Source organism: Allobosea sp. BH3, from assembly GCF_025499465.1.
Classification (GTDB): Bacteria; Pseudomonadota; Alphaproteobacteria; order Rhizobiales; family Beijerinckiaceae; genus Allobosea.
Window position 1 is genome coordinate 558748 of sequence record NZ_JAIMCA010000005.1, and the last position, 115343, is coordinate 674090.

Here is a 115343-nt window from a genome sequence, read left to right on the forward strand (position 1 = left end):
ATGGCGCGGGCGATTTTTTCCTCGGCGATGACGGCCGCCTCGCCCGGCGCGGCAAGGCGCAGAGCGCGCCCTGGATCTATGCCGGCGTCGCGATCCTGAAGCCCGCGCTCTTCGCGGACACGCCGGACGGCCCGTTCTCGCTCAATCTGCTCTTCGACCGGGCCATCGCCGCCGGCCGCCTTTACGGCGAGCGGCTGGAGGGGCGCTGGCTGCATGTCGGCACGCCGCAGGCCATTGCCCCGGCCGAGGCCGCGCTCGCCGCCCAGCCGGTCGATGCCTGAGCTCAACCTGTTCAGCATCCCGGCCGGCGCCTCCTTCCTGGAGGTGCTGGCGCAGGCGATGCTCGACGGGCGCCTCGGCCCGGTCCATGACCCGGACGATCCCGCGGCGATGGCTCGCGCCACGCTCTACCTGCCGACGCGTCGCGCCGCCCGCGCCTTCACGGCGATCCTGGCCGAGAAGCTCGGAGGCAAGCCGCTTCTGCTGCCGCGTATCGTCCCGCTTGGTGATGTCGACGAGGCCGAGACGGCGCTGATCGGCTCCGGCGCCTGGGCCGAGGAGCGCGTCGCGCCGATCGAGCCGCTGGCGCGTCGCATGCTGCTGACGCGGCTGGTGGACGCCTGGGGCCGCACCGCCAATCGCAGCCATCTCCGGCTCGACCCTTCCGAGCCTTCGCTGGTGCCGGCGACGCTGGGCGAAGCCTATGGGCTCGCCGGAGACCTTGCCGCCCTGCTCGACCAGATGCAGACCGAGGACGTGCCGGTCGAGAAGTTGGCCCATCTCGATGCCGCCCGCTTCGACAAGGTCTGGCAGCTCAATGCCAGCTTCCTCGCCATTCTGGGCGAAGCCTGGCCGCAGATTCTCGGGGAGCGTGGCGCCGTCGATCCGGCTGCCTTCCGCAATCGCATGCTGGCCGCCGAGCGCGAGCGGCTTCTCGCCGGCGGGGCGAAAGGGCCGATCATCGCGGCGGGCTCGACCGGTACCGTGCCCGCGACGGCGCGGCTGCTCTCGGCCATCGCCCGCCTGCCGAACGGCGCGGTCGTGCTGCCCGGCATCGATCTCGAGCTGGGCGATCGCGTCTGGGACGCCATCGCCAAGGAGCCGGCATCCTCCCATCCGCAGGCGGCGCTGCACCATCTGATGGGAGAACTCGCCGCCGAGCGGGCCGATGTGCGCGAGCTGGCGAGGCCCGACGCCGTCCGCGATGCCCGCGCACGGCTGCTGCGCGAGGCGATGCTTCCCGCCTCCGTCACCGAACTCTGGTCGGATATCCGGACGCGCATCCCGTTGGATGTCGCCAGCGACGGCCTGCGAACGCTGCGCGTCGTCGAGGCCGCCGACGAGCGCGAGGAAGCGCTGGCCGTAGCAATCGCGTTGCGAGAGACGCTGGAGCGGCCGGGAGCCCGGGCCGCGCTGGTGACGCCCGACCGGGGGCTGGCCGAACGCGTCGCGGTCGAGCTGGTGCGCTGGGGCGTCGAGGTCGACGATTCCGCGGGTGTGCCGCTTGGCCGCTGGCCCGCCGGCTCGCTGCTCCGGCTGGTGCTGGAGGCGGCGCTGGCACAGATGACGCCAGCCACGCTCGTGCCGCTCTTCGCCCATCCGCTCTGCCGGCTGGGCCTGAGCCGCGAGGCGCTGACGCGCGGCGCAGCGGCGCTGGAGATCGGCTGCTGGCGCGGCAATGCCGTCGGGCGGGGGCTCGCCGGCCTTCATGTCACGCTCGATGGCTGGGACGCATTGCGGGAAAACGGGCATGTGCCCCGCCCTCGCGCGCGGCTCGGTCCGGAAGACCGTGCCGCCGCGGGCCAACTGCTCCGCGCGCTGGAAGCGGCCACCGCTCCGCTGCTCGCAGCGCTCTTCCTCGAAGAGCCGTCGCTGGCTGCGGTCGTCGCGGCTGCGCGCGAGGCCGTGATGGCGCTGAGCGCGACCGAGGCCGGCGCTCCGCTCGTCTTCATCGGGCCGGATGGCGAGGCGCTGGCCGGGCTGTTCGACGAGCTCGCCGCCGCCGAGGCCGTGATGCCGCCGGGCGGGCGGGCACAGGATTTCGTCGCGATCCTCGACGGGTTGCTGGCCGAGCGCGCGGTGGCGCGCAAGGCGGCGGGCCATCCCCGCGTCGCGATCTGGGGGCTGCTCGAAGCGCGCCTGCTCGAAGCCGACCATATCGTGCTCGGTGGCTTGAACGAGACGGTCTGGCCGCCGCAGACCACGACCGATTCCTTCATCAACCGGCCGATGCGCGCCGAACTCGGCCTTTCCCCGCCGGAGCGCCGCGTCGGCCAGACCGCGCATGACTTCGTGCAGGCCCTGATGGCGCCGCAGGTCACGCTGACGCGTCCGCGCAAGGCTGGGGAGGCCGAGACCATCGCCTCGCGCTTCTGGCAGCGTCTGCAGGCGGTGACGCCGGAAGCCGTCTGGAAGCAGGCGCTGGCCGAGGGCGGGCGCCTGCGCGGGCTCGCAACCCTGCTCAGCGCGGCCCCGGCCGATGTGAGGCCGATTTCCCGGCCGGAGCCGCGTCCGCCGCGCGAACTCCAGCCGCTTTCGCTCAGCGTCACCGAGGTCGAGACGCTTTATCGCGACCCCTACCAGATCCACGCCCGCAAGATCCTGAGGCTCGACGCCCTCGACGAACTGATCGAGGACCCGACTGCGCAGGACCGCGGCAAGCTCCTGCACGCCATCGTCGAGACCTTCACCACGACCTATCCCGAAGGGCTGCCGGCCGATGCGCTGGGCCAGTTGATCGGCATCGGCAACCGCCTCTTCCGCGACTATGACGACGTGCCGGAGGTGCGCGCCTTCTGGTGGCCGCGCTTCCTGCTGACGGCCGGGCACTTCATTCATTGGGAGCAGCGCAGGCGCGACGCCATCGCCCGCATCGGCGTCGAGCTCTTCACGGCCGCGAGCTTTCCTCTTTCCGATGGCAGCGAATTCCGCCTCAGCGGCAAGGCGGACCGCATCGAGCTGACGCGGACGCCGTCCCTGCGCATCGTCGATTTCAAGACCGGCGCGCCACCCTCGAAGAAGCAGGTCGAGAAGGGCTTCGCCCCGCAATTGACGCTGGAGGCGGATCTGGCCGCGCGCGCCGGCTTCAAGGGGTTGGGCGGGGCGCTGCCGGTCGACGAAGTCCTTTATGTGAAGCTCCATCACGATCCGAAGGGCTGGGCAACGAGCGCGCCTCTCAAATTTGGCGACGAGACTCTGGCCGATGTCGCCGCCCGCCATCTCGAACGGCTGCTCGATCATCTCGGCAGGCTGCGCTCCGGCGCGGAGGCCTATGTCTCGCGCCGCGCGCCGGACTACATCAAATACGCCAGCCCTTACGACCATCTCGCCCGCGTCAAGGAATGGTCGGCCGCGCCCGGCGGGGATGAGGGGGGCGAGGCGTGAAGCCGGGCTGGAACATACCCGAGCAGACGCGCCAGCGGCAGGCGCGGGCCGCCGATCCGGGTCTCTCCGCCTGGGTCTCGGCCAATGCCGGTTCGGGCAAGACCCATGTGCTGGTCAACCGGGTGCTGCGGCTGCTGCTGGACGGCGTCAAGCCGGGCCGGATGCTCTGCATCACCTATACGAAGGCCGCGGCCGCCAACATGGCGAACCGCATCTTCAAAGCGCTGGGCACCTGGGCGACGCTGGAGGAGGCGGCGCTCGCCAAGGAACTGACCGAGCTGACGGGCCGCGCCCCGACCGCGGCCGAGCGCGCCAAGGCTCGCCGCCTCTTCGCCGAGGCGCTGGAGACACCGGGCGGCCTCAGAATCGAGACGATCCACGCCTTCTGCACGCGCGTGCTGCAGGCGGCGCCCTTCGAGGCGAACGTGCCGCCCCGCTTCGAGGTGGCCGACGATCTGGCCCAGGCCGAGATGCTGCGCGAGGCGCGCCGAGAATTGCTGGGGCTGGTCGCAGCCGATCCGCAGGGGCCGGAAGCGCAGGCGCTCGATCTGCTGGCGCAGCTCGCCGCACAGGATAGCTTCGAGAGCATGGTGCAGGAGGCGCTGCGCCAGCGCGCTTTGTTCAGCGACGAGAACGGCCGCGCCCGCGATGCGGCGGAGATGAAGGCGGGCATCGCCGCCTTCCTCGGCATCGCGTCCGATCTCGCGCCGGACACCGTGAAGGCCGGCTTCCGGGCCGATTTCGCGGCTCTGCCCGGGCTGCAGGCCTTGATCGAGGCGTTGCAGGCCGGCAGCGACACCCGCCAGAAATTCGCCGCGCGGTTGCGCACCCTGCTCGCCGGGCAGGACGATGGCGATCCCGTCGCCTTCGCTCGCGTCGGCTTCATCACCGGCGAGGGCACGATCAACTCCAATGTGCGCGGCCGCGGCGGCTCCGCTTTCGACGGCGGGCTCCTCGATACGCTGGAAGCGCTGGGCGACTGCGTGCTCGCCGCGGCGGATCAATTGAACGCCGTCGCCATCCGCGACCGAAGCGCCGCTCTGGCCCTGCTGGTGACGCGGATGCTCGCCTCCTACCAGCGCCAGAAGAGCCTGCGCTCGCTCCTCGATTACGACGACCTGATCGCGCGCACGCGCTCGCTGCTGGAGCGGGTCGAGGCCGCCTGGGTGCTCTACAAGCTCGATGCCGGCATCGACCACATCCTGCTCGACGAGGCGCAGGACACCGGCGAGGCGCAATGGGCGATCCTGCGCAAGCTCGCCGAGGAGTTCACCAGCGGCCGCGACCTCGGGATGAAGCCACGCACCATCTTCGTCGTCGGCGACGAGAAGCAGTCGATCTACGGCTTCCAGGGCGCCGCACCCGCTGCCTTCGGCGCGGAGCGACACGCGCTCGGCCAGAGGATCAGAGGCGCGGAGCTGAGCTTCGAGGCGATCAGCCTCAACACCTCCTTCCGCTCGGCGCCGGATATCATGCAGGCGGTCGATGCCGTCTTCGCCGTCCGCGAGCATGCGCGCGGCCTCGTTTTCGATGGTGCGGAACGGCCGGAGGTGCATGCGACGGTGCGCGACGCCGCGCCCGGCACGGTCGATATCTGGCCGGTTTCCGTCAACGATACGGGCGAGCCGCCCGATGCCTGGACGACGCCGGTCGATGCGCCCGAGCGCCGCAGCGGCACGGTGAAGCTCGCCGAGCGCATCGCGAACACGCTGCGGCGCTGGCATCAGGCGGGGCGGGACGATCTCGGCAATCCCTTCGCGGCGGGCGACGTGATGATCCTGCTGCGTCAGCGCGGTGCCCTGTTCGAAGCCATCGTCAAGGCGCTGAAGGATGCCGGCGTCCCGGTCGCCGGCCGCGACCGGCTGACGCTCGCCGAGCATCCGGCGGTGGAGGACCTCGTCGTGCTCGGCCGCGCGCTGCTGCTGCCGGATGACGATCTCACGCTCGCCACCGCGCTGAAGACGCCGCTGATCGACCTGAACGACGACGACCTGCTGCGGCTCGCGCCCGGCCGCGAGGGCTCTCTGCGCGCCGCCCTGCAGGAGGCCGCCGCGAGCGAGCCGCGCTATGGGGCTGCCGAGGCGAAGCTCGCTGGCTGGGCCAGGGAAGCCGGCCGTTCCGGACCGTTCCGCTTCTTCGCCGGGCTGCTCGGCCCCGGCGGCGGGCGCAATCTCGCGCTGGCGCGGCTCGGCGCGGAAGCCGGCGATGCCCTCGATGCCTTCCTCAACGCCGCCCTCGACCATGAGCGCCGCTACGGTCCCTCGCTCGCAGGCTTCCTCCAGCATGTCGCGGGCAGTGCGGCCGATGTGAAGCGGGACCTCTCCGCCAGCGCCGGCGAGGTCCGAGTCATGACCGTTCACGGCTCGAAGGGGCTGGAGGCGCGTATCGTCATCCTCGCCGATCTCGGTCCGCAGCCCGGTGCGAAGCGCCTGCCGAAGATCCTCGCCGTGCCGGTCAAGGGCGAGCTCGTCCCGATCTGGCCGCCCGCCAGCGCGGAGGACACCGATGCCACCACCGGCGCCAAGGGCAGGGTGGTGGAGCAGATGGTCGAGGAGCATCACCGCCTGCTCTACGTCGCCATGACCCGCGCCGAGGACAGGCTGATCGTCTGCGGCGTGCAGGCCAAGGGCGAGGTGCCGGAGGGCAGCTGGTACGCGATGATCGAGCAGGGGCTGGCGCAATCGCAGTCCGGCCTGCGCGAGATCGGGGAGGGCGAGGACGCCATCCGGCGCTTCATGGTCACGCCGCCCGCGCCGCATGAGGCGCCGGAGCCGAAGGCGACCATGCCCATACCCGCGCCGCCCGCATGGCTGACAAGGCAGGTCGCGCGCGAGGCCGAGCCGGCGCCGCCGCTGAAGCCCTCCAGTGCGCTTTCGGCCGCCGATGCCGAGGAGCGGCCGGGCGACGGCCCCTTCCTCGCGGAAGCCGCCTCCGCCGGCCGGCTGGCGCATCTCCTGTTGCAGCTCCTGCCGGACGTGCCGGCCGAGCGTCGGGCAGCGACGGCCGACGCCTTGGCTCAGGCGCGTGGCGGCGCTCTGCGGTCGGAACGCCGTGACGTGATCGTCGCGGACGCGCTGCGGCTTCTGGCGGCGCCCGGCCTCGCCGATCTCTTCGGGGAGAACGCGCTGGCGGAGGTGCCGGTCGCCGGCCTGATCGCGCTGCCGGACGGCACGCGCCGCCCCGTCTCCGGCCGCATCGACAGGCTGGCGGTCACGCACGACAGCGTCGTCATCGCCGATTTCAAGACGACGGCCCGCCCGCCTGTCGATGCCGGCGCTATTCCGCCGGCGACGCTCGCCCAGCTCGCCGCCTATGCGGCGCTGATGCGCGAAATCTACCCCGGCCGGGCCGTGCGGGCGCTGGCGGTCTATACGGCGAGCCTCGCGCATTTCGAGCTCGCCGATGAACGGTTGGATGCGGCGCTGGCCGGGCTGGCGGCTGCGTCCGGCGGCGGCGCGTACGGAGCACCCGGGCCATGAGGTTTCTGCCGCGCTCGCTCCTGCTGCGTCCCCGCCTTCTGATCGCCCTGGCATTCGGAGCCGTGCTCGCGGTGCTGTTGCCGGGGGAGTGGCGCTGGGCGACGCGCTTTCTGATCGTCTGGGATGTCGGCGCGATCTTCTATCTGGGCCTGCTCGCCTCCACCATCTTCGGGGAAACAGTCGATCAGATTCGCGCCAGGGCCGAGCGGCAGGACGAGGGCGCCGTCGCGATTCTTGTGATCGCCTGCCTCGCGGCGGTGACGAGCTTGGTCGCGATCCTGGTCCAGTTGACCGGGCTTTCTGCCCTGCAGCCCGACGAACGCGGCATCCATCTCGCCTTCGGTGGCGTCACGATCCTGTGTTCCTGGGCGCTGCTGCACGCCTTCTTCACGCTGCACTATGCCGGCATCTACTACCGCCACGGCAAGGCCGAGCCCTGCCTCGAATTCCCCGGCAAGACGAAGCCCGACTATGTCGATTTCCTGTATTTCGCCTACACGATCGGCTGCACCTCTCAGACGTCGGATGTCGGCGTGACGACGCGGGAGGCGCGTGGCGTCGTGCTGGCGCACTCCATCCTCTCCTTCCTCTTCAACACCAGCATCCTGGCGCTCGCCATCAATGTGGGGGCCAGCCTGGTTTCCGCCGGCTCGTGACGCCTGTGGGGCGATTCCGCCCTGCATGGCGCGCGCCTTGACCGGAGGGGCCGGCGTTCATAGCTTCGCTGGCGAAGGGTGGCACTGTCCCCCATTGAAACCGAAAGGCAGCCAGTCATGGCAACGAGCAAGGTTACCGATCAGAGCTTCGAGGCCGACGTGCTGAAATCCTCCGAGCCGGTTGTCGTGGATTTCTGGGCGGAATGGTGCGGCCCCTGCCGCATGATCGGCCCGGCGCTCGAGGAGATCGCGACCGAGCTGAACGGCAAGGTCAAGATCGTCAAGATGAATGTCGACGAGAATCAGCAGATTCCGGCCCAGTTCGGCATCCGCTCGATCCCGACGCTGATGCTGTTCAAGGATGGCAAGCTGGCCTCGCAGAAGGTCGGCGCTGCGCCCAAGAGCGATCTCTCGCGCTGGATTTCCGCAGCCGTCTGACTTTTGCCTACGTCATTCTCGGGCTTGCCCCGAGCGTGACGGCCAGGCGGATACAAAAAGAGCCCGCTTCCGGAAGGAAGCGGGCTCTTTCTTTGGCGGCGTGGCGCGGAACTCAGCGCTTGCGCGAATCGAGCGCGAAGGCGCCCGGGCCGACGGTCGCGATGTAGAGGAAGATGAAGGAGAACAGCATCGCCGCCTCGCCGCCGTTCAGCAGCGGGTAGAAGCCCTTGGAGCCATGCGCCATCCAGTAGGCGAAGGCCATCAGGCCCGAGAGCACGAAGGCCGCCGGGCGGGTCATGAAGCCGATCAGAATGAGCGTGCCGCCGACGATCTCCAGCACGCCGGCGATCCAGGGCAGCGAGAACATGCCGGGCATGCCCCAGGACGGCGGAACGGGGAAACCGAAAATCTTCTGCGTGCCGTGCGAGATGAAGCTCAGCGCCGTGAAGATGCGCAGAAGCGCGAGAGCATAGGGCGAGAAGCGGCTAAGCGAATCCAGAGACAGCATGCAGGGGTCCTTCTGTAGAGTGGTGTACGGGGCGTTAGCGTCGTTCTAGGCGAGGCCTATGAACTTGCGCAATATCCAGATAGCCCACTCTTTCGCTTGCGCATTTGCAAGTTCGATCACGTTCTCGCGACATCCGCATTGTGCGCGCGAGGCCGCAGCCTTTACGAACCCTTAAAAGCGCCATGTTTGAATCCTGTGTGACCTGACCACATGGCGGGCGGCTTGGTAACGAACTTGGCGGCCGAAACGGGGCAGGATGAACGACCGTATCAGACGCGATGAACGGCGCGAGCCGTCCTTTGACCGCGGGCGTGGCGAAAGCCGCGACGATTTCGACATGCACATTTCCGAAGATGACCGCCCTGTCCGCCACCACCGCGCTCCGGCCCGCCCGGCGCCCCGTCATGAGCCCTATGTGCGCAACAGGCGCGGCGGGGGAGGGGGCGGCAGGCGCCGTGGCCGCCGCCGGCGCTCGCTGCTCGGCTCGCTGTTCTACTGGACGCTGGTGGTCGGGCTTTGGTGCGCCATCGGGCTCGGCGGCTTCATCGCCTACCACGCCGCGCAGCTGCCGCCGATCGACCAGCTCACCGTTCCCAAGCGGCCGCCGAACATCGCGATCCTCGCCGCCGATGGCTCGCTGCTCGCCAACCGCGGCGAGACGGGTGGCCGCACCATCACCATCGGCGAGATTCCGCCCTATCTGCCCAAGGCCTTCGTCGCCATCGAGGACAGGCGCTTCTACGACCATTTCGGCATCGACCCGATCGGCCTGACCCGCGCCGTCGTCAACAATGTGCGCCGCACCGGCGGCGTCCAGGGTGGCTCGACGCTGACCCAGCAGCTCGCCAAGAACCTCTTCCTGACGCAGGAGCGCACCGCCGCCCGCAAGATCCAGGAGGCGATCCTGGCGCTCTGGCTGGAGCGCACCTACACCAAGGACCAGATCCTCGAGCTCTATCTCAACCGGGTCTATTTCGGCTCCGGCGCCTATGGCGTCGAGGCGGCGGCGCAGCGCTATTTCAACAAATCCGCGCGCTCCGTCACGATCGCCGAGGCGGCGATGCTCGCCGGCCTTGTCCAGGCCCCGTCGCGGCTGGCCCCCAACCGCAATCCCGATCTGGCCGAGAAACGCGCCCAGCTCGTGGTCGCGGCGATGGCCGATCAGGGCTTCATCTCGCAGCAGGCCGCCAAAAACGCGCTCACCGCGCCCGCCGAGGTGCCCGAGCGCGTCGGTGCCGGCTCGGTCAACTACGCGGCCGACTACGTGATGGACGTGCTCGACGACTTCATCGGCGCGGTCGATGGCGACGTGACGGTGCTCACCACGCTCGACACCAAGCTGCAGAGCTCGGCCGAGACCATCCTGGTCGAGGCGCTCTCGGCGCAAGGCGCCAAGCTCAACGCCACGCAGGGCGCCGTCGTCTCGCTCGCGCCGGACGGCGCGATCCGCGCCCTGATTGGCGGGCGCGACTACACCAAGAGTCAATTCAACCGCGCGACTGCGGCCAAGCGCCAGCCGGGCTCCTCCTTCAAGCCCTTCGTCTACCTCACCGCGCTTGAGAAGGGGCTGACGCCGGACACGATCCGTGACGACGCGCCGGTCTCGATCAAGGGTTGGGAGCCGGAAAACTATTCGCGCACCTATCGCGGCCCGGTGACGCTGCAGACGGCGATGGCGCATTCGCTCAACACGGTCGCCGCCCGGCTGATCCAGGAGGTGACGCCGAAGGAGGTCATACGCACGGCCCAGCGCCTCGGCATCACCGCGGCGCTGCAGCCCAATCTCTCGCTGGCGCTCGGCACCTCGGAGGTGACGCCGCTGGAGATCACTGCGGCCTATGCCAGCTTCGCCAATGGCGGGCAGTCGGTGCTGCCTTACGTCATCCGCGAGGTCCGGCAGACCAATGGCAAGGTCGTCTACGCCCGCAAGGCGACCGGCTTCGGCCCGGTCATCCAGCAACAGCCGCTCGCGATGATGGACACGATGTTCAACGGCGTCATGAACGGCGGCACCGGCAGCAAGTTCAACATCCCGGGCTGGGAGGTCGGCGGCAAATCCGGCACCACGCAGGATTTCCGCGACGCCTGGTTCGTCGGCTTCACGGCACGTCTCGTCACCGCCGTCTGGGTCGGCAATGACGACAACTCGGCGATGAAGCGCGTCAGCGGGAGCGGCCTGCCCGGCGAGGTCTGGGGCAAGTTCATGAAGGCTGCCCATGCCGGCGCCCAGCCCGTGCCGCTGCCCGGTGGCTTCTGGCACGGCGCGCCGCGCACCACGATCGGGGACGGCGCACCGGTAGCCGATGCGCGCATGCCCGCGCCGCCGGAGGGCGACCGCGCCTGGGTGCGCCCGCCGCCGCAGGAGCGCAACTTCTTCGAGCGGTTGTTCGGCGGGTAGGAACCTCTCCGTCATTCCCCCGGGGCGTCATTCTCGGTCTTGACCCGAGAAGCTCTCGCCGGAAAGGCCGCTCCTTCCGTCCTGAGATGCTCGGGTCAAGCCCGAGCATGACGGCAGGGGGCAGGCCCTCTAGCCCTTCGCCGCGCGGACCGCGCGCGAGGCGCGGAACAGCATGAAGGCTGCGACGCCGATGGCCGCGATCACCAGCGGCAGCGGCAGCGCGCCGCGCTTCAGCAGATGGCCGACCAGCAGCCCGACGCAGGCCGAGAGTAGCATCTGGCAGAGCCCGTTGAGCGAGGAGGCCGCCCCGGCACGATCCGGAAAGGGCATCATCGCCGAGGCCTGGGACTGCGGCATGGCAAGCCCGACACCGCAGGTATAGAGCGCCATCGGCACGACCACGCCGGCCGCCCCGCCGAAGCCGGAGAGGACGCAGACGAGCATGACGAGCCCGCCGATGGCGAGGCAGGTGACGCCCAGCGAGATGACGCCGTCCATGCCGCGCCGGCCGACCAGTCGCTGCGCGATGATCGTCCCGCTGATGTAGCCGAGCACGGCGAAGCCGAAGGCGAGGCCGTATTGCACCGGCGTCAGCCCGTAGATGTCGATCAGCACGAAGGAAGAGCCGGAGATGAAGGCGAAGAGCCCGGCGTAGCAGAGCGACGTTAGCCCGACATAGACACGGAAGGCGCGGTTCTTCAGCAGCACGCCGAAGCCGCGGAAGATCGTGACGAGCGAAAGCGGCTGCGGCGAGCGCTGGCGCAAGGTCTCCGGCATCACCGTGGCGATGACGGTGGCGAGGCCGACCGCGAAGACCAGCGAGGCGATGAAGGTCGAGCGCCAGCCGAAGGCGGCCTGCAGCACGCCGCCGAGCACCGGGGCCACCGCTGGCACGAGGCCCATGATCATGCCCATGCGGGCGAGTTCGCGCCCCGCGCGCGGGCCGTCATAGAGGTCCCGCACCATGGCGCGTCCGAGCACGATCGGACCCGAGGCGCCGAGTGCCTGCAGCGCCCGCGCAACCGTCAGCGCCTCGACCGACGGCGCCATTGCGCAGGCGAGCGTCGCGAGGCCGAAGAGGGCGAGGCCCGCGAACAGGATGGGCTTGCGGCCGAGCCTGTCGGAGAGCGGCCCCCAGAAGATCTGCCCGGCGGCGAAGCCGAACAGGAAGGAGGAGAGCGTCGCCTGCGCGCCGGCGATGTCCGTATCCATCACCCGCACGATCTCGGGCAGGGAGGGCAGGTAGAAATCGGTCGAGAGCGGCCCCAGCGCCGTCAGCATGGCGAGCACGGCGGTCATCGCCAGCGTATCGGGGCGAAGCTTCATGGGCGGACTCCGGTGCGGCCGACGCGGCTGCGCGCGCTTCTGCTACGACGTCCGCCGTTCAGTCCGCAATGGCGGCAGCCTGTGGCCCGTCCTGCGTCTGGCCGTGATAGGCGGTTCCCCGCATCGGCGGGCGCTGCGAGAAATCCTCGTACCACCGGCTCAGGCAGGGGCGCCCGACCCGGAAATCGGGCAGTTCGCGGAATTCCAGCCAGGCCAGCGCGGTCGCCAGCGCGATATGGCCGATATGGACCGGCTCGTCGAAACGCTCCTGCCGTTCCAGCAGATCATAGGATTCGACGAGCTTCGCTGCTTGCCCTTCGGCCAGCGGTGGATGGCGCAGATGCTCCGGCCGCCGCGCGGTTTCCCAGCGCAGCGCGATACCGGCATCGCACAGCCCCTGCGCGAGGGCGTGAAGGCGCAAGGCTTGCCAGCGCGCTGCGCCGCCTGCCGGGATCAGCCTCGGACCGGCATGCAGCCCGTCGAGATAGTCGCAGATCACCAGCGAGTCGAAGATCGCCCCGGCCTCGGGCGTGATCAGCACCGGCACCTTGCCGAGCGGATTGACCGCGAAGACGGCCGCGTTCCGGTGGGTCGGGCTGGTCTCCTGGTCGACGACCGAGATCCTGTCGGAAAGGCCCGCCTCATGGGCGAAGACGATGGTCTTGCGCGCATAGGGCGAGTGGCTTTGCGAATGGAGCGTCAGCCGCTCCGCCTTCGCCGGGTCGCTCATGCCGCGACTTCGCCTGGCTTGAGGCCGACGAGTTCGGCATAGCGCGCGGGGTCGGTCGCGCCTTCCGTGTTGACGAGGAAGACGCGTGAGGTGGCGTCGAGCTTGAGCGCCGCCCTCGTCTCCGGATCGCGCAGCGTCGCCAGCAGCCCGGCGAACCCGGCCGCACCGCTCTCGCCGGCCACGATGGCGGGGTCGCCGGCCACAGGCCGTGCGAGGCGGTTCATCGCCTCGACGGCGTCGGAATCCTCCGCGGTGAGGAAGGCATCGGCGGCGCGGTAGAGTACGCGCAGCGCCAGCGGGGAGGGATCGTAGCATTCGAGCATCGCCATCACGGTCGGCGCGCCATGGGCGATCTTCACCGGCCGGCCCTGCTCGGCGGCCTCGAAGATGCAGGCGGCGAGCGCGGGCTCGACCACGGTGAAGAAGGGGCGCTCATCGCCGAGCACTGTCTGCATCTGCGCGGCGAGCGCTGCCGCGATGCCGCCGACGCCGGCTTGCACGAAGACATGCGTCGGCCGCTCCGGCATCTGCGCCAGCCCTTCCCGCGCGATGGCGGTGTAGCCCTGCATCACGAGTCCGGGGATGCGCTCATAGCCGTCCCAGGATGTGTCGGAGACGATGGTCCAGCCCCGCTCCGTCGCGACCCGCGCAGCCTCGACCACGGAATCGTCATAGGTGCCGGAAACCCGCACCATCTCGGCTCCGAAGCGGGCGATGGCCGCCACGCGCTCGTCGCTGACGCCGCCATGGACGAAGATGACAGCCTTGGCGCCGAGCAGTTGCGCGCCCTGCGCCACCGAGCGGCCGTGATTGCCGTCAGTGGCGCAGGCGAAGGTCATCTCCGCGGCCACGGCCCGAACGGCGGGGTCGAGCATGTCGGCGTCGCTCAAGCTTCGCCCGAGCTTTTCGGAAGCGGCTTCGAGCGCGAGCCGGATCACCGCATAGGCGCCGCCGAGCGCCTTGAAGCTGCCGAGCCCGAGGCGCTGGCCCTCGTCCTTGATATGCAGCGCGCCGATGCCGAGCGCGGCGGCCAGACCCGGCAGGCTGTGCAGCGGCGTCGGCCGATGGTTCTCGCGCTGCGCCAGATGGGCCGTGATCGCATCTGCTCCGGCTGGACCGAGCGTCTCGACATCGGCCGGGTCGAGCGGAGCGCGGTAGTCGGGGTGGCGGTTGAGCAGGAACATGGCGGCCTCCGTCTCGCTTTGCGGTTGGCGAATGGATATTGCAGACAGCATGAAAAAGGCGCTGGAATTCGCCTGCTCCGATGCAAGTTTGTTTCGCAGGGACAGGCATGGCCGCGCCGACAGCTCATGATCTCGACGCCTTCGACCGGGCGATCCTCGCCATCCTCCAGCAGGACAACACGACGCCGCAGCGCGTCATCGGCGAGCGCGTCAACCTGTCGGCCCCGGCCGTGCAGCGCCGCATCCGCCGCATGGAGGCGAGCGGCGTCATCACCGCCAATGTCGCGGTGGTCGATCCCGCCGCGCTTGGCCATCCGATCACGCTCTTCGTCGAGGTCGAGCTGGTCAGCGAGACGGCGCCGGACATCGACGCGGCCAAGACCGCCTTCACAGCCGCGCCCGAGGTGCAGCAATGCTATTACGTTACCGGCGAGGTCGATTTCATGCTGGTCGTGCTGGTGCCGAGCATGGCCGCCTATGAGGCCCTGACCCGTCGGCTCTTCTTCGCCAACCCCAATATCCGCAAGTTTCGCAGCTTCGTCGCCATGGACCGGGTCAAGGCCGGGCTCGCTGTGCCGATCGCCTGAGGCTGGACGTCCTGACTGACCGCTGTGGTCATGGTCGGGCTTGTCCCGGCCATCCACGTCTTCCTTCGTAGCGGGCGGTGTTCAAGACGTGGATGCTCGCCACAGGGGCGAGCATGACGGCCCGTGAGCCGCTCAGCCGCCCAACCTGGCGCTGAAGACGACCCGCCAATCGGCGATAGGCACGTCCTGGCCGGAGGTGACGACGCCGATCCGGTCGAAGCTGATCGCCCGCCCGGCGAGGCGCTTGTCGATCTCGCGAATGGCTTGCGCCTTCGCCGCCACCTCGACCGGCCCGTAGAGCAGCGAGACATGCGGCATGAAGCTGTCCAACGCCTCGAGATCGAGCGCGCGCTTCAGCGCCATCAGCGGCGGGCAGATGGCGAAGCGCGCATAGAACGAACGGAAGAAGCTCTCGCTGCCCTCGACGAGCGAAACCGGCTCCGCGAACGCCGAAACCTGCCGCGCAGCCGCATCGACCGCGCGTTCAAGCTCGGCCGCCTGCTGTTCCGTGTCGCCGCGCAAGGTCAGGTGAGGCGCGAAGAGCGGGGTGCCGAAACGTTCGGCGAGCTCCCGGACGATGCCCGTCAACGTCGCCTCGTCCGCGGCCGCGGGCATCAGCCAGATGGAATGTATCGGCATTGTCATCTGACTTTCACAAAGCGCTTGCAGATAGGGCGTCAGAACGTAATGTTTATTTCAAGAGGGTTGGCAATGGAAGAAGCGTTCCAGTTCGCCGGCGATAAGAAAGTGGTCAGGGAGTAGGCGTCTTGCAGGCGGAAACGCAGGCCCGATCGGGCAGTGGCGCGGCTATCAGCGTGCGCGGTCTTCAGGTTGCCTATGGCGGCACGCGCGTGCTGCATGGCATTGATCTGGACTTTTCGCCCGGCAGCTTCACCGCGCTCCTCGGCTCGTCCGGCTGCGGCAAGACCACGCTGCTGCGTTCCCTCTCCGGCTTCGTTCCGGTCGAGTCCGGCTCCATCGTCGTGGGGGGCAGGGACATCGCCGGCCTGCCGCCCGAGAAGCGCGGCATGGCCATGGTCTTCCAGTCCTACGCGCTCTGGCCGCACATGACGGTGCTGCAGAACATCGGCTACGGCCTGAAGCTGCGCGGCAGGTCGAAGGCCGAGATCGCCGCCAAGGTCGGCGAGATGCTGAACTTCCTCGGTCTCGCCGGCTATGAGAACCGCAAGGTCACGGCGCTGTCCGGCGGCCAGCGCCAGCGCGTGGCGCTCGGCCGGGCGCTGGCCATCGACCCCGGCATCCTGCTGCTTGACGAGCCGCTTTCCAATCTCGACGCCAAGATCCGCCTGACGATGCGCCATGAGATCCGCGCCATCCAGCAGCGGCTCGGCCTCACCGCCGTCCACGTCACCCATGACCGCGAGGAGGCCATGACCATGGCCGACCGGCTGGTCATCATGCAGGCCGGGCGCGTCGCGCAGGTCGGCACGCCGGAAGAAGTCTACGACCGGCCGGCCAGCGCCTTCGTGGCGAATTTCATGGGCGCCGAGAACGTGCTGCCGCTGCAGGTCGAACGCAACATGGCCGAGACCTCGATTGCCGCCGGCGACGCCCGCGCCACGCTTTCGAATGAGCACGCCGCGGCGCTCCCCGGGGGCGAGGCGCTGGCCTATTTCCGTGACGATGTCGCCAGCCTCGGCGCGCTCGATGCGCCCTCGGCCAGCGGCGATCTCATCGTGCCCGGCACCATCGCCGCGCGCGCCTATCCGGGCGGGACCTATCGCTACAAGGTCGATGCCGCCGGACGCCAGATCACGGTCGACGATGCCGGCCGTCACGAACTCGGAACGAAGGTTGGTCTGCGCATTCCGCTGCAGCGCCTTCATATCTTCCCGGCGTCCGAGGCCGGGATCGCCGCCTGACAAGGAGTCAGACACATGCGCATTTTCACGCTTGCCTGCTCGCTCGCTGCGCTGATCGTGGCTTCGCCACTCTCCGCGCAGACCCTCAATGTCGCCTCCGCGGGCGACCAGAACATGGTCGACTACGTCAAGGACTATCTCGGCCCGATGTTCGAGAAGGCCCATCCCGGCGTGAAGGTCGTCTCGGTCGGCACCGGCCCGGGCGATGCCGGTTCGCAGAAGATCTATGAGAAGCTCGACGCCCAGAAGGGTTCGCCCACCACCGATTTCGACGTGGTGGTGATCCACCAGAAGGGCGCCGGCCAGATGGTCAAGGAAGGCCTGCTCGCCAAGTACACGGCCAATGTCGAGACGGCCAAGCTCGCCACCGGCGATGCCGCGAAGAACGCTCTCGGCACCGATGTCAGCGGCTTCGTCATCCCGATGTTCCAGTCGCAGACCGCGCTCGCCTACAATGCCGACATGCTCAAGACGCCGCCGGCGACCTTCGCGGAGCTGGCCGACTGGGTGAAGAAGAACCCGAAGCAGTTCGGCTATAACGGCATCAAGGGCGGCATGTCCGGCGTCTCCTTCGTCGCCGGCTGGGTCTATGCCTTCGGCGGCGACGCCGACAAGCTGATCAAGGGACCCTACGACGCCGCCACCAAGGCGAGCTGGGACAAGGCCTTCGCCGATCTGAAGGAGTTCAACAAGAACGCCGTCATCACCCCCGGCAACGCCGGCACGCTCGACATGCTGAACCGCGGTGAGATCGCCATCGGTCCGGTCTGGGTCGACATGTTCTATTCCTGGCAGGCCGACGGCAAGCTGCCGCCGAACATGAAGCTCAAGCTCGTCTCGCCCGGCATGCCCGGCCAGCCGATGTACTACGCGGTGCCGGAGAAGTCGGCTCAGAAGAAGCTGGCCGAGGCCTTCATCGCGCTCGCCACTTCGCCGCAGGTGCAGGCCGACGGCATCGTCAAGAAGTTCAACTGGTATCCGGGCATCGACGCCAAGAACCTCGAGGGCAAGCTCGACAAGGCGGCCTGGGACAAGCTCTTCACCGACGTCACCCCGGCCGATCTCTCGCAGAACGGCAAGCCCTTCCCGATCGCGCCCTACTTCAACGACATCCTCGAGGGCTACGAGAGGAAGGTCGCGAACTGAGGTTCGCTCTTCCGGGCAATAGTCGTCATGGCCGGGCTTGACCCGGCCATCTCTTCAACCAGAGCGAACTGGTTCTGAGATCCTCGGGTCAAGCCCGAGGATGACGGCTTTTCCCGCCTGTCTCAATTGGTTAGCCGGGTCCAGCTAATGTCTCTCTCCCAACGCCATCTCGCTTTGCTGCTGATCGCGCCCGGCTTCGCGCTCGTCGCGGCGCTGTTCCTCTATCCGCTCTGCTTTTCGCTGATCTCCGCCTTCACCGGCCCGCAGGGCGGCTTCTCGCTTCAGGCCTTCGCCAAGGCCTGGGAACTCTATTCCGGCGACATCGTCTTCACCGTCGTCATCGTGGTCGCCTCCTGCCTGCTGACGGCGCTGCTGGCCATCGTCATCGCCGGCACGCTGACGCTGGGCGAGAACCGCTACATCGTCGGCACGCTGAAGGCGCTCTATCGCTGGCCGCTCTTCATCCCCTTCATCGTCGCCGCGCAATGTATGCGCACCTTCCTCGCCAAGAACGGCCTGATGAACAACACCTTCGTCTCGCTCGGCCTGATGGAGCCGTTGCAGGCGGTGAGCTTCCTCGACTGGCGCGGCATCATCGCGACCTTCGTCTGGAAGCAGACGCCCTTCGTTGCGCTGCTGCTGGCCGGCGCGCTCGCCTCCATCGACCGCGCGACGCTGGAGGCCGGCCGCAATCTCGGCGCCTCCCGCCTGCGCGTGCTGGTCGAGCTCGCCTTGCCGCAGGTCATGCCGCAGCTTCTCGTCGCGCTGGTGCTCTCCTTCGTGACGATGCTCTCGGTGTTGTCCGTGCCGATGATGGTGGCCGGATCGCAGCCGACCATGCTGACCGTCGACATGGCCTTCCGCATCAACGCCTATGGCGACTACGCCACGGCGAACGCGCTCGGCGTCATCACCTATCTGATCTCGGCCGGCGCGGCGATCATCTACCTCAAACGCGGCATGTCGAAGGAGGGCACGCCATGATCCGCGTCGCCTCCGGCTTCCGTATGCTGCTCGCGGCTTTCGCGCTCGCGGCTTTCGCCTTCTTCCTGATCGGCCCGCTGGTCAATCTGGCGCTCTGGTCCGTCGCCGAGCGCTGGTACACGCCCTACAAGCTGCCCGTCGTCTACGGCACGCGCTATTGGGAGCAGGTCTTCCGCCCGACAGGCGATGCCATGGCCTCGCTCGCCACCTCGGTCTGGATCGCGGTGCTGACCGTCCTCGTCGCGCTCGCGCTTTCGATCCCGGCCGGCTATGCGCTGGCGCGGCTCAGGCTGCCGGCGCGCGCCTTCTTCATGATCCTGTTCCTGCTGCCGCAGGCCTTTCCCTCGGTCGCGATCTACATCAACGTCGCCCGCGTCTTCTATCAGCTCGGCATCAACGGCACCGTCTTCGCGGTCGTGCTCGTCCATGCCGCTCACGGCCTGGTCTATTCGGTCTGGATCGCGGCCGCGGCCTTCGCCGCCGTCGACAAGGACCTCGAACTGGCGGCGCGCAATATCGGCGCCTCGCCGTTCAAGACCTTCACCTCGGTGACGCTGCCGCTCGCGGCGCCCGGCATCGTCGCCAGCGGCATCTTCGTCTTCCTGGAATCGCTCGACGAGTTCACCGGCACCTTCTTCGTCGGCGTGCCGCAGGTCACGACCCTGCCGCTCCTGCTCTATAACGCGGCGATGGGCGGCAACTATCAGGTCGCCTCGATCACGGCGCTGATCCTGCTCGTGCCTTCGGTGCTGTTCATGCTGTTCATCGAACGCTTCCTGCGCGCCGACGTGCTCGCGAAGGTCGGTGCCTGACGCTTGCGCGCCAGCGAACGATCCGCAACTGTGCCGGCCCTTGCCGCGCCGTCATTGCGAGGAGCGCAGCGACGAAGCAATCCAGTGGGACTGGGCTGAACGGTTTCACCCCGTCCTCCTGGATTTCTTCGCTGCGCTCGCATGACGGCTCGGTCTGATGAAGTCTGGCCTCAGTCTCTGGTGATTTTCGATGGCGAATCTGGCCGATGTTTCTTCCACCGGAACCTTGCCGAAAGGCCGGCCCATCGCCGGCCTCCTCCCCAGCCTGATCGGCTTCGGCGGCGCGCCGCTCGGCGATCTCTACGCCCATCTCGACGAGGCGACGGCGCAGGAGACCGTGCGCGCGGCGCTCGCCGCCGGCATAAATCTCGTCGACACCTCCCCGCTCTACGGCCACGGGCTCTCCGAACATCGCATCGGTGCGGCTCTGCGCAGCGTGCCGCGCGAGAGCGTTATCGTCTCGACCAAGGTCGGGCGCTGGATGGCGGCGGGCCAGCCCAAGGGGGACGGTTCGGGCTATCTCGGCGGCCTGCCGCACCCGGCCGTGGTCGACTATTCCTATGACGGTGCGATGCGCTCCTTCGAGCAGTCCCTGCTCAGGCTCGGCACAGACCATATCGACATCCTGCTGATCCACGACGTCGACGTCTGGACCCATGGCGATCAGATGGAGCGTCGCTTCTCGGAGGCGATGGCGGGAGCCTACAAGGCGCTTGAATCGCTTCGCGCCTCGGGCGCGGTCAAGGCCATCGGCGTCGGCGTCAACGAATCCGAGATGTGCGAGCGCTTCGCGCGGGCCGGCGATTTCGACGTGATGATGCTGGCCGGCCGCTATTCGCTGCTGGAGCAGGGCGCGCTCTCAGGCTTCCTGCCGCTGGCGCTGGAGAAGAAGATCGCGGTGATGCTGGCCGGCGTCTTCAATTCCGGCATCCTGGCGACCGGCGCCAAGCCCGGTGCTTACTACAACTACAAGCCCGCTCCGCCCGAGGTCCTGGCGCGTGTCGCCCGCATCGAGGCGGTCTGCGCCGCTCATGGCGTGGCGCTGCCGCAGGCGGCGCTCGCTTTCTGCGCGGCGCATCCCGCGGTGGCGACCATCGTGCTCGGTGCGGTGGCGCCCCATGAGGTGGCGCGCAACCTCGAACTCGTCGCCAGGCCGGTCCCGCCCGCGCTCTGGCGCGATCTCAAGGTCGAGGGGCTGCTGGCGGAAGATGCGCCTGTCCCGGAGGGGTGAGGTCAGGCCTTCCCCACGAACGACATCGCCTTGGTCATCTCGGTCTTCTCCAGTCGGGCGGCGACGCAATAGGCCGGGTTGAAGACGTTGGCGACGTCGTAGCGCACGGCCTGCCCGAGCAGATGGCTCGCCTCGACGACGTCGACGCCTAGCGCCTCTCCGACCCAGCGCAGCATCTCCGTGGTGGCGAATTGCAGGGGCTGGTCGAGCGGTCGGCCGGCGGCGAGGACGAGCAGGTCGGTCGCTGTCTCGCAGCGCGGCCAGCGCAGACCGGCCTTCTTCTGAAGCTTCACCGAGAATTCGACCTCGAAGCTCGTCTCGACGCCGGTTCCGGCGATCTCGCCATCGCCCTGGCAGGCATGGCCGTCGCCGAGGAAGAACAGCGCGCCCGCCTCGAACACCGGGAACGCGATAGTCGCGCCGGGGCCGAACAGCCGGTAGTCCATATTGCCGCCATGGGCGCCGCTGGTCGCGGTCGAGATCGCCTGCTTGCGCTCGGGCGCGACGCCGAAGCAGCCGAGCATGGGCTCGAGCGGGAAGCTCCAGTCCCTGGTTCGCGCGGAAGGCTCGAGCAGCTTCACCGTGCCGGCCTGTGCGTCGATCGCCCATTCGTAGCGCTCGCGCTTCTGCATCTCGCCGAGGATCGCGGGGTCGAGCACGCCCGGCGCCAGCGGCGAATAGGTCCAGCCGGTCTTCCGGTTCGGCGTCATCCGCTCGATGGTGACGAGCAGCGCGTCGCCCGGTTCGGCGCCCGTGACGAAGAAGGGGCCGGTCATCGGGTTGCCGCGCGGCGCCTTTTGCACGCCCTCGCTGTCGAAACCCGCGGCGTCGAGCGTGGTGGTGACGACGCTGTCGCCGCTCGCGATCTCCAGAACAGGCGGCAGGGTGCCGATCACGTTCGAATAACTTGTCGGAACGAAGTGGTGGCGCGCCATCAGAATCCTGCCTTGAGCCGGGTGTCGAACCCCGAACCGTAGGGGCAAGCGCCGGCCCTGGGAAGCACGCTCCGCGAGGGGGTGTCCCGCGATTGCAGTCGCTGAGAAATCCGCCTCTACTGCGCGCGTTTTTGACTTGGAGGCGATATGAGCGGGCTGGTGATCAGGGGCGGCCGGGTGGTCGATCCCGAGAGCGGGATGGATGCGGTCGGCGATGTCGCCCTCATGGACGGCAAGGTTGTCGCGGTCGGGACGGGGCTTCCCGGTGCCGAGCGGGAGATCGACGCTACCGGCCTCGTCGTGGCACCGGGCTTCATCGACCTGCACGCCCATGGCCAGTCGGTCCCGGCTGACCGCATGCAGGCCTTCGACGGCATCACCACGACGCTCGACCTCGAAGCGGGCGTGATGCCGGTCGCCTCCTGGTATCGCCGCCAGGCCGAGAACGGGCGCATCCTGAACTACGGCGCGGCCACCAACTGGGCCTTCGCCCGCATCGGCGCCATGGTCGGCATCAACGAGGAATCCTCGCTGGAGGCCTTCGGGCGGGCCATGCGCGATCCGCGCTGGATGGACAATGTCTCGACCGACTCGGAGCAGTCCGGCATCATCGAGCGCATCGCGCAGGGGCTGGACGAGGGCGGCATCGGCATCGGCATCCTCAACGCCTATGCCCCCGGCGCCGGCGTGCAGGAGCTGACCGCTATCTGCCAGCTTGCGGCGGATCGCAACGTGCCGACCTTCACCCACATCGCCTATATGGCGAACCGCGACCCGAAGAGCGCGGCCGAGGCCTATGTCCGGCTAATCGGCTATGCCGGCGCGACCGGTTGCCACATGCACATCTGCCACTTCAACAGCTCCAGCAAGACCGATGTCGAGCGCTGCGAGAAGCTGATCCGCAAGGCGCAGGCTCAAGGCCTGCCGATCACGGTCGAGGCCTATCCCTACGGCACCGGCTCGACCGTAGTCTCCGCCGCCTTCTTCAGCGATCCGGAGTTCGAGAGCCGCAACGACGCGACCTACGATCAGGTGCAGGTCGTCGCCACCGGCCACCGTTTCAAGGATCGCGAGGACCTGCTCGCCGCGCAGGCGCAGGACCCTTCGCAGCTCGTGCTCTGGCATGTGCTGGATACCGACAATAACCCGCGCCACGCCGACATGCTCGACCTGTCCGTGCTCTATCCGGGCGGCGCCATCGCCTCGGACGCGATGCCCTGGTCGATGCCCGACGGCTCGACCTATAACGGAGACGCCTGGCCGCTGCCGGCTGAGGCGACATCGCATCCGCGTTCGTCGGGCACCTTCACACGCTTCATCAGCCGCTGGGTGCGCGAGCGGCAAGCCCTCTCGCTGATCGACGGCATCGCCAAATGCACGCTGATCCCGGCCGAGATTTTGGCGGCGAGCACGCCGGCCATGCGCGACAAGGGCCGGCTCAAGCCCGGTGCCGATGCCGATGTCGTGGTCTTCGACTTCGAGACGCTGGTTGACCGCGCCGAGTTCACGGCCATGAACCGTCCGGCCGAGGGCGTGAAGCACCTCATCGTCAGCGGCCAGCCGGTGATCGCGGACGGCATCATGGATGTCGCGGCACGTCCGGGGCAGCCGGTGCGCCGGCCGCTCGCTGGCAAGGAATGAGCAAAACGCCCGTTCCGGTCCTGCTCGTCGCCGGCTTCCTCGGCGCGGGCAAGACCACGGTGGTGAACCACATCCTGGCCCATGCGGGCGGCAGGCGCATCGCGGCCGTGGTCAACGACTTCGGCGCGATCAACATCGACGCCGAGCTGATCGCCGGCGCCAGCGACGGCGTTGTCAACCTGGCGAACGGCTGCATCTGCTGCACGCTGGAGGGCGACCTGCTGCGCACGCTCTCGACGCTGCTGCGGCGCGATCCGCGCCCGGAGGCCATCGTCATCGAAACGAGCGGCGTCGCCGAGCCCACCGACATCATCCGAAACCTGATGGACCCGGTGATCCTGAAGGAAGCGCCGCTGGAAACGGTCCTCTGCGTCCTCGATGCGAGCAGCCCGCCCGAGGCACTGGACGATCCGCTGCTGCGCGCGCAGCTCAAGACCGCAGACATCGTGGCGCTGAGCAAGCTCGATCTGGTGGGGGAGGCCGGGCGGGCCCGCGTCGCGGAGGCCGTCAAGGCTCTGCATCCGCGGGCGCTCGTCATAGATGCGCCCAATGGTACCGTGCCGTTGGACGTCGCCCTGCCCCAAGGACCGGATCGTCCCGCCCCGTTGCGCGATCCCGGTCCGCGCCGCCCGCGCCTCGAACGTTTCGAGAGCTACAATTGGACATCGGAACGGCCGGTCTCGATGCCGCGGCTGCAGCAGGCCATCGGGCGGCTCGCGCCCAAGCTCGCCCGCGCCAAGGGGCTGTTCGAGACGGCTGAGCAGTCGGGCCGCCAGTTCCTGTTCCAGCTCGCGGGCGGCCGCGCGACGCTCGTGCCGGCGGGCGAGCCGCCGCCGGACCGGCCGCGTGCCCGGATCGTCTTCATCGCCGAGACCGGCGCGCTGTCGCAGGCCGAGATCGATACGGCGATGGCGGCCTGCGTCGCCCCATAGGCGCATCGCTCGGTCTGGGCTATCCAGCGTGCGAATTCATCGGAGGCACCCATGCCCAAGCTCTGCAAGTTCACCTCGCCCGGCGACGGCAAACCCGTCTACGTCAATCCCGAGCAGGTTAGCGTCGTCTACACCCACAAGGGCGAGCCGGCGGACACGATCATCGCCTTCCGCAAGGATTTCCTGCTCGGCGTGAAGGAGAGCCTGGAAGAGGTGGTGGCGAAGCTTGAGGCGGCCAAAGGAGATGCGGGCGAATAGCAGGCCCGGTCGGCGTCCGGCGAAGGCTGTGCAGGGCGCGCGGAGATGCTAGGCTAAAGTCATGACCGATTTTCCCGGCATCATCCGCTCGCCCCTGTCGCAGAGCTTCACCCAGGACGGCATCACTGTCAGTGTCGAGATCTACAAGATCGAAGGCACCGACGGCTGGACCCTCGAACTCGTTGACGCGGACGGCGGCTCCACCGTCTGGCAGGACAGCTTTGCCACCGATGCGGACGCCTTCGCGGAGTTCTCCGACGGCGTCGAGCAGCTCGGCCTGGAGAAGCTGATCGACCCGGATGACGACGATCTCGCCACGGTGCACTGAGCGGTTGTCGTGACGCGCTACACAGACGAGCTCGACGCTATCGTCGATCATGCGCAGGCGCTGCGCGTCAGCATCGCGGAGCGTCTGGCCGAGGAGGCCGGGCGGCCTGCCGCGGAGCCCCTGACGGAAGAGCACCTAGCGGCCGCCGATGCGGCGATCGAGGCCTGGCGCGGCGAGGGCGAGGAACAGCAGGACCTCGCGGCTTTCCGGGACATCGGCCCGCTCCAGCGCCTGCTCGTGGATTATGTCGAGGCAGCAGATCGCATCGACGAGATGCTCGACCGGCGCCTCTCCTGACCCGCAGGAGCGGCCTTCGGGTCGGCGACCGGGCCTCTCAACTCGCCAGCGTACTCAGGCTGCGCGAGGGATAGCGCAGCGCGACATCGAAGGGGTTGAGCCGGGCGCCCAGGCTCTCCGCCTCGCTGCGCAGGATGGCGACGACATTGGGCAGCCGATCGTCGCGCAGCCGCTCGGCCAGCGTGCCGATGCTCAGCGAGGCGACGACGCGCCCCTGCGCATCGAAGACCGGCACGGCCACGCCGGCCATGCCGGGAATGAGCCCGCTGTTGAGATTGACCCAGCCCTGCGCCCGCGCCTTTTCGATGCCGCTGCGCAAGGCTGCCTCGTCGAGGAAGCCGCGGTCGAGCAGGCGGGGCATGTTGAAGCGGATCACGGCTTCGCGCTCGGCCTCCGGCAGATGCGCCAGCATGGCGAGGCTGCCCTGGCCGATGCCGAGCGGCACCTTGCCGCCGATGTCGCCGGTGAAGGAGCGGATCGGGAAGGGGCCTTCGATGCGGTCGAGGCAGACGGCGTCGTAGCCGTTGCGCACCAGCAGGAAGATCGTGTCGTTGAGCGTTGCCGAGAGCCTGAGAAGAGTCGGCCGGGCGAGCTCGCGCAGGCCGCCCGCCTGTCCGGCGCGGGCCGCGAGGACGAAGAAGTCGAGCGCCAGCCGGTAGCGCTTGCCACCTGCGGCCTGCTCGACGAAGCCCTCCGCCATCAGGTCGCGCAGCGCGCGGTGCGCCGTGGGCTGCCCGCAGCCGGCCCTGTCGGCGATGTCCTTCAGCCGCATGCCGGCCTCGTCGCCGTCGGCGAGGAGGCGCAGCAGGCCGAGCGCGCGGCGCAATGAGGAAAGCGTTTCGTTCGAGGGTTCCATAAAACGGAATGTGTTTGATCGGCGAGGGGATAAAATTCCACATACCGAAATTATTTCAATAATAATTCTCTAATACAGAATTCTTGATTGACGGAATTATGTCAGCCCGTTTCGCTTCGGTATCGCAGACCGGCTTTCCGGCCACGGGAAAGCCCGCCGATCGAGGTGCTGATGGGCTTTCTGACGCTGCAATCCCTGAGCAAGGCTTTCGGCGACTTCACCGCCGTCCGCGATGTCGATCTCAGCGTCGACAAGGGCGAGTTCGTCTCGCTGCTCGGCCCCTCCGGCTGCGGCAAGACGACGACGCTGCAGATGATCGCGGGCCTCGTCGAGCCGACGCAGGGCACGATCACCCTCGACGGCCGCGACATCACCCGCGAGAAGCCGAACCGCCGCGGCCTCGGAATCGTCTTCCAGAGCTACGCGCTCTTTCCCCATATGACGGTCGCCGAGAACGTCGCCTTCGGGCTTGAGATGCGCAAGATCGGCAAGGCCGAGCGCGACCGGCGCGTCGCGGAGATTCTCGGCCTCGTCCATCTCTCGCCCTTCGCCGCGCGCTATCCGCGCCAGCTCTCCGGCGGCCAGCGCCAGCGCGTCGCCATCGCGCGGGCTCTCGTGATCAAGCCGCCGGTGCTGCTGCTCGACGAGCCGCTATCGAACCTCGACGCCAAGCTGCGCGAGGAGATGCAGTTCGAACTGCGCCGCATCCAGCGCAGCGTCGGCACCACCACGATCATGGTCACCCACGACCAGGCCGAGGCGCTCTCGATCAGCGACCGTGTCGTCGTCATGGAGCAGGGGCGCATGACCCAGATCGACGCGCCCTACCGCCTCTATGAGCGGCCGGCGACGGCCTTCATCTCTTCCTTCGTCGGCAAGATGAACAGCATTGACGCGGTCTGGCGCGGCGGTCGGGCCGAGGCGGCCGGGCTCGCCCTGCCTGCCGAAGCTGGCAGCCTTCCGGAAGGCGCGACCGTCACCGTTGCGGTCCGGCCCGAGAAGATCCTGCTCGGCGAGGCTGGGCAGGGGCTCTTCGACGGCACCGTCGCGAGCCGCTTCTTCCTCGGTAGCTACTGGCTGTTCAATGTCGAGACGCCTGTCGGCACCGTCGTCGTTTCGCTGCCCAATCAGGGCGCCGAGCCGGTGGCGGAGGGCGCGGCGGTCTCGCTGCGCTGGCAGCCGGAGAGCGCGGCCGTTGCGGCACCTGCGGGAGCGGCGGCATGAAGGCTCGCGCGCTGACGCCCTGGCTTCTGGTCTCGCCGGCGACGCTGCTGTTCCTCGGACTGGTCGTCCTGCCGCTCATCCTGACGCTGATCCTGTCCTTCCACGCTTACGATCACAACGCGGGCATTCAGAACAGCTTCACCGTCTCGCACTACGTCAAGGTCGTCACGGACGACTACTACCTGACGATCTTCTGGCGGACGCTCAGGCTCGCCGCGCTGACGACGCTCATCTGCGTGCTGATCGGCGCGCCGGAGGCCTATGTGCTCTCGCGCATGGGCGATCCCTGGCGCTCGATCTTCCTGCTCGTGATCATCGGCCCGCTCCTGGTCTCGGTCGTGGTGCGCGCCTTCGGCTGGAGCATGCTGCTGGGCTCGACCGGACTCATCAACCAGACGCTGCGGGCGCTCGGTCTCGACACGGTGAGGCTGCTCTACACCGAGACGGCGATCGTGATCGCGCTGGTCCACGTCATGCTGCCCTTCATGGTCATCCCGGTCTGGACGGCACTGCAGAAGCTCGATCCGATGGTCGAGGCCGCGGCCCTGACGCTGGGAGCTTCGCATTTCACGGCGCTGCGCCGGGTGGTGCTGCCGCAGGTCTCGCTCGGCATGCTCTCCGGCAGCCTGATCGTCTTCGGCCTCTCCGCCAGCGCCTTTGCCATTCCCGGCCTGCTCGGCGGAAGGCGCCTCAAGATGGCGGCGACCTTGGTCTACGATGAGTACATGTCCGAGCTGAACTGGCCGCTCGGCGCCACCATCGCGATCATCGTGCTCGTCGCCAACCTCGCCATCATGCTGGGCTACAACCGTGTCGTCGAGACGCGCGCCCGCCGGGCTCTGGGCTGACACGCCATGCAGAAGAACGGCCCCCTCGCCCTGATCTTCCACGGCCTCGTCGTCGCCTTCGTGCTGGCGCCGCTCGTCGTGGTCTGCCTCGTCGCCTTCACGCCGGAGAACACGCTCTCGATCCCGACCACGAGCTTCTCGCTGCGCTGGTTCGAGGCGATCTTCCAGCACCCGGATTTCGTGCCGTCCTTCTACAACAGCCTGTGGCTGGCGACGCTGGCCGCGACGATTTCGGTGCTGCTCGCGGTGCCGGCGGCGCTGGCGATCGACCGCTACCAGTTCCCCGGCCGAGACGTTCTCAACGGGCTCTTCCTCTCGCCGCTCATCATCCCGCATCTCGTGCTGGGCGTGGCCTTCCTGCGCCTCTTCGCGCTGATCGGCGGTACGGGCTCCTTCGGCTGGCTGGTCTTCACCCACGTCATTATCGTCACGCCCTATGTCATGCGCCTCGTCATGGCCTCCTTCACCGGCATGGACCGCGGCGCCGAGCAGGCGGCGATGACGCTGGGCGCCTCGCACTGGACGGTGTTCCGCCGCATCACCGCGCCGATGATCCTGCCCGGGATCAGCGGCGGCTGGCTGCTCGCCTTCATCAACAGCTTCGACGAGCTGACTATGTCGATCTTCGTGACCTCGCCGCAGACGGTGACGCTGCCTGTGCGCATGTACATGTACGCCACGGAGTCGATCGACCCGATGATGGCGGCCGTCTCTGCCCTGATGATCGCGCTGACGGCCGGCGCCATGCTGGTGATCGACCGCGTTTTCGGCCTCGACAAGATCCTGGTCGGGGAGAAGTGAGCATGGCTCTGCTCCGCCGCATCGCCCGCAAGGACCACGCCGCCATCGCCTTCACGCTGGATGGCGTGCCCTGCGAGGGCCGGGCCGGCGACACGCTGCTGAGCGCGATCCTGAACCGTGCCGACAGCCTGCGCCGCAGCGAGTTCAGCGGCGAGCCGCGCGCGGGCTTCTGCCAGATGGGCGCCTGTCAGGATTGCTGGGTGGCGACCGAGACGGGCGAGCGCCTGCGCGCCTGCACGACGCCGCTCCTGCCCGGCATGCGGATCGTCACCATGATGGGGAAGGCGGCGTGAACGCGCGCCCGCAACCGCTCGTCGTCGGAGCTGGTCCGGCCGGCATCCGCGCGGCCGAGGCGCTCGTCGCGGGGGGGCTGCGCCCGCTCGTCGTCGACGAGGCGCCGGCCTGCGGCGGCCAGATCTACCGCCAGCGCCTGATGCCGGACGGACGCTCGACCAAGGACCTCTACGGCTCCGAAGCCGGCAAGGCCGAGCGCCTCCACGCCGCCTTCGTCGCGCTCGAAGGCCGGATCGACCACTGGCCGCAGGCGCTGCTCTGGAATCTGCGGGATGGCATGGCGGACATCGCGGTGGCCGGCGCCAGCCGCCGCGTCGCCTATGACGGGCTGGTGCTCGCCACCGGCGCGACCGACCGCGTGCTGCCGATTCCGGGCTGGACGTTGCCGGGCGTCTTCACCCTCGGCGGCGCGCAGGTCGCGCTCAAGGCGCAGGGCTGCACCATCGGCAGCCGCGTCGTCTTCGCCGGCTCAGGGCCGCTGCTCTATCTCGTCGCCTGGCAGTACATGAAGGCCGGCGTCGAGGTCGCAGCGGTGCTGGACGCGGCTCCCGCCTCCGCCAAGCTCCACCTTCTCAAGGCGCTGCCGCTCGATGCCGGCATCGTCCTGCGCGGCCTGCGCTTCGCGGCCGAGCTGCGCCTGCGCGGCGTCGCGATCCGCAACGGCGTCGAGGGCCTGCGCATCGAGGGCGAGGGCAGGGTGGCCGGCATCGCCTGGCGCGAGGGCGGCCGTGAGCGGCGCCTCGCCTGCGACGGCGTCGGCTATGGCCTTGGATTGCGGTCCGAGACGCAACTCGCCGACCTCGCCGGTTGCACTTTCCGCTTCAACGAGCGCGACCGCGCCTGGCTTCCGCAGCGCGACGCTGCCGGCCGGGCCTCCGTTGCCGGCGTCTATCTCGCAGGCGACGGCGCCGGCATTGCCGGGGCCGATGCGGCCGAGCGTGCCGGCGAGCGCGCCGCGCTGGCGCTGCTCGAGGATCGCGGCTTGGGCTTCGACAGGGCGCGCGCCGCGGCGCTCGAAGCGGAGCTTGCCCGGATCAGCCGTTTGCGCAGCGTGCTCGAAGCCGCCTTTCCCTTCCCCGCGCATTGGGCGGCCGGCATCGACGACGCCACCGTGCTCTGCCGGTGCGAGGAGGTCACCGCCCGCACTGTCCGCGACGCCGCGGGCCGCTTCGACATCGGTGAGATCAACCGGCTGAAGGCTGTCAGCCGTGTCGGCATGGGCCGCTGCCAGGGCCGGATTTGCGCCACTGCCTCTGCCGAGGTGCTGGCCGCTGCGACGGGCAGGCCGATCGACGCGGTCGGCCGGCTGCGCGCCCAGGCACCGGTGAAGCCGATCCCGCTCGCCATGCAGCTCGCGGCCAATGGGCCGGAAGCCGCGGCAAGCCTGCCGGAGGCTGCAGAATGAGCCGGCATCTCGACATCGACGTCGCCATCGTCGGTGGCGGTCTGGTCGGCTCTTCGGCGGCGCTGGCGCTGCGCGGCATGGGCTTCAGCGTCGCCCTGCTCGACAAGGGCTTCTGCGGCGCGCAGGCGAGCGGCGTGAACTATGGCGGCGTGCGCCGGCAGGGCCGGCCGCGCGAGCAACTGCCGCTCTCCCAGCGCTCCCATGCCGTCTGGCCCCGCCTGAGGGAGCTGATCGGCATCGACGGCGAGTTCATCCGCTCCGGCCATCTCAAGCTCGCCCGCAGCGAGGCCGACATGACTTCGCTGGAAGACTATGCGCAAGACGTCGCCGACCAGGGCCTCGACCTTGAGCTGATCGGCCATAACGGCCTGCGCGAGCGCTTTGCCTGGATCGACGGCGGCATCGTCGGCGCCTCGCTCTGCGCCGGCGACGGCCACGCCAATCCGCGCCTCGTCTCGGCGGCCTTCGCGAGTGCCGCGCGGCGCGCCGGCGCGCATGTGCTGGAGAACACGCCCGTCACCGGCATCGCCCGCAACGGCGAAGGCTTCGTGCTGGAGGCCGGAGACGGCATCCGCCTCAAGGCGCGCATCGTCATCAACAGCGCCGGCGCCTGGGCCGACCGTTTCGCCGCGGATTTCGGCGAACCTGTCCCGCTCACGCGCATCTATCCCTCGATGATCGTCACCGAGCCGGTGGCGCCGGTGATGACCGTCAACATCGGAATCGAGGGCGGCGGCATCTATGCAAGGCAGGTGGAACGGGGAAACTGCGTCGTCGGGGGCGAGCGCGCTTTGCCGCTGGACGATCCCGACTTCTCGCGTCCGCAGGGCGAAGCGGTGCTCAGCATCATGAACCGCACCGCCGAGATGTTCCCGGCGCTGCGCCATGCCCAGGCTATCCGCTTCTGGTCCGGCACCGAGGCCTCGATGCCGGACAGGAACCCGGTGATCGGCTTCAGCGGCACCACGCCGGGGCTGCTCCATGCCTTCGGCTTCACCGGCGCTGGCTTCCAGATCGCGCCCGGCGTCGGCGAGGTCCTGGCTGAGCTCGTCCGCGACGGCCGCACATCGACGCCGATCGAGGCCTTCTCGATCGCGCGCTTCAACCAAGACCGCACCAGCCACGGCTCGGGTGCGGCCCATCATCCAGAGCCGCAAAGCAGGGGAGCCTAGATCATGATTACCCGTCGCAACCTATTGGCCGGCACCGTCGCCACTGTGGCGCTCGCCGCTGCCGGCAGCGCCTTCGCCCAGAGCAAGACGCTCTATGTCGGCATGAATGGCGGCAATTTCGAGCGCACCTTCACCCAGGGCGTCTTCCCGGCCTTCGAGAAGGCCAACGACGTCAAGATCGTCGTCGTGCCCGGCACCTCGGCCGACATCCTCGCCAAGGCGACGGCGGCCAAGGACAAGCCCCAGATGCACGTCATGTTCCTCGACGACGGCGTGATGGTCCGCGCCGTCGGCGCCGGCCTGTGCCAGAAGCTCAAGGACAGCCCCGAGCTCGGCCAGGTCGACAAGGGCGCCCGCATGAAGGACGACATGGCCGTCGGCATCGACATGGGCATGACCGGCCTCGCCTACAACAAGAAGATGTTCGACGAGAAGGGCTGGGCGGCGCCGACCTCGTGGATGGATCTCGCCGATCCCAAGTTCAAGGACAAGGTGGTCTTCCAGTCCGCCTCGGCGTCGTCCTTCGGCCTGCACGCCTTCCTGATGTTCAACCGCATCCAGGGCGGCACCGAGGCCAATGTCGAGCCGGGCTTCACCAAGTTCCGCGACACCATCGGCAAGAACGTGCTCGAGTTCATCCCGAACTCGGCCAAGATTTCCGAGATGGTCCAGACCGGCGACGCCGCGATCTTCCCGCTGACTCCGACCGGCGTCTCGACCCTGAAGGAAAAGGGCATCCCGGTCGAATACGCCCAGCCCAAGGAAGGCTCCGTCGTGCTGATGGTGGCGCAGTGCGTCATCGCCAACAACTCTGAGCCGGAGCTGGCCCAGAAGCTGGCCGCCTATCTGCTCTCGGCCGAGGCCCAGGAGAAGGCGCTGGCGACCGGTAACATCGTGCCCTCGAACCCGGGTGCCAAGGCCACGACGCCGGAGGCCAGCCAGAAGCTGGAGACCTTCCACACCAACATGAAGACTGCGGTGGTGCTGGACTGGGACGCGATCAACGCCAAGCGTCCCGAATGGAACAGCCGCTGGAACAAGATGATCGAGCGCTGAGCGCCGCTGTCGTCGATCCTGCCCTAGCAAAGAAGGGCGCCCTTTCGGGCGCCCTTCTCGTTTGTCGCCTGTGCCGTGGTCTCAGACGAAGCGGAAGTCGTCCTGGGCGAGGCTGGAGAGCTGGACGCCCTTCAACGTCAGCGTGGTGTCGGCGTCGACGGTGAAAACGACATCGCCGCCCACCTGATCGGCCGCGTCCATCGCCATCGCGAAATCGGCGAAGACATCGGTGTCGAACTCCAGAACGTCCGAGCTCGAGCCCGTCGTCCTGAAGTCGGTAACGATGTCCTTGCCGAAGCCGGCCGCGAAGACGAAGACGTCATGGCCGGAACCGCCGGTCAGGATGTCGTCGCCCGCGCCGCCGACGATCCGGTCGTCTCCCGAGCCACCATCGATGGTGTCGTTGCCGGCGCCGCCGAGGACGATGTCGTCTCCCGAGCCGGCATCGACCACGTCGTTGCCTTCACCACCCTCGATCCGATCGTCGCCGGAGCCGGCCTTGATCGTGTCGTTGCCGATGCCGCCGGTGACCACGTCGTCGCCCGAACCGCCGTCGAGGGTGTCGTCACCCTCGCCGCCGGCGAGCGTGTCGTTGCCGGCGCCGCCCTTCAGCGTGTCGTTGCCGGCCCCACCGTCGAGGTTCTCGGCGCCATTGCCACCGGTGACGACGTCGTTGCCGGCGCCGAAGAGCAGCTTCTCGATGTTGCTGAAGCTGTTCGTGCCGATGCCTGAGCCCGAGGCCTTGCCGCCTGCGAAGTCGACGGTGACCGGCCCGGTCGCCGCCGAGAGGTCGAGCGTGTCGAAGCCCGCCCCGCCGTCGATGACGTTATGGCCCAGCCCGCCGACGAAGACGTTGTCGCCGTCATCGCCGATCAGGGTGTCGTCGCCGGCGCCGCCGATGACGTTCTCGATCGAGACGAGTTCGTCGGAGCCGGCCTCGTCGCCCTCGGCATAGCCTTCGGCGAGGTTGACCGTCACGCCGGCCGTGTCGCCGGAGTAGTCGGCGGTATCGATGCCGTCGCCGCCGTCGAGCAGGTCGTCGTCCGCGCCGCCGATCAGGACGTCGTTGCCGACGCCGCCGAACAGCGCATCGTCGTCCGCACCGCCCTTCAGCAGGTCGTCGCCGGCCTCGCCCCGCAGCTCGTCGTCGCCTTCGCCGCCCTCGACCGTGTCGTCGCCTGCGCCGCCCGAAACCTCGTCGTCGCCGGCCGCCGCAAGGATGATGTCGTCACCCGCCGTGCCCGTGAGCTCGTCGTCGCCCGCCGTGCCCAGGATCGGGCCGCCGGCCGGAGGCGTCTCGACCAGCGAGATCACCGTGACGTCGTCATAGGTGACGCCGTTGCCGGCGCGCCAGTTGTACAGGCCGAAGGTCCCGGCCTCGGTGTCGTGGATCTCGATCGGCCGGGTGAAGAGCGCGACGCCGTTCAGCCAGATCTGGAGCTTGCCGCCGACGATATCGGCCCGCAGCGTGTTGCTGCCGGCGGTGTCGTAGCGGGTCGGCCCCTGCCAGAGCGTCTGCTCGATGCCGTCCTTGAGGCTGAACAGCTGCGGCAGGCCGGTCTGGTTGTCGAGCTCGAACTTATAGTAGTTGTTCGCGTCCTGGTAATGCAGCAGCAGGCCGATGCCGCCGCCCGAGGCCGAGGTGAACTTGGTCTGGACGCTGTAATCCGTCCATTCCGAGGCGCCTTCGCCCTCATAGACCGCGTAGGTGCCCTTGCGGAGCGCGTGGATGCCGTCCCCGAGCGGGCTCCAGTTCAGGCTCCACTGCGAGCTCGGCGCGGTGTCGCCCGTGCCGCCCAGCTCGCGGCTGTAGCGGTTGGAGGTCTGCTTCAGGACGCCGTCGACGACCGACCAGGCCGCGGCGGTGCCGAGCTCGCCCTCGTCGACGAAGCGGAAGCCCTGCGCGAGGCCGTCAGCGAAGTTCTCGTGCACGAGCACCTTGTCCGCCGCGACGATCTCCACCTTGACGGTGTCCTTCGCCGAGCCGCCGGCATTGGCGATGTCGAGCCGCAGCAGGTGGTCTCCCGTGCCGAGCTTGACGGTGGCTTCGCTGCCCGAGGCGAGCAGCTCGCCATTCTCGCTCCAGCGCGCCGTGGTTCCGGCGGTCAGCCCATTGCTGGTCAGCGCCGAGAGGTCGATATCGACGAAGCCGTCGCCGTCGAAGTCGATCAGGCGGATCGCCTCGCCGGCATCGGCGATCAGCGTGCCCTTCTGGACGAGGATGTCGTCGAAGAAGACCTGGCGCTGACCGGCCGAGTAGACGCCGATGCTGCCGCCCGAGAGCGGGGCATCGTCACTGACGGCGCCGCCGAACAGGGCCTCGCCATCCAGCGTCGCGTTGAGGCGGCCGCCGCTGACCGCGAACTCCACCGCGAAGGCGCGGTCGAACGGCGTGGTGGCACTCTCTTCGGCCAGCACGGTGCGGACACCGTCCTTAACGCGGATGAGCTGGTGCTTGTTGGCCGAGATGTCGAAGGAGAGCAGATAGTGGTTCTGCGCATCCTGGTAGTAGGCGACGAGACCGAGGCCGAGCTGGTCTTCGGCGGTCAGCGTGGCCGAGACGGTGTAATCCGTCCAGGCGGCGCTGCCGGTCCCGCTCCAGCTCATGATGCCGGCCGCGCCGTCATAGGCGCGCAGCAGGCCCTCGGCGGCGGTGATGCCCTCGACCGCCGTGTCGCGTGACTGCACCGAACCCGCGACCTGCCAGCGGGCGGCCGGAGCGGTCCAGCCATTGGCGTTGCCATCGTCGAAGTTCTCGGAGAGCAGCGTGTCGGCATTGGTCACGGTGACGCGCACCATGTCGGTCGAGACCGTGCCGTCGGCGGCGCTGGCCTTGAGCGTCAGCCAGTGCACGCCCACGCCGAGGTCGACATCCGCCTCGGCACCGGTCGCGACGACCTCGCCATCGGCGTTCAGCCATTCGAAGTCGGTGATCTGGCCGAGCTTGTCGACGGAAGAGCCGGCATCGAGACTGATCGTTGTGCTCTCGGCATTGCCGACGGCGATGGTGCGGTGCTCGCCCGCTTCGGCCCGGAACTGGGAGGCCGGCATGCCGAGATCGACGTCGAACTCCTCCTCATGCTCGCGCAGGTCGCCGGTCAGCTGCTGGCCAGAGCCGTCACCGATCTGCTGGGACATCGTCCCGCTGCCGAGATTGGCGTTGAGATTGCCGTTGGTGAAGTCGAACTGCGCCATGTTCACGCCCGGGATCAGCGAGGTGAACGGGCCGCTGGCGGTCGGCCCCCCGAGGGCGGCGACCTCCGCTGCCGTCAGCGCCTTCTCGACGAAGGCGAAGGAGGACAGCGAGAAGGCCAGGGTCTCGCCGCTGTCGTCTGCGAACAGCAGGAAGCCCTTCTGGCTGATGTTGAAGGCGGCGCCGACCGTCTGGGTGCCCTGCAGCACGCCGTTGACGTATTTGCTCATGATGTAGGTCGAGCCGCCCTCGCCGACGCGCTCGAGGGTGATCGCCAGGCGGATGTATTCGCCGAGCGGCACGAAGCCCTCGTCCTGGCCGTTGGTACCGATCACGGCATGGTCGCCGGCATGGTTCAGCCAGAGGTCGCCATCGGTGATGTTGTTCAGGTCGCTCTGGAAGATCGAGGACAGGCCGAAGCTCTCCGGCAGCTTCACGTCGTAGATCAGCGAGTAGCTGCCATAGGTGCTGCCGCCATCGGACGGCGCGAAGCCGGGGATGACCTTCAGGCCGTTGACGGGGTCGAACTTCGGCGCGTTGAGGACGCCGCTCGTGCCGTCCGGCAGGGTGTCGGTGCCGAAGGAGACCGGCTGGGTCACCTCCTGCGGGCCGCTGCTGCCTTCGCCGCCCATGCCGTCGCGCGAGGGTTCGGCATCGCCGCGCGAGCCGGTGATGTACTCGTCATAGGCCGAGAGATAGGTCTCGGTGTAGACCTTGCCGGTCTCCGGATCGATGGTGATCAGGCGGATCGCGCCGTTGCCGCCATTGCCGCCCTGCGACGGGTCGCCATTGCCGGTGTTCTCCAGCGAGACGCCGTTCTGGTAGTTGACCAGCATCTGGTAGACCGGCTGGCCGGCCTCGTTGTAGCTGACGATCGTCTCGGCGCCGTCACCGAAGACGTGGCCCGAGAAGACGAAGGACACGTTGGTGTGGCTGTAGATCAGCTCCTGCCACATGTCCTCGCCGTCATTGGCGTTCTCGGCGCTGTTGCCGATGCCGTAATCCTTGCCGGTGCCTTCCGCGAAGAGCGGGCCGGAGTAGTTGTCCGCACGCGTGCCCATGTTGGTGTAGTGGTGCGTGCTGACGATCGCGCGGTAGTCGGAATGGGCATCGAGCACCTCGCCGGCCCAGCGCAGCACATCGTCGCGCGCGCCGAACTCGAGCGAGAGGGCGATCCACTTGGTGCCGTCCTCGCCCTCGAAGGTGTACCAGGCGTTGCTGGTCTTGTCGGCCTCCTGGTCGTAGACGCCGCCGAGCGTCGAGTGCTCCATCATGTACTCGACGCCGAAATAGGCGCTCTGCATCGAGGTGTAGTTGCTGGCCGAGCCGCCGGCAGCCTGGTCGTGGTTGCCCGGGAGCATGGCGTAGGGAACGACGCCGTTGAGCTTCTCGAAGGCTTCCTTGGCGATCGCCCATTCGCCGGCGCTGTTGCCGCCGGTCACGTCGCCGACGCTGGTGACGAACTTCAGGTTCAGCATCCCGGCATTGTCAGCGAGCCACTGGGTCATGCCGTTGAAGGTTTGCTGGCCGAGGCCCGGGGAGGTGTAGTCCTGCGTGTCGGGCAGCACCGCGATCGTGTAGGCGCTCTCGCTGGCGACGCGGACGCGGAAGTCGTCCGTATAGACCTGCCCCTCGGCGTCGACCGCCGAGACATGGATGTCGGACCGGCCGAACGCCTTGGCATCGATCTCGAGCTTGTTGCCATCGATCAGGCGGGCGCCGACCGCTTCGCCATCGGAGGTCGTGACGGTGAAGGTCAGGCCCGGCTGGGTGAAATGCTGGCTAAGCTCGATGACGACCGTCTCGGCGTCCGGCGTCACCATCATGTCGGCGATTGAGCGCAGCTTGATCGGCTCGCCCTCCTCGCCGCCGGGAGCCGGCGGGGCGGTGACGACCGGGATGCCGGCTTCGAGCGGCGACTGGAAGACGGGTTCGACATTGGTGGCATCGAGCGCGCCGGTGCCGAGCGTCGGCTCCAGCGAGCCGTCGTCGAAGCGGAACTCGGTGCCGTTGGCGGCGATGAAGTCGGGCTCCAGGATCGAGGGCACGATGCCAGCCGCGCTCGGGCCGCCGATCGCCTTCATCTGCGCGTCGGAGAGAACGGCCTCGAGATAGGCGATGTTCGAGATGTGGACGGGCGAGGTCTCGCCGTCCTCGTCGGAGAAGATCAGGAAGCCGGCCGCCTTGTCGATGGTGTAGCGGGCGAGATCGGTGCTGGTCTGCGTGCCGACCAGTTCGCCGTTGATGTATTTGTTGATGACGACCTGGCCGTTGTCCTGCTCGACGGTGAAGGCGATCCGGTTCCAGGTGTCGAGCTGCGCCTCGCCCTGGTAGTTGCCGCCGATGCCGATGCCGAAGCTCGACCCGTTCACGCGGCCGAACAGGTCGCCGTCATTGCTGTTGGCGGCGCTGCTCTGGAAAAACGGGATCCAGCCATTGTTGCCGTCCGACGGGACGAAGATGTCGAAAGCGATGGTGAATTCGGTGGCGACGCCGGTGCCGCCGGGGGTCAGCTTCAGCGTCTGCTCGCGCGTGGTCGCCGGCAGCGACATGAGCTGGTCGGCTGCGGGAATCTCGGTGATGCCGGCCTCGGCGGCCGTCTCGACGGGGATCGTGATCGCGACCGGCTGAAGCGTGGCGACGCCGAAGCTGCTGCCGAGCGTGCCGTCGTCGAAGCGGAACTCCGAGCCGTTGGCCTGCGCAAAGGTGTCATTGACGACGGGGGAGACGATGCCGGCGCCGTTGGCGGTCCCGAGGGCGGCAACCTCCGCGGCGGAGAGAACCGTCTCGGCATAGGCGAAGTTCGAGAGATGGACCGGCGAGGTCTCGCCGTCCTCGTCGGAGAAGATCAGGAAGCCCGAAGCCTTGTCGATGGTGTAGCGGCCGAGATCGCCGCTGGTCTGCGAGCCGACCATCTCGCCGTTGATGTACTTGGTGATCACCACCTCGTTGTTCTTCTGCTCGACGGTGAAGGCGATGCGGTTCCAGGCGTCGAGCTGGGCCTCGCCCTGGTAGTTGCCGCCGATGCCGATGCCGAAATTCGAGTCGTTGGCGCGGCCGAACAGATCGCCGTCGTTGGTGTTGCCGGCGGCGCTTTGGAAGAACGGGATCCAGCCGCCGGAGGTCGCGGCCGGCACATAGAGATCATAGACCAGCGTGTAGCTGGTGGCGGTGCCGGTTCCGCCCGGCATGACGCGCAGGCCCTGGTTCTGGGCGGCGTTGGGGATGCTGAGCATCTGGTCCGAAGAGGTCGCCATTGCGACGGAATTCGTAGAGGACATGCTGCGCTCCTATAGGTGCGGGACACCGGGCCAGCGGGGCCTGGGTTGGAGCCGGTCCTATCGAGCGTCAGTCCGCGCGAATGTGACAAATCTTAAAAATTCCCTTCCGACAGGGGATGTTTCTCTCAATGGTGGGCATCGAAAAAGGGGATGATCCTCGCTTCATGCTGCCAGCGCCGGGCTTGAATCGGCCGGCCTGCGGCGATCCCGCAGCTCACGGCGGCAAGGTTAGGTCGGCGCTTTTCGGTCTACACGCGAAACCACGAGCGCACGGCCCGCGTCATCGGCTTCTCCAGGAACTGGCAGACCACAAGCGCCAGTATGACGGCTGCGACGAGAGCAAGCAGGACGAACCCCTGGGGGCCCAGGGTCATCGCCAGCCCGCTCTGGGTAAACATCTCGCGCAACGCGCGGATGGCGAAGGGGTGCACGAGGTAGAGCGAGTAGGAGGCGTCCCCCAACGCAACCACGGACATGTCCATAGCCAGCCAGGTCGATGAGAAGGGACCGAGCACCGCGGCGGCGACCAGCATGGCCGCCGGCAAGCCATAGGCGAGGACCTGCGGCAGCACGAAGGCTCCGTCCGATCTGATGAGATCGGCGTGCAGCAGCAGCAGAGCTGCGATGACAAGGGCGAGACGCGCGGCCCGCGGAAGCAGCCATCCCTTCTCCAGCACCACGGCAAGGGCCATGCCGAGAACGAATTCGAGCACGATCGGGTCGCTCCAGAAGGTCACCTGCGCCGACATGGCCTGCGCGAAGCGCCCGTAGGCCACGATGCCGAAAAGCACGGCCGCGACGGCCATGATCGCCTTATGGCGCGGCAGCAGCAGCGCGCCCGCGAAGACGAGGTAGAAGAACATCTCGTAGTTCAGCGTCCAGCCGAGCGCATAAACCGGATGAAGCACGCCGTTCGGGCCCGGATAGGGAATGAACAGATACGCGGCCAGAATCTCGGCCCAGCCGGGCGCGGCGCGATTGAGCGCCGCCGGAGCCATCTGGCCGATCAGGAGGTAGATGGTGACGATGGCCCAATAGATCGGGACGACGCGTGCGATCCGGCGGGCGAGGAAGATGCGGGGCCCATCGCCGGTCGCGAACAGACTCCGCGACGTATGCACCATGATGAAGCCGGAGATGACGAAGAACAGGTCCACTCCCGCCGGCCAGGGCAGGAGCGTGCTGCCTCGATAGGAGAGGCCAAAGCGCGCAGCCAGGGATTCTGCATCGTACTGGGCATGGTAGAAAACGACTGCGAGCGCAGCGAATATCCGAAGCGCCTGGACGAGGATCAGCCGGGACGAACCGGCCCCCTCCACACGCGACAGGCTCGCCATCTCCGCAACAGGCGACCGGACGCGCGATAGTGTTGGCATGACGTTGTTCTCGCATCCAACCGCAACTGGAGAGCCGACGGCAAATCCTCCCGGGAGGAAAATATTGCCGCTGTTCGGACTCTGAGCCTTTCCAAGTTACTTCGCATGACGGCGCATCGCCTTGGCCAAGCGGGATTATTATTGAAGGGAGGCTTCTGGACGTCGGATTACCTCGTAGGAGTTATGACCGATCCCCCTAATCAGTAACGCCGCGCCGCGCCCAGCGCGGTAACCTGCCGGGACGCGCAGGCTGGCGGGCCTGTGGCACGACGTCGTTGGGTTCTTGCGTTCTTGAGCTTGCCTGCTGTGGGCATTGCGAATGCGCTGAAGGAGAGGCCCCATGAGCAAAAACCTGCCCGCGCTGTCGCTGGGGCTTGGCGCGCTCGTCCTGCTTGCGGCCCTGCAATGGGGCGCCTCGGCCACCGGCGGGCTGGCGGATGCCCGTATTCTGGCGGCTCCCCCCATGTCGCGCCCGGCCTATCTCCAGCCCGTCACCGACCCCACCGTGACCACCGTTCTCACGCGGGTCACCGATCCGGGGCGGCCCATGGCGGCCGGCCTCGTTTGCGATCCGGGCTATTGCAGGCATCGCTATTCCAGCACCCAGGCCTGGAACGCCGACCAGAGTTTGCTGGCGATCACCAAGGGCTGTAACGGATTCTGCTTTCTGGATGGCCAGAGCTATGAGCCCGCCTTTCGTCGTTCCGGCGACGACGATTGCAAGTGGCATCCGACCGATCCGGCGCTCATGATCTGCGTGCGCGCAAACCGCGTCTATTCATGGGCGCCCCGCGCCGACAGCCGGAGCACCATCTACGCGCCGGCGGGATATACCAACCTCCAGTTCGGCCCTTACAAGGGCAATCTCTCTCAGGACGGCAATCGCCTCGTGCTGCGCGCCACCAATGCGGCCGGCGCGCTCGTCGCGTTCGCCTACGATATGGCGGAGCGGAAGAAATACCCCGACATCGAAATCGCGACGCTGCCGGGTCTCAACGACTACTGCGGCATCTCGCCCAGCGGGCGTTACGTCGCCTGCCTGAGCACCAAAGACCGGATCGACATCGCCTCGATCCTCACCGTCGACGGCAAGTTGGTGCAGAGCTGGACCGAGCATCATCGGCCGGGGCATGGCGACATGACGGTCGATGCGGACGGTAGCGAAGTCTATGTCGGCATCAGCAAATCTGACCCCGACAAATGGCACATCATCAAGCGCAGGCTTTCCGACGGCGTCGTCACCAAGCTGGCGCCGGCGGGCTATGGCGCCCATGCCTCGACGCGCAACATCAATCGCCCGGGCTGGGTGTTCGTGAGCTACGAAGGCACCTACGCCAAAGTTCTCGGCGCCTCCGGCTATGCGCCGTTCTATCAGGAGGTGGTGGCGCTCCGCCTCGATGGCAGCGGGGAGGTGCGGCGCATCGCCCAGACGCGAAACGTGGTGGAGAGCTATATCGGCGAGACGCACGCCTCGCCGTCGCCCGATGGATCGCAGGTCGTCTGGTCCAGCAACTGGGGGATCACGGGCGGTCCCGTGGCCGACTATGTCTCCCGCCTGTCCTGGCCCAAATAGCGGGAGGGCGCCGGATTCAGGGGATGCTGCGGACGATCCAGGGGCCCAGCCGGTTGGCGAGCGCCACGGGCATCCGCTTCCAGCAGCGGATCGCGAAGGCATATTTCGGATTACTCGGGTTCAATTCCGGCAGCGCGCTGCCCGTATTGAGCCAATAGTACCAGGACAGCGGGCGGATTTCGGGATTCCACTGCATCTTGAAGCGATAGGTCCCCGAGTCGATCGAGCAGCGGCCGAGATCGAGTTTGCGGGCGCCGAGGCTGCTGGCCCAGTTGATGGCGCTCCAATAGAGAAGCTCGTTCACCTGATGGCTGGATTCGCGGTAATCCGAGCAGATCCACGGCAATTCGACCGTGTCGCCGCGCCTTAGGGCTATGGCGCCCGCGACGGCGCGCCCCTCGCGGCGCACGAGCAGGACGGCCGTGTCCTTCGTCCTGCGCAGGATGTTCCGAAAGAAGGCCGGGCTGTAAACCGGCGTCCCGAGATCGCGCATGTTGAGCGCGAAGACGCGATAGAAATCGTCCAGCGCCTCGTTGCCCTCCACCGAGAAGGCAGCCTCCGCTTTGCCGGCTTTCCTGATCTTGCCGCGCAGGCGCGAACTGAGGCCGGACCAGATCCGCTCCGGGCCGGCGTCGAGATCTATGACGAGCGCGACCTTGTGCTGGCGGAGCCTCCAGCCTGCATCGGCCAGGCTCGTCGATCCGGCCTGTTGCCGCAGCTCGATATGGCGCGCGCCTCTCTTCGCGGCGAGGTTCGCCGCCGCGGTTGCCAATGCCGCCTCGCATTCCGGCGTATCGGCCAGGATGCCGCCCGAGTCGAGGAAGGGCAGGGAGACGAAGAAGTGCCCAAACAACGCGCTTTGCATCTCGACCATCGGCAGGACGCCGCGCACGCGATCACTGTCCCGGACCATCAGATACCAGCTGCGATGGCCGAAGCTGCTCTCGGAAATCTCGCGCCACTCCAGCGCGTGATACGGGGAGGCGCCCGGAGCGCTGTCGACATAGGCCTGCCACTCGTCGTCTCGCCCGGTCTGCGCGAGGTCCAGAACCTCGAGATGCTGCATCGAAGCACGCCGCTCCCCACGCCCGAATTCATTGCGGGCAGACGCTTGATCGAGCCCCTTGCCGCCGCTCCGGGTGCATCATGCGCTGATTTTCGCCCTCAGGGCGGGGCGCATCGGGGGGAGGGTGGCATACCTCCGGTAGGCTTACCCCTTTAGAGACGCAGGCGCGGTGCGGCGGCCATGCTACGAATCCAAGTCTGTGCTTCCAGCCGGGATCCGATGCGGGCAAACCGATGAAACGATCTTCGATGATTGAGCGCCTGACACGTCAGCCCGATCGTCATGACGTGAGCTCCGACATTGCCATGGCTGCCGGGAAGAGCGGGTCGCTCGATCTCGCGGCGAAGCGAGAGGCCGGCCAGTCATCGGCGGCCGGCAAAGGGTCTGCCGGAACTGAATCTGGCCGGGTCGCGCTCTCCATCGATGTCGAGGACTGGTTCCATGCCGCCAATCTGGCGCGCGCGGTTCCGCCCGAGGCATGGGATGCATGCGAGCTGCGGGTCGAACGCAATACGATGCGGATGCTGCAGATCCTCGATGCGGCGAATGTCCGTGCCACCTTCTTCGTGCTGGGCTGGGTGGCCGAGCGCTGCCCGAGGCTCGTGCGCAGCATCGCCGAGGCGGGCCATGAGGTCGCGTGTCATGGCTACGGCCACCAGCTTGTCACCTCGCTCGGGGCAGACGAATTTCGAGCCGACGTATCGCGCGCCAAGCACCATCTCGAGGATCTGCTGGGTGCGCCGGTCCGTGGCTATCGGGCGCCGTCCTTTTCGATCACGGACTGGGCGATCCCGATCCTGCAGGAAGTCGGCTTCGAATACGACTCCTCGGTCGTGCCGACGATCGCGCATGATCGATACGGCAAGCTGACGGGAATGGATGCCGGCCGTCCCGTCACCCTGCTGCGAGAAGGCTTCCACGAGGTCTCGATCTCGTGCCTTCGGCTGGGAAAACGCGGAATTCCCTGGGGAGGCGGAGGCTATTTTCGGCTGGCGCCCTATGCGCTGTGGGTCCAGGGCGTGCGGGCCATCCTGCGCTCCGGACGGCCTTACGTCTTCTATATCCACCCGTGGGAAATCGATGCGGGTCAGCCGCGGGTTTCAGGAATGAAGCCGTTCGAGATGTTTCGCCATCGCATCAACCTCAGCCGTTGCGAGGAGCGCTTCATCGCTCTTGCCGGCGCCTTCCCCTGGACGACGATCGGCGACCTGATCGACGAAGAGAAGCTGAGGGTTCCTGGCGGAAAGCGCTCTGCAGCCAGCATGAGAACGATCGAAACGCTCCAGTCATGCCTGACCTGGTCGCCAGCCTTCTTCTGCTGACCATTTGAAACGCGCCAGCGCGGCTCCTGCCTCAAGCACGATGCGCCAGAATCTGCCGCGTCTTGGCGAGGCCCAACCGAAAAGTCGCGAGCATGTTTGGCGTCAGGGAAAGGCGACGCCAGAGAAACACGGCCATCGCCAGGTTCCAGACGATCAGGGTCGCCGCGGTGCCGATCGCCGCGCCGTTCACGCCGAACAGACTGATCAGCCCGGCACTCACGGCGACATTGCCGACCGCGCTGGACACGAGCAGCACGGCAGCATTCGGCTCGTGTCCCGTCATCGTCATGACGTGAAGCTGCGAGCCGGCTGCAGCCGTCATCATCTGTCCGACGAGGAGAATGCGAAGGGCCGGAATCCCGGCCTCGTAGCCCGGGCCGAACCAGAAGAAGAGCGGCTCGGCCAGAACGAAGATCGCCGTCCCGATCAGGCCCGACGCGATCATGGACCAGCGCGCCGTCGTCGCGATCAGGCTCCGGAGCATGTCGTGCTCGTTTCTGGCGAACAGCCCCGCGATGGTCGGCGCGAACAGGGTGTTGATCGCGACCCGCGGCAGCGCGACCACAAAGGCCATGTTGAACGCCAGGCTGTAGATCCCCGCTGCCCGAGTATCCCCGAACCAGCCGAGCACTATGACACCGGTTCGGTTCAGAAGGGCTTCGGCGGCGGCCATGATGACGAGTGGCAAGGCCGCACGACGCCAGGCCGCGGCGTCATACGCCGGCACCACGCCGTCGACGAAGTCGGGGCGCAGCTTGCGCATCCCGAGCGTGGCAAAGAACAGCGCGACGACGCCACCCACCAGTGTCAGCTGCATCACCGTGAAGGCCTCGAGGCGCCAACCCAGAGCCATGGTTGCGAGAGCGACCAGGGAAACCAGGATCCCGTCCCGCATCAGGCGGTTCGGCGCCACCGCCCACAGCACGCCGCCGAACGCGCGCACGATGGAACTGCGGATCCACAGCAGCGCCAGCACCGGCACCAGCAACAGGCCGATGAGAAAGGTGTCCCTGAGCTGCGTCGACACGTCGCGCACCAGCACGACCCCGGCGCCGGCCAGCATGACGACGATACTGACGGCCAGCGCCCGTCGTTCCGCGTACTGGATAACCCCCCGAAAGAGCGGCCAGGCGCGCTCGGCCTCATAGGCGGGGAGGAAGCGCAGGAGAGCGACATCGAAGCCGAGCGCCGAAACATAGGCCAGGACGATCACCCAGGCTGCCGCATAGGCGTAGATGCCATAGGCATCGACCCCGACGAAACGTGCGATCAGGAGCTGGGAGAAATAGGCCAGCCCGACACCTGCGCTGTAGAGGATGAAGGCCGTCAAGCCGCCGCGGGCGAGACGATGGACAGATCGTCTCTCGAGCTCGTCCTTCCCCATGATGGCACCCGTCATTCCGCCGGGAATGCGACAGGCTTGCCCGGCGCGGCGGGAGGGCGCTGGTCGCCCGGGGCCGAACCCTTGGGCGGCGCTTTGGATCGCCATGCCTTGAGGCCGCGGGCATAGTACCTGCGGTATCTCAGCGTCAGCTCGCCTGCATCGCCGAAGCGGTATTGGGCGTGCCGCTTCACATCGACCTGGGTCAGGATGGCCGTCGTCACCTCGCTCCATTCCTTGCCGAGGCCGCTGGCCTCCCGCAGCAGGCGCGTGGCGCTCCGGGCGACCTCCCGCTTTGTCCCCGCCCACTTCACGGCGAACAGCACGCGGTCCGCCAGGAGGGGCAGCGAGCGTGCTTCCGCGGCGCCGAGCAAGGCCGGGCCATCGATGATCACGCAGTCATAATCGTCCCGCCACTGACGGATCAGGCGTGGCAGGTGCTCGCTGGCGAAGAGCAGCGGATCGACGCTGTTGCGCTGTATCGGCAGGTAGTCGAGCCCGACATCGGCAATGTGCCGGATGGAATCCGCTGGCGCCCGGTTGTGGAAGTGGAGATCGCGGCTTCCTTCTTCGGTCCGGCTGGCGGCATGTAGCTCGGCCAGAAACGAGCCTCGACGAGAATCGAGGTCGACCAGGAGCACGCGCCGGCCGACGCCAGACAGGTAAGTGGCGAGGCTCAGGGCGAGCGTCGACTTTCCTTCCATGGGAACGCTTGAGCTGATCAGGACGACCTTGGAATGCCGGGACTTGGCCGTGATCCTCAACGTCGCGGCCGTCGCTCTTATCGCTTCCGAATAGGCCGAGAACGGCTCTTTCAGCAGATGTTTGTAACGGCGCACCGCACCCATCCGCGCCGTTTTCGGCACGAGACCGATGCAAGGGACGCCGAGCGCCTCGCTCACATCGCGCTCGCTGCGCAAGCCATGGTCCAGCCGATCCCTGACGACCCCGAATGCGCAGGCGCCGATCGCGAAGATCAGCGATGCCGGAAGGATGAAGAGCAGCGGATTGGAGGAGCTCGGCCGCTCCGGGGCCTTTGCGAATGACGAGACGCTGACATCGGGCGAGATGAACTCGATCTCGCTGCGAAGCTCGTCTTGCCGCCTGACCAGCGTCGCCAGAACTTGCGCGGCCGATCGGGCATTCTCCGCCTCTTCCTTGAGCCCGCCGATGCGTTCGCTGATGCGCGCCAGTTCGAGGGTCATCCATTCCCGCTTCTGCGTGTTGCGGGCGTCGACGTAGATTTCGGCTATTCGGTTCGTCACCGCAGCCGCCTGTTCCGGGTTCTTCGACGTGAACGCGATGCTGATGAGGCGGGAGCGGCGTGTCTGCAGGATCTTCGAGTCGTGCTCGAGCTGCCGGACGGTCAGGGACGCGCTGCGCTTCTCGCCGAAGCCGCTCCACATTTCCAGGCGCCGTGCGAACTCCGCCAGACTCCAGCCATCGTCAAGGTTCGAGGCGGGTTCGATGGGCTCGCCGGCATCGACCGGCAGCGGCGCCGGCTGCGCGCTCGCGGCGTCCCCGGGGACCAGGCTGTCGAGCACGCGCGCCATCTGATCGCGAGAGCTGAGCCGCGCGATATGCGTGTCGATGATCATTTCTTCTTCGGTGGGGAGGGGCCGGACACCGGCCGCGTTGCGTTGCGGCGGCTCCACCGCGATCTCGGCAACGGCCGTATACCGCGGCGGGATCGACAGCCCGACCGCGATCGCCAGCACGGCCCCGAGCACGGCGACGGTCAGGATCATTCTCCGCCGGCGCCAGAGCACGCGGACGACATCCAGAAACTGCTGGTCCGGAACGACCGGTTCCGGGGTGGTGACGGCGGGGTGGGTTTTGGCCCGGCGCGGAGCCGGGCGCAGTCTGCCAGGCTCGATCGGCTCGCCTTTGGCTGGGTCATTGACGGTCTGCAGCATGACTCGAGCCTCGACGGTTCACGGACGGGCGACGAAAGGCCAACAGGGCCGCGCACAAATGCGGCCGGACAAATCCTGGCGCTGCGCCTTCCAGCGCGCGCTTTGCATCTTCGCTGCTCCGGCTCTTCGATGGCGTCATCGAGCCGCTCTCGGAAAGCCGGCAGGTGCCGCCCGCATCCAAGACGCCGAGGATACCATTGGCGCCGCCTGCGATGTCAGTCACTCTTTCGGGGGATCGCCTGATGCCGCGCCGCGTCGCCCGCCACCAGGCAGACCGCGACGGCAAACCAGAAAATCGGATGGCGTATGATGAAGTGGAAGACGCTGAAGATCGCGAGGCCGAAGATCAGGGTGGTCAGGCCGTCCAATCTGGCTGCCCAGGTCCCGGCGAGCAGCACTGCGCCAAGGCCGGCGACGCTGAGGATTCCGAGCAGGCCACTCTGCGTGAACAGGTCGAGCAGCGTGTTGTGCGCTTCGAAATTGGGCAGGAAGCCCGGCTTCGGCTGATCGGAATACTTCAAGGCTTCCGCCGAGCGGGACCCCAGCACGACCGGGAAGGGGCTCGCGATGTGGGGAGCCGGCCCCAGCCCCATCAGGCCTGAGGCGAGCCCTCGTTCGATCGCGGCGCCCCAGATGGTGAACCGAAGCGATGCCGAGCGCTCGGTGTCCGCCTCCTCGCCCCGGGCCATCTCCCGCGCGACATCCCTGGCTTCCGCCTTGATCGTGTTGACGAGCGGAACCGTCGCCATCACCGCGGCTGGAAGAGCCAGAATGACGAGCCACGCCAGGGCGGGGCGAAAGCTGGGCTTCGCCTCGCCCACCCAGCTACGGAGCTTCAGCACGACGAAGATCGGCACGCTGCAGACGAGAACCAGGGCGAAGGAATCGCTCAGCGTCAGCCTTCCGACCCAGATGGCGACGCCGCCGCAGGCGACCGCGGCAATGCGTTCAACCGTTCGCGTAGCGACTTCGGCGAGATGGAGCGACAGCAGGGTCAGCACTGCGCAGAGCAGGGCGAGCTGGTTCGCATTCGTCGACCAGCCGCGAAAGCGCGTGTTCCAGTACCAGGGATCGACCGCCGGGATGTCGATCACGCCATAGCCGTGGGCCGCCTGGAGCAGGAGAAATACGGCCCCCAGCGAGGCCACCATCCAGGTCATTCGATGCAGGCGCGGGCCGGCGTCGGGGCCGACGACGATCAGGCTGCTCACGATCGTCAGCAGCGTGTAGGCCATCACATTGTGAAGGAGCAGGCCCCGGTCGTGAACATCCCCGATGAGGTAGCCCGTCATCGTGCCGAGGCTCTGGGCCACGGCGAAAGCAGCCCAGAAGATCAACAGGATCGTCAGCGGGGGAGTCATCGGTGGCCCGAGCCTGGCGAGTTCACGGCCCGCCGCGAGAAAGACCCAGGCCAGTATCAATATTTCGCCAGGCCCGAGCGGAAGACTTGTCGGCCTCAGTTGGGAAGCGGTCGACAACAAGAGGCCGGAAGCCAGAAGCAGATCGATCACCATCGCAATCTCTTCAGCTCGTCTTCAGGCGCCTGAACATGCCGCCCTCGCTTCATTCCTCGACCAGCCGCACCGGATCGTCCTGGTGCAGATTGCGGTCCGCCCCGTTCAGCGCCGTCTTCACCGGAGCCTGGCGCAAGCCGCTCGCCAGCTGCCTGTAGAGGGAGGCGTAGCGCTCGACGATCACCTCGAGATTGAACTCGCTCCGGACCAGCGCGGCAGCCCGCGCGCCCATCGACGCGGCGAGCTCGCGATCCTGCAGCAGTTCGAGAATCCGGCCGGTGAGTTGCTCGGGGGAATGCGGCGCGACCAGATAGCCGTTCCAGCCATCGCGAACGACATCCCGGCAGCCCGGCATGCGCGTGGTCACGATCGGTCGCGACGCGACGGCCGCTTCGAGAAGCGCACGTGGAATGCCCTCGCGGTACTCCGTCGGGAGAACGAACAGATCCGCCATGTTCAGCAGAGACGGCACATCGGAGCGCGGGCCGAGGGAGATCACATAGGGCTTGTGGCGATCGATCTCGGCCTGCGTCACGGCAAGCGGACCCTCGCTGTCCCGTGGACCCACCAGCAGGAAGCGCACATTGGGGCGAAGTCGGTGAATCGCTGCCGCGGCCTCGAGGAGGGTCGGTATCCCCTTTTGCCGCGTTATGCGCGAAACGGTGACGACGACTTCCTGGCCGGCGAGGCCCAGCTTCTGGCGAAGCTCTTCCGGCGCAGGCCCCTCGGCGACCGCACGATCGAACCTGCCGACATCGACGCCGGACCCCGGGATCAACTGCCCGGGGCTGGCCCCCATGAGCTTGTTGCGCTCGAAGAACCCCTGGTCGTCGACGTTCTGAAACACCATCGCCGTCGTCGATGCCGCGGCCAGCCGCTGGATGGCCCGCCAGATCGGACGGAAGAACAGCGCCTTCGGCGAACGCGATGAGTAGAGATAGGCCAGGCCATTGATCGTGCAGACGACGCGCACGCCCGGAATGCCCCGCGCCGCCAGCGGCACCAGCAGGTTTGGCTTGGTGTCGAAGCTTTGCACGATCTCGGGGCGGACAGTCGCGATCAGCTTCATGAGAGCCGTACGCGACGCCAGGTCCGCCAGCGGGGCGACGAACCGATCAAAGTGAAAAGGGTGGTATTCGATCCCGGCGCTCGCGAACGGCTCAGGTTCCGCCGTCGCAGCGGCGCTCACGCGAAACCCGCGCTCCTGCAGAGCCAGGAGAAAAGGGATGCGCAACGCGTGGTCCTCGCCTCCGATGCAAAGCACGTGCGGTGTCATGTTCCTGCACCCGCTTCTGAGGACGTCGGACCGCCTGTCCCTGAGGGTTGGCGCATTGTGCGGTGCGAAGCTTTGTTCATTCGCTTCAGGCCTTCGATTGGCAGATTCCGCGCGAATTCAAGCGGCAGAGCTCTGTTTGCCGTTCACAATCAGTAACACGGTAGCGTATTGGGCGCTGGCGTATGACGGGGTATACCTATTCCGAGGTAGGCCGGTACTTTGGCGCACTGCACGCGATGCTCTCGGCGGCGCTGGTTCTGTTCGACGAACGGCGTTTCTCGGCGAGGGGTCCTCTAGAGTTTGCACTAGACACTCGTCGATCCAACAGGCAGACTTTTGTCTATCGGGCCGTCGGACCTTGGACTCTTGCCGTCTCTGCACGAAACGATGCATCAATTGATGCAGCATGGAATCCAAGATTCACGGGGTCTAAGCTTTAGCGATCTCGTTCAAATACGAGGATGATCGCATGGGTGTCGTTGAATTGTAATTATCAATTTTCTCAGACATCATCGCAGAAGTAAATTCTTCGATGAATATGATAATATATAATATACAGATCGTCTGATAATAACATACTAAACGAAGATGATTTCAATCCGGCCTCTCGTTAATAATAAAATACAATTTGAGCCGCATTGTTGACAAAATGAAAAACACCAACAATCCCGAAGAGAGAATTGCTTGTCTTGAGCCGTTAGACGGCAAAGCCGAGGAGGTTATCATGGAACCGATAGGGGCCGTTCTCGTGGGCTCAGATGCCCTTCTCCGAGAAGGGCTGGCTCGCGTTCTGACGACTGCGGAATTCAAGATTATGGCATCCCGCCCGCGGATCGACACCAATATCACTGATTTGATAGCGCAAGGTCATATCAATCTATTGATCGTCGATATTGCTGATGATTTTGAAGCAGCCATCGAGCAAGTCGCTCATTTCAAAGGATCTTGCCCTTCCGGACGGGTCGCGATGCTGGCTCATCGGCACCGACTCACTGAGATGCTGTCGGCATTCCGGGCCGGAGCCAACGCCTACTTCGTCAAGATCGCCACCTGTGAGGCTTTCATAAAATCGCTCGAGCTGGTCATGCTTGGCGAAACGGTTCTGCCTTCGGCGATATTGACGATCCTCGATGACGAAAAAGATCAGCAGGCTGCCCGGCGGATCAATCTTGACGAACAGGACGAAAATGACGGCCACCGTCGCGACTATCTCCATTTGAGACAGACTAGATTTGCCAGCTGCGACGACGATGAGAATGGAATGCAGGAAGTCGGGCAAGTTGTCGGCGCTTATAATTCGCGCTTGTCGGCGAGGCACAAATCTATTCTCGGGTGTCTCATCGAGGGAGACTCGAACAAGACCATAGCGCGCAAGATGAGCATCGCGGAAGCGACCGTGAAGGTGCATGTCAAAGCGATCCTGCGCCGGATCCACGTTCACAACCGCACGCAAGCTGCGATCTGGGCCGTGAACAGCGGATTGTTCCTCCGGGCGAGGGATGTCGACGGCGCTGCCGCGATGCCCGCCTCGTCGCCCGCATTCGGTGTGGGCGTCTCGCCGTCGGCGCTGGCCAATGGATCGTCGCAGGTCGCGGAAACCAATGGAACGAGGCATGTCATGCTGGCCGGCCTCGATCTGGAGGTCCGCAACGTGGTTCACCGGAGCGACGGCTGACATGCGCGAGCGGGCAACCTCCCAGGTTCGGAGCATTACCCATCGTCGGGCCGCGTTCCGCCGATGGGGCAGGGGTAGTCGCCACATCGCCGGCACGGCGCCCTCCTTCGCGGGCCATTGTGTTTGGCTGGAAGCGCGGGCCCCGACCACCGCCTGAAGCAAGGGGTATTCTCATGCTGCGAGTTCGACGGCCCGCTCGACCGGGCGATCTGGCCTCCCGGATGCTTCCGACCGGGTTGGGCCGCATGGGAGTGGCGACCTTGGCTGTCGCCTGCGCCTTGGGCTGGGTCGGCGCGGCAAATGCCGATTATCGCGTAGGGGTCGGAGATGTCATCGAGGTTCTCGTCGCCCGCATTCCCGAACTGCAGCGCCGCGTGACGGTGCAGCCGGATGGCCGCATCTCCTTCCCGGCTCTCGGCAGCGTGTCGGTCGTCGGTCTTTATCCCTCCGAGATGGAGGCGAGAATCCAGGCCAGGCTCGCCACCAAGATATTCCGGCAGAGATCGTCGGACGGGCGCGAATACGCGATGGCGATCGAGGCCGATGAGGTCACTGCCAGCGTGGTTCAGTACCGGCCCATCTATGTCAAAGGTGACGTGGCGAAATCGGGTGAGTTGCCCTTCCGCCCCCAGATGACGGTGCGCGAGCTCGTGGCCCTCGCCGGCGGCTACGACGTGCTGCGGCAACGATCCGAGAATCCCCTTCTCCTGACCGCGGAGTTGGGCACCGAAATCGAGGGCCTCTGGGTCGAGCTCGCTCGAACGGAGGCGCGGATCCTGCGGCTGAACGCGGTGCTGGCGGGCAAGGATTCGATAGAGGCCGATCGCCTGACGCCTTCACCCGTCCCTCCTCATAGGATCAAGGAGATCCTGGAGCTGGAAGCCAATCAGCTGAAGGCCGACAAGGCCGACTATGAACGCGAGAAGACCTATCTCGGCCGCTCCATCAAGAAGGCCGAGGAGCAGGCAAAGCTGCTCGCCGCCCAGGAGGCGACGGAAGACAAGGGGACGGTGGCCGACGTCGAGGAACTGAAAAAGGTGGAGGAGCTGTTCGGCAAGGGAGCCTTGCCGAGCCCGCGGGTGACGGACGCGCGCCGCGCGGTCCTTCTGTCCTCGACCCGTAAATTGCAGACGGGCGCGCAGCTGATGGAGGTGAGGAAGCGCCAGGACGAATCCTCCAGGCAGCTCGAGCGCCTCGACGACCAGCGCAGGATCAGATTTCTGCAGGAATTGCGGGACGCGCGGGTGGCGCTCAATCAAATTCAGGTGAGGCTCCGGGTAGGAGGCGAAAAGCTTTCATACCTGACGCGCGACCGGGACTTCCGGCCCGAGCTGTCCATCATCAGGAGGGGCGAGAAGGGCCGCGAAACCATTCCGGCGAATGAGGATTCCGAGCTTCAGCCCGGCGATGTGGTCGAAGTGTCGTTGCGATCCGAACTCACCATGGACATGCCGACGGCGGCGACCAGCGTCGCGGCAGGCGATCAGCTGACGGCCGGGAGCAATGCCGTCGCTCCGAATGCCGGCGTCGCGCGCGCGCCGAAATAAAGATCGCTAAAAAGGTCGGGCGGCCGGTTCGAAGAACCGCACCGCGAAGCTCATGCTTTCGTGATCCGTCAGCATTCTGTGGGGCCCGGCGAGGGCCCCGGATCGGCGCCGCTGCACCGGGCTGTCCCGGGCAAGTGCTGCATGTTCGCCAAATATCAGCGCGTCAGCGGGTTCAGGTTTGTGCGATCAGGCGCGAGTTTGCTTTCAATCCCCAACCACCTCGGCACCTGTCCGGTCGCCAGGAGCAGGACGGTCGCGAGGATGATACGCAGATCGTTCAGCACGCCGATGTCGCGGCTGTAGCGTTCGTAATGGGCGAATTTGATCGGCATGATGCGGTGGCGATAGAAGCTGATGGGGTCTTCGTCGCCATCGAGCAGGGCGCTCTCGTCGCGAAAGAGGATCGCCGCGTAATCCGTCATACCGGGCCGCATCGACAGAATGACGGCGCTCTGCTCCGGCGCGTAGTATCTCATGAATTCAGGCACTTCGGGCCGCGGCCCCACGAGTGACATGTCGCCGGACAGGACATTGATGAGTTGCGGCAGCTCGTCGAGCTTCGTCCTCCTCAAAAACGCGCCGATGCGCGTCACCCGTTTGTCCGCGCGCACCGTCAGCGCGGAGCCGCTCGCCGCCACGGTCATCGACCGGAATTTGAAGATCCGGAACGGATGGCCGTGCCGTCCCGATCGCTCCTGGCGAAAGAACACCGGGCCGGGGCTGTCCAGCTTGATTGCGAGCGCGACGAGCGGAAACAGCGGCAGAAGGATCACGAGGCCCAGAGCCGATCCCGCGACATCCAGGGCGCGCTTGAGCGCCAGCATCAGCGGTGACGCCGGAGCCGTGCTCGGATGATCGTCGCAGACGGACATCGCTGATCACTCCAGGATGTCGCGAACCGCATCGACGACGCGATCGACCTCGTCGTCGGACATGCCGGGGAACAGCGGCAACGTCACCGCGCCGGCGAAATATCGGTCGGCGACAGGAAAATCGCCGGTCTTGCAACCGTAGCGTTCCTTCCAGTAGCTCAATTCGTGCAAGGGCCGGTAATGGACCGATGTGCCGATGCCTTCGGCCGCCAGGCCCGCGATCAGCGCATCCCGATCGGCGGGCGCATCTTCATGAACCCGGATCGGGAACATGTGCCAGGCGTGAAGCCCGCCCCGAGGTGCCGGCGCCGGACATTCGACCGGCAGGTCGGCGAGCTTTTCGAGATAGCGTTCGGCCGCCCGTTGCCGGGATGCCTGGAAGACCTCCGCCTGCGAGAGCTGGACGACGCCGACGGCGGCGGCGACATCGGTGAGGTTGTATTTGAAGCCCGGCGCGACGACGTCGTAGGACCATGAGGCCCCGACCCTGCGGAAGCGGTCGAAGGCATCCCGGTCGAGCCCATGCGTGCGCATGGTGCGGGTCCGTGCGGCGATCTTCGGATCCCGCGTGATGATCATGCCGCCTTCGCCGGTGGTGATCGGCTTGCTCGCATAGCAGCTGAACACCGTCGCGTCGGATTCCCAGGAGCCGATCAGGCGGCCATCGCAGCGTGTCGGCAGGGCGTGCGCGGCATCCTCGATCACGCGCAGGCCATGACGGCGGGCAAAGTCCAGGACCCGCTCCATGTCACAGGGATAGCCGGCGAAATGCACCGGCATGATCGCCTTGCAGCGCGGCGTCAGGCGCCGCTCGGCCTGGTCGAGATCGATGCAGCGCGTGCCTTCCTCCACGTCGACGAGCACGACTTCGGCGCCGAGATAGCGAATGACCGCGGCCGTCGCCGTGAAGGTGAGTGTCGGAACGAGAACTTCGTCGCCCGGGCCGATGCCGCAGGCCTCCGCGGCGAGATGGAGTCCGGCGGTCGCCGAATTGACCGCTATCCCCTCCGCATCGTCGCCCATCAAGGCCGCGAAGCATTGCTCGAACTCGCGGGCCTTGGCGCCCGTGGTGAGCCATCCCGAGCGCAGCACGGCCACCGCGGCCTCGATCTCACGCTCCCCGATGATCGGCCGGAAGCATGGGATATTCTGGCGCAGAGCCGGAGCGTCCGCCGGCTTTGTCTCGGACCGATGCCCGATCTGGGCCGGCGCTCTCAAATCCAGCACAGTGTCCTTGGATGTCTCGTAGTACCTCATCATCGTCCCCCCAGCGGGTTATCTCGCCGCGCCGCGTGCGAATTTATGCAGGTTCATCATCTCGGTTTCCCAGCCATGGATGCTGAAATCAGAGAATTTCTGAATTCCGCATTCCTTCAGATAGAGGGCGTTGCTGTATTCGGGCATCGAATAGTCGCCGACCCGATTGGACCTGACCAGAGATATGACTTGCGCTATGCCGCGCTCGACTGTCCAATCCGGCTTGAAGCCTATCTGCGAGTGGATCTTGTCGAACGAGACGCGATAGTTCCGCTTGTCGACGAACGTATCGTCCGAGGTGATCCTGGCGTCGGGAACCTGTCCTTGGATCAGCTCGGCAATTTCGCCCAATGTGTAGTTCTGCTCGTTGCTGCCGACGTTGAAGCATTCGCCCGCCACCTGATGTGCCGGGGCTGCCAGCGTCATGGCTACGGCTCGCGCGACGTCGTCGACATGGACGAAGGGGCGCCACTGATCCGCGCCGAAGACCGTGATCACCCCGTCGCGCACGGCCTTGGCGCAGAGCAGGTTGACCACCAGGTCGAAGCGCGTCCTTCCGGAAATGCCGTAGATCGTCGCGAACCGCAGGCAGGTGACGGAAAAGTCGGAATCGTTGAGGCCTCTCAGGACGGCTTCCGATGCCACCTTGCTTTGCGCGTAGAGGGACTGCGGATTGAACGAGGATTCCTCGTCCACGATCTCGTCGCTGGCCCCGTAGACCGAGCACGAGCTGGCGAAGATGAACCGGCGCACGCCCCTGGCCTTCGCGATCTCGGCGATGACCTTGGTCGCCGTCACGTTGATGTCGACCGTCAGATCCGCATTGACCGCACAGGCCGGATCGCCCACCAGCCCGCCCAGATGAATGACCGAGTCGGTGCCGTTGACGGCACGCGTGAGCGCCTCGATATGGCGGAAATCCTCGCGGATCAGCGTGAAGTTCGGGTGGCTCCAGACGCGTGAAAGGGGTTCGTCGCCGTAATGCATGGCATCCAGGACCGAAACCCGCAGGCCCTGGTCGAGCAGTTTCTCCACGAGTGCCGAACCGATATAGCCGCCGCCGCCGATCACCAGGACATTGTCCTCGCGCACGTCGCGACCTTCCTCGCCGACCGCGATCTCGCTACTCCGCAGCTGCTCCAGGCGCAGGGCCCGGTCTTCCGACCGCACGACGAAGGAAACCACGCGGGCCAGCGAAAGAAGCAGCGTCGACCCCAGCACGGTTGCGACCAGCAAGGACAATGTCAGGCCGCTCGAGGCCTCTGTGATCAGCAGTATCGCGCCGGCTGCGATGAAGAACGCGACGTTGACGCCGCCGATCCGCCCGAGCTTTGCCTGCAGGCTGTAGCCTTGGTTGCGGTCGTAAAGGCCCAATCCGACCGATACGAACAGAGCCAGCACGGAGCATAACGCGACCGTCAGAACGATGTGCAGGGATTCGCGCGAAGCCAGCGCCCAGATGTCGTGCTCCTCGACGATGATCCAGCTCAACAGGAACGCCATCCAGATCGCCGTCGTATCGACGGCGGCGCGCAGGATCGGGCCCATCTGCGGAACCAGCAGGGCTGGGCTGTGCGGGATCCCGGACATCGAGAACGAACTTGGAAGTCGCCGCGGCGTCGTCATGGACATGGTCGATCTCCCCCCGCATCGAGCGCCGGTCGACTACGCCGCCTGGATCCGCTCAATGCGCGGAAGTGCCGGCATATGACCTCGATACTGAGGATAGTAGCCGCGCCGGCGCCCGGGCCCTTTGACTAAACAGGCTTATGATCAGTATGCGCTCCGCAACGGCTTCAAGCTGGCGGCATTCCCCAAACGAGTAGCGCCGGAAGGCCCTTCGGCCATGCAACTGGCCTGGCGGGTCGGCTTCGCGGCCGAACAGCCCTCGGTCTTCGCTCACCTCACCATGGGGGCCGTATCCGACAGTGGCTGGTCCCGGCCGGCTTCTGCGTGGCGCAGGTGATCATTGGCTCGCCGTCCAGCGCCTGCATGAGGAGCCCCTGCAACATCCGGGAGGCTCGCGGAGCGCGAACCAGCGGCGGGGAGATGTTGGGGGTTGAGTGCCAGAGATCGTCGATTTCGCAACAAAATCGTTCGCTTAGCGCAATAAATCTGGCGGACAGAGCGTCCGTCGAACTCCTTTGCGCTGCAGGTCGAAAGAGATCGGTTCAGGGCAGCGTGGTAGCCGCGACCAAGTTAGTGCTTTGCCAGCGCCAATGGTTTGAGCGCTACGACACACCGATGCTGACGATCTTCGACAACTGGATCTGGCCGTTGGGCGCGGATTTCGAGCCGCGCTGGTGCCTGGTGCTATCGCAGTACACACGGCTGGCAGAGATCCGGTAACGCCCGCAACGGAAACTGAAAACCAGCTCTAGAGTGCGCCGCCTGATCGACCGCCTGAAGCGCGTCCGCTGTCGGGCAAAGTGCCAACTTCCACTTCTGGCGCGGCTGCAGCTGGGTCGTTCCGCCGAGGACACGCTGTTTGGGCTGCATCGACCTTCAATCCCCTTTCGGGCCGGGAAAAGTCGAGCGGCAGCAGCCGGAGCAGTTGGAATTATCAAACGAATCGATTCTACTGCGTTAGGGGGTATACGATGGCGAGTGTGTTTGTATTGGCCGCCGAAAGGTGAACACGCGCCGATTTTGAGTATCGATACCCAAGAAATGACCACGCAGAGCAAAATTCGGGCGCATCTCCCATGAGCGTTTCCGCTCAGTTCCCCGATATGCGTTCAGCCGCGCCACGCCTTGCCTGCTGGCGAATTGCAATGTCTGTCGCGTCGGCCTGCCTGTGCTTGGCCGCCTGTGCCGAGCACAAGCTCGCTAGCTCCGAACTGATCACCGCTTCCCGCGCCGTCAGCGTCGATCCGAGCCGGGCACTGGTCGTCCTCGGTCCCGGGAGCCTACCAACGACCGGCGTCACCCAGCGAACCTATGACAACGCCATTTCCCAGGTGATTTCTCTGAGGACGCGGGGCCGGACGCCCGGAGAAAATACTATCCATGCCGCCTTTGTGACCGCAGCCGACCTTCCGGACAACGAGGGCGTGGAGGGGCATCTGCTAAGGGCGCCCGGAATCGACGATTTCACCATCGCCCAAGAGATGGAAGAGCGCCTGCCGGGTGTGCCCATGGCGCCATCGGCCCTGTTCGTTCAGAACAAATATGGCCCCTTCGGCTACGCCTTCGGTCGCAGCGCGGCGGGCGATGCCTGCATTTACGCATGGCAGCGCATGGCGAGCAGCGACCGCATCTTCCTGCCGCGATCCGGCGTGGCCTCGGTGCGCATAAGGGTCTGCGACCCTGTCGCGACGGAAGCCGCCCTGCTGCGGCTGGCCTATGACTATTCGCTCAACGCCTCGCTGCGGCGGCCGGGCTGGAACCCGATCGGAGATGCGCCATCGCCGGCGCCGGAGCTCGGGAAGGCCGGAGCCCCGATCTATCCTGTGCCGCTGACCTCCTTCCCGGCAGCCTCCGAGCGCACTCAGCCCGTGCGGCCACGCCCTGCACGGGCACCGCGCGCAGAGCCTGAGAGCATATCCGAGCCCGTCCCCACTAGACCTCTGGAAGGATATCCGGCCGTTCCGCCACCACCCACGCCCTGACCGAAACCCGATTCCAGGACGTTGTGATGAAAACCGTGTGCTACGTCATCCTATGGGCCGTCACCGCCATTGTATTGGTGGCGCTCATTACGCTGCCGATCAGCCTGCAGGCTCATCTGATCGCCGGCGCTATCGTCGTTGGCGCGATGATCATCCTGAAATTCCTGAGGCCCTATGGCGTATGGCGGTTGATCGCGCTCGGCCTGGGGACGGCGATGGTGCTGCGCTACGTGTACTGGCGCACGACGAGTACGCTTCCGCCGGTCAACCAGCTCGAGGACTTCATCCCTGGCCTGATCGTCTATCTCGCCGAACTCTACAACATCGGCATGCTGTTCCTCAGCCTTTTCGTCGTGGCGATGCCGCTGGCGAAGCGCAAGACGCCACCGATCGACCTGGAGAACGCCCCCACGGTCGATGTCTTCGTGCCCTCCTACAACGAGGATGCGGAGATGCTGGCGATGACATTGTCGGCGGCGCTGGCGATGGACTATCCGGCAGGTCGGCTGAACGTCTATCTGCTCGACGATGGCGGCACCGACGAGAAGTGCAACGCCGACAATTTCGTCGCTGCCAATGAGGCCCGCGAACGCCGCGCGACCCTGCAGAAGCTCTGCGAGGGGCTTGGTGCCATCTATCTGACGCGCGAGCGCAATACCAGCGCCAAGGCCGGCAACCTGAACAACGGCATCGCCAATTCGCAGGGCGAGCTGATCGTCGTCTTCGATGCGGATCACGCACCTGCCCGCAGCTTCCTGACCGAGACCGTCGGCTTTTTCGGTCAGGATCCGAAGCTGTTCCTGGTGCAGACCCCGCACTTCTTCATCAACCCGGATCCTCTCGAGCGCAATCTTCAGACCTTCAGGACCATGCCGTCGGAGAACGAGATGTTCTACGGCATCATCCAGCGCGGCCTCGACAAATGGGACGCGTCCTTCTTCTGCGGTTCGGCCGCGGTGCTGCGGCGCACGGCGCTGAAGACGACGAACGGCTTTTCCGGCCGCAGCATCACCGAGGACGCCGAAACGGCGATCACGCTGCATGCCACCGGCTGGCATAGCGTCTATGTCGACAAGCCGCTCATCGCCGGGCTGCAGCCGGCGACCTTCACCAGCTTCATCGGTCAGCGTTCACGTTGGGCCCAGGGCATGATGCAGATCCTTCTGTTCCACCGCCCGATGTTCAAGCGTGGTCTCTCCCTGCCCCAGCGGCTTTGCTATTCGTCCTCCGCGCTGTTCTGGCTGTTCCCCTTCGCGCGACTGATCTTCCTGATCGCGCCGCTGTTCTATCTGTTCTTCGGGCTCGAAATCTTCACGGCCTCCGGAGCCGAGTTCTTCGCCTATGTGCTCAGCTACATGGCGGTGAACCTGATGATGCAGAACTATCTCTATGGCCGCTATCGCTGGCCATGGATCTCCGAACTCTACGAATTCATCCAGTCGATCTACCTGCTGCCGGCGGTGATCTCCGTCCTGCTCAATCCGACCAAGCCGACCTTCAAGGTCACGGCCAAGAACGAAACGCTGGACACAAGGCGAGTCTCGGAGCTCGGCAGGCCCTTCTTCGTCATCTTCGCCGTGCTGGCGCTCGGAGTCGTCGCCACCTATTGGCGCACCATCACCGAGCCCTACAACGCCGACACCACGCTGGTCGTGGGGCTGTGGAACATCCTCAACCTGCTGATGGCTGGATGCGCCCTCGGTGTCGTTTCGGAGCGGCCGGAAGGGCGGGCCGCCCGGCGTTTCGCCGTGAAGCGGCGCGGCGAGATCACCATCGACGGCGTGACCTCGCCGATCATCACGGAGAACGTCTCCGTCGACGGCATCGCTATCCGCGTCTTGTCCAAAGACCTTGACAACGTATCGGTGGGGACCCCCGCCAACGCCTCGTTCGAGACCACGATCGACATGCCGCGCGGAACCTTGCCGCTCCGCATCAGGCGCATAGCTCCTGACGATAAGGGCTTGATGATAGGCTGCAGCTACGAGCCCAGCGAACCGCTGCACAGCCGTATCATCGCCGATCTCGCCTTCTCCGATGCCGAGAACTGGAGCCGCTTCCAGCAGGGCCGGCGCCGGAACATGGGCGTCGTCTACGGGACGCTGCGCTTCCTGCGGATCGCCGTGTTCCAGACGAGCCGCGGCCTGTCCTACCTTTTCCGGCTCTACCGGTTCTCCAAAGGCATCTCCCGACCTGGAGCGGCGGAATGACCGGCCTTCGGAACTCCCTCCTCCTGGCCGTGGCCGCTGCGCAAGTGGCCTGGTATCCGAGCCTCGTCGCCGCGCAGGACGCGCCTTCCCCCGCCCCGGCGCCGTTCATGATCGCGCCTCAGAGCCCGCCGGCAGCACCGGCGCCCGTCCCCGCTCCTGCGCCTCAGCGGGAAGCGCCCCCGCCTCCCGTTCTGTCGGCGCTCGCCTTCAAGCCGCTTCTGCCGGCGGCACGCGTGACGCTCGAAGGCGAGAGCGACCAGCGCAGCTGGGCGTTCTTCCTAAGCCAGGAAGAGGCTGCCGCGGACCTCAATCTCGACCTGGCCTTTCAGAATGCTCTGGTCGTGATGCCGGAAGTGTCGCGACTGACGGCCCGGATCAACGGCGAGCGTGTGGTCGAACTGCCGATCGCCTCGTCGGACCGGCTGAAATCGACCTCCATCGCCATCCGCAAGGGGCTGCTCAGGCCCGGCCAGAACACGATCTCCTTCGAAGCCCTGCAACGGCATCGGACGGACTGCACCGTGGGCTCGACCTATGAACTCTGGACGCGCATCGACGGGGCCGGAACAAGGCTGGCGTTCCGCGGCGGGCAGGCGCAGCGCCCCGGGCTGCGCAGCCTTGACGACCTGCCGGCCGTCGGGGCCGACGAGAACGGCCAGACCACGATCTTCATCGTCGCGCCCGGCGCGGCGAGCGCGACGGCAGCAAACAGCATCATTGCCGTGTCCCAGGCCGTCGCTCTGCGCGGACGCTTCGGTCAGGTGGCGGTGCGTGTCAGCGAGCGCCTGCCGGACCGTATCCGCCCGGGCACGCTAACGGTTCTGCTCGGCACCACCAGCGAGCTGCGCAGCCTGCTCGGGACGCTGCCTCCCGATGCGGGTGGCCGCAGCTTCATCGGCCTCGTGCCCCCTAACAGGGAAGGCGCTCCCACCCTGCTCGTGACCGGCGAAAGCTGGGCGGAGCTTGATGCCGCCGTCGCCAAGCTTTTGACGGCGCCGGTTTCGCGGCCCACCAACATGAATCGCAGCATGATGGAAACGTTGCGCTGGCACGTGCCCGACGCGCCCTTCATTTCCGACCGGCGGGCGCTGCGGTTCTCGGAACTCGGAATCCCGACCCAGGAATCATCCGGTCGGCGCATGCGGGTGCGCGCGGTCGTGGCCATGCCCGGAGATTTCTACGCTAACGCCTATGGCGAGGCGACGCTCTATCTCGACGGCGCCTATTCGGACGAAGTCCTTCCCGGCCAGAGCCGTATCGAGATCTTCGTCAACGGCAATGTCGCCGCCACGGTGCCGCTCAACGCCGCGACGGGCGGCCTGTTCCAACAGTTCCCGATCACGGTGCCGTTGAGGCATTTCCGGCCGGGCATCAACGAGATTTGGTTCGAGGCGGTGACACTTGCGCGGTCCGACTTGGCCTGCGGACCCGGTGCGACCCTGCCGGGCAAGAGCCGGTTCGGATTGTTCGACACCACCACTTTCTCCGTCCCCTCCTTCGCCAAGATCGGCGTCAGTCCCAATCTCGCGGCGGTCGCGGGCACAGGCTTCCCGTACTCCATCGCGTCGCGGGTCGCCCTGCTCACAGGCCGGCCGGATACCGCCGATATCGGCGCCGCCGCGACGCTTCTCGCCCGGCTCGCTCAACGCGCCAGCCGGCCGCTCTCCGTCGAGGTCGTTACCAGCGCGGCCGCCATAGGCGATCGACCCGCGCTGATCGTCGGCGCGGCCGGCCAGTTGCCCACGGGGGTGCTTCCCCGCGTCGGAGTAGCCGACAATGTGCGCGCGACCTGGCCCGTGCGACAGGATGCCGTGGTGGTGACGCCCGACTCCGAGGGCACCGCCGTCTTTGACGCCGTGATCGACCGACTGCAGGGACGACAGGTAACCCCGGAACAGTCCGGCGGTGCCGCCCCGACGACCGAGGCAATCCGCGATCGCTGGCGCGGTTCGCTCGGCGGCCCCCTCGCTCGTTACTTCATTTCCTTCGACCGGTGGCTGCAACGAACCTTCGACCTCTCCTTCGCGCAGTTGCGCTCGCCTTCCCGCACAAGGACGCTTTACGAGCCGGCGGAGGGAACCGATCTGATCGCAGCTCAGGCCAGCGACCCTGAGACGCGGCAGGTCTGGACGGCTTTCGTCGCCCGCCGCGAGGAAACCCTGGCAAGCACGGTGGACAGGATCGTCTCGCCCGGCAACTGGGCCAGCATGGCGGGCCAGATCACAGCCTTCCGCGGCGCCCAGGAGACGCATGTCATCTCTGCAGACAGCACCTCCTTCGTCATGACGCGGCCCTTCAGCCTGACCAATATGCGTCTGGTCTTCGCAAACTGGATGTCGAGCAACATCGGCGTCTATGCACTCGCTCTGCTCATGGCCTGTATTGGTCTCGGCATCGGCACCTCACTGATGCTCAGACGGCTAGGACGGCGATCATGAGACGGTTTCTCGCCGCAATGGCCGTGACCCTGCTCGGCTTCTCGCAGGCAGCGCACGCCGTCGTGCCCGCCGATGCCTGGGCGCTCTACCGGCAGAAATTCGTCACGGCGGAGGGGCGCGTCATCGACGACGCGAATGGCGGGATCAGCCATAGCGAGAGCCAGGGCTACGGCCTGATGCTCGCCTGCCTGGCGGGAGATCGCAGCACCTTCGCCAGCATCTTCGCCTTCACGCGGACGGAACTGCTGATCCGCGACGACGGGCTTGCCGCCTGGCGCTGGGATCCGAACGCGAAGCCCCACGTCACCGACATCAACAACGCCAGCGACGGGGACCTGCTGATCATCGACGCGCTGGCCTGTGCCGGGGCCCGGTGGGCGATGCCGGCCTACACAGCGGCTGCGACCCAAATCGCTCGCTCGCTGGCCAAGGTCGCTCTGCTGCGTCGCGGCGGCGAGACCTGGCTGATGCCGGCCGCCGTAGGCTTTTCCGAGAAGGATCGGGCGGACGGGCCGGTGGTCAACCCGTCCTACTGGATCTTCGAGACCTTTCCCCTGCTCACCAAGCTGACAGGCGACCAGAGCTGGATGCACGCGCAGGCCACAGGCCTGAAGCTGCTCGACGGCCTTGCGAAACGAAAGATGCCGGCGCCCGAATGGCTGTCGGTGAAGGCCGAGCCGAAGCCGGCCGAAGGCTTTCCGGCCCATCTCGGCTACAATGCGATTCGCATCCCGCTCTACCTGCTGCGGGCGGGGATCGCGGACAAGGCGCGGCTGGAGCCTTTCCGGCAGGCATGGGCCAATGGAACAGCGGTGATCGATGTGCGCAGCGGCAAGGTCGTGGAGCCCCTGCCCGATCCGGGCTATCGCATCCTCGCAGCGGCCATGGACTGTGCGCTCGACCGCAAGCCGCTCCCTGCTGAACTGAAGACCTTCCAGCCGACGCTCTACTACCCGTCGACACTGCATCTGCTCTCCCTCTCGATGCTGAGCGAGAGGTATCCGCAATGCATGTGAGATCGACCGTCTTCCTGCTCGCGGTTTCCGGAGCCGCCTTTTATGCCCTGGGCCGCTACGGCCATGAGGGCAGCTGGATGGGGAACGCCCCGCCGGCCATCGACTCCGCCCAGGCGCAAAGTTCGTCCGATGCAGCCCCGCCGCCGGCAACCGCATCGCAGCCGGGGCTCGACCTGGCCCAGGCTCCGGGCACAGCGGCACCCGGCCGACCGGCAACCCCGCAACCGCCGGCCCAACCGCAAAAAGTCGATGAATCGGCCCTGCGCTATTTCGCGTCGCAGGGCGACACCCGCCGGTATGAGGCCGAGCTCGCCCGCCTCAGGGCGCTCTATCCCGACTGGCGGCCGCCGACCGACCTGACATCGCAGGGGGCGGTCTCTGATCCCGAGCTCGAACGGATGTGGAAGCTCTTCACGGAGGGAAAGTTCGGTGAAGTCCGCGCTGCGATCGCACAGCGCAGCAGCACCGATCCCAACTGGCGCGCGCCCGCCGATCTGGAGGAGCAGCTCAACAGGGCAGAGGCCTCCCAGCGCCTCGTCAACGCATCGAACGCCCGGCAATGGGAACAGGTCATCCGCCTCGGCACCGAGACGCCGGCCCTGCTGACCTGCGCCAATGTCGGTGCGCTCTGGCGCGTCGCGGAAGCGTTCACCCAGACCGGCAAGCCTGAACGGGCACGTGACGCCTATGCCTATGTGCTGACGAATTGCAGCAACCCGGCCGAGCGGGTCGGCACCATGCAGAAGGCGGTCGCGACGCTGCCCGAAGCTCTCTACGCCCCGCTTCTGGCGCAGGAGCGGCAAAGCGAGTTCACGAGCATCCGCGACGAGCTTGCCCGGCGCCGTGTCGGAGCGGCCGCCGAGGACGCCGCCCATCCTGCCTCGCCGGACGACATTAGGCGGATCGAGGCGCTCGCCAACGCCTCGACCACGCCGGACGATGCGATCCTGCTGGGCTTTCACGCGCTGCGCCACAAGGACCCGGCCAAGGCCGCAACCTGGTTCCAGACGGCGCTGTCTCGAAATGGCGGCGCGAAGGCCGCCGAAGGTGCCGTGCTCGCATTGGCCGCTACCCAGAAATACCAGGAGGCAGAGGCGCTCGGCGCACAGTGGCTGGAGTCAGGCGCGGCGAACCGCAAGGCCTATCTCGACGCCGTGACCACGCTTGTCGCGCAGGAACCACCACCGAAGCTCGACCGGACGGTCATAGAGCGTATTGCCAAGACGGTCGGCACCGACCGCTATGCTCCGGGTGCCGCAGCGCTCGGGTGGTATGCCTACAATGCCGGCCAGACGGCCCCGGCCGGCACCTGGTTCCAGACGGCCCTGTCCTGGGACCGCGGCTACGAGCCGGCTGCCTATGGGCTCGCGCTCGTGTATCAGCGCCTGCGCGACCAGGCGCAGTTGCGCAGGATCATGACCGAATGGGGCGGGCGCTCGCCACGGATCGCCTCAATCTTGGATCAGCCCCGCGGTCGCAGCGCGACACGAAGCAGCCAGACCGTGCCCGTGGAAGAGCGCGCTCCGACCAGGACAGAACGTACTGAAGAGATTGCGGAACGTCGGCTTCCTGTTGAGCGGCCGCGCTCCATCGATCGCGATGATGCCGACCCGGCCCCTGTGAGAAGGAACGTCCGCGCGACGCCGCCAGTCGGCACCGGCGGCGGCAGCGGGGGCGGCACGTCCGCAGCCGCGGCCCTTCAACGCGGCTGGAGGCTGCTCGACCTGAAGCGCCCTGCTGCGGCGGCGGAGGCCTTTGATTTCGCTCTGCGCAACGGCAGCGGCCAGGTGGCGGCCGATGCCGCAACGGGCAAGACCTACGCCAAGCTTCAGCAAGGATTGTCGTCGGAGGCAGCTGTCGCGGCGTCCGGCGCCCATGTCCCGCCGGAACGCCGCAACGAATTCGCCACCCTCCTGCTCTCGGAACGGTTCTACGCGGAATATGAGGCCAAGGACTACAACAAGGCGCTCGTGACCCTGTCCGAACGGGGACGCTTTGCTCCCGAGACGACAGACCTGATGATGATGCGCGGCTGGGCCTACTTCAATCTCGGCCGCTACGACGATGCCGAGCATGTGTTCCAGGCCGTGTATCGCGCAAATGGCTCGTCGCAGGCGATGGCAGGCATCTCGGCCGTGCGCGCGGCCACCAAGCGCGACAGGTACTAATGCGTTACCGGAACCGGCAGAGCGAACCGCTGCGTCCGTTTCCGGGCAGCAGTCCAATGCCGGCTATTGGCGCTGAGCCGCCTCATTGTGATAGCGAAACTTGGAGAAGTGCTGACGCTGCACAAGGGTATTGTGACCGATTGACCTCGGCGCTTCTTGATCGACCGCGGTTGTCCTGCCGATGACTCCGGGAGTTTGGATCTGGGCGGGCGAGCGGCTTCGGCTACTGGAAAACCACCGAGGGCGCGATACACGTCATGATCAGCGCTGCATCCCCAGGTCCGCTTTCGGACGGCATCTCAATGTCCGGAAGTGGCGCACGCTGGACACTATCGAATATCGGTCGCGCTCAGGCGCGGCCAGTTGCCGTTAGCCCTTGCTATGAACCGCCTCGTATCGGCGAGCCAGGTCTTCCTCACACCTAGATCATAGTTCAGGTAGAGCCTGCCATCGACAATCGACCAGGCGTCGGGCTCGATCTGGACCAGATAGCCACGCGAGGTGCCGTAAGCACAGAAGCCGCCATAGGCCGGCAGGTAGCGCTGCGGATCGGCTTCGAACAGCGCCTTGTGCTCGGAGTTGGCGAAGCGCCAGATCGCTCCGCCATAGGTGGCGGAGAATTCCGGCTTCCCGGGCCGCGGGCCACCGTCGCGAAAATACGCGACGGGGTCGTAGCCGCGGATCGCGACGCCCTCCGGCGATCCCAGCGTGTTGACCGGGCGGAACGTGTCCGCTTGCGCCGCAGGCGCGGCGAGGACCGCGCCTGAGAGCAGGATGAAGCCGCGTCTGTCGAGCATGGGTTTCTCACGTCCTTGCGCTGGCTCAGGACCTGCGTGCTTCCAGCGCCTCGAAGACATAGGCCGCGAGGTAGCCGTAGATCGCGTGCCCGACGAGGCTCATGAAGGAGAGGCGCGGCACGTCGTTGAGCAGGAAGTGCTGGCCCGCGAGCGGGGCGAAGAAAGCGAGCGCGATGAAATAGGTGATCACGCCCCAGATCCAGCCATCGGCCGGCATGCCGAAACTCCTGACCCAGCGCGTCAGCAGCCAGTAGCCGAGCGGATAGAACAGGAAGCCGGTGATGTAGTGCAGGAGCTTCGCCACCGGTGCCGAGAGCTGGAGGCCGAGCTGGTGGTGGAACAGCGCCTTTACCAGCTCCGGGGGCTCCAGCGGATACTCGGCGAACCAGGCGGTCGGCACGGCTGCGAAGAGCTCCCAGAAGCCGAGGCCGGCGAAGCCGCCGAGCGCGAGGTTGATGACGGTGCGGGTGGACGGCAGGGCGAAGCTGCGGGTCATCGTGGCGGTGCTCATGGTTTGCTTCCTTCGGCTGATGGGTCAATGGGCGATGGCGAGCGGGGTCGAGGCGACAGCGAGCGCGGCGAGGCGCCCCGGAGAGCGGCCGCGCAATCGCGCCAGCCTCTGCGACGCGAACAGGTTCGTGCCGCCGCGGCGGGCGAGGCGTTCGCTCAGGATGCGCTCTGCCTGCTGGTGGCTGCCGGAGCGGATCAGGCTCTCGGCATAGGCCTGCTCGAACAGGTCGCGCTGGGCATGGCTGCCGCCAATGGCGACGAGACCGTCGCGAGCCGCGCCCAGAAGGCGGCTTGCCTCGGCATAGTCCCCTTCACGGAAGGCAATCAGCCCGAAGGCAGCGAGGGCACCGTTGCGGGATGCCGTGCGGCGCTCGACGCTGCGGTGGACCTGTGCGTCCTCGACGAGTTGGCGGGCGATGGTCTCTGCCATGTCCTGTCGGCCGGCACCGAGCAGGGAGAGCGCATAGTGCAGATCGGCGAAGACGAGACGCCCGTCATGCACGCGTCGCTCTGCTTTTTCCGCCAGCTCCTCCCAGCGTTCCCCGACATCGACGCCAGCATAGTCGAGCCGGGCAAGCAGCGCGGCGCCATTGGCGATGTCGCGATAATCGTCGGTCGGTTCGGCGCGGATCTCCTCGTCATAGAGGCGCAGCACCTCGGCGGTCTCGCCGTGCTCCATCCGGAACAGGGCGAGATGCCAGACGATGTGGAAGCGCAGGTTGTTGGCATGCGCCCAAGTCCGGCCGTCGCCGAGCCAAGCGACACCCTCATCCACCCGCCCGGTCATCTCCAGCACATGGGCGACGGCATGGCGGCCCCAGGCGTCGCGTGGGCTCAAGGCGACGGCGCGACGCCCGACCCGCTCGGCCTCGGCATAGAGGCCGCGCTCTTCCAGCGCGAAGGCGTAACAACCGTGGACATAGCCGGCGAGCGGGTGGGTCTCGCCGAAGCCCAGTGCGACGTTGCGCAGGCTCGCCAGCATCTGCGCCTGATCGCCCAGCATGAAGCGGATGCCATGCGACAGCTTGATCGCCAGCACGTCGAGGGGATGGGCGAGGAGGATCGCCTCCAGCCGCTCCGCCGCCCGGCACGGCGCCTCGTCGAGCCAGAGTGCCAGCGCCTCCATCACCATATGCTCACGCCGGGTGACCGGCCGCAGCACGGCCGCGATCTGCGCTTTAGCGAGGCAGCCGCGGGCCGAAGCGACGAGTTCGCGCCGCGCGAGCGAGAGCAGCATCAGCCCCTGTGCGGCGTGGGCGAGGGCGAAGTCGGGATCGGCCTCAAGCGTGCGGGCAAGATGTTGCGGCGTCGCGGCGGCATGGGCCAGCAGGGCCTCCAGCGTGTCGTTCCAGGCGAGCCTCGCGGCATCGTTAGCGACGCTGATCCGGTCGCCGGAGAGATCGTGAAACATGGGGTGCTCCATTGCGGCGCTCGTGGCGAGCGCTCTTCAGGGAGTTCGCAGCGGGTCGATCAAACGCCGATCAACTCGCTTCACGGACGCGTGTCCGCGGCGGAAGGAGCGCGTCGCTCCTCTCCTCCTCGCGGTGCGGGAAGGGCTTCGATGCGGGGCCGGTCCAGGGCGCGCTCTTGAACCAGCTAACGACCACTGCGGTCGCAAGGATCAGCGCGAAGCCGGTGAGGTTGAGCAGCGCTACGACGGGCTCGCTATGCCAGGCCGCATCGGCGGCCACACCCGCCAACCGGGAGAGCACGACGCTGGCGAGGAAGGTCGCGAGGGACTGCCGGCCGATGAGGACAAGGAGGTGGCCTGCACCCCGGTCGAGCCGCTGGCGGAAGGGCTCGATCAGGCTCAGCACCAGATAGGCCAGCGCGAGGAAGTGGAGCAGACGCAGGATGTGCAGGTCGGTCTTCTCGCTTCCGGGCAGGAGAAGGTCCCGCAGCGTCTGCGCGGCCGGCCAGTTGTCGAGGATGCCCCAGAAGGAGAGCGGGACGCAGAGGATGACGAAGCCACCTGCGACCGTCATCAGCCCTCGGTCGCCAAGGCGCGGCACCGGCAGCCATTTCATGCCGATGAAGAAGCCGGTGAAGAAGACGAGCTGCCAGGCGAAGGGGTTGAGGAACCAGCCGGCACCGTTCCAGGGATTGCCGGGCAGGTTCAGCCCGTGCGTCCAGACCAGCGCGTAGAGCAGCCCGGCCAACGCGAAGGGCAGGGCAGGATGAAGGCGCCGGAGCGCCATCATCGCCGGCACCAGCGCCAGGATGACGAGATACATCGGCAGGATGTCGAGATAGTCCGGCTGCCATGTCAGCGTGGCGAGGCCGAGCAGCGCGCGCTCCGGCTCGGCGAGAAGGGGCGGGAACTGCTTCGCCAGCACGGAGAGATCGAACAGCCGGTCGAGCAGTGCCGCGAGCGCCATCAATGCCAGCACGAGGCCGAGCTGCGCCCAGTAGACCTGCCAGATCCGGTAGGCGATCCGCGCCGTGCCCAGCACAAGGCCGCGCCGGACGAAGACGCCGCCGAAGGCCAGTGCGCTGGCGATGCCGGAGCAGAAGACAAAGAGCTCGGCCCCTGAAGAAAACCCGAAGCGCGCCGGAATCCAGGCGTTCCAGCTGTTCTGCGGCAGATGCGCGACGAAGATGATCAGCATGGTCAGGCCGCGGAAGACGTCGAGCCGCTCGTCGCGCGGCCGCTTCGCCGGGGGCTGGGAGGCGAGTCCGCTCATCAGAAGGCTCCCTCATAGCCCGCGGCGTCGATGCGGCAGGCCAGCAGGCTGAAGCCATCGCGCCGGAAGGCGGCTTGCGCCTCACGCCGCAGCGTGTCGCGATCGCCGATCGTGGCTCCGTGACCGCCCATCGCCCGCGCTACCTCGGCGAAATCGGTCGCGCCGAAATCGACCCCGGCGCGCTTCAGCCCCATCTGCTTCTGTTTGAACGCGATCAACCCGAGGCTCTTGTCGACGAGCACGACGATGACGACCGGCAGCGCGAGATCGCGCAGCGTCGCGAGCTCTCCCAGCACCATCTCCAGCCCGGCGTCGCCGACGAAGCAAAGCGTCGGCCTGCGTGAACCCAGCGCCGCACCGGTGGCGAGCGGCAGGGCGCAGCCCATGGTGCACAGGCCCGTCGATTGCAGCAGGCGACGTGGCCCGTCGCAGTTCCACATCTGGCTGAGCAGGATGCGATGCACACCGGAGTCGGCGGTCGCGACCGTGCCGGCCGGCGCAACCTCCCACAGCGTCTCGAAGACGGCATGCGGCCCCCACGCGGCCGGCGCGGCGAAGGCTGCCCGGAAGCGCTCGCGGATCGCGGCCGGCTCGCCGTCAGGCCATGTCCCCTCTGTTGTCTGGATATCGGACAGGCGCGTCAGGATCGCTTCGACGTCGCCGGCGAGCAGCAGGCTCGCATCGTGCATGCCGTGCCGGATCGGTTCGGCGACGATGTCGATCACGCGCTTGTCCGCCGGCCACGGATGGCGCCAGCCCTGCCGCATCTCGATCGGGTCGTAGCCGGCCAGGATGATGAGGTCGGCGTCGTCGATCAGCGGGCGGACGATCGCATCGGCCTTGGGCGAAAGACCGACGGCACCGATGACGCGCGGATCGCTCTCCGGCACCAGCCCCTTGGCTTTGTAGGTGGTCAGAAGTGGCGCGCCTGTCCGCGTCAGGAAGCGGTCGAGCGCTGCTCCGCCCTGCTGGTTGACGAGGTCGAGCCCGGCGATGACCAGCGGCCTGCGCGCCGTTGCGATCATCACGGCAGCCTGCGAGAGGTCCGCAGGCACAGCGGGCTGGACTACAGGCAGCGAAACCGGCGGACGCCGCTTGGCCGGTGCCTCTGCCACGGAGATCGGCAGGTCGATATGGACGGGGCCGGGTCGGCCCTGCCGGGCCACCGCTACCGCCTTCTCGACGACGAGCGCCTCGGTGCCGGGCGCGACGCGGAAGCTCGCCTTGACCAGCGGGCGCAGCACGGCCTGATGGTCGAACACCTGATGGGTGAAACTCTCTGCCACAGCCTGATCGACGCAGCCCGTGATGAGAACCAGCGGCACCCGGTCCTGCTGCGCATTGGCGACAACGTTGACGGCGTTCGCGACCCCGGGGCCGAGCGTCGCCACGAGCACCGGCAGCGAGCCTGTGGCATGCCACAGCCCCTCGGCCATGAAGCCCGCGGCGTTCTCGTGCTTGGCGAGCTCAAAGCGGATACCCGCACGCTCCAGCGCATCGACCAGCGCCAACACTTCGCCCCCGGGAATGCCGAAGGCGTGCGTGGCGCCGGCCGTGGCGAGGCGCTCGGCAAGGAGATCGGCTCCGGTCGGCGCCACCGCCGGCCTCGCGAGGATCATGCCGGCGATCGGTATCGGGTCGTGGCGCATCTCGTCTCTCCGCGTGCCGCGTCGGCGGCGTCGGAGGAGAGATCGGACGGCAGGCGACCCTGGTTACATCTTCACGGAGATGTGAGAGCCGCATCCGTGGAGTTGCACAGCGTCGCCGAGAGCACTTCATCGACCGATGATGAGGCTGCTAGGATGCACTGATACGATGACATGCGCTGGGGGGCTTTCCTCCGCGCCCACGGATGACCGGCGCCCGTCTTGTCCCTCGACGAACTCGAAACCCGGCTCCGGCCCGCTTTCCTTGCCGCACTTGAAGGCGATGCCGCGGCCTACCGCTTCTTCCTCGATGAGATCAGCGTGCGGCTGCGCGGCTATCTGCGCCAGATGCTGGCGCGAGCGGGACGGACGGAGCCAAGTGAGGCCGAGGATGTGCTGCAAGAAACGCTGCTCGCTCTCCATCTCTCCCGCCACACTTACGATCAGTCGAGCCCGGTCACGGCCTGGTCGCATGCCATCGCGCGCTACAAGCTCGTCGACCATCTGCGCCGGTCTGGCCGCCACGCCGGCAGCCTGCCGCTCGACGACGAAGCCTTCCAGCTCGCCGCTGCACCGGAAGACGCTGCCTTCGAGGCCCGTCTTGATCTGGAGCGGGCGCTGGAGGCGCTGCCTGCGCGTACCCGCGGGCTTATCGACCGGGTCAAGCTTCAGGGCACGAGCGTCGCCGAGGCGGCGAGTGCGGCGGGCATGACGGAGACGGCAGCCAAGGTCGCAATCCATCGTGGCCTGCAGGCCATGGCAAAATTCCTCACCCGGCGCGCGGCGCGGCCGCCGTGACGCCATGCCGTAACCTTTCGCCGGCTTGGCGCGAACTCCCTCATGTGAAACGTCTCGAAGAACCCCGATGCAGACCGATGACCTGATCTCGATGATGACGGCGGAACACCGCAAGGTGGACACCGGCTGGCTGCGGCGCGCCACCTGGCTGGCGGCGCTGGCCGCGCTGGGACTCACGATCACGCTCATCCTCGGAACGCTCGGTGCCCGGGCCGATTTCGCCGTGGCCTGGATGACGCTGCCCGTCATCGCCAAGGCGCTTCTCGGTGCGAGCCTGGCGCTCGTCGCGCTCGCCGTGTTCCAGAGGAGCCTGCGGCCCGGGCTGAAGCCCGGCCGTTGGCTCTGGCTCGCCCTTGCCCCGCCCGCGCTCGCCGCCCTATGGGCGTTGGCGACGCTGGCGCAAGCGCCGACCGAAAGCTGGAGCGCGCTGATCTTCGGCCGCAACTGGCGCGCCTGCCTGATCGCGGTGCCGCTCTACGCCATCGTGCCGTTCGTGATCCTGATCCTGCTGGCGCGCCGCGGCGCTCCGGTGGACGGGCGCCTGACGGGAACGGCGGCGGGCATCGCCTCGGCCGGGCTCGCCATCGTCGGATACAGCCTGCATTGCCCGGACGACACGACGCCCTTCCTCGCAACCTGGTATCCGATCGCGGTTGCGACCGTAACGGCGCTGGCGACGATGGTCGCGCCGCGCCTGCTGCGTTGGTGAGGCGATCGCCTGGGCCAGGCGCGTCCGCCCTCGCGGTTCCCTCAGCAACACTGCGGCTGTTTCACGATACCTTCCGGTGGCTCACCTCCCGGCCTGACTCCCTCACAGGCGGATGAGCGAGGCTGAGCCGCCGTCGCGCGATTCCGTCAATTCCAGGACGAAATCTTCGGACCCGTCGCTGAAGAGAAGTCACCGCGGTTTGAGTACGACACGCGCCAACCCTGTGCTTGGGTCCTGCAGGGCTAGGCTCAGGCAACGGATGTCCGCTTCGCGGCGCACCCTTGCTTCCGCTTCTGTGAAGGCTAGCCTTTGAAACGCCTTCTCAGACCTTGCGGATGACCGGCGGCTTCCAGGAACCGTCGAGTATGCCCTGCTTGCCCCAATAGGCGCGGATGTAGAGCGAGAAATTGCCTGTCGGGGCCGGAAGCCAGTTCGCCTCCTTGTCGCCGCCGGGTGATTTCGCTCCTGCATAGAGCGCCAGCGAGCCGTCGGCATTGCGCTTCAGGCTCTTGTTCTTGGTGCCGAGCGAGTAGCGCTTGAGGTTGTTCGGGTGGAAGAAGTGATGCTCGTTGTAGAGCGTCAATGACCAGAAGCCGTTGACGGGCGGTTCCTGCCCAGCCGCGAAGGTGATCTCGTAAGTCCCGCCACCCGTGAGCTGGCCGCCGGCGCCGTCGCGATCAGTGTAGAAGTACTGCGTCTCGTTCGGCCGGTTGTCGAACATGTTCGATTTCGAGGTGCCGGTCCGGTTGAAATAGTCGACGCCCCATTCCGCGTTATTGGTCGAGCGGTTCCAGCCATTGCCCGCAGGGCGACCGTTATGGATCCATTGGTGAAAGGGCTGGATGACCTTCTCCTCGGCCTCGACTGCGGCCGCGACGATCACCTTCTTCAGTTCGGGATCCTTGGCTGCGTCGAGCAGCAGGCGGAACTGGCCGTACAATGCCTCCTCGCCGGGCAACGGATCGACGATATCGAGCACCTCGCCGAACTGGTCGAAAAACTGTTCCGGGATCACCCATCGCGTCTCGGCACCGCTGCCGGAATCCTTCGGGCCGACGATGTCCGGCGCCTTCATCCAGTCGATCGTCTTCATCTGCCCCGTGAAGTCCTTCAGCGGGTAGACCATGACCTGGTTGATCAGGGGCTGAATCGCCTTCTTGTCCTCGGGCGTGTCGTCCTGGAAGATGCGGGGAATCGCGTTGCCGAGCGAGGTCGGGTAGCGGATCACTTCGGTTATGCCGACCGGCTTCAAACCCTTCCAGCGCGGGCCGACCAGAAGGTAGAAGCCCGGCTTCGAACCGTATGGCTTGCCGAGGTGCCCGACCTGATCGGTGCGCGCATCGTAGAGCGCATAGACCCAGAAGCGGTCGCCGAAATCCGGCACCTGGATCACCACCGGCTCCTCGTCGAGCGAGAAGAATCCGAGACCATAGACGACATCCTGGTTGGGGCAGGCGATGAAGGTCTGTGACGGCTCGATATAGTCGGCGAGCATGCCGATCTGGCCGCGTGGCGCGGCGGGCAACACGCCGTTCAGGCGCCCGGCGTACGGAGCTTGGGTGATCCTCGCCTTGCGGTTGATCATGTTGACCATGGGCCAGCCCCAGACATAGGCCGTCTGGGCGATCGTTCGAGCATAGCCGGGGTGCATCACGACGCCGAGGGCTGGCTCCGTGATGCTGCCGGAGGCAGGGGCCTCCTGCGCCTGTGCCGGGGCGGCAGCCGCCGCGACCGAAGCCGCGGCTACTGCTGTGGGAACCGCTGCGCCTCTGCCAAGCGCTGCCAGGGATGCAGCGCCGAGGCCTCCCTTGAGGGCATCGCGGCGCGAGACGAAGGTGTTTTCGTCGGTCATTTGCAAGCTCCTGTGTCGGTGGAGCTGGCTCGCGGGCGCTCGCCGGAACCAGCGGCGGGTTCGGCGGATCAGTTCACCTTGACGACGTCGTCCGGCTTCCAGCTCTGGTCAAAGAATGAGACGCCGGTGCCGTAGAGCCGCACGGTCGCGATGAAGTTGCGGTTCGGAACCGTCTGGATGAAGTTGGTGTCCGCGACATTCGCGGGCTTCGAAGGCCCGAACCACAGCTCGATCGAGCCGTCCGTGTTCTTCGCAATGGCCTCATTGAGGCTGTTTATCGACGGCATCAGCTGTGCCGTTTCCACCATCGTTCCGTCGGTGATGTTGTAGAGCGTGACGGCCCAGAACAGCGCGGCCGGCGCGTTCGGTGGCAGCCGTAGCCGGTAGCTGTTGGAGCCGTTCAGGAACTCGCCGTTCGCGTCCTTACGAGCCGTCGGATATTTCGATCCCGCTCCCAGCGTATGCATCACCATGGCCGGTGCCGAGGAGAACGCGATCTGGAAGAAGCCGGCGCGCTGGTCGACATCGAGATAACTGTCCTGGAGCCATTCGGACGTCGCCCCGGCCCAGACGTTCTCGTACTGGCGATCCTTGTAGTAGAGATTGCGGTCGTCGGGCCGTCCGAGCTGCCGGTTCGCCAGGATCATCTTCGGCGCCGTCTCGACCGCCTTCTTCAGCAGTTCCTGCTGCTTTGTGGTGGGATTGAATGGCTGGCCCTTGACGATGCCGATCGAGGCCAGCACGCCCCGCAGTTCCGGATCGATCGCCGAGACCGGCTCGTAATCGACGAATGCCTTGAGCTTGGTCCAGAAGGCATTGTCGATCGGGTACATCATGTTGACGCGCTTGCCGCTGCCATCCGGGAACTGCATCGGCTTGACGTCCTTCTCGGACGCCCAGAGCGGGTAAATCCGCGTCTGCTCGGCCATCTCGACCGCCTGCTTGGGGTCAGGCGCGGTCGCGCCTTTGCCCATCACGGTGCGGAAGAAGAGCATGACGTTGTTGGTCTGCGACCTGAAGGCGAAATAGCCCTGCGGGATCTTGCCGTCATAGTCCGGCGGCAGGAGGAGGTAGAGGCCGCCGCGGGCGCGATCAGGCCCGATCAGGCCGACATCGGTGATCGTGCGCTGGAACAGGTCGGTGAACATGCCGATGACGTTCGGCGGGGCGGCCACAACAAGCGGCCCGGCGTCCTTGAGGTCGAGAAACGTGAGCGAATAGATGACGTCGCCGTTCGGGGTCGGGATCCACGCACGCGAATCCATCCGCGACTTCCAGATCGGCAGGACATTGTAGCCCTTGCCGAAGGCGACCTCCGAGCCGTCGCGCATGCCGATCGTGTTCATCGCCGGGATCATGGTGACGTAGGCGTGGATGGCGCGCTGGTAGAAGAGCTCGTCGCGCAGGGCCTCAGCCTCAGCCTGCGGCAGCCAGTTGCCGTTGTTGAGCTGCTTCACCAGCGGCGGCACGTCTTGAGCTACGGAAGGGAGCGACATGATCGATGCCATCGCGGCAGCGCCTAGCAGCAGCAGGGTCTTTGTCTTCATCGTCGTCTCCTGTCTTCGCCTGGAGAGTTCAGTCGCTCAGTCCGTCGTAGCCGGCGTCGAGATGCCATTCGCCGGCGGCCAGGCCGTCCGCGACCCGGCCGAGGAGTTGTGAAAGGCTTTGCGCGACGACAGCGCGCTCGGGCCGGTCGTAGAGGAACCAGATCACCTGGCCGCAGCGGCCCGGGCGATCGGCGCGCAGGTCGATGCAGTAATGGTCGCCACGCGGGCTGCCGAAGAGCGGGAGCCAACAGCCGGACCACGTCGTGGCTGCCAAGGCTGGCCTGCCATTCGTATTGGCCGCCACGCGAATGTCGTCCGGGCAACCGTAACGCAGGCAGAGATCTTCCCAGGCAACGGCAACGAGATCGAGCGGCAGCCAGCGTTGGTTGAGGTAGAGCGCGGGCGTTCCTTCCGGCTGGCCGTCATAGGCCGCGTAGAGGCTGCGGATCTCCGGCGGGAGAGCCCTACCGAGCTTGGCTTCCGCCCTCCGGACAGTGCCTTCCGAGGCTGCGGGCCGTAAAAATGGCAGGCGGTCCGGATGAGCCCGAGCGACCCAGGACTCAATGCGCTTGAGCGATTGCACGGCATCGGCAGGGATCGACATTGGCAGCCCCCCACACAGGGTGAAGCTAGGCGCGGTAGTCCCGAGGCATCGAAGTCGGGGGCGAGATTAGGCTCCTGAGCGCTGGGCAACAGACCGTCTCCGTGCCAATAGTTGACTCAGCGTGCCAATCGCATTCGGCTTCGTGGGCAACGAGGAGGGCGTTTTGGACCCTTCGACTATTCCCAGCAGCGAATTCTCGACCCGGCAGTTCGACATCTGGCGGGACAGTATCGCCGTCGTCTTCGACGTGGAGCGGCAGGCGTCCGAAGCCGACAGCGCCTTCATTGCCGATGTCGAGGCTTTCCAGCTCGGCGACATGGTCGTGACGGCAGCGACGCTTGGCGAACAGCGCTATACGCGCTCGCAAGCCCGGCTTCGCCGGGACGGCATGGATCACTTCGTGCTCAACCTCTACCGGACCGGAGGCTGGCGAGCGCAGACCCCGAACGGCGACTTTCAAGGCGTGGCCGGCCAAGTGTCTGTGCTCGATCTGGCGAGCGAACTCATCAGCGACGAGCCGCATTCCGAACTGGTCACGCTCTTCCTGCCGCGGTCGCTGCTGGAAGAGCGCCTTCCCAACCTCGGCGCGCTTCATGGCAGCGGGCCAACCGGCCCTCATGCGGCGCTGCTGGCGGAATATATCGACCTGCTCGCGCGCCGCCTGCCGACCTTGCCGGCCGGCGAGGAGCAGGCGTTGAGCCGGGCGACCTGCGAAATGCTAACCGCCTGCATTTCTCCGACCCTGGCGAATGTGGAGGCGGCTCGACCTGGTCTGGAAATGGTCCTTCAGCGGCGTGCCAGGCGGTTCATCGAAGGCCAGCTCAATTCACCTGACCTTACGGCCGACGCGATCTGCGGCGCCGTCGGTGTATCGCGTCGAACGCTGTACCGCCTATTTGAGCAAGACGGAGGCGTCCAGCGCTATATCCAGGCGAGACGATTGGTCCGGATCAAGGCGCTTCTGGCCGATGCCAGCGATGGCCGCCGGATTTCCGAGATTGCCGCCGAGTTCGGCTTCACGCGCCCCGATCATTTCGCGCGAGCATTCAAGCATCAGTTCGGGCAGTCGGCGCGAGATCTCCGGGAGTTCAGGCGTCGCCACCTCGGCACGGGCGTAGTGCTGGGCGCAAAGCGGAATGATATCGGCAGCTTCGACACCTGGATCCGGGCTCTGCATGACCGAGCCATAGCCATCTAGGACGCCAGATCGGCAAAATCGCTGCCATTGCCCGCCATTTGTTCAGCTCGGCTCTATTCCGACGTCTGCTTCCAGGCGACCTCTGAAAGTCCGCTTGTGGCGCAAATCGGAAGCGCATAGCTCAACGAACGATCGAAGCCTCGCGTCATCAAAAGGGATCTGTGAGCGGGAAGGGGTGTTGGGGTGATCGTTGGGTTTTCGGGCGCTGGTAGCGTTTGATTATTCAACAAATCAAGCGGTTAGCGCAGAAAATATGGCGGACAGGGCGGGGCTGGCCCAAATCTACCGTTAGGCTAGCAAAATCAAACGCTTAGCGGTCGCCGGTTTCGATCGTGTGTACCAACTCTGTGACCCCGCAGTCGAGTCCTGGGAAAGGTGGCTTTTCCGGTCGTTTTTGGCTTCATCGCCTATCCTCTTGTCTCAGGCTTCGGGCCATACACCTCATAAATGTCGGACATGTGCTCGCCGGTGTCATCAACGACCGTCAGTTCGTTCTGCTCAGGTAGGTACTCGACATAGAAGTCAGTTGGCTTCGCTTGCCGCGGCACGTGGCAACGCAATGTCGATGGGCCGGAACGCGGGCCGCCAGCGTTGTCGAACGTGCATGACCAGCCCTGTGCCTTCACGAACTTGTAGAAGTACCGGATCTCACCGAGCTTGACGGTCTTTCCGTCCAGTTCAGCCTTCACCATGGTCTGGGGAGGGAAATCCATGGGGCGCCACTTGATCCGCGGCGCTTGGGCGATAGCGTTCGATACCGCAAGGCACGCGACGAAGATGAGGGGCAAGCGCATAATCTGACCTCGCATGGTCGGGCGGAGTTGAACGACAGGAATTCGCTGACCAAGTTCAGTCGTAGAGGACGGCGAAAATCTCGGTGAACGGCTTTCCCTTCCACGCATTGCTGTTCATGCTGGCCAGGCTGAAGCTGCGTCCATCGGGATTGATGGTCCACTGGATCTCGACGGGTTCGCCGACGGACCAATAGGCATCATCAGCCCAGGCTTCGACGACGGCGCGCATGAGCCCAAAGGTTACGCCGAGGAAATTGCACTCTGGAGCCTTCCCTGCCGGCTTGTCGCAGCTGTGCTTGTCTGCGATCGGCTGGAGCGTGTTTCGAGCTTTCAGATGGGCAATGGCGGTCTGGTAGTAGGGCAAAAGCGTATCGTAGCTGCCGTAGCGCTTGTCGATGTCGGTTTCCGCCGCCGTCTCGTTGACCGGCCGCATGAGCCGATCTACCGCATTGGCGTGCAGGCTGGCGTTGATCTTGCCGGTGAAGCTGACGACCTTGGCGCCCTGGTCGGTGGTAAAGCTCTGCCACCTTGCGTCGTCGAAGCTGGCGGCAAGCGCCTGGCCGATCGTGGTGCTCTGATAGCCGGTCATGAAGCCGTTTCGAACGGTGGCCTCGTCATCGCTCCAGGTGATGACATGCGAGAGGACCGCGGCGGCGATCACGAGCGCGACGGCGCCGATCGGCGCGATCCATGTGACCCCGCCGGTCTTGCGGGCACGCTCCAGAACGGCAGCCTGGCCCGGCTCCTTTTGGAGCACGTCCCACCGCTTGCGGACGGCATCGAAGTACCAGGAGTTGCCATAGAGCGCGATGGCGATGCACAGGCCGAGATAGCCGAACATGAAGCCGCGCGACACGTAGGTCGGCACGCTCTCGGGCAGCAGCACATAGACAAGCTGAACCACAAGCGCGATTGCGCCGAGTACATGGAGCTTGCGGTAGAGCAACCAGGCATGGGGCACGAACAGCGCGGGCCAGTTCCATGACGTTACGGTCGCGACCTTGGCCGTGTCGCCGTTGGCCTTCGCCAGGATGGCCCGCCACTTTGCGAGGTAGTGCTCTGACTTCGGCCCGATCAGCGCCTCGGTCAGCTCGCTGTCGAGGAAGTCTTTTGGCCCCGATGTCGCCTGTTCCGGCTTGGGTAGAAGGGCCGGCGGCTTTCTCGGCGGTAACGGTGGCGGTCCGACCGGCTGTGGAGGGGCTAGCTCGGTATCGCCGAGCCGCTTCCACTCGCTGCCGAATGCGGCTGTCCAAACTAGATTGGTAAGGCTGATTGTCCCGCTCGCAAGCATCGCCTCGAGCTCGTCGGCCCTGATCGGCCCGCCGCGCTCGCCGTTCTTCTCGAAATACCAGTCGTTCACGCCAGCGGTCGCCTTTGTCGCCAAATTCCATGCGGCGAAAGCGAGCAAAGACAGGCCAATCGCGTTTGGGTCGCGAGTGGCCCGGCTAACTTTCTGCAAACTCCCCCGCTTCCTCGGTGCAATTCACGCGAACACGCAGTTTCTTTCGTGCGCTACCGAATTGTGTTGAACATATTCGATGGTTTGCGGCGCAGCAAGTTGCTGGCTTCGCGCCCATGGAAGCGCGGACCCGAGTGGCATGGAATCTGCGGCGGCTCAGGGTTGAGCGAGGTCTCTCGCAGGAGAACCTGGCCGTCGATGCCGACGTGGATCGAAGCTACATCAGCGGGATGGAGCGTCAGGAATTCAACCCAACCGTCGATCTGCTCGATCGTTTGGCAGCCGCGCTTGATGTTGACGTAGGCAGATTATTGGAGGCCCCAGATGTCGGGGCGGAAGCGCCGAAGCCGCTGAAAAGCGGACGGCGGCCCAAATAGCGTTCACCCTGTCATAACCGAATTCTGGAAGCCGTACGGAACGGTTGCAGAAATCGGTTGCATAAAATCCGGGTTGTTCAGTGGTTTAGCTGACACGAACAGTACTGCCGGACGGAGCAGCCAAATTTGGCCCATTCCTACCTCCGGAACGTCCGGTTCTCGGCGGATCGATTTTGCGACTGGCCGCGCTGCAGGAATTGGCCCGTCGCGAGCCTGAAGAGCGCCCGCCCTCGGGTCAACGGCTTCGGCAGAGCGGATACAGCGATTTACGCAACGCGCAGGTTTTGGTAGGCGTTCATCAATCAAGATCGGGTATGAGACTCGAACTTGCGGATAAACTGCATGCATCTGGTGACGACGCGTGAAGCGATTCGGTTGACCGGCCTCTCGACGGCGACCTTGCGCGAGTGGACGAGCAGGCGCGCACTCATTCCTGCCGATGTCCCTCCCAAGAATCAGGGCTCACCAGCAAGGTACGGATGGCAAACAATCCTTCTCTTGCGGCTCGCAGTTACCCTCCGCGATCGTTTCCACTTGGAGCTTCAGGCGCATCGCGGACTATTCGCGGACTTGAAGCTTGGTCTTGCGCGCGCGTCGTTCATCGCTCTATGGGGCAAGGCGCTGGTGTTGCAGGGCGGTGACCGGTGGTCGTTGCTCGACGAAGGCAATCCGGCCTCGTTGCACGAAGATGGCATCGTTATCCGCCTTCAAACCCACTTGGAGGCACTCTCGTGCGGCTTCGCGTTTTCCGGCCCTACGTCACCGCCCGGTCAACTTGAACTGTTTCCAGGTCAAGCGGTTGATGCGTCGCTGCCCCGGACGTTGAAGGTAGTCCCGGCTCACCCGCTGGTTGCCAAACGGCGGAGATCGGCATGACGAGCCGAGCCTATCGTCAGGCGTTGGAGGCCACCGGTTATCTCGGATCTGGTGGTCGGGGGGCACCTGGCCTGACCCAGGCCGACGACACTAGCGCCGGCAAGCTGCGCGCAGTCTTTGCTGATGACGCCATAGGCTTGAATGCCGACGCCGTCTTCACTGCGCAGCAAACTCCAACCAGCATCTTCAAGGACGCTGGCAGCGCGGCCCCCAGCGACGACGACATCCGCCGCTGGCACGAGGCGGCATGGAACCTCAGCGTCGCGCCGTTATTGTGGGTCGTCACGCCGACTGATGTTCGTCTATACGACTGTTACGCCTGCCCGCCAGCATCCGACGTACGAGATGACGGCGCAGCGCCGACGCCGCTGGATCGCTTTGCCCTTGACTCCAGCGAACGTCTACAAGCGCTCGACGCCCAATGTGGGCGGCTCGCGACAGAGACCGGCGCGTTCTGGGCCAGTCCGATCGGCTCGCGCATCGACCGCCGTCACCGTGTTGATCGCGAACTGCTGGGCGAGATCAGCGCCCTCGAAGACTCACTGACTGCGCTCGGCGGTCCGACCTCTGCTGACATTGCTCGCGAGGCAAGGGATCTGGCGCAGCGGTTCATCGGCCGGTGCATCTTCACTTGGTATCTGCTCGATCGCGGCATCGCGCAGCGTTTTCTGCCTGCGCACCTTCCAGCGAACCTCAGCGAGATGTTCGCCACACCGGCCAGCGCGTTCGCGCTGTTCGATTGGCTTCGTTCTACCTTCAATGGTGATCTGTTCCCCATGGATAACCCTGGGGCCGAATGCGAGCGACTTACGCCAGATCACCTGAAGCTCATTCGAGATTTCATAGAGGGCCGAAGCCTCATCCCCGAGCGCCGAGGACAGGGACGGCTGTTCAAGTTCCGATTCAGCGCCATCCCGGTCGACCTGGTCAGCTCGATCTATCAACAGTTCGCTCGATCGAGCGCTGCCGACGCGGCGCGTTCGCAGGGGCTGCATTACACCCCGGTTGAGTTGGTCCACTTGACCCTCGACCCGGTGTTCGAGGGTCTGTCGGCCGATGCAAGAATCATCGATCCAGCCTGCGGGTCGGGCGCCTTCCTAGTGGAAGCATTCCGTCGGCTGGTGTGGCGAGCTTCGGAGGGCAAACCAGCAGACCGGAAGACGGTGCGCCGAATTCTCTACCACCAGCTCTTCGGGATCGACATCAACAAGGCGGCGCTCGGGATCGCGGCCTTCAGCCTATATCTGGCCGCGCTCGAACTGGACGAAGAGGTTGTCACCGACGCCGGCGATCTCAAGTTTGACCGCTTAATCAACACGACCCTCTTCGAGGCCGATTCCTTAAGCGACGATCTTCCTGCGCTTATCTCTGAAAAGCCCTTCGACGCTGTGGTAGGTAATCCGCCTTGGACGTTCGTCAGGAGGGAAGGCGGCGCTCCTAGGCGTTTGAGAGCCGATGCTGAGACCCTGCGCCCACGGCGAAGTCCAGATCAGGCCTTCTTGGCGGTTGGAGCGCGCCTGGCCGGCGCATCAGGCCGGGTTGGCATGGTGATGAAGGCGACGCCCTTCTTCTCGAAGGACTCTCACGCGGTCGAAGCCAGAACCTTCCTACTCAACCGATTGGCGCCGGCAGCGCTGATCAATCTATCTTATCTTCGGCGAGAGGAACTCTTTCCGGACGCGGTTGGTCCCGCACTGCTTTTCTTTGCCCGCTGCGCTCTCGTCCCAGATCGCGAACGGCTATTGGTCGGGTCGATCCCCTGGACGCCAGACTTCAGGCGGACGGGGGTGTTTCACCTCGGCCCGGGCGAGATCCGGTCAGTGCCGCTGAAGCGCGTGCTCGCCACGCCGCCGCTGTTGAAAGCCGCCACATTCGGAACTGTGCGCGATAGCTGGCTGATAAACCGCCTCGAAACCGAATTCCCCCGATTCGAAGCTGTCCTCGACCGCCTCGGGCGGGACTCAGGCGTTCACCGCGGTCAAGGGTTTCAGGTTCAGGGCGACGCTAATGAACCTCCGGCAGCCTACCGATACTTGAAGGTTGTCACACCAGACAAGTTCACGGCCTTCCGGCTCAATGATGAGTCTCTCGATCCGTTCACCCATGGGACCTTGCACCGCCCGCGCAGGGCGTCGATCTTTCGCGGCCCTCTGTTGCTGTGTTCCAAGGTGGGCAACGCTTCGGGAGCCGAGCGGGGCCGCTACAGCGCTGCCGTCAGCGACGGCGATGTCCTCTACACGCAGAATTTCTATGGCATCTCCTTCGTAGGAACCGATGCAGCCTACGCCAATGTGCTCAACGGTATACTCAACTCCAGCTTGACGGCGTTCCAGTTCGCCTTCGGCGGGCCGATGTGGGGTCTGGAGCGCCCCACGGTAGAGCCACACGACCTTTTGTCGCTTAGGGTTCCCGATCTGGCTGGAGCCGACACTTCGCTCATCGAGGCAGTTGTCAAAGCCGAGAGGCATGCTGCCGACCATCTCGGCGATCCGGCATCACTGGCAGCTCTCGATGAAGCTGTTTTCAATCTGTACGATCTCGAACTGGATGAGCGTGTTCTCGCCCGTGACGGAATTTCCAGGGCGCGTCATCTTATTTTCGAAAACCGGCGCGAAAGAGCTGAACTGGTCACTCCTCCGGATACAGCCACCCTCCGCGCCTACGCGGAGCAGGTAGTACATGCAGTCGATGCCTATCTCCGCGCCCGTGGAGAACGGCACCTTGAGGCCATGATCTACCCGGTCCGGCTCAACAAGGGTGACCTCGGCTCGGGTGTACCAGGCGTGACGGCCATCCGGTTTGTCATGGCGTCCGGAGCGCCCGAGGCGCAGGCCGTCGTGCGCGATGGCGATCCGGCGGATTTGGAGCGGCTAGCCGCTCTCCTCCGCGGCCGGCTGGAGGTCGACATTCCACCATATCTCAACGAGCGACGGCAAATGCGCCTCTACGGCGCCAACGACCTTTTCATCCTGAAGCCAACGGAAAATCGCTACTGGACACGAACTACCGGGCTGAACGACGCCGATGTCATCCTCGCCGATCACTGGGTGCGGAGGCGGGATGCCGTTGCTCACGCCTGACGTTCCGTACGGAAACCCCGCTTTCGCCCTGACCGAGGACCAAGTTGCTACGGTGATCGACTTGGTCTGTCAGGGCGTCGACGAGGCTCGCTCGGCTATTACTTCCGGCATGTTGGAAGTGCCAGCCACCATTATTATTCGCAAAGCCATGCGGCGAGTGAAAAAAACGCGGAGGCTCACCAACCTCCAGATCCGCGGCGAGCACGAGCTAGACAATATGGCGACCACGGACGCCGCCATCCTCGGGCGGATCGACATCACGCTCCAGTTCTTGCACCAGTTCGGCGATGAAGACGCCTACGTAGCCGTCGAGTGTAAGCGGGTTGGCGCTGGCCTATCGGCTTTGAACGGCTCCTATGTCGCTGAGGGCGTGGATCGGTTTGTGGCGGGGAAGTATTCTGCAGGCCACGAATGGGGCTTCATGCTCGGTTATGTGCTGGTCCCGCCGGCGGCCGATGTTGTCGATGCGATTAATAGGCGCATCGAGAAGACCTACGGCTCCACAGCCAAGCTCACACCGGATTCGGCGCATCTTTTGGCTGCGGCGATCTTGCATGGCGTTCTGATCCAAAGCAGCGGCCATACGATCCAGCTCAAGCATATTCTGGTCAACCTGTCAGAGGCGGCGTAACGCCCTCATCCACTGATCGCTCCGTGAGGCGAGTGAAAAAGGATGATGCGACGCGGATGATGGGATAGGTATTAGTTAGGTCGAGGATCATGGCGACATCTGAAACTATAAATCTAGGGTATGCAGTTCAGGGAAGTTTGCTTTCGAGTGATTTTCTTGTTGAATCTATCGGATCTATTAGTGATTGGCTTCAGGTCGGAGGGGCTGAGCTTGCGCAATTTCGCGTCGACCTGCTCGACATTTTTTCACGCTTCCCAACCAAACAAACTCCGAATGAAAGCCAGACTGAAGACGATCTGATCTGGCCTATCCTCACTCGCCTGGGATGGTCAGCCAGCCTTCGGCAACAGAACCTCGCGCCCAAGGGGCGCGTCGATGTCCCAGACGGTCTCCTATTCGCGGATGCCGCTGCAAAAACAGCCGCGAACGCCATGCCTGAAGAATGGCGACGTTATGAGTTTGGCTTGGCGATCGTCGAATCCAAGCGCTGGGCGAGGCCACTAGACCGGCGCTCTGGCCGCCGCGGCGAGGAACTTGCTCCTTCAACGCAGATGCTTCGTTATTTGCGCCGCGTCGAGGACCTCACCACAGGCAGCCTTCGTTGGGGTGTGCTTACCAACGGCGCGAAGTGGCGTCTCTACTATCAAGGTGCTCGCTCCGTTTCGGAGCAGTTTTTCGAGATCGATCTGGCCGCTGTCCTCGCCATCGGGGGGCGCGATGGAGGTTTGTTCACGCTCTCAGATCAGGAGCGCGAGCATTGGTTGAAGGTCTTTTACCTCGTATTCCGCCGGCAGGCTTTCTTGCCAGGCGCTGTCGACAGTCGCCCCTTCCATCAGCGTGCCATCGAGGAAGCGCGCTTCTACGAAGAGCGCGTCGCCAACAACATCGCAAACCTCGTCTTCGGCGAAGTGTTCCCGGAGCTCGCGAAAGCTATAGCCGGTGCGGCACCGACCGCACCTCTCCAGGAGGTGCGCGATGCCGCGCTGATCTTACTTTACCGACTGCTCTTCATTCTCTACGCTGAGGATCGCGACCTGCTTCCGGTGCGCGATCGTCGCTACGATGACTATGGGCTTCGTGAAAGGGTCCGCGGAGACATCGGTAAGCGCAAAGACCGCAACGATATCTTCTCTGAGTCGGCTGCAAGGTACTGGTCTCAGCTGGAAGATCTGTGTCGCGCGATTGATATCGGCGACCGATCCATAGGCCTGCCGCCTTACAACGGTGGTCTGTTCGATCCGAAACGAACTCCGCTCCTAGCTAACATTCGGCTGGGCGATGCGGTGATGGCGAACGTCATCGACGCCCTATCGTTTGAGCGGACGCCGACCGGGCGAAAGTACATCAACTATCGCGACCTCACGGTCCAACAACTCGGCTCCATCTATGAGCGGCTGCTCGAACACGAGGTTATCCGCGATGGCGCATCAATCTCCGTGCGACCCAACCCGTTCGCGCGAAAGGGTTCGGGTAGCTACTACACTCCTGACGACCTGGTTGGTCTCATCATCCGCGAGACAGTGGAGCCGCTCGTCACTGCTCGCGTGAGTTCGTTCGCCAGTAAGTCCGCAGAGTTAGCTAACAGCGCCATGCCAGAGGATCGCCGTCTCGGTGCACTCAGACGCCTCGACCCCGCGGAGCGTTTGCTTGAAGTCAAGATTTGCGATCCGGCTATGGGATCGGGGCACTTCCTTGTCAGCCTCGTTGACTATCTCGCTGATCGAGTCATCGCCGCGATGGCGGAGGCTGAAGCCCTGGTGGAGTGGGCAGACTACGTTTCCCCTCTCAGCGATCGCATCGACAGCATTCGCCATACCATTCTCGGTCACGCGGAAGAGCGAAATTGGACGATCGATCCCGAGCAGCTCGACGACCGACACATAATTCGCCGCATGGTGCTGAAGCGCTGTGTCTACGGTGTCGACAAGAACCAGATGGCGGTTGAGCTCGCGAAGGTCGCGCTCTGGCTTCACACCTTCACTGTCGGCGCGCCCCTCAGTTTTCTCGATCACCACCTTCGCTGCGGCGACAGCCTTTTCGGTATGTGGGTTCGAAATGGGATCGATCGCGCGACCTCTTACGGCGGCGGTCTTCTGATCCATGGGCCTTTAACGCGGGCAATGCGCGCGGCCTCGTCCATGCAGATCATTGAGGGCCTAACTGACGCCGAGATCGCCGAGGCGCATCGATCGGCGCAGGTGTTCGACGAGGTGCGGGATATGACAGCGCCCCTCAACGCGTTCCTCTCGCTCATGCATGCCTTCGAGTGGCTGGACCTCCGCACGCGCGAAGACAAAGCTGTTCTCACAGCCTTCTACGACACGCAATTTGGTGATCCCGTGCAGATCGCGATGGGAGCGGCGCTGAATGACACAGGCCGCCCGGATGCAGCGCGCTTTGGCGAGATCCTCGCGAAAGCCCGTGAGCTTGTTGCCGAGGAGAATTTCCTCAACTGGCAAGTCGCATTTCCAGGGGTTTGGTCCGACTGGGATCAGAACGACCGTGTCGGAGGCTTCGACGCTGTCATTGGCAATCCGCCTTGGGACAGACTGAAATTGCAGCAGGTTGAGTGGTTCGCGGCTCGTCGTCGTGAGATCGCACTCGCAACCCGAGCCTCTGACCGAGCAAAAATGATCGCCAAGCTGTCCGTGTCAGGGGACCCGCTCGCTGTTGACTATGCCAAGGCTGAAGGACGAGCCGAAGGAGCCATCAAGGTGGCTCGAACGAGTGGGGATTTCCCTCTGCTCTCAGGGGGAGACATTAACCTGTACTCGCTCTTCGTCGAGCGAGGCACAAGCATCGTCAAACCGACAGGGATGGTTGGGCTGCTTACGCCCTCTGGCATCGCATCGGACAAGACCGCCGCAACCTACTTCAAAGGAGTTGCGACAGGAGGACGGCTGAAGGCACTTTACGATTTTGAGAACCGGCGCACGCGTTATGGCAGCCAGCCGTTCTTCCCCGACGTCGACAGTCGTTTCAAATTCTGTGCGCTCGTCTCAAGCCCGACGCCTGTGGCGGAGCCTGCGCGATGCGCATTCTTCCTGCAGGACGTGTCGGAGCTGGATGATCCGGATCGGTGCTTCCCATTCAGCGCCAAAGACTTCGCGCGTGTGAACCCGAACACCGGGACAGCACCGATTTTCAAAAGCCGGCGTGATGCTGATCTGACGACCAGGATCTACGAACGCCTTCCGGTTTTGGTGGATCGCTCTGCCGGCAGTGAGAAGCGCGCCTGGCCTCTCCGCTACAGCACCATGTTCCACATGACCAACGACTCGGAACACTTCCGGACGAAGGTTGAACTGGAGGAACAGGAACGCGCTTATCCCATTGGCCAGAACCGTTGGCAAAGTGCTTCCGGAGAGTGGGTTCCACTGTACGAGGGGAAGATGGCACAAGCCTACGATCATCGCGCGGCAAGCGTCGTCGTAAATGCGGCGAACCAACACCGGCCCGCGCAGCCAGAATCCGCGACTTTAGAGCAACACGCTGATCCGCGATGGCTTCCTGAGCCTCAGTATTGGGTACCCCTGTCGGAATGCGGCTGGCCTGAAAGCCAGCGATGGGTGCTGGGTTTCAAAGAAATCACAGCCCCCACGAACGAGCGCACCTTCATATCAGCGCTCTTCCCCGCTGTCGGCTTTGGAAACAAGATTCCGATCTTCCGAGCGGAATCTGGGCACTGCAACGAACAACGCCTGTGCGCTAACTTCAACGCCATCATCTTTGACTATGTGACGCGTCAAAAAGTACAGGGCCAGACGCTAAATCTCTTCATCGTTGAGCAGTTGCCCACCGTTGACCCAAGCGAATTCGAGCATCGACAATTCGGTGGGCATACCGCCGGGCGCCTCATCGATGAGCTGGTGCTTGAGCTGACTTACACGTCGAGTGACATGGCTTGCTTTGCGGTGGAGATGGGTTGGAAAGAAAAGGACGGCTCTGCAAGACCTCCATTCGCCTGGGATGAGCTTCGCCGAGTAGAGGCAAAAGCGAAGCTCGATGCGATCTTCTTGCACCTCTACGGCGTCACCGACCGTAGCGACGTAAGGTACATTTACTCGACTTTCCCGATCGTGGAGCGGCACGAGCAGGCGCGTTACGGGCATTATCTCTCACGTGATCTCTGTCTGGCTTGGATGAATGCGTTAGCCGCGGGCGATGCATATGCAGATATCAGGCTGTAGCGACGCATGAACGATGATCTCAACCTCCAAATTCTCCTCCAGCTCACCGGTGAAAAGAGCCACCTTTACGAGCGCCTCAACGAGCTCTTAGACCGCGATGATCTCGTGCGGGTACGCACAGCCGTCGCCTATGCGCGCTGGGACGGCCTCGGACTCATCGCTCAAAATCTGGAGAACTTTCTCGCTTCCGGCGGTGAGTTCCAATGCATCTACGGCGTCAACAACGGTGTAACGACGCCGGACAGCTTTCTATACTCGCTCTATCTGCAAGAGCTGTATGCGGGTCATTCTTACGCTGGCGCCGTGGAGGACGCCTACAAGAACGCTACTTTCCATCCGAAATTCTTCGAGTTTCAGTACGAAGACGTGACTACTGCAATCATCGGATCGGCCAACCTCACGGGTGGTGGCTTGGCAAGAAACGCTGAACTCTGTGTCGAAGTAACGGGCAACAATGATTCCATCTTTGCCAGATCGCTTGAGGAATGCTGGATCGGCCTATGCGCAAGTGCGATTGAGGTAGATCTCGATGGGGTGCGAAAGCTTGCGGTGAAAAAGGAGCTAGGCTCCGAAGAAGACGAAGAACCTGAAGCGAATGGCAAAGCCGCCAAGCCGGCCATCAAGGTGGAGGTGAAGCTAGCAAATAAGCCACTCTTCGAAAAGATCCTCGACGTCGAGCAGACCGCCAAGAAAACAAAGCTTCTCACAAGTCTAGATCCTCTGACCGATAAGCCGAAATATCTCTATCTGGAGATCTTTGAAACTGAGACGGGCGGAACGGGGGGTAGCCAAGGCTATCAGGTTCAGCTACCTGCCGCTACGCTGCCCGCATATTTCGGGCTTGGGCCTTATGAAGACAAGCTGGCGACCTTCCACTTCGGTGGCGAGGATATCAAGGCGCACTTTACGCATTTTTATAACAATACCCACCGCGTTCGTCTCCGCCCGATCCTCGATGTCGCAAGGCCGGCGGTGCTTCGCTTCGAAAGGATCGCAACCGACGAGTACAACTGCATAATCTATCCGAAGAAGCACCACGCTGCCGTTCTGGCTGCGAAATGCGATCAGCAGACGCGCGCCGGCGCGCGAAAATGGGGAATAAGCAGCAGCTGAGGTCTACGGGGAATGCGACGAGCGAGATCGCGGAGGCCTGCTGTTCTCGCTCAGACCAAAGGCCGAAGTAGGACGCAGCGATGACGTTCGCTATAGCTTGGACGGTGAGCGGGAGACGCACCATGGTATTCGGTTATCTCAAAAATGCTCCTGACCTCATCAGAGATCTCGCCAGGGAGGAGGGCGAGCCGGTCGCCTACGTCGCGACGCAGTTCAGCCAGCATGACCTGAAGATGCTGGGCGACGCCGCGCTGGGCATCGCCCAGCGGATAGACGATCGCGAGTTCCGAAAGATGGATCTCGAGCTCGAGGGGCACGAACTCTACGCCATGCGCGGCTTCGAAGCGGTCGGCGCCCAGTTCGCGCAGGCGTTCCATATTATGCTCGCCGCGCCCATTTGAGCTCGGCGGCCATGGATACGACGATCGACGTCGCGCTAGATGCGACGGACGGATACCGTTCGGGCGACGAGGCGGCTCTGCACGTCTTTTCGAAGGAACCCCACGTTGAGCCGGAAGGCGAGGAGGCGTGTCGCGTCGCAGTCGACAGGCTGGGCGAGCGCATCCGCGCCGTCCCCATGCTCGTTGAACTGATCGCGCGCAACATCAAGGGCGCGGCGCAGACCGCGAGCGATCGCTTCCAGGGACTAAAGGAGATCGTCCAGAACGCGGACGATGCCGGCGCCTCGTCCATCTCCTTCGCCTTGCGCGAGGTCGGCGGGGGGCACGACCTCCTCGTCGCCCACGACGGGACCAAGCGCGTGACGCTGTTGGACGTTGTGGGGCTGTCCTCTCCCGGTTTCAGCAACAAGGCCGAGGACCCGGATTCTATCGGGCGGTTCGGCATCGGCTTCAAGATCGTCCATTCTTTCTGCGACCGCGTCGACGTGCACGACGGTCACTATCACTTCGAGGCCAACGGGACGCGACTGCGCTCGATCGAGCCTGAGGTTCCCGTGCCCGGGTTTTACGACCCGAACCAGGCGACGACCCTGTTCCGTCTCCGGCTGCGTAGGAACGTTCCGGTCGATGCCCTGCGGGACTGGATCGTGCGTCAGGACGAGTCCAACCTTCCCTTCCTGCGCACGCTGAGGAAGCTGTCGCTGATTGGTCTCGGCGGGGGCGAATCCGTGCGCCGGCACCTCACGTCGCGCGAGATCGGCCGTTTCGCGGCGAAGGTCGGCGGCGAGGATGTCGAGATCTCGCACGTCGCGGTCGAGGCCGCCAACGGCTTGGCCTGGGATCGGTTCGACGTCCGCGTGCCGGTGCCCGACGACTTGGAGCGCTCCGACAAGAAGGCCGGCGAGACCTCGCCGATGGCGGTGGCCGTCCCGAGGGGCGGTTCCGCGCAGCCTCTCTACGTTGCGTTCCCGATGAAGGTGGCCAGCCGCGTGCCGCTCGCGCTGAATGCACAGTTCGACCCGGTGGCCAGCCGCGAGACCATGCTGGAGACCGATTGGAACCGCTGGCTGGTCGAGCGGCTCGGCGAGCTCGTCGGTGAGGTGGCCTTGCATCTCCTCGCGACGGATGCGGCGAGAGGGTGGGCCGCCATCCCGCAGGAAGGTGAGACCTACGTCTGCGAAGATGATTCTTGGATTCCCGGCGCCTTCGACGAGGCGTTTGAGAAGGTCCGCAGGACCGTCGCCGCGCGAGGCGCACTTCCGGGAGGCATCCCGTTCTCCCAAATCGCCTACGAGGCCAAAAGCTTGGAGGGCGTCGCCCTGCCGGGGGACGCCCCGACGGTGGTCGAGGGCCGGTTCGGCGTGCCGTTGGCCTTCCGCGGCGAGGGCGATCGGTGGCGCGACGCCCTCGCCGAGATCGACGGTCCCGAGCGCTTCGAAGCCGATGCCTTCCTCGCGGCCGTCGGTGGCGAGGCCTTCGACGACCGATCGCCGGAATGGTTCGTCGAGCTGCTGGCCAAAATGTCCGGACTCGGCGTGGCGCCGGATTCGATCCGGAGGGCCCGGCTCGTCGTCGATGCCGGCGGCAACCGGCACGAGGCGAAGGTGCGCGGGGAATCTGCCGCCATCCTGCTGTCGGGCGTCTCGGCCTCCGGGTTCGCCTTGCGCCACGGCCTCGCCATCGAGTTGCACGAGGCCTACGACACGCCTGCCGGCGGGTGGGCGAAGGGCTGGCTGCGAGAGCACGCCACCTTCATGGACGAGGTCGGCGCCCGGGACCTACTCGCGGCCTACGCCAACCTCTACAAGGCCGCGCCGCGCGAGATCGGGGACGCCGAGTTCGTGGAACTGCGCGATCTCTTCGAGCGCGTGCCGGAAGGCGAGGTCACCACCCTCGGCGCGCGGGTCGGCGAGGCGATCCTGCTGTCCTGTCGCCACTACGTCGACGGCAAGGCCGCAGTCGCCGCGGTCCGGGCGGCGGATGCCTATCTTCCCCAGAGTTATGAGCGCGACGGCAAGGGCTGGGGTACAGCCGCGGGCCGCACCGCGGGGATGCGCTGGGTCGATCCCGACTACGAGAAGTTGCTTGCGGTCTCCGGCCGTCGGAAAGGCGGGGAGCAGCGCTCGAGGGGCGCGCGCGCTTTCCTGACGATCCTCGGCGTCCGCAATGTCCCGAAGATCGTAAACGTGGTCGGCGAGGCGCAATGGTACACGGCCCGGCCGGCCTGGGCGCCCGCGATCAAATTCCAAGTCTACGCCGACCATCGCTCGCCTGATCTTCTGGCCGTGCTGAAGGACATCGAGGCCGACAAGGGGGAAGGCGCGCAGCGCGCAGCGATCCTCTTCCGCACCCTCGCCCGCGCCTGGGACCGGCACGGCGAGCGCTCGCTCGAAAGACAGTCCGTCGCCAAGGCGGGCCGGCACGGGAAGTATGGTTGGAACCTGCGCAAGGAGGTCCCAGCCTCTTGGCTCGCCGACCTCATCGACCGGAAATGGTTCCGGGACGAGGCGGGCGTCAAGTCCAAACCCTCCGAGCTCACCGTGCGCAGCCCGCGCTCTGAGTCCCTCTACGGGACGAGCGCCCGCTACGCCGCGGAACTGAGGCCGGAGGACATGAAGTCGGGATTCGCCGACGCGGTCGGCATCGAGCGCCGCGAGGCCGCTAGCCGCATCCTGGCCCAGCTGGAAGATATGCGCGACGGGCGGCAGGTCGCCGATCCGGGACGGATCATGCGCTGCTACATCGCGCTCGCTGAGCAATGCCCGCCTGCTTCCGCCACTGGCGTGACCGGGCTCGAATGCGGTGACGTGCCGATCCGCTCGCTGCGTGGGAAGTTCGGGTTGAAGGGCCGCGGCCTGCTGTTCGATCCCGACGAGGGGGACTGGAAGTCGCCGCCGGCCTTCTACCGTGGCCCGGAGATATTCAAGGGCGTTCGCCCGCGCGTCCCCTCTGTCCAGGCGCTGCTGCCGCTGTGGCTCGCGCTGGGGATCAAGGAGCCGACCGTGTCGGATTGCGTTAAGGCGTTCGTGACGGCGTCGCGCACGCCGCCGTCGAGCGACCTCGACGGGTTCTTGGTCAATGTCTTCCAGCACGTCGGCAAGAAATCCCGCGAGGATAAGCCACGGCGTGGACTGCTCCCGCAGATCCCGCTGGCCTGCGGCGACGTGTGGGTGACGAAGCGCCCGGTCTACGTGGTCCGCGGGTTCGAGGACGGGCGGGCGCTGGCCGGCGAGGCAGCGCGCCTGCGGCTGTGGACGCCTCCCTGCGACGTGCGGCTGTTCGCCGATATCCTGGAGCCGCTCGGCGTCGAGCAGGTGGTCCCGACCGTCTTGGTCTCGTCCGAGGGGGAGGAGGACGACCTGGCGCAGGACCGTTTCGACAAGGCGGTCATGGAACTCGCGGACAGATTGGCCCGCAACGCGCCTGACGTATACGCCGCGATCGACGACTGGAAGGCCCTCGACGCCATGGGGGTGACGCTCCACGACGGGGGCGTCCGACTGCAGGTCGCGAGCGCTGCGTGGAAGGGCAAGGTTCCTACGGTGGTCCGGGCGCACGTCGAGGACGGCGTCCTGCACGCCGCGGATCTCGACGCCCTTTCCGACGCCGAGGAGGGCGGTCGCGTGGTCGCGGGCCTCTTCTCCCCTTCAGTCCGTCACCATGTCGCCATGGCGTGGGCGAGCGCCTGGACGCGCGCGGAGACCCGCACCGGTCCCGCCATCCGCCTGGCGGACGACCGCGACGACACCGATTACGTTAAGGGACTGGCGTCGGCCATCGACGAGGGGTTGAAGGCGCGTCCCAAGGCCGCCAGCGTCAAGCCCGACGAGGGCGCGCCCGCGAAAGACGCCGCAATGCCTCACAAGAAGGTGGTCGAACGCGTGCAGAGGCTGCGCGACTTCGACCCCGAGCTTTCCGCCGAGGTCTCGCTTGGCGCGGGCGGCGCGACGCCGGGAAAGAAGCCCGCAGGGCGCACGAAGCTGACCAACGGCGGCGGCACGGGGAAGGGCGCCGGGACCGGGCGTCGAGAGGTCGTCCGCAACGAGTACAAGAACGTCGACGTCGAGGATCTCGGAATGCGTTATGCGCATCACTTCCTCCAGCACGCCTCGAACGGGACGCTGGAAGACATCCGGCTTCGAAGGGGCGGTGGCGCCGACGCGACAATAGATTGGAAGACCTTCGTCGAGGTCAAGGCGTTCTACGGCGGCGCGCCGTCCAGCATCGGCCTCACCGCCCACGAGACGGAACGCGCCCGCAAGTGCGGTCGCGACTTCATCCTCGCGATTGTCTCGGGGCTCGGCGACGACCAGGACCTAGAGATCCGGCTTGTCTTCGACCCACTATCCAACGCGAGCTGGGAGGCGAATCGCGGGATCACGCTGAAGTCGGTCGCCAAGGCCAACGGGTCCATCGTGATCAAGGTGTTCGAGCCGGATGCGGAGGACGCCGCGGCGGTCTGACTTCGAAGGTTTCGCGTCACGGGACGATCCCGGGTCAGGATATAAGGGGCCTGCCACAAAGACCATCGAGTAGACCGCAAGCTCGCAGCCGAGCATCTCGGCTTCATGGTTCCCGGCACAGTATGGCACCTAGAGCCGATCTCTGCTCGCGTCGGTCTGTCGACGGCGCTGGATCGGTTCTCAAGCGCGACCAGCTTGAAGAGGCGACGTTGCCTCTAGCTAAGGGCCATCGACAGCTGGGCCTGATTGTTTCCGCGGATAAGTCCCCATTCTCCTATGCGGGCTTTGACGCCCTCGACATTCGGCGGGTTGCCCTCATCCCCAGTCTGTCCGCTGTTGGCGCATTCCGCGCCAGTCTCCGGCCTATACGTCCATAATGCAATTCTGGAAGCGGAGCGGAGCCGTTCTGGAAAGCGGCTCCGGAAGATGTAGGCAAATCAGCTCCGTGGCAATGCGGTTTGGTACTGCCGATATGACCGCCGGCCGAACGGAGATTCGCGCTAGCCTGATCGGGCCGGCGAGAACTGACCAACCCGTCAAAAGCCCTACCGCACCTCTGCCGAGCTCGCAGCGATCTGCGCTAGGATGATGGCGCATTCCTCTTCTCCAATGGTTTGGAGCTTGCCGCGCAGTTGCCGCCAGAGGCAAGCGGCCAGCTCGCGGTCCTGCCCCTCCGGCTCGCAGCCGAAATGCCGCCAGCGGCGATGCTCGTAAAATAGGCAGAGCCAGAGTTCGAGGGCGGTGCCGCCCCATGAACCTGTCCTGGCGGCTTCGTCCTCGCGCTCGTTCGCCCAGCCATGGAGGTCGCCGAGGCCAAGCGCGCGGGACGCGGCGTAGCCATTGATCAGATCGGCGAGCCTCGCTGACTGCAGCCAGGTCGGGGCGTGCGGGATCGCAGCGAAGTGGCCAACACGAACCCGGTCGAGCCAATCGTCGTCCTCGCTGGCGAGCGGGCTCACGCGATGATCCTGCCCTGGGCGCGGGCTGTGGCCGCATAGGCCGAGAGCGGCTTGTCTGGCCGGAAGTGCTCGTCTCGCTCGATCGGCAGGCCGAGGAACCCGCGAACCCCGGCAAGTTCGGCCAGGGCGATGTAGCCGAGCTCCGGGGCGCCGAGGCCGAGATCGCAGAGGCCGAAGGCGATGCCAGGGTCGTCCGGATCGAGCTCTGACAGGAGCCAGGTCGCGTTTGCGTCGGGCGTGAAGAGCTTCACGACGGGCACGGGATCGATGTCTTCACCCATTGCGCTCGCCCGGCCGTTGGCGAGCAGTCGCTCGCGTTCGGCCGGGAGCATGAAGGGCGCGATCACGCACGCCCTCCCGGAAGGAGCTTGAGCGGCTCGCCCAAGGCCGCAGCCTCATGCGCCTTTCCGATAGGCCCGTCGCCCGCCCAGAACAGGTTGAGTTCGCCGTCGACCAGTTGGAAATCGCAATAGCGGCGATAGAGGCGGGTCGCGTACTCCTCCTCGCCCGCCATCGCGATGGCGATGATGGCGTCCTCCAGCGTGATGCTGACGAAGCCGACCTGGTCCTCACCAGCCGGGTTGAGCTCGGCCTTGTAGGTGGCCACGGCGCTCGCGACGAGGGTGTTGAGCTGCGGCGCGATGACGACGAATCGGCCCTCGTCGTAGTCGCCGCGCATCAGCATGGCTTGAGCGAGCAGGTGCTCGCGATACAGCTGCTGGCAGGGGTTACCTTCAGCGCCGGCTTCCGCGGATCGACGAACAGCCCGGAGACGTCGGCGAGGTCGTCATAGCGCGGCCGGATCGTCGCCACCGGCTCCTGGCACGACTCGGAGTACTTCGTCTCGATCGCAACAAAGCCCTTCCGGCCTGCCGGCGTCTCGTAGCGGAGGAACACGTCAAAGGCGCTGTGATCCCCGGTCAGCGTCGGATCGCCGCGTCCTGGCGAGTGCTCGAACAGGACAGCATGAACCTTGGCACCCGTAAGATCGGGGAAGAGCTCGCCGAGAACGCGGGAGGCGAAAGACAGGTCGAGCTTGAGCAGGCCGAACACGTTGAAAGCCAAGGGCATCGAGCTGAGCAGATTGCCGTAGAGCCGCACCTCGTCGATCATCGCGGCGGGCTCCCTGTAGGCGAGCTCGCGGCGCACGAGCCAGGCGATCGCCGGCAGCATGAAGTTCGCGCCGGCTCGCGCCGCGGCGGGGCTGATCCGGGAGCCGAGCTTCTTGCGCTTCGTGCCGACCTTGTAGCTGCCGATCGGCAGCTCGCGATCCTGCCGCCAGATGCTCTGGAGGAGACGTGCTGCCGAGCGGAAGCGGTGGTCCAGCGGCTCGAAAATATGGTGCCGACGGAGGAGTTCCTCCGGCAGGAGCGGAACGTGAGCGAAGATGTCGGGGAGATCGGATGTCATGAAGCCTCCGGTTTGAGGGATGACGGAGCTTCATTGGGACAGTCGAGGACATTACAGCGACAGGAAAATAAGCCTCTTCACTTGCGGTTTGTGCTGGCCAGAGCGGGCTAGCTGTCGCAATACTGTTCTTGGCGGATAATTGCGCTGATCCGAAGCCTTCTTGGATTTTGTTGCAAATTCAGGTTTTCCTGAAGAAAGTTGGCTCACTTCGTGTGGGTCGGAAGGCCATTTCCCCTTTATGTATGGGTAGTGGGCCAATTCGGCTCCCCCTCCCGCCCTGCCGTGGCCGGCCCTCTACGCTCAGTCAGCTAGAGAGGCCCAACATGCAAGACAACAATCCTAAAGACGAAGACCCGTTTGAGGTGATCGCCAAGGCGGCTGCGAACCGGAAGTTGCCGGAGCCTCGGTCGAAGAAGGGGCGTCCGACGAACGCTCTGCGGCCCAAGGCAGAGCCGCCGTTCCAGATGCCCAGCTTGTTCGAGGCGTCCGAGGAAGCCTGATCGCCCTGTTTCCGTCTCTCAATGCATCCGACGAAGGCCGGCGCTCTCATGGGCGCCGTGCCCGTCGTCACGCCTGTTTCCGAAAGACACCCAATGACTGACCAGAGTTCGCCGAAGAAGCCGAGGTCCATCCTCCTTCCCACCTACGGCTATTTGTCTCCAGAACAGCGGCAGGAAGGAGCGGCGTTGACCGCGCCGATGCGCCGCCCTGGCGCAAACCCGAACTGGCCCCACCTGTCGATCGACCCTCCCTATGTCGGACCGCCCGCTCCGCGCCATCCGCGCGTGGTGGCGTGGATCGACAAGCATCACTTCGAGCCCGTGCCGGAGAAGCCGATGAAGCGTCCGGTGCTTCGGAAGGAGGTCTTCAAGATCTATCAGGCCATCGCCTTCGCCATGCGGCATCACGGCGTTGTCCTGAACACCCATCTGACGATCGCATGGGGTTATCTCGGCGTGTCCGACGGCGAGCAGGCGGCGTGGATGCTGACGCGCTTCAATAACGAAGCCGCCAAGTGGCTGAAGGTCGGCTATATTCCGAGCGTGCAGAGGCGGCGGTTCGGTCAGCGCGCCAGCGCCGAGAGCTCCGAGCACTTCTACGTCTATGTCCATGAATGGGGCCGGCGCTACGGTCTGCACACCCACGAACTGGCCTTCATCCCGCCCGCGAAGAGGCAGGCGTTCGAGGCATGGGCTGAGGCCTGCCTGGCCCGGCTGTGCGGCCGAAAGTACATTCCGGCGCAGGCCCTGAAGATCACGGGCCGGGTCCGGGCCGCCGAGTACGAACGCGTCTGGCTTTGCTGGAAATGGTTCCGCTACATCACGAAGACGCTCGACCCGGAGTATCGCATCCGATGCGCGGATGGGTCGCCGGTCGTGGTCAGGGAGCTCTTTCACCCGAAGGCGTTCTATGAAGGGGCCATGGTCAACTGCGAGCAGTTGGCGTCAGGCTCGCGCAATATTTGGACGCAGGCCCAGGTCCGGGCCGGGTTCGTGGCGCGGCTTTATCAGCCCGATGTCACCGATATCTACGACGGCGCCGAGATGGACGAACACCGCTGGGCACGTATGCAGGCGGCTGAGGACGCGAGGCGGGCGGAGTTCATCCGGGGGCTAGCCACCTTGAACCTGTGACGAACAGTGGGGCGCCGGTCTGGTCCAGGGTGGCCGGCGCCCACGCCTCGAACGCCTGCCTCTTCGCGGGCGGGATGAAGGCCAGTTCGTGGGCGTGCAGGCCGTAGCTCTTGCCCATCCGGAATGCGGTTCTGGAAGCGCAAGCGCCATGAAATGTCCCCGCTAACATGAACAGATCGCAGGAGAATTTCAGCCGCTCTCGGTCCTCGGTAATACTGTCGTACTCGACTGGTCAGGGCGAGGTCGGGGCAAGGCCGTAGGCAGCGTGCGCGGGCTTGAGGCGAATTTAGATAATCAACCGGAAGCGATTAAAGAGAATAGTCGGGGAATACGGAGTTAAGAGTGATGAGGAAGGAGGCTGTAGGGGAAGGGGGATGGCAGGAAGGAAGCAGAGGAGGAAGTAGAGTGTGGAGGAAGTAGGGAGTAGGGAGTAGGTAAGGTGTTGTAGAGGAGGAAGTTGGAGAGAAGGCAGTGGTTGTATGGTGGTGTATGGAGGGGGTATTCCGAATATCGAACCGAACGTAGCCGAAACACAGCTGTCGGTGGTTGATTGAAGCGCCACTCCCCCAGCGTTTCGCTAATCTGTTCTGCCCGCCTTACGACAGCTTGAGCGTCGGGATTTTCGATAGCTCGCGGTGCAGCGCCTCCATCGGGAACTCCCCATAGGTGTCCGCGACGGTCTTGCGCTGATGGCCGGTGATGGCGTCGACGATGTCGGGTGCCAGGCCGTGGCGACGCCCGAGCGTCTTGAGGCGGTGACGCCAGGAATGGTTCGGCGCGAGGCGCTCGTCGGTCAGGCCGAGGTTGCGAACCCAGCGGCCAAGCACCTTGGTGCCGTTTCCGCCCCGGCTGCCGAAGCGATCGGCAGGCAGGTCGGCGAAAAGCGGTCCCTTCTTCACCTTGCGGACGAAATCCAGGAACTTTGCCTCGATCAACGCCGGGTGAAGCGGCACAGCTCGTTCGGAGCCGGCGGTCTTTATCGAGCCTGCCTGCGGGTCGATCTTGAAGCACCAGATGCCGTCGATCTCGACGATGTCCTCAAATCGGAGTTGGCAGATTTCGGCGACCCGGGCGCCGGAATAGGCGCAGAGGAAGGGCACCCAGCGCTTGACCGCGTCCGTCTCCTTCGCGGCAGCCGCGAGCACCGTCTTGGCCTCGACCTCCGTATAGCTTCGCCGCGAGCCGGCCGCCTTGCTTTTCACGTCCATCGTGACGCGCTCGGCCGGGTTGCTCGGCAGCTTCCGGTTATCCACCGCCCATTGCAGGATCGCCCGTATCGGCACGAGATTGGCGTCGCGGATCGTCTTGGGCTTGAACTCGGCCTCGATCAGCGAGGCTTTCCAGCGCAGCATGTCGTCGGGCGTCAAGCGGGCAGCGTCGTCGTGTCCGATGGATTTCTTCAGCTTCTCGACCACAGCCTTCCAAGCGTAGAGCGTCTTTGCCGCGGGCTTTTTCTCTGCCGCCCAGCCCTTGACCAGGTCGTCGAACGAAACCGGCGCCTGGGCGGATGCTCGGATCGGCACAGGCGCGCCGTTGATGACGGCATCGGCCGCTGTTGGTCCGGCATATCCATTCGCCATCTCGGCGAGCGTCAGGCTGGCCCGCAGGATCGCGGCAGCGATGGCCTTGGCGTAGGTCAGTCGGCCGGCGTCGTCGATCTGCAAGCCGCGCACCGCCAGATCGGCATCCACCTCGCGCATGCACCAGGCTTCGAGCTCCCGAATCTTGCTGCCTTCGGTGTCGAGCGTAGTCAGGTCGATCGGCGCCAGCTCGTCCCATAGTTTCAGCGGGGCAGGAAACAGCTTCGTGCCGAGCTCGACGGGCCAGGGCTGCTGGCTCGGATTGTCGCGATAGCGCGCAAGCCAGCGATCGTGCGCCGATCGGGCGAATTCATGGGCTTCGCGTTCGCTGAGCGTGCGGGGACCGGCCTTGAGATTCGCCCAGCGAACTTCGACAGCCGCCAGAACCTCAAGCTGCTTGATCTTGGCCTCGGCGGGATCGCGCGTGCCGAGACTCTGCTTCTCCTCGGTCTTGCCGAGCCGAGCCCGCAGTTCGTCGGGGACGCGCTTGCGGAACCAGTAGATGCCGGTCTTGGGATGCTTCCAGGGACGGGCCATTGCGAGAGCCATTGTGTACCACCCGTGTGTACCGCTCGGGCGTCTGCAAGCTCTTGATTTGCCTAAGCTCTTTGGAAAATCAACCCCTTACGGGATCGATGGCGGACAGGGCGGGATTCGAACCCGCGATACGGTTTCCCGTATACACACTTTCCAGGCGTGCGCCTTCAACCACTCGGCCACCTGTCCGGCGCGCTGCTTATGACTGCCGGCCCGCCATCTTTCAAGGCCCGAGATGCTGGCTTTTGCACAATCTCGATGATGGCCGGTCCGCAGAGCGCGCGACAGTTGCGATCCGGGGCCGGGACAGGCACATCTGGTGGCGGTGAACGATCGCGGATGGACCCCAAAAAGTGGGGCCTCCGGATCTCGAAGGACGATGGGGGCTTGCGGGTGCGGTTTCTGCTGAGGCTGATCGGTTATCTCTTGGTTGCGGCCGGTTTCATCGTGGCCGTGATCGATGGCGCCCGCTCGATCGCCAATTCCACCCCGCGTTTCACGGCGCTGGGCGACACGCTGGTCGCGCTGCTGCATGAGCGCTATGCGCTGTTGCAGCCTGCGATCGAGCGCAATCTCCATCCGATGCTCTGGGACCCGGTGCTGCTCTCGCTGGTGCGGATGCCGGCGGCGCTCGTCGCGCTGCTGCTCGGCTTCCTGCTGCTCTGGCTGGGGCGCAGGCCGGAGCCGCAGATCGGCATCATCACGCGCCGGTGAAGGCCGGCCTGCTCGCCCGCCCCTGTCCGAAAGCGCTCCGGGCGCTTACATAGGCGACAGGCTCGAACGGAACGGAGCGAAATGATGTTCTCCCTGCGCAAGAAGACCGAGATGCCGAAGCCCGCCGAGGCGCTGCCCGGTCGCGATGCTGCGATGCCCATCACGGAGCCGCATTTCGTCAATGGCCGCGCGCTTGCCGGCCCTTATCCGGAAGGGATGCAGAAGGCGCTGTTCGGCCTCGGCTGCTTCTGGGGCGCCGAGCGAAAGTTCTGGCAGAGCGGCGAGGGCATCTGGGTCACCGCCGTGGGCTATGCCGGCGGCACGACGCCGAACCCGACCTACGAGGAGGTCTGCAGCGGCCTGACGGGCCATACCGAAATCGTCCTCGTCGTCTACGACCCCGCGAAGATCGCCTATGAGGACCTGCTGAAGATCTTCTGGGAGAACCACGACCCGACGCAGGGCATGCGCCAGGGCGGCGACATCGGCACGCAGTATCGCTCGGCGATCTACACCTATGACGACGCCCAGAAGGCGGCGGCCGAGCAGTCGCGCGACGAATACCAGAAGGCTCTGGCCGCGGGCGGCTACGGGCCGATCACGACGGAGATCGGCCCGGCGCCGACCCTCTACTTCGCCGAGGACTACCACCAGCAATATCTCGCCAAGAATCCGGCTGGCTATTGCGGGCTGGGCGGCACCGGCGTCGCCTGCCAGATCGGGCTGGGCGTCGAGGCCTGAGGCACGCCAATCCGTCGGTCTGGGGCAGGCCGGCGGCCTGGGCCCGCTAACACGGCTTGGCTCCTGCTCGCGTCATGCTCGTCCTTGTGGCGAGCATCGACGTTTGAACACGGCACTCATTGAACGAAGACGTGGATGGTCGGGCCAGGCTCGACCATGACGGCCATAAGTTCCCTATATGTTCTTGCGTTGTCGTTGAAGCTCCGCTAGCGTTCCCTTGGGGAATGGGGCTGGGCCGAAATGGTGACGCGGGTCGCGACCGTAGCGTTCGAAGGCGTCGAGGCGCGCGCCGTCGATGTCCAAGTTCAGGTCGCGGCCGGCGGCGTCGCCTTCATCCTCGTGGGGCTGCCGGACAAGGCGGTGGCCGAGAGCCGCGAGCGGGTTCGCGCCGCGCTGATCGCTTCCGGGCTCGCCCTGCCGGCGAAGCGCATCACCGTCAACCTCGCGCCGGCCGACCTGCCCAAGGAAGGCAGCCATTATGACCTGCCGATCGCGCTCGCCGTCATGGCCGCGATCGGCGCCATCCCGCCGGATGCGCTGGCGGGCTACACCGTCCTCGGCGAGCTCGCGCTCGATGGCTCCATCGCTCCGGTGGCCGGCGTCCTTCCTGCGGCGATCGCGGCCTATGGCCGGGGGCAGGGGCTGATCTGCCCGGCCGCCTGTGGCCCCGAGGCTGCCTGGGCCGCCGCTGATGTCGACATCCTGGCGCCACGCTCGCTGATTCAGCTCGCCAATCATTTCAAGGGCACGCAGGTGATGGCGCGTCCCGAACCGGCCGTGGCGCGGCAGCATGGACTGCTGCCCGATCTCGCTGACGTGAAGGGTCAGGAGAGCGCCAGGCGTGCGCTCGAGATTGCCGCGGCTGGTGGCCATAATCTCCTGCTCAACGGTCCTCCTGGCGCCGGCAAGTCGATGTTGGCGAGCCGGCTGCCCTCGATCCTGCCGCCGCTCTCGCCGCGCGAGCTGCTCGAGGTTTCGATGGTGCTGTCGGTGGCCGGTCATCTCGCCGACGGGGCGCTGACGGACCGGCGCCCCTTCCGCGCGCCGCATCATTCGGCCTCGATGGCCGCGCTGGTCGGCGGCGGGCTTCAGGCGAAGCCGGGAGAGGTTTCGCTCGCCCATCACGGCGTGCTCTTCCTCGACGAATTGCCGGAGTTCCAGCCGCAGGTGCTGGATGCGCTGCGCCAGCCCATGGAAACGGGCGACGTGCTGATCTCTCGCGCCAATCATCGGGCTTCCTATCCCGCTCGCTTCCAGCTCGTCGCGGCGATGAATCCCTGCCGCTGCGGGCGGGCGACGGAGCCGGGCTATGCCTGCCGGCGCCAGCCGAACGAGCGCTGCATGGCGCAGTATCAGACGCGGCTCTCCGGCCCGCTTCTGGATCGGATCGACATCGCGATCGACATTCCGGCCGTCACCGCCGCCGACCTGATCCTGCCCGCGACGGGCGAGAGCTCTGCCGTGGTCGCCGCCCGCGTCGGGCAGGCGCGCCGGATGCAGGTCGCGCGTTTCGAGGCACTGGGGCTCGCCGGGCGCGGCCTCGGACACGTCGCCACCAACGCGGCCTGCCCGGCGCCGGTGCTGGAGGAGATTGCCCGGCCGGACAAGGCGGGGCTCGCTTTGCTGCGCGATGCCGCCGAGGCGATGCGCCTGACGGCGCGCGCCTATCACCGGGTGCTGAAGGTCGCCCGCACGCTCGCCGACCTCGATGGCGAGGACAAGGTCGGCCGGCTGCACCTGGCGGAGGCGCTATCCTATCGCTCGCGCGGGGACCAGTTCGTCCAGGCGGCCTAGATCGCCGCGCGTTCGACGGGACGCGATAGCGGTGATCGATCTCTTTCCATGGCATCGGATCGAAGAGGGGAGGCCGGCTTTCGCGCCGATGCCGTGGAGCATGGTCGAGCGAAGTGGATGCCGGTTCGCGCCAAGAAGATGCGATGAACAGGCTGATGACGCATTCTCACGACACGACTCGGAAATGCTCTGGACGGCGCCGCGGGCGGCGCCAGGATTAACCAACTCTGCAGGCAACAGGCTGAATCTCCACGATTCCCACGTGCCTTTCTCAAGGGACCGGCGCTAGATCGGGGCATGGCTTCCCCGCTCTGGTCATGGCTGGTCGACCTGTTTGCGCTGCTGGCCCTGCCCGCGGTGACCGTGGTCGTCCTGCTGCTGCGAGAGCGTGGGAGGCTCCGCGAGGAGAACACCGCCCTCGCCGACGAAATCGAGACCCAGAAAGATCGCGTCTGGAAACTCGCCGACAGCGAGGAACGCTACCGCAGCCTGATCGAGGCGCAGGGCGACCTGATCGTCCGCCGCGACGGCGGCCGTATCGTCTATGCCAATGCCGCCTATGCGACGCTGTTCGGCATGCGTCCGGCGGATCTGGTCGGCACCCGGATGCAGCTGCCGCGGCTCGATAGCCGCCCGGTCCAGACGCTGGAGGACGGCGCCCGCAGCTTCGACGAGTGCATGGCGACCTATGAGGGCGAGCGCTGGATCTCCTGGGTCGAGACCGTGGCGCCTGGGCCGGAGAAACACCCGTTGGTCCAGCGCGTCGGCCGCGACATCACGGCGCGCGTTGCCGCCGAGGACGAACTGGTCGAGGCGCGCGCCCGGGCCGAGGCGGCGAACGAGGCCAAGTCGCGCTTCCTCGCCACCGTCAGCCATGAGTTCCGCACGCCGCTCAACGGCATCCTCGGCATGGCGGATCTTCTGTCCGACACCGGCCCCGACGCCGAGCAGGCGACTTATATCGAGGCCCTGCGGAGTTCCGGCGAGGCGCTGCTTGCGCTGGTCGACGATATCCTCGACGTCGCGAAGGTCGAAGCCGGTAAGCTGGAGCTGGTCGAGGAGCCGTTCGATCTCGTCCAGCTCATCGAGACGGTCACGGAGTTGATGGCGCCGCGCGCCCAGGCCAAGGGGCTGGAACTCGCCGCCCATATCGCGCCGGACCTGCCGGCGCGCCTCGTCGGCGACCGTGACCGCCTGCGTCAGATCCTGCTCAATCTCGTCGGCAATGCGGTGAAATTCACCGAGGCTGGCGGCGTCGGCCTGAGCCTGCGCAAGGAGGGGGCGGGCTTCGAGATCGTCGTCGCCGATACCGGGCCTGGGATCCCGTCCGACAGGCTGGAGCTCATCTTCGGCGAATTCGAGCAGCTCGAATCCGGCACCGGCGAGCGTCAATCCGGCACCGGCCTCGGCCTTGCGATCGTGCGCCGCCTCGTCGGCCTGATGGGCGGCGAGGTGCGCGCTGAGAGCCGCATCGGTGAGGGCGCGACCTTCCGCCTCGTCCTGCCATTTTCGGCCGCAGCCGGCGCGCCGGCGCTCGCGATTCCGCACTGGCCACGCCAGCATGTCCTGCTCGTCTCGCCCTCGGCCTTTGCCGCGCGCTTCCTGGCCGAGACGATCCGCTCCACCGGCGCGGCGGTTTCCATCGCGACAACGGTCGAGGCTGCCGCCGCCAGGCTGGCCGAGCCGCCGAGCGCGGAGAACGGCGCCGTCACCGCGGCGTTGATCGACCACGCGCTCGGAGATCAGCCGGCGAAGGATCTCGCGAAGCTGGTGCGCATCGCAGGCATCGCCGATTGCCTCATCCTGCTCTCGCCTTTCGCGCGGCGGCCGTTCGGCTCGTCGCAGGAGGCTGGCTTCTCCGGCTTCCTGATCAAGCCGGTGCGGATGCGCTCGCTCTATGAGCGGCTCGGAGCCGGCTTCCCCCAGGCGCAGGCCATGACGGGCGGAGCCGGGCAGCCCACGCAGGCGCCGCTGCGCGCCATCGGTGCTGGCCTCACCGTGCTGGTGGCCGAGGACAACGAGATCAATGCCCTGCTGGTGACGCGCACGCTGGAGCGTTTCGGCTGCACAGCCTTCTGGGTGCGGGACGGGCGCGAGGCCCTGCAGCGTGTCGAGGCGAGCTTTGCCGGCACCGCACCGAAACTCGACCTCGTATTGCTCGATGTCAGGATGCCGGGGATGACGGGGCTCGACTGCGCGCGGGCCGTCCGGGCGCTGGAGCGCAAGCTCTGCCGGGCTTGCCCGCTTCCGCTCGTCGCCGTCACGGCCAATGTCGCGGTGGCCGATCGGGAAGCCGCCTTTGCGGCCGGAATGGACGATTGCCTGGCCAAACCGCTGGAGCGCGCCGCCCTTCTGAGCTGGCTGGAACGCCTGTCGCAGCCGCAGGCGGGCAGCCTCTCGGCTTGAAGCCCTGACCGCCTTGGTCCATAATCGCCGTCATCGCTTCGACGCAGTTTTGTCGCGAAGCTGTTAGATCGTCAGAGCAAGCCTCCCAGCAGGCCGGATAGGGCTGAGGGATGACACAGGCGATGGCGCTGCAGGTTTCCGAAGCCAAGAACCCGATGCCCGCTCACAGGCAGGCGGCGTTCGCACGATTCTCAGCCGGCAATCCGTTCACGCGCTTTGCGCCTCTGAGCCTGATCCCGGGCGGCAAGATGCTGCGCTTCGGTGCCGAACCCGGCGAAGCCCCTCCCTTGTCCGGCACGCTGGGCCGCCTCGGCTCGCTCGAGGTTCGTCTTGCCCGCGGCCCGCGCGAGATTTGGCGGGCGCAGCGCCTGCGCTACCGTGTCTTCTACCAGGAGATGTCCGCCAAGCCCGACGTCGTCTCGCGCATGTTCCGCCGCGACGCAGACCGCTTCGACAAGGCCTGCGACCATCTCCTCGTCATCGACCACGCTGCGCGGGGCCGCTTCGGCGGCGTCAAGCCGAAGGTCGTCGGCACCTACCGTCTGATGCGCCAGAGCGCGGCCGAGCGCCTCGGCGGCTTCTATACGCAAGGCGAGTTCGACCTCGCCCCGATGCTCGCCAGCCACCCAGGCCAGCGCTTCCTCGAGCTCGGCCGCTCCTGTGTGCTCAAGCCCTACCGCACCAAGCGGACGGTCGAGCTGCTTTGGTCCGGTATCTGGGCCTATCTGCAGCACCATCGCATCGACGCCATGTTCGGCTGCGCCTCCTTCGACGGCACGGACCCGGATGCGCTCGCCTTGCCGCTGAGCTTCCTGCATCACAACGCTCGCTCGCAGGGCGAGTGGAGCGCTGCCGCCCATGCCGGGCATTATGTCGGCATGGACCGCCTGCCGGCCGAGATGGTCGACGCCAAGCTCGCGCTCAAGCAGCTGCCGCCGCTGATCAAGGGCTATCTCAGGCTCGGCGCCCGCTTCGGCACCGGCGCGGTGGTGGACCGCCAGTTCGGCACCACGGACGTCCTCGTCGTCCTCCCCGTCGCGGCAATCGACAGGCGCTATGCTGAATACTACGGCGGCGAGACCCCGCGCCACGCGGCCTGAGAGCTCCCGTTCAGCCTGGCCTGAGCCGTCATGCTCGGGCTTGACCCGAGCATCTCAGGACGAGAAGGCGCCTTCTCCTGCCAGAGATTCTCGGGTCTGCGCTTCGCTTCGCCCGAGAATGACGGCAAGCCCCCGGCGATCGCTCGCCGCTTATTCCCCCGCCGCAGCCAGCGCCCGCAGCGCCTCGCGGTAGGTCGGATAGCGGAACGCGTAACCCAGTTCCCGCTTCACCAGCGCGTTGGAGACGCGCTTGCTCTCACCGTAGAAGCTCGCCGCCATCGGCGAGAGATTGGCCTGCTCGAAGGGGATTTCGGGCGGCGGCTCTTGCCTCGTCAGCTCGGCGGCGAAGGTGATGACGTCCTGCGGCGGGCCGGGCTCGTCGTCGGTGACGTTGTAGATCGCGCCGTTGCGGGGCTTGTCCAGCGAGGCCATCAGCACCCCGGCGATGTCGTCGACATGGATGCGGTTGAAAACCTGTCCCGGCTTGATGAGCCGCGTCGCCGTTCCCGCGCGCAGCTTGGCGATGGCATTGCGACCGGGGCCGTAGATGCCCGAGAGCCGGAAGATCTGGACAGGCTTGTCGCTCTCGCGTCCGAGCGCGAGCCAACCTTCCTCGATCGCGACGCGCTGGCGGGTGCGGGCATTGGACGGCTCGACAGGGGCGGTCTCGTCGATCCAGGCGCCGCCCTGGTTGCCATAGACGCCGATCGTCGAGAGATAGCCGATCCAGCGCAGCTTCGGCGCGGCGGCAAGCGCTGCCTTCAAGGGGCCGAGCGCCGGATCACCATCTTCGGTCGGCTGGACCGAGACCAGCACCGCATCGGCCTCGGCGACGGCCGTTTCCAGCGCGGAGGATACGGCTACCCCGTCGAAGACCAGCGTGCGGATGCCGTCGCGGCTGAGCCGCTCCGCCTTCTCGGCCGAGCGCACCGTGCCGGTGACAGCGAAGCCACGGGCCAGCGCCGCGCGCGCGAAGAAGCCGGCCGAATAACCAAGGCCGAGAATCAGGATGTTCATGCGGCGTCTTCTTTTCCGGATGTCAGCGCCAGCCATTCGGCCCTGACCTGCGGGTCGCTTTCGCCTGGCAGCACCGCCGACGCAAGCGCCATCACCTGCGCGGGGGCAAGCCGGCCGAGCGCCCAGACCGCCATGGCGCGCACCAGCGGCGAGGGATCATGGAGATGGGGCAGGGCGCTTTGCGCAAGCTCGGCCCGGCCGCTGTTGCCGATGGCGATCAGCACATTGCGCAGGAAGCGGTCGCGACCGGTGCGCTTCACCGGCGTGCCGGCGAAGAGCGCCCGGAAGCCGGCGTCGTCGAGAGCCGCCAGCGCCGCGAGATCGAGCCCGTCGAGCTCTCCCTTGAGGGCCATCCGCGTCTCCTGCGCGGCCGCGGCGAACTTGTTCCAGGGGCAGACGGCGAGGCAGTCGTCGCAGCCGAAGACGCGGTTGCCGATGCCGGGCCGCAAGACGGCGTCGATATGGCCCTGATGCTCGATGGTCAGATAGGCGATGCAGCGGCGGGCATCGAGCTTATAGGGCGCGGGGAAGGCATCGGTCGGGCAGATGTCGAGGCAGCGCCGGCAGGAGCCGCAATGATCCTGCTCCGGCGCGTCCGCCGGCAGCTCAGCGGTGGTGTAGATCGCTCCCAGCAGCAGCCAGGAGCCGTGCTCGCGCGACACCAGCACCGTGTGCTTGCCCTGCCAGCCGAGCCCGGCCGCCTGCGCCAGGGGCTTTTCCATGACCGGTGCAGTATCGACGAAGACCTTGACGTCGGCGCCGCCGCGCGCGGCGAGAAGCCCGGCCACGCTCTTCAGCTTGCCCTTGATGACGTCGTGATAGTCGCGTCGGCGGGCATAGAGCGAGATCGTGGCCTTGTCGGGATGGTCCAGCATGGCGAGCGGATCGCCTTCGCCGGCATAGTTCATCCCCAGCATCACGACCGAGCGGACCTCGCCCCAGAGCTGGCGCGGATCGGCGCGCTGGGCGCGTCGCTCCTCCATCCACTCCATGCCGCCATGGTGGCCGGCCTCGAGCCAGTCCTCGAGCCGCCCCGGCGCCTCGGGGATTGCATCGGCCGGCGCGACGCGCATCACGGCGAAGCCCTCGGTGAGGGCACGCTCGGTAACGGCGCGCTTCAGCTTGTCGCCGCTCAGAAGTCCAGATTGTCGTAATGAGCGCTCGGAGCCATGCCCGGCACCCGGTCGCTCAGGAGCGCCCGGAAACTCGGCCTCGACTTGATCCTCGCATACCATGCGCGAGCTGCCTCATCCTCTTCCCAGGGCACATCGCCGAGATAGTCGACGCATGAGAGATGCGCCGCTGCCGCCAGATCGGCATAGCTCAGCTGCGCCCCCGCAAGCCAGTTCCTCTTGGCCAGCAGCCAGGAGATATAGCGCAGATGATAGCGCACATTCGTTCGTGCCGCGCGGATCGCGCTCATCTCCGGCGGGCCGCCGCCGTCCTCGCGGCCCATGAAACGCTTCATCACCTTCTCCAGCACGAGCGGGCCGGTGATCTCCTCATGGAACTTGAGGTTGAACCAGTCGAGTAGCCGGCGCACCTCGACGCGCTCGCCCGGCCCCTCGGGCAGCAGGCGCTTGTCGGCCAGCGCGAGCCCGCGCGTCTCGTCGAGATATTCGGAGATCGGCCCGGCGCCCGGCACCGCAAGCCCGCTCTGCTCGACGAAGACCGGAGTCGTGCCCGCCGTATTGAGCTCGATAAACTCACGGCGCCGTTCCCAGACGCGCTCTTCGGTCAGCTCCGCCTCCATGCCGAACTCGTTGAGCACGAGCCGGATGAAGCGCGAATGCGGGCAGAGGGAATAGTGATAGAGCGTCGCCATGGCGGTCATCAGAGTGTGAAGCAGGCAAAATGCGACGGAAGCAGGGCCACCGCTGCCGTTACCGGGAACGAAGGAGCTGCCCGGAAGGCGCGCGCTGCTATAGGCGCGCCTGAAAAGCGCCACAACCCGCAGCGATGCCGCCGCCCGCGATTTCCCGCAGGCTCTTGGCGAATTGGTAACCAATTTGCAAAGAGCGCCCTGCTAAGCCATCCGAACTTGCAAGCGCTTGCCCGGGCGCTGCTATCAAGTCGCACGAGGACGACCGTCGATGCATAACCTGATCGAAGCCTTCGTTCTCGGCATCGTCGAGGGCCTGACGGAATTCCTGCCCGTCTCCTCGACCGGGCATCTCCTGCTCCTCGGCCATTTTCTCGGCTTCGAATCCAACGGCAAGACCTTCGAGGTGCTGATCCAGCTCGGCGCGATCCTGGCGATCACGCTGGTCTATTTCCGCCGCCTGCTCGACATCGCGCTGCGCCTGCCGAGCGACCCTTCGGCCCGCCGCTTCGTCATCGGCGTCCTGGTCGCCTTCCTGCCGGCCGCCCTGATCGGGGCGGTGCTGCACGGCTTCATCAAATCCGTGCTGTTCAACCCCTTCATCGTCTGCATCACGCTGATTGCCGGCGGGCTCATCCTGCTCGTCGTCGACGAGTTGGAGCTGCAGGAAAAGCATACCGACGCCACTGCCTTCCCACTGCCGATGTATTTCAAGATCGGGCTGATCCAGTGCCTGGCCATGGTCCCCGGCGTCTCGCGCTCGGGCTCCACCATCGTCGGCGCGATGCTGCTCGGCGCCAGCAAGCGCGCAGCGGCGGAGTTCTCCTTCTTCCTGGCCATGCCGACCATGGCAGGCGCCTTCGCCTATGACCTGCTGAAGAGCTACAAGACCCTCACCTTCGATGACGGCATCCTGATCGGTGTCGGCTTTGTCGCCGCCTTCATCTCGGCGCTGTTCGTGGTGCGCAGCTTCCTCGATTTCGTCTCGAAGCGCGGCTTCGCGCCCTTCGCCTGGTGGCGGATCGTCGTCGGCATGGTCGGCCTCGCCGGCCTCTGGATCTTCGGCTGAGCAACGCGCCGTCATGCTCGGGCTGACCCGAGCGTCTCAGGACGGAAGAGCGCCCCTTTCGGCAGGAGATTCTCGGGTCTGCGCTTCGCTTCGCCCGAGAATGACGAGCTGGTTCAAGCCGGTCGCGAGGGATCGCTGAGCGAGTCCGCCAGCGTCGGCGCGCGCGTGGCGTTCGCATGCGGCAGCGAGGCCGTCTGTCGCTCGATCATGCGGTGCACCACCGGCGGGTTGGGGCCCGAATGGAGCGCGCGGACCCGCTCGCCGATCTCGGCATCGGCCTGCGTCACGCGCTGGTTCTGCCGGACATATTCCACCCAGGTCGGGCTGTCGTAGCGCTCGATCCAGAGCGTTGCGTCGGTCAGGTCGCGCAGCAGCGTCCAGTGCCGGGCGCCGTCACGGCGCCGGATGCGCCGCCGCTCGGCCATCACCTTGAGGAAGGCGACGACGTCCTCCGGCTTGATAATGTATTCGATCGTCACGATCACCGGGCCGGAGCGCGGCTCGATGTCGACCGCGACCTTCGGCTCGCGCCAGCGGCTGAGCGGATCGAGGTTGAGCTCCTCCAGCGGCGGCAGCGGATAGCGCAGCCCCAGTGCCGCGCCAGCGAGCAGGACAGCGGCGGAGATGAGCAGCGCCTGCTCCGTTCCGGCATACTGCGCCGAGCGGCCCCAGGCCCAGCTGCCCGTTGCCATGCCGCCGAAAGCCGCCATCTGGTAGATCGCCAGCGCCCGGCCCACGACCCAGCGCGGCGCCGAGAGCTGCACCGTTGCGTTGAAGGTCGAGAGCGACAGCACCCAGCAGGCGCCGCAGACGAATAGCCCGGCCATCGTCAGCCAGATCGTCGAGCTGATGGCGACCAGCGTGACGCCGGTGGCATAGGCGACGAAGGTCGAGCGTACGAGGGTTTCCGTGCTCATCGCCCGCCGCAGCCTCGCGCTCATGAACGCGCCCGCCACGGCGCCGGCACCGAAGGCGCCGAGCAGAACGCCATAGGTGAGCGGTCCGCCGCGAATGAGGTCGCGCGCGATCAGCGGGAGCAGCGCCAGGCCGACGATGGCTCCGAAGCCATAGGCGAAGGCGCGCAGGATGACGGCGCGGATGTTGGGCGACATCGCGACATAGCGCACGCCGGCGCTCATCGCGATGACGAGCGTCTCGCGTGGCAGCAGGCGCTCGACTTTGGGCGGCTTCCAGCGTGCGAGGACGATCAGCAGCGGGATATAGCTGAAGGCATTGATGATGAAGGCCGAGACTGCGCCCGCCGCCGCGACGATGGCGCCGCCGATGGCCGGGCCTACGCTGCGCGCGATGTTGAAGGCGACGCTGTTCAGCGTCACGGCTGCCGG

General features: G+C 66.0%; 86 protein-coding genes, 1 tRNA gene and 1 pseudogene (2 of these 88 only partly in view). 52 read left to right on the forward strand and 36 right to left on the reverse strand.

What is annotated here, in order from left to right:
* From BoBH3_RS19250 to trxA, 5 genes are all read left to right on the forward strand, one after another.
* Nucleotides 1-281 carry the end of a nucleotidyltransferase family protein gene (locus BoBH3_RS19250; protein ID WP_262332565.1) on the forward strand. Its footprint begins 424 nt before the window's first position, so only the last 281 of its 705 coding nucleotides appear in the window; the start codon falls outside the window, past its left edge; it ends in the stop codon at nt 279-281.
* Nucleotides 274-3384, forward strand: a complete 3111-nt coding sequence (addB, locus tag BoBH3_RS19255) for a double-strand break repair protein AddB (protein WP_262332448.1) — start codon at nt 274-276, stop codon at nt 3382-3384. Before BoBH3_RS19250 ends, addB begins: the two co-directional genes overlap by 8 nt.
* The gene (gene addA / locus BoBH3_RS19260; RefSeq protein ID WP_262332449.1) at nt 3381-6863 is read left to right on the forward strand and encodes a double-strand break repair helicase AddA; all 3483 of its coding nucleotides are present in this window, start codon (nt 3381-3383) and stop codon (nt 6861-6863) included. The genes addB and addA overlap by 4 nt, the downstream gene beginning before the upstream one ends.
* Nucleotides 6860-7519, forward strand: a complete 660-nt coding sequence (locus BoBH3_RS19265) for a DUF1345 domain-containing protein (RefSeq protein WP_262332450.1) — start codon at nt 6860-6862, stop codon at nt 7517-7519. The genes addA and BoBH3_RS19265 overlap by 4 nt, the downstream gene beginning before the upstream one ends.
* A 117-nt stretch (nt 7520-7636) precedes the next feature.
* Nucleotides 7637-7957 (forward strand): thioredoxin, encoded by a 321-nt coding sequence (gene trxA, locus BoBH3_RS19270; RefSeq protein WP_038366779.1) that lies wholly within the window; start codon nt 7637-7639, stop codon nt 7955-7957.
* 112 nt (nt 7958-8069) lie between these two features.
* Here the strand turns inward: trxA and BoBH3_RS19275 are convergent, their stop codons facing one another.
* The gene (locus BoBH3_RS19275; RefSeq protein WP_262332451.1) at nt 8070-8465 is read right to left on the reverse strand and encodes a DoxX family protein; all 396 of its coding nucleotides are present in this window, start codon (nt 8463-8465) and stop codon (nt 8070-8072) included.
* 256 nt (nt 8466-8721) lie between these two features.
* On the opposite strand from BoBH3_RS19275, the gene BoBH3_RS19280 reads away from it, so the two are divergent.
* Nucleotides 8722-10863 carry a transglycosylase domain-containing protein gene (locus BoBH3_RS19280; protein WP_410050624.1) on the forward strand — a complete coding sequence of 714 codons (2142 nt, stop codon included), beginning with the start codon at nt 8722-8724 and terminating at the stop codon, nt 10861-10863.
* 129 nt (nt 10864-10992) lie between these two features.
* Here BoBH3_RS19280 and BoBH3_RS19285 read toward each other — a convergent pair whose 3' ends face one another.
* Genes BoBH3_RS19285 through BoBH3_RS19295 form a run of 3 tightly spaced genes read right to left on the reverse strand, consistent with a single transcriptional unit; the run spans nt 10993 to nt 14103 of the window.
* Nucleotides 10993-12189, reverse strand: a complete 1197-nt coding sequence (locus BoBH3_RS19285; protein WP_262332453.1) for a multidrug effflux MFS transporter — start codon at nt 12187-12189, stop codon at nt 10993-10995.
* Nucleotides 12190-12247: 58 nt separating this feature from the next.
* The gene (locus BoBH3_RS19290; RefSeq protein WP_316045120.1) at nt 12248-12919 is read right to left on the reverse strand and encodes a glutathione S-transferase family protein; all 672 of its coding nucleotides are present in this window, start codon (nt 12917-12919) and stop codon (nt 12248-12250) included.
* Nucleotides 12916-14103, reverse strand: a complete 1188-nt coding sequence (locus BoBH3_RS19295; RefSeq protein WP_262332454.1) for a diaminopropionate ammonia-lyase — start codon at nt 14101-14103, stop codon at nt 12916-12918. Before BoBH3_RS19295 ends, BoBH3_RS19290 begins: the two co-directional genes overlap by 4 nt.
* A gap of 107 nt (nt 14104-14210) precedes the next feature.
* Here BoBH3_RS19295 and BoBH3_RS19300 point away from each other — a divergent pair, with 107 nt between their 5' ends.
* Nucleotides 14211-14690: an Lrp/AsnC family transcriptional regulator gene (locus BoBH3_RS19300; RefSeq protein ID WP_262332455.1), complete on the forward strand. Its 480-nt coding sequence runs from the start codon at nt 14211-14213 to the stop codon at nt 14688-14690.
* 132 nt (nt 14691-14822) lie between these two features.
* Here the strand turns inward: BoBH3_RS19300 and BoBH3_RS19305 are convergent, their stop codons facing one another.
* Nucleotides 14823-15335, reverse strand: a complete 513-nt coding sequence (locus BoBH3_RS19305) for a haloacid dehalogenase (protein ID WP_262332456.1) — start codon at nt 15333-15335, stop codon at nt 14823-14825.
* A gap of 170 nt (nt 15336-15505) precedes the next feature.
* On the opposite strand from BoBH3_RS19305, the gene BoBH3_RS19310 reads away from it, so the two are divergent.
* The 5 genes from BoBH3_RS19310 (at nt 15506) to BoBH3_RS19330 (ending at nt 20746) form a co-directional block, all read left to right on the forward strand.
* Nucleotides 15506-16573, forward strand: a complete 1068-nt coding sequence (locus BoBH3_RS19310; RefSeq protein ID WP_262332457.1) for an ABC transporter ATP-binding protein — start codon at nt 15506-15508, stop codon at nt 16571-16573.
* Nucleotides 16574-16588: 15 nt separating this feature from the next.
* Nucleotides 16589-17719: an ABC transporter substrate-binding protein gene (locus BoBH3_RS19315; protein ID WP_262332458.1), complete on the forward strand. Its 1131-nt coding sequence runs from the start codon at nt 16589-16591 to the stop codon at nt 17717-17719.
* Nucleotides 17720-17866: 147 nt separating this feature from the next.
* Nucleotides 17867-18703: an ABC transporter permease gene (locus tag BoBH3_RS19320; protein WP_262332459.1), complete on the forward strand. Its 837-nt coding sequence runs from the start codon at nt 17867-17869 to the stop codon at nt 18701-18703.
* Nucleotides 18700-19515 carry an ABC transporter permease gene (locus tag BoBH3_RS19325; protein ID WP_262332460.1) on the forward strand — a complete coding sequence of 272 codons (816 nt, stop codon included), beginning with the start codon at nt 18700-18702 and terminating at the stop codon, nt 19513-19515. Before BoBH3_RS19320 ends, BoBH3_RS19325 begins: the two co-directional genes overlap by 4 nt.
* Nucleotides 19516-19705: 190 nt before the next feature.
* Complete coding sequence (locus BoBH3_RS19330; RefSeq protein ID WP_262332461.1) at nt 19706-20746, forward strand: aldo/keto reductase; 1041 nt, start codon at nt 19706-19708, stop codon at nt 20744-20746.
* A gap of 2 nt (nt 20747-20748) precedes the next feature.
* Here the strand turns inward: BoBH3_RS19330 and BoBH3_RS19335 are convergent, their stop codons facing one another.
* Nucleotides 20749-21681 (reverse strand): acetamidase/formamidase family protein, encoded by a 933-nt coding sequence (locus BoBH3_RS19335; RefSeq protein ID WP_262332462.1) that lies wholly within the window; start codon nt 21679-21681, stop codon nt 20749-20751.
* Between the two features lie 147 nt (nt 21682-21828).
* Between BoBH3_RS19335 and BoBH3_RS19340 the strand changes: the two genes are divergently transcribed.
* From BoBH3_RS19340 to BoBH3_RS19360, 5 genes are all read left to right on the forward strand, one after another.
* Entirely contained in the window at nt 21829-23322 is a 1494-nt protein-coding gene (locus BoBH3_RS19340) for an amidohydrolase family protein (RefSeq protein WP_262332463.1), read from the forward strand.
* Complete coding sequence (locus BoBH3_RS19345; protein WP_262332464.1) at nt 23319-24254, forward strand: CobW family GTP-binding protein; 936 nt, start codon at nt 23319-23321, stop codon at nt 24252-24254. Before BoBH3_RS19340 ends, BoBH3_RS19345 begins: the two co-directional genes overlap by 4 nt.
* Before the next feature lie 51 nt (nt 24255-24305).
* Nucleotides 24306-24512, forward strand: coding sequence for a hypothetical protein (locus BoBH3_RS19350; RefSeq protein ID WP_262332465.1), 207 nt, complete (start codon nt 24306-24308; stop codon nt 24510-24512).
* 61 nt (nt 24513-24573) lie between these two features.
* Nucleotides 24574-24840, forward strand: a complete 267-nt coding sequence (locus BoBH3_RS19355) for a hypothetical protein (protein ID WP_262332466.1) — start codon at nt 24574-24576, stop codon at nt 24838-24840.
* 9 nt (nt 24841-24849) lie between these two features.
* On the forward strand, nt 24850-25137 hold the full coding sequence (locus BoBH3_RS19360; RefSeq protein ID WP_262332467.1) for a hypothetical protein: 288 nt from the start codon (nt 24850-24852) through the stop codon (nt 25135-25137).
* 37 nt (nt 25138-25174) lie between these two features.
* Here the strand turns inward: BoBH3_RS19360 and BoBH3_RS19365 are convergent, their stop codons facing one another.
* The gene (locus BoBH3_RS19365; RefSeq protein ID WP_262332468.1) at nt 25175-25993 is read right to left on the reverse strand and encodes an IclR family transcriptional regulator; all 819 of its coding nucleotides are present in this window, start codon (nt 25991-25993) and stop codon (nt 25175-25177) included.
* A 171-nt stretch (nt 25994-26164) separates the two neighbouring features.
* Here BoBH3_RS19365 and BoBH3_RS19370 point away from each other — a divergent pair, with 171 nt between their 5' ends.
* The 7 genes from BoBH3_RS19370 to BoBH3_RS19400 are packed head-to-tail and all read left to right on the forward strand — an operon-like array spanning nt 26165 to nt 32793.
* Complete coding sequence (locus tag BoBH3_RS19370) at nt 26165-27217, forward strand: ABC transporter ATP-binding protein (protein WP_262332469.1); 1053 nt, start codon at nt 26165-26167, stop codon at nt 27215-27217.
* Complete coding sequence (locus BoBH3_RS19375) at nt 27214-28065, forward strand: ABC transporter permease (protein WP_262332470.1); 852 nt, start codon at nt 27214-27216, stop codon at nt 28063-28065. Before BoBH3_RS19370 ends, BoBH3_RS19375 begins: the two co-directional genes overlap by 4 nt.
* 6 nt (nt 28066-28071) lie before the next feature.
* Complete coding sequence (locus BoBH3_RS19380; protein WP_262332471.1) at nt 28072-28866, forward strand: ABC transporter permease; 795 nt, start codon at nt 28072-28074, stop codon at nt 28864-28866.
* A 2-nt stretch (nt 28867-28868) separates the two neighbouring features.
* Nucleotides 28869-29159 carry a (2Fe-2S)-binding protein gene (locus tag BoBH3_RS19385; RefSeq protein WP_262332472.1) on the forward strand — a complete coding sequence of 97 codons (291 nt, stop codon included), beginning with the start codon at nt 28869-28871 and terminating at the stop codon, nt 29157-29159.
* On the forward strand, nt 29156-30565 hold the full coding sequence (locus BoBH3_RS19390; protein ID WP_262332473.1) for an FAD/NAD(P)-dependent oxidoreductase: 1410 nt from the start codon (nt 29156-29158) through the stop codon (nt 30563-30565). The genes BoBH3_RS19385 and BoBH3_RS19390 overlap by 4 nt, the downstream gene beginning before the upstream one ends.
* The gene (locus BoBH3_RS19395) at nt 30562-31737 is read left to right on the forward strand and encodes an NAD(P)/FAD-dependent oxidoreductase (protein WP_262332474.1); all 1176 of its coding nucleotides are present in this window, start codon (nt 30562-30564) and stop codon (nt 31735-31737) included. The genes BoBH3_RS19390 and BoBH3_RS19395 overlap by 4 nt, the downstream gene beginning before the upstream one ends.
* A 3-nt stretch (nt 31738-31740) precedes the next feature.
* Nucleotides 31741-32793 (forward strand): ABC transporter substrate-binding protein, encoded by a 1053-nt coding sequence (locus tag BoBH3_RS19400; RefSeq protein WP_262332475.1) that lies wholly within the window; start codon nt 31741-31743, stop codon nt 32791-32793.
* Between the two features lie 81 nt (nt 32794-32874).
* Here BoBH3_RS19400 and BoBH3_RS19405 read toward each other — a convergent pair whose 3' ends face one another.
* Together BoBH3_RS19405 and BoBH3_RS19410 are read right to left on the reverse strand one after the other, a co-directional pair.
* Nucleotides 32875-39267: a metallophosphoesterase gene (locus BoBH3_RS19405; protein ID WP_262332476.1), complete on the reverse strand. Its 6393-nt coding sequence runs from the start codon at nt 39265-39267 to the stop codon at nt 32875-32877.
* 248 nt (nt 39268-39515) lie between these two features.
* Entirely contained in the window at nt 39516-40643 is a 1128-nt protein-coding gene (locus BoBH3_RS19410; protein WP_262332477.1) for an acyltransferase family protein, read from the reverse strand.
* A gap of 340 nt (nt 40644-40983) precedes the next feature.
* On the opposite strand from BoBH3_RS19410, the gene BoBH3_RS19415 reads away from it, so the two are divergent.
* Nucleotides 40984-42216, forward strand: coding sequence for a hypothetical protein (locus tag BoBH3_RS19415; RefSeq protein WP_262332478.1), 1233 nt, complete (start codon nt 40984-40986; stop codon nt 42214-42216).
* 16 nt (nt 42217-42232) lie between these two features.
* Here BoBH3_RS19415 and BoBH3_RS19420 read toward each other — a convergent pair whose 3' ends face one another.
* Complete coding sequence (locus tag BoBH3_RS19420; protein ID WP_262332479.1) at nt 42233-43282, reverse strand: FemAB family XrtA/PEP-CTERM system-associated protein; 1050 nt, start codon at nt 43280-43282, stop codon at nt 42233-42235.
* A gap of 287 nt (nt 43283-43569) precedes the next feature.
* On the opposite strand from BoBH3_RS19420, the gene BoBH3_RS19425 reads away from it, so the two are divergent.
* Nucleotides 43570-44604 (forward strand): XrtA system polysaccharide deacetylase, encoded by a 1035-nt coding sequence (locus tag BoBH3_RS19425; RefSeq protein WP_262332480.1) that lies wholly within the window; start codon nt 43570-43572, stop codon nt 44602-44604.
* 31 nt (nt 44605-44635) lie between these two features.
* Here the strand turns inward: BoBH3_RS19425 and BoBH3_RS19430 are convergent, their stop codons facing one another.
* From BoBH3_RS19430 to BoBH3_RS19445, 4 genes are all read right to left on the reverse strand, one after another.
* A complete protein-coding gene (locus tag BoBH3_RS19430; RefSeq protein ID WP_262332481.1) occupies nt 44636-46003 on the reverse strand; it encodes an oligosaccharide flippase family protein in 1368 nt (455 codons plus the stop codon).
* Complete coding sequence (locus BoBH3_RS19435) at nt 46000-47901, reverse strand: Wzz/FepE/Etk N-terminal domain-containing protein (RefSeq protein WP_262332482.1); 1902 nt, start codon at nt 47899-47901, stop codon at nt 46000-46002. The genes BoBH3_RS19430 and BoBH3_RS19435 overlap by 4 nt, the downstream gene beginning before the upstream one ends.
* Nucleotides 47902-48116: 215 nt before the next feature.
* On the reverse strand, nt 48117-49415 hold the full coding sequence (locus tag BoBH3_RS19440; protein WP_262332483.1) for an O-antigen ligase family protein: 1299 nt from the start codon (nt 49413-49415) through the stop codon (nt 48117-48119).
* 49 nt (nt 49416-49464) lie between these two features.
* Nucleotides 49465-50691 (reverse strand): glycosyltransferase family 4 protein, encoded by a 1227-nt coding sequence (locus BoBH3_RS19445; RefSeq protein WP_262332484.1) that lies wholly within the window; start codon nt 50689-50691, stop codon nt 49465-49467.
* A gap of 649 nt (nt 50692-51340) precedes the next feature.
* Here BoBH3_RS19445 and BoBH3_RS19450 point away from each other — a divergent pair.
* Entirely contained in the window at nt 51341-52366 is a 1026-nt protein-coding gene (locus BoBH3_RS19450; protein ID WP_262332485.1) for a LuxR C-terminal-related transcriptional regulator, read from the forward strand.
* 245 nt (nt 52367-52611) lie between these two features.
* Nucleotides 52612-53913, forward strand: a complete 1302-nt coding sequence (locus BoBH3_RS19455; protein WP_262332486.1) for a polysaccharide biosynthesis/export family protein — start codon at nt 52612-52614, stop codon at nt 53911-53913.
* A 155-nt stretch (nt 53914-54068) separates the two neighbouring features.
* Here BoBH3_RS19455 and BoBH3_RS19460 read toward each other — a convergent pair whose 3' ends face one another.
* The 3 genes from BoBH3_RS19460 to BoBH3_RS19470 are packed head-to-tail and all read right to left on the reverse strand — an operon-like array spanning nt 54069 to nt 57674.
* The gene (locus BoBH3_RS19460; protein ID WP_262332487.1) at nt 54069-54785 is read right to left on the reverse strand and encodes a sugar transferase; all 717 of its coding nucleotides are present in this window, start codon (nt 54783-54785) and stop codon (nt 54069-54071) included.
* Between the two features lie 6 nt (nt 54786-54791).
* Nucleotides 54792-56045, reverse strand: a complete 1254-nt coding sequence (locus BoBH3_RS19465) for a DegT/DnrJ/EryC1/StrS family aminotransferase (RefSeq protein WP_262332488.1) — start codon at nt 56043-56045, stop codon at nt 54792-54794.
* Between the two features lie 15 nt (nt 56046-56060).
* A complete protein-coding gene (locus BoBH3_RS19470) occupies nt 56061-57674 on the reverse strand; it encodes an NAD-dependent epimerase/dehydratase family protein (RefSeq protein ID WP_262332489.1) in 1614 nt (537 codons plus the stop codon).
* 1142 nt (nt 57675-58816) lie between these two features.
* Here BoBH3_RS19470 and bcsN point away from each other — a divergent pair.
* The 5 genes from bcsN to BoBH3_RS19495 are packed head-to-tail and all read left to right on the forward strand — an operon-like array spanning nt 58817 to nt 67485.
* Complete coding sequence (gene bcsN, locus BoBH3_RS19475) at nt 58817-59653, forward strand: cellulose biosynthesis protein BcsN (protein WP_262332490.1); 837 nt, start codon at nt 58817-58819, stop codon at nt 59651-59653.
* A 26-nt stretch (nt 59654-59679) separates the two neighbouring features.
* On the forward strand, nt 59680-61863 hold the full coding sequence (bcsA, locus tag BoBH3_RS19480) for a UDP-forming cellulose synthase catalytic subunit (RefSeq protein ID WP_262332491.1): 2184 nt from the start codon (nt 59680-59682) through the stop codon (nt 61861-61863).
* Nucleotides 61860-64301, forward strand: coding sequence for a cellulose biosynthesis cyclic di-GMP-binding regulatory protein BcsB (locus BoBH3_RS19485; RefSeq protein WP_262332492.1), 2442 nt, complete (start codon nt 61860-61862; stop codon nt 64299-64301). The genes bcsA and BoBH3_RS19485 overlap by 4 nt, the downstream gene beginning before the upstream one ends.
* Nucleotides 64298-65317, forward strand: coding sequence for a family 8 glycosyl hydrolase (locus tag BoBH3_RS19490; RefSeq protein ID WP_262332493.1), 1020 nt, complete (start codon nt 64298-64300; stop codon nt 65315-65317). The genes BoBH3_RS19485 and BoBH3_RS19490 overlap by 4 nt, the downstream gene beginning before the upstream one ends.
* A complete protein-coding gene (locus tag BoBH3_RS19495; RefSeq protein ID WP_262332494.1) occupies nt 65308-67485 on the forward strand; it encodes a tetratricopeptide repeat protein in 2178 nt (725 codons plus the stop codon). The genes BoBH3_RS19490 and BoBH3_RS19495 overlap by 10 nt, the downstream gene beginning before the upstream one ends.
* A 329-nt stretch (nt 67486-67814) precedes the next feature.
* On the opposite strand, the gene BoBH3_RS19500 is transcribed toward BoBH3_RS19495, so the two are convergent.
* From BoBH3_RS19500 to BoBH3_RS19520, 5 genes are all read right to left on the reverse strand, one after another.
* Nucleotides 67815-68282 carry a YHS domain-containing (seleno)protein gene (locus BoBH3_RS19500; protein ID WP_262332495.1) on the reverse strand — a complete coding sequence of 156 codons (468 nt, stop codon included), beginning with the start codon at nt 68280-68282 and terminating at the stop codon, nt 67815-67817.
* Between the two features lie 25 nt (nt 68283-68307).
* Nucleotides 68308-68793, reverse strand: a complete 486-nt coding sequence (locus BoBH3_RS19505; protein WP_262332496.1) for a DUF6789 family protein — start codon at nt 68791-68793, stop codon at nt 68308-68310.
* A gap of 24 nt (nt 68794-68817) precedes the next feature.
* A complete protein-coding gene (locus tag BoBH3_RS19510) occupies nt 68818-70203 on the reverse strand; it encodes a tetratricopeptide repeat protein (protein WP_262332497.1) in 1386 nt (461 codons plus the stop codon).
* 70 nt (nt 70204-70273) lie between these two features.
* The gene (locus BoBH3_RS19515; protein WP_262332498.1) at nt 70274-71476 is read right to left on the reverse strand and encodes an OpgC family protein; all 1203 of its coding nucleotides are present in this window, start codon (nt 71474-71476) and stop codon (nt 70274-70276) included.
* Nucleotides 71476-73125, reverse strand: coding sequence for a thiamine pyrophosphate-binding protein (locus BoBH3_RS19520; protein ID WP_262332499.1), 1650 nt, complete (start codon nt 73123-73125; stop codon nt 71476-71478). The genes BoBH3_RS19515 and BoBH3_RS19520 overlap by 1 nt, the downstream gene beginning before the upstream one ends.
* A 219-nt stretch (nt 73126-73344) precedes the next feature.
* Here BoBH3_RS19520 and BoBH3_RS19525 point away from each other — a divergent pair, with 219 nt between their 5' ends.
* Both BoBH3_RS19525 and BoBH3_RS19530 read left to right on the forward strand, forming a co-directional pair.
* Entirely contained in the window at nt 73345-73920 is a 576-nt protein-coding gene (locus BoBH3_RS19525) for a sigma-70 family RNA polymerase sigma factor (RefSeq protein WP_262332500.1), read from the forward strand.
* 67 nt (nt 73921-73987) lie between these two features.
* Nucleotides 73988-74629 (forward strand): NrsF family protein, encoded by a 642-nt coding sequence (locus BoBH3_RS19530; protein WP_262332501.1) that lies wholly within the window; start codon nt 73988-73990, stop codon nt 74627-74629.
* A gap of 322 nt (nt 74630-74951) precedes the next feature.
* On the opposite strand, the gene BoBH3_RS19535 is transcribed toward BoBH3_RS19530, so the two are convergent.
* The 3 genes from BoBH3_RS19535 to BoBH3_RS19545 all read right to left on the reverse strand — a co-directional run bounded on the left by BoBH3_RS19535 (nt 74952) and on the right by BoBH3_RS19545 (nt 78632).
* Nucleotides 74952-76481: a DUF1254 domain-containing protein gene (locus tag BoBH3_RS19535; protein WP_262332502.1), complete on the reverse strand. Its 1530-nt coding sequence runs from the start codon at nt 76479-76481 to the stop codon at nt 74952-74954.
* A gap of 68 nt (nt 76482-76549) precedes the next feature.
* A complete protein-coding gene (locus BoBH3_RS19540; protein WP_410050630.1) occupies nt 76550-77989 on the reverse strand; it encodes a DUF1254 domain-containing protein in 1440 nt (479 codons plus the stop codon).
* 67 nt (nt 77990-78056) lie between these two features.
* Complete coding sequence (locus BoBH3_RS19545) at nt 78057-78632, reverse strand: SMI1/KNR4 family protein (RefSeq protein ID WP_262332504.1); 576 nt, start codon at nt 78630-78632, stop codon at nt 78057-78059.
* Nucleotides 78633-78795: 163 nt separating this feature from the next.
* Here BoBH3_RS19545 and BoBH3_RS19550 point away from each other — a divergent pair, with 163 nt between their 5' ends.
* Nucleotides 78796-79830, forward strand: coding sequence for a helix-turn-helix domain-containing protein (locus BoBH3_RS19550; protein WP_262332505.1), 1035 nt, complete (start codon nt 78796-78798; stop codon nt 79828-79830).
* A gap of 407 nt (nt 79831-80237) precedes the next feature.
* Here BoBH3_RS19550 and BoBH3_RS19555 read toward each other — a convergent pair whose 3' ends face one another.
* Both BoBH3_RS19555 and BoBH3_RS19560 read right to left on the reverse strand, forming a co-directional pair.
* Complete coding sequence (locus BoBH3_RS19555) at nt 80238-80618, reverse strand: hypothetical protein (RefSeq protein ID WP_262332506.1); 381 nt, start codon at nt 80616-80618, stop codon at nt 80238-80240.
* Nucleotides 80619-80679: 61 nt separating this feature from the next.
* On the reverse strand, nt 80680-81984 hold the full coding sequence (locus BoBH3_RS19560) for a DUF4339 domain-containing protein (protein WP_262332507.1): 1305 nt from the start codon (nt 81982-81984) through the stop codon (nt 80680-80682).
* 215 nt (nt 81985-82199) lie between these two features.
* Between BoBH3_RS19560 and BoBH3_RS19565 the strand changes: the two genes are divergently transcribed.
* The 8 genes from BoBH3_RS19565 to BoBH3_RS19600 all read left to right on the forward strand — a co-directional run bounded on the left by BoBH3_RS19565 (nt 82200) and on the right by BoBH3_RS19600 (nt 97214).
* Nucleotides 82200-82460, forward strand: coding sequence for a helix-turn-helix domain-containing protein (locus tag BoBH3_RS19565; protein ID WP_262332508.1), 261 nt, complete (start codon nt 82200-82202; stop codon nt 82458-82460).
* A 342-nt stretch (nt 82461-82802) separates the two neighbouring features.
* Nucleotides 82803-83336 carry a helix-turn-helix domain-containing protein gene (locus BoBH3_RS19570; protein WP_262332509.1) on the forward strand — a complete coding sequence of 178 codons (534 nt, stop codon included), beginning with the start codon at nt 82803-82805 and terminating at the stop codon, nt 83334-83336.
* The gene (locus BoBH3_RS19575; RefSeq protein WP_262332510.1) at nt 83333-86416 is read left to right on the forward strand and encodes an HsdM family class I SAM-dependent methyltransferase; all 3084 of its coding nucleotides are present in this window, start codon (nt 83333-83335) and stop codon (nt 86414-86416) included. Before BoBH3_RS19570 ends, BoBH3_RS19575 begins: the two co-directional genes overlap by 4 nt.
* Nucleotides 86397-87047 carry a hypothetical protein gene (locus BoBH3_RS19580; protein WP_262332511.1) on the forward strand — a complete coding sequence of 217 codons (651 nt, stop codon included), beginning with the start codon at nt 86397-86399 and terminating at the stop codon, nt 87045-87047. The genes BoBH3_RS19575 and BoBH3_RS19580 overlap by 20 nt, the downstream gene beginning before the upstream one ends.
* An 89-nt stretch (nt 87048-87136) precedes the next feature.
* Nucleotides 87137-91237: an Eco57I restriction-modification methylase domain-containing protein gene (locus BoBH3_RS19585; RefSeq protein ID WP_262332512.1), complete on the forward strand. Its 4101-nt coding sequence runs from the start codon at nt 87137-87139 to the stop codon at nt 91235-91237.
* 6 nt (nt 91238-91243) lie between these two features.
* Nucleotides 91244-92350, forward strand: coding sequence for a phospholipase D-like domain-containing protein (locus tag BoBH3_RS19590; RefSeq protein ID WP_262332513.1), 1107 nt, complete (start codon nt 91244-91246; stop codon nt 92348-92350).
* Between the two features lie 80 nt (nt 92351-92430).
* Nucleotides 92431-92751, forward strand: a complete 321-nt coding sequence (locus BoBH3_RS19595; protein ID WP_262332514.1) for a hypothetical protein — start codon at nt 92431-92433, stop codon at nt 92749-92751.
* 11 nt (nt 92752-92762) lie between these two features.
* Nucleotides 92763-97214, forward strand: a complete 4452-nt coding sequence (locus BoBH3_RS19600; protein ID WP_262332515.1) for a sacsin N-terminal ATP-binding-like domain-containing protein — start codon at nt 92763-92765, stop codon at nt 97212-97214.
* A gap of 545 nt (nt 97215-97759) precedes the next feature.
* Here BoBH3_RS19600 and BoBH3_RS19605 read toward each other — a convergent pair.
* The 3 genes and pseudogenes from BoBH3_RS19605 to BoBH3_RS19620 all read right to left on the reverse strand — a co-directional run bounded on the left by BoBH3_RS19605 (nt 97760) and on the right by BoBH3_RS19620 (nt 99583).
* A complete protein-coding gene (locus BoBH3_RS19605; RefSeq protein WP_262332516.1) occupies nt 97760-98173 on the reverse strand; it encodes a hypothetical protein in 414 nt (137 codons plus the stop codon).
* A complete protein-coding gene (locus BoBH3_RS19610; protein ID WP_465247131.1) occupies nt 98170-98520 on the reverse strand; it encodes a DUF2958 domain-containing protein in 351 nt (116 codons plus the stop codon). The genes BoBH3_RS19605 and BoBH3_RS19610 overlap by 4 nt, the downstream gene beginning before the upstream one ends.
* Nucleotides 98517-99583: pseudogene (locus tag BoBH3_RS19620) on the reverse strand (PGN_0703 family putative restriction endonuclease). The gene BoBH3_RS19610 and the pseudogene BoBH3_RS19620 overlap by 4 nt, the downstream one beginning before the upstream one ends.
* A gap of 323 nt (nt 99584-99906) precedes the next feature.
* On the opposite strand from BoBH3_RS19620, the gene BoBH3_RS19625 reads away from it, so the two are divergent.
* Nucleotides 99907-100083, forward strand: a complete 177-nt coding sequence (locus BoBH3_RS19625) for a hypothetical protein (RefSeq protein WP_262332519.1) — start codon at nt 99907-99909, stop codon at nt 100081-100083.
* A gap of 93 nt (nt 100084-100176) precedes the next feature.
* Nucleotides 100177-101217 carry a hypothetical protein gene (locus tag BoBH3_RS19630; RefSeq protein ID WP_262332520.1) on the forward strand — a complete coding sequence of 347 codons (1041 nt, stop codon included), beginning with the start codon at nt 100177-100179 and terminating at the stop codon, nt 101215-101217.
* A 596-nt stretch (nt 101218-101813) separates the two neighbouring features.
* Here BoBH3_RS19630 and BoBH3_RS19635 read toward each other — a convergent pair.
* Both BoBH3_RS19635 and BoBH3_RS19640 read right to left on the reverse strand, forming a co-directional pair.
* A complete protein-coding gene (locus BoBH3_RS19635; RefSeq protein WP_262332521.1) occupies nt 101814-103346 on the reverse strand; it encodes a site-specific integrase in 1533 nt (510 codons plus the stop codon).
* 87 nt (nt 103347-103433) lie between these two features.
* Nucleotides 103434-103523, reverse strand: a tRNA-Ser gene (locus tag BoBH3_RS19640).
* 198 nt (nt 103524-103721) lie between these two features.
* On the opposite strand from BoBH3_RS19640, the gene BoBH3_RS19645 reads away from it, so the two are divergent.
* The 5 genes from BoBH3_RS19645 to olsB all read left to right on the forward strand — a co-directional run bounded on the left by BoBH3_RS19645 (nt 103722) and on the right by olsB (nt 110089).
* Nucleotides 103722-104048, forward strand: a complete 327-nt coding sequence (locus BoBH3_RS19645) for a hypothetical protein (protein ID WP_262332522.1) — start codon at nt 103722-103724, stop codon at nt 104046-104048.
* 84 nt (nt 104049-104132) lie between these two features.
* On the forward strand, nt 104133-104789 hold the full coding sequence (msrA, locus tag BoBH3_RS19650; protein ID WP_262332568.1) for a peptide-methionine (S)-S-oxide reductase MsrA: 657 nt from the start codon (nt 104133-104135) through the stop codon (nt 104787-104789).
* A 240-nt stretch (nt 104790-105029) separates the two neighbouring features.
* Complete coding sequence (locus tag BoBH3_RS19655; protein ID WP_262332523.1) at nt 105030-106583, forward strand: YifB family Mg chelatase-like AAA ATPase; 1554 nt, start codon at nt 105030-105032, stop codon at nt 106581-106583.
* Nucleotides 106584-106880: 297 nt separating this feature from the next.
* Nucleotides 106881-108989 (forward strand): hybrid sensor histidine kinase/response regulator, encoded by a 2109-nt coding sequence (locus tag BoBH3_RS19660; protein ID WP_262332524.1) that lies wholly within the window; start codon nt 106881-106883, stop codon nt 108987-108989.
* A gap of 110 nt (nt 108990-109099) precedes the next feature.
* Complete coding sequence (gene olsB, locus BoBH3_RS19665; protein WP_262332525.1) at nt 109100-110089, forward strand: l-ornithine N(alpha)-acyltransferase; 990 nt, start codon at nt 109100-109102, stop codon at nt 110087-110089.
* Between the two features lie 150 nt (nt 110090-110239).
* Here the strand turns inward: olsB and BoBH3_RS19670 are convergent, their stop codons facing one another.
* Genes BoBH3_RS19670 through BoBH3_RS19680 form a run of 3 tightly spaced genes read right to left on the reverse strand, consistent with a single transcriptional unit; the run spans nt 110240 to nt 112931 of the window.
* Complete coding sequence (locus tag BoBH3_RS19670) at nt 110240-111106, reverse strand: SDR family oxidoreductase (protein ID WP_262332526.1); 867 nt, start codon at nt 111104-111106, stop codon at nt 110240-110242.
* Nucleotides 111103-112341 (reverse strand): tRNA epoxyqueuosine(34) reductase QueG, encoded by a 1239-nt coding sequence (gene queG / locus BoBH3_RS19675; RefSeq protein ID WP_262332527.1) that lies wholly within the window; start codon nt 112339-112341, stop codon nt 111103-111105. Before queG ends, BoBH3_RS19670 begins: the two co-directional genes overlap by 4 nt.
* Nucleotides 112239-112931 carry a glutathione S-transferase family protein gene (locus tag BoBH3_RS19680; RefSeq protein ID WP_262332528.1) on the reverse strand — a complete coding sequence of 231 codons (693 nt, stop codon included), beginning with the start codon at nt 112929-112931 and terminating at the stop codon, nt 112239-112241. Before BoBH3_RS19680 ends, queG begins: the two co-directional genes overlap by 103 nt.
* Before the next feature lie 268 nt (nt 112932-113199).
* Here BoBH3_RS19680 and BoBH3_RS19685 point away from each other — a divergent pair, with 268 nt between their 5' ends.
* Entirely contained in the window at nt 113200-113997 is a 798-nt protein-coding gene (locus BoBH3_RS19685; protein WP_262332529.1) for an undecaprenyl-diphosphate phosphatase, read from the forward strand.
* Nucleotides 113998-114110: 113 nt separating this feature from the next.
* Here the strand turns inward: BoBH3_RS19685 and BoBH3_RS19690 are convergent, their stop codons facing one another.
* A protein-coding gene (locus BoBH3_RS19690; RefSeq protein ID WP_262332530.1) for an MFS transporter crosses the window boundary here: on the reverse strand, nt 114111-115343 show its 3' portion. Its footprint extends 498 nt past the window's final position; the window shows 1233 of its 1731 coding nt (coding positions 499-1731); the start codon falls outside the window, past its right edge — the gene reads right to left on this strand; it ends in the stop codon at nt 114111-114113.

What these genes read in the sequence shown, in the direction of transcription:
- addB (WP_262332448.1), top strand. Translation starts at nt 274, where the DNA reads ATGCCTGAGCTCAACCTGTTCAGCATCCCGGCCGGCGCCTCCTTCCTG.
- BoBH3_RS19265 (WP_262332450.1), top strand. Translation starts at nt 6,860, where the DNA reads ATGAGGTTTCTGCCGCGCTCGCTCCTGCTGCGTCCCCGCCTTCTGATC.
- trxA (WP_038366779.1), top strand. Translation starts at nt 7,637, where the DNA reads ATGGCAACGAGCAAGGTTACCGATCAGAGCTTCGAGGCCGACGTGCTG.
- BoBH3_RS19275 (WP_262332451.1), bottom strand. Translation starts at nt 8,465, where the DNA reads ATGCTGTCTCTGGATTCGCTTAGCCGCTTCTCGCCCTATGCTCTCGCG.
- BoBH3_RS19280 (WP_410050624.1), top strand. Translation starts at nt 8,722, where the DNA reads ATGAACGACCGTATCAGACGCGATGAACGGCGCGAGCCGTCCTTTGAC.
- BoBH3_RS19285 (WP_262332453.1), bottom strand. Translation starts at nt 12,189, where the DNA reads ATGAAGCTTCGCCCCGATACGCTGGCGATGACCGCCGTGCTCGCCATG.
- BoBH3_RS19290 (WP_316045120.1), bottom strand. Translation starts at nt 12,919, where the DNA reads ATGAGCGACCCGGCGAAGGCGGAGCGGCTGACGCTCCATTCGCAAAGC.
- BoBH3_RS19295 (WP_262332454.1), bottom strand. Translation starts at nt 14,103, where the DNA reads ATGTTCCTGCTCAACCGCCACCCCGACTACCGCGCTCCGCTCGACCCG.
- BoBH3_RS19300 (WP_262332455.1), top strand. Translation starts at nt 14,211, where the DNA reads ATGGCCGCGCCGACAGCTCATGATCTCGACGCCTTCGACCGGGCGATC.
- BoBH3_RS19305 (WP_262332456.1), bottom strand. Translation starts at nt 15,335, where the DNA reads ATGACAATGCCGATACATTCCATCTGGCTGATGCCCGCGGCCGCGGAC.
- BoBH3_RS19315 (WP_262332458.1), top strand. Translation starts at nt 16,589, where the DNA reads ATGCGCATTTTCACGCTTGCCTGCTCGCTCGCTGCGCTGATCGTGGCT.
- BoBH3_RS19320 (WP_262332459.1), top strand. Translation starts at nt 17,867, where the DNA reads ATGTCTCTCTCCCAACGCCATCTCGCTTTGCTGCTGATCGCGCCCGGC.
- BoBH3_RS19325 (WP_262332460.1), top strand. Translation starts at nt 18,700, where the DNA reads ATGATCCGCGTCGCCTCCGGCTTCCGTATGCTGCTCGCGGCTTTCGCG.
- BoBH3_RS19330 (WP_262332461.1), top strand. Translation starts at nt 19,706, where the DNA reads ATGGCGAATCTGGCCGATGTTTCTTCCACCGGAACCTTGCCGAAAGGC.
- BoBH3_RS19335 (WP_262332462.1), bottom strand. Translation starts at nt 21,681, where the DNA reads ATGGCGCGCCACCACTTCGTTCCGACAAGTTATTCGAACGTGATCGGC.
- BoBH3_RS19340 (WP_262332463.1), top strand. Translation starts at nt 21,829, where the DNA reads ATGAGCGGGCTGGTGATCAGGGGCGGCCGGGTGGTCGATCCCGAGAGC.
- BoBH3_RS19345 (WP_262332464.1), top strand. Translation starts at nt 23,319, where the DNA reads ATGAGCAAAACGCCCGTTCCGGTCCTGCTCGTCGCCGGCTTCCTCGGC.
- BoBH3_RS19350 (WP_262332465.1), top strand. Translation starts at nt 24,306, where the DNA reads ATGCCCAAGCTCTGCAAGTTCACCTCGCCCGGCGACGGCAAACCCGTC.
- BoBH3_RS19355 (WP_262332466.1), top strand. Translation starts at nt 24,574, where the DNA reads ATGACCGATTTTCCCGGCATCATCCGCTCGCCCCTGTCGCAGAGCTTC.
- BoBH3_RS19365 (WP_262332468.1), bottom strand. Translation starts at nt 25,993, where the DNA reads ATGGAACCCTCGAACGAAACGCTTTCCTCATTGCGCCGCGCGCTCGGC.
- BoBH3_RS19370 (WP_262332469.1), top strand. Translation starts at nt 26,165, where the DNA reads ATGGGCTTTCTGACGCTGCAATCCCTGAGCAAGGCTTTCGGCGACTTC.
- BoBH3_RS19375 (WP_262332470.1), top strand. Translation starts at nt 27,214, where the DNA reads ATGAAGGCTCGCGCGCTGACGCCCTGGCTTCTGGTCTCGCCGGCGACG.
- BoBH3_RS19380 (WP_262332471.1), top strand. Translation starts at nt 28,072, where the DNA reads ATGCAGAAGAACGGCCCCCTCGCCCTGATCTTCCACGGCCTCGTCGTC.
- BoBH3_RS19385 (WP_262332472.1), top strand. Translation starts at nt 28,869, where the DNA reads ATGGCTCTGCTCCGCCGCATCGCCCGCAAGGACCACGCCGCCATCGCC.
- BoBH3_RS19395 (WP_262332474.1), top strand. Translation starts at nt 30,562, where the DNA reads ATGAGCCGGCATCTCGACATCGACGTCGCCATCGTCGGTGGCGGTCTG.
- BoBH3_RS19400 (WP_262332475.1), top strand. Translation starts at nt 31,741, where the DNA reads ATGATTACCCGTCGCAACCTATTGGCCGGCACCGTCGCCACTGTGGCG.
- BoBH3_RS19405 (WP_262332476.1), bottom strand. Translation starts at nt 39,267, where the DNA reads ATGTCCTCTACGAATTCCGTCGCAATGGCGACCTCTTCGGACCAGATG.
- BoBH3_RS19410 (WP_262332477.1), bottom strand. Translation starts at nt 40,643, where the DNA reads ATGCCAACACTATCGCGCGTCCGGTCGCCTGTTGCGGAGATGGCGAGC.
- BoBH3_RS19415 (WP_262332478.1), top strand. Translation starts at nt 40,984, where the DNA reads ATGAGCAAAAACCTGCCCGCGCTGTCGCTGGGGCTTGGCGCGCTCGTC.
- BoBH3_RS19420 (WP_262332479.1), bottom strand. Translation starts at nt 43,282, where the DNA reads ATGCAGCATCTCGAGGTTCTGGACCTCGCGCAGACCGGGCGAGACGAC.
- BoBH3_RS19430 (WP_262332481.1), bottom strand. Translation starts at nt 46,003, where the DNA reads ATGACGGGTGCCATCATGGGGAAGGACGAGCTCGAGAGACGATCTGTC.
- BoBH3_RS19435 (WP_262332482.1), bottom strand. Translation starts at nt 47,901, where the DNA reads ATGCTGCAGACCGTCAATGACCCAGCCAAAGGCGAGCCGATCGAGCCT.
- BoBH3_RS19440 (WP_262332483.1), bottom strand. Translation starts at nt 49,415, where the DNA reads ATGGTGATCGATCTGCTTCTGGCTTCCGGCCTCTTGTTGTCGACCGCT.
- BoBH3_RS19445 (WP_262332484.1), bottom strand. Translation starts at nt 50,691, where the DNA reads ATGACACCGCACGTGCTTTGCATCGGAGGCGAGGACCACGCGTTGCGC.
- BoBH3_RS19450 (WP_262332485.1), top strand. Translation starts at nt 51,341, where the DNA reads ATGAAAAACACCAACAATCCCGAAGAGAGAATTGCTTGTCTTGAGCCG.
- BoBH3_RS19455 (WP_262332486.1), top strand. Translation starts at nt 52,612, where the DNA reads ATGGGAGTGGCGACCTTGGCTGTCGCCTGCGCCTTGGGCTGGGTCGGC.
- BoBH3_RS19460 (WP_262332487.1), bottom strand. Translation starts at nt 54,785, where the DNA reads ATGTCCGTCTGCGACGATCATCCGAGCACGGCTCCGGCGTCACCGCTG.
- BoBH3_RS19465 (WP_262332488.1), bottom strand. Translation starts at nt 56,045, where the DNA reads ATGATGAGGTACTACGAGACATCCAAGGACACTGTGCTGGATTTGAGA.
- BoBH3_RS19470 (WP_262332489.1), bottom strand. Translation starts at nt 57,674, where the DNA reads ATGTCCATGACGACGCCGCGGCGACTTCCAAGTTCGTTCTCGATGTCC.
- bcsN (WP_262332490.1), top strand. Translation starts at nt 58,817, where the DNA reads ATGTCTGTCGCGTCGGCCTGCCTGTGCTTGGCCGCCTGTGCCGAGCAC.
- bcsA (WP_262332491.1), top strand. Translation starts at nt 59,680, where the DNA reads ATGAAAACCGTGTGCTACGTCATCCTATGGGCCGTCACCGCCATTGTA.
- BoBH3_RS19485 (WP_262332492.1), top strand. Translation starts at nt 61,860, where the DNA reads ATGACCGGCCTTCGGAACTCCCTCCTCCTGGCCGTGGCCGCTGCGCAA.
- BoBH3_RS19490 (WP_262332493.1), top strand. Translation starts at nt 64,298, where the DNA reads ATGAGACGGTTTCTCGCCGCAATGGCCGTGACCCTGCTCGGCTTCTCG.
- BoBH3_RS19495 (WP_262332494.1), top strand. Translation starts at nt 65,308, where the DNA reads ATGCATGTGAGATCGACCGTCTTCCTGCTCGCGGTTTCCGGAGCCGCC.
- BoBH3_RS19500 (WP_262332495.1), bottom strand. Translation starts at nt 68,282, where the DNA reads ATGCTCGACAGACGCGGCTTCATCCTGCTCTCAGGCGCGGTCCTCGCC.
- BoBH3_RS19505 (WP_262332496.1), bottom strand. Translation starts at nt 68,793, where the DNA reads ATGAGCACCGCCACGATGACCCGCAGCTTCGCCCTGCCGTCCACCCGC.
- BoBH3_RS19510 (WP_262332497.1), bottom strand. Translation starts at nt 70,203, where the DNA reads ATGTTTCACGATCTCTCCGGCGACCGGATCAGCGTCGCTAACGATGCC.
- BoBH3_RS19515 (WP_262332498.1), bottom strand. Translation starts at nt 71,476, where the DNA reads ATGAGCGGACTCGCCTCCCAGCCCCCGGCGAAGCGGCCGCGCGACGAG.
- BoBH3_RS19520 (WP_262332499.1), bottom strand. Translation starts at nt 73,125, where the DNA reads ATGCGCCACGACCCGATACCGATCGCCGGCATGATCCTCGCGAGGCCG.
- BoBH3_RS19530 (WP_262332501.1), top strand. Translation starts at nt 73,988, where the DNA reads ATGCAGACCGATGACCTGATCTCGATGATGACGGCGGAACACCGCAAG.
- BoBH3_RS19535 (WP_262332502.1), bottom strand. Translation starts at nt 76,481, where the DNA reads ATGACCGACGAAAACACCTTCGTCTCGCGCCGCGATGCCCTCAAGGGA.
- BoBH3_RS19540 (WP_410050630.1), bottom strand. Translation starts at nt 77,989, where the DNA reads ATGGCATCGATCATGTCGCTCCCTTCCGTAGCTCAAGACGTGCCGCCG.
- BoBH3_RS19545 (WP_262332504.1), bottom strand. Translation starts at nt 78,632, where the DNA reads ATGTCGATCCCTGCCGATGCCGTGCAATCGCTCAAGCGCATTGAGTCC.
- BoBH3_RS19565 (WP_262332508.1), top strand. Translation starts at nt 82,200, where the DNA reads ATGGAAGCGCGGACCCGAGTGGCATGGAATCTGCGGCGGCTCAGGGTT.
- BoBH3_RS19570 (WP_262332509.1), top strand. Translation starts at nt 82,803, where the DNA reads ATGCATCTGGTGACGACGCGTGAAGCGATTCGGTTGACCGGCCTCTCG.
- BoBH3_RS19575 (WP_262332510.1), top strand. Translation starts at nt 83,333, where the DNA reads ATGACGAGCCGAGCCTATCGTCAGGCGTTGGAGGCCACCGGTTATCTC.
- BoBH3_RS19580 (WP_262332511.1), top strand. Translation starts at nt 86,397, where the DNA reads ATGCCGTTGCTCACGCCTGACGTTCCGTACGGAAACCCCGCTTTCGCC.
- BoBH3_RS19585 (WP_262332512.1), top strand. Translation starts at nt 87,137, where the DNA reads ATGGCGACATCTGAAACTATAAATCTAGGGTATGCAGTTCAGGGAAGT.
- BoBH3_RS19590 (WP_262332513.1), top strand. Translation starts at nt 91,244, where the DNA reads ATGAACGATGATCTCAACCTCCAAATTCTCCTCCAGCTCACCGGTGAA.
- BoBH3_RS19595 (WP_262332514.1), top strand. Translation starts at nt 92,431, where the DNA reads ATGACGTTCGCTATAGCTTGGACGGTGAGCGGGAGACGCACCATGGTA.
- BoBH3_RS19600 (WP_262332515.1), top strand. Translation starts at nt 92,763, where the DNA reads ATGGATACGACGATCGACGTCGCGCTAGATGCGACGGACGGATACCGT.
- BoBH3_RS19625 (WP_262332519.1), top strand. Translation starts at nt 99,907, where the DNA reads ATGCAAGACAACAATCCTAAAGACGAAGACCCGTTTGAGGTGATCGCC.
- BoBH3_RS19630 (WP_262332520.1), top strand. Translation starts at nt 100,177, where the DNA reads ATGACTGACCAGAGTTCGCCGAAGAAGCCGAGGTCCATCCTCCTTCCC.
- BoBH3_RS19635 (WP_262332521.1), bottom strand. Translation starts at nt 103,346, where the DNA reads ATGGCTCTCGCAATGGCCCGTCCCTGGAAGCATCCCAAGACCGGCATC.
- msrA (WP_262332568.1), top strand. Translation starts at nt 104,133, where the DNA reads ATGTTCTCCCTGCGCAAGAAGACCGAGATGCCGAAGCCCGCCGAGGCG.
- BoBH3_RS19655 (WP_262332523.1), top strand. Translation starts at nt 105,030, where the DNA reads ATGGTGACGCGGGTCGCGACCGTAGCGTTCGAAGGCGTCGAGGCGCGC.
- BoBH3_RS19660 (WP_262332524.1), top strand. Translation starts at nt 106,881, where the DNA reads ATGGCTTCCCCGCTCTGGTCATGGCTGGTCGACCTGTTTGCGCTGCTG.
- olsB (WP_262332525.1), top strand. Translation starts at nt 109,100, where the DNA reads ATGACACAGGCGATGGCGCTGCAGGTTTCCGAAGCCAAGAACCCGATG.
- BoBH3_RS19670 (WP_262332526.1), bottom strand. Translation starts at nt 111,106, where the DNA reads ATGAACATCCTGATTCTCGGCCTTGGTTATTCGGCCGGCTTCTTCGCG.
- queG (WP_262332527.1), bottom strand. Translation starts at nt 112,341, where the DNA reads ATGGTATGCGAGGATCAAGTCGAGGCCGAGTTTCCGGGCGCTCCTGAG.
- BoBH3_RS19680 (WP_262332528.1), bottom strand. Translation starts at nt 112,931, where the DNA reads ATGGCGACGCTCTATCACTATTCCCTCTGCCCGCATTCGCGCTTCATC.
- BoBH3_RS19685 (WP_262332529.1), top strand. Translation starts at nt 113,200, where the DNA reads ATGCATAACCTGATCGAAGCCTTCGTTCTCGGCATCGTCGAGGGCCTG.